90 protein-coding genes, 4 tRNA genes, 7 rRNA genes and 1 riboswitch (1 of these 102 only partly in view) are annotated in these 115,343 nt (G+C 45.8%); of the genes, 28 read left to right on the forward strand and 73 right to left on the reverse strand.

Annotated elements, in window-relative coordinates:
* The 4 genes in view from mlaC to mlaF are tightly spaced (at most 2 nt apart) and all read right to left on the reverse strand, a layout consistent with a single transcriptional unit that may run on beyond the window.
* On the reverse strand, positions 1-507 hold the 5' portion of the coding sequence (gene mlaC / locus J8Z23_RS13940; RefSeq protein ID WP_006742355.1) for a phospholipid-binding protein MlaC. Its footprint begins 132 nt before the window's first position; only the first 507 of its 639 coding nucleotides appear in the window; its start codon is at positions 505-507; the stop codon falls past the left edge of the window.
* A gap of 2 nt (positions 508-509) precedes the next feature.
* Positions 510-998 (reverse strand): outer membrane lipid asymmetry maintenance protein MlaD, encoded by a 489-nt coding sequence (gene mlaD, locus J8Z23_RS13945; RefSeq protein WP_012841383.1) that lies wholly within the window; start codon positions 996-998, stop codon positions 510-512.
* A gap of 2 nt (positions 999-1,000) precedes the next feature.
* Positions 1,001-1,792 (reverse strand): lipid asymmetry maintenance ABC transporter permease subunit MlaE, encoded by a 792-nt coding sequence (gene mlaE / locus J8Z23_RS13950; protein WP_005396234.1) that lies wholly within the window; start codon positions 1,790-1,792, stop codon positions 1,001-1,003.
* Positions 1,782-2,585: a phospholipid ABC transporter ATP-binding protein MlaF gene (mlaF, locus tag J8Z23_RS13955; protein WP_005396235.1), complete on the reverse strand. Its 804-nt coding sequence runs from the start codon at positions 2,583-2,585 to the stop codon at positions 1,782-1,784. Before mlaF ends, mlaE begins: the two co-directional genes overlap by 11 nt.
* Positions 2,586-2,959: 374 nt before the next feature.
* Here mlaF and J8Z23_RS13960 point away from each other — a divergent pair, with 374 nt between their 5' ends.
* The 11 genes from J8Z23_RS13960 (at position 2,960) to mgtE (ending at position 11,722) form a co-directional block, all read left to right on the forward strand.
* Complete coding sequence (locus J8Z23_RS13960) at positions 2,960-3,925, forward strand: calcium/sodium antiporter (RefSeq protein ID WP_434633964.1); 966 nt, start codon at positions 2,960-2,962, stop codon at positions 3,923-3,925.
* Positions 3,926-3,954: 29 nt separating this feature from the next.
* The gene (gene kdsD, locus J8Z23_RS13965; RefSeq protein WP_047009142.1) at positions 3,955-4,926 is read left to right on the forward strand and encodes an arabinose-5-phosphate isomerase KdsD; all 972 of its coding nucleotides are present in this window, start codon (positions 3,955-3,957) and stop codon (positions 4,924-4,926) included.
* Positions 4,927-5,012: 86 nt separating this feature from the next.
* Entirely contained in the window at positions 5,013-5,576 is a 564-nt protein-coding gene (gene lptC, locus J8Z23_RS13970) for an LPS export ABC transporter periplasmic protein LptC (RefSeq protein WP_005396238.1), read from the forward strand.
* Positions 5,557-6,051, forward strand: coding sequence for a lipopolysaccharide transport periplasmic protein LptA (lptA, locus tag J8Z23_RS13975; protein ID WP_005396239.1), 495 nt, complete (start codon positions 5,557-5,559; stop codon positions 6,049-6,051). The genes lptC and lptA overlap by 20 nt, the downstream gene beginning before the upstream one ends.
* 1 nt (position 6,052) lies before the next feature.
* Entirely contained in the window at positions 6,053-6,778 is a 726-nt protein-coding gene (lptB, locus tag J8Z23_RS13980) for an LPS export ABC transporter ATP-binding protein (RefSeq protein ID WP_005396240.1), read from the forward strand.
* A 50-nt stretch (positions 6,779-6,828) separates the two neighbouring features.
* A complete protein-coding gene (locus J8Z23_RS13985; protein ID WP_006742354.1) occupies positions 6,829-8,298 on the forward strand; it encodes an RNA polymerase factor sigma-54 in 1,470 nt (489 codons plus the stop codon).
* 24 nt (positions 8,299-8,322) lie between these two features.
* Complete coding sequence (gene hpf / locus J8Z23_RS13990) at positions 8,323-8,610, forward strand: ribosome hibernation promoting factor (protein ID WP_005381114.1); 288 nt, start codon at positions 8,323-8,325, stop codon at positions 8,608-8,610.
* A gap of 2 nt (positions 8,611-8,612) precedes the next feature.
* Positions 8,613-9,059: a PTS IIA-like nitrogen regulatory protein PtsN gene (gene ptsN, locus J8Z23_RS13995; protein ID WP_005381116.1), complete on the forward strand. Its 447-nt coding sequence runs from the start codon at positions 8,613-8,615 to the stop codon at positions 9,057-9,059.
* A 14-nt stretch (positions 9,060-9,073) separates the two neighbouring features.
* Positions 9,074-9,937 carry an RNase adapter RapZ gene (rapZ, locus tag J8Z23_RS14000; RefSeq protein WP_006742353.1) on the forward strand — a complete coding sequence of 288 codons (864 nt, stop codon included), beginning with the start codon at positions 9,074-9,076 and terminating at the stop codon, positions 9,935-9,937.
* A gap of 2 nt (positions 9,938-9,939) precedes the next feature.
* The gene (locus J8Z23_RS14005; protein WP_005396244.1) at positions 9,940-10,215 is read left to right on the forward strand and encodes an HPr family phosphocarrier protein; all 276 of its coding nucleotides are present in this window, start codon (positions 9,940-9,942) and stop codon (positions 10,213-10,215) included.
* Between the two features lie 148 nt (positions 10,216-10,363).
* Positions 10,364-11,722, forward strand: coding sequence for a magnesium transporter (mgtE, locus tag J8Z23_RS14010; protein ID WP_005396251.1), 1,359 nt, complete (start codon positions 10,364-10,366; stop codon positions 11,720-11,722).
* 61 nt (positions 11,723-11,783) lie between these two features.
* On the opposite strand, the gene pmbA is transcribed toward mgtE, so the two are convergent.
* Complete coding sequence (pmbA, locus tag J8Z23_RS14015) at positions 11,784-13,127, reverse strand: metalloprotease PmbA (RefSeq protein ID WP_006742351.1); 1,344 nt, start codon at positions 13,125-13,127, stop codon at positions 11,784-11,786.
* Positions 13,128-13,237: 110 nt separating this feature from the next.
* Between pmbA and yjgA the strand changes: the two genes are divergently transcribed.
* Positions 13,238-13,765, forward strand: a complete 528-nt coding sequence (yjgA, locus tag J8Z23_RS14020) for a ribosome biogenesis factor YjgA (RefSeq protein ID WP_005396253.1) — start codon at positions 13,238-13,240, stop codon at positions 13,763-13,765.
* 89 nt (positions 13,766-13,854) lie between these two features.
* Here the strand turns inward: yjgA and J8Z23_RS14025 are convergent, their stop codons facing one another.
* Positions 13,855-14,817, reverse strand: a complete 963-nt coding sequence (locus tag J8Z23_RS14025; protein ID WP_434633971.1) for a D-2-hydroxyacid dehydrogenase — start codon at positions 14,815-14,817, stop codon at positions 13,855-13,857.
* A gap of 93 nt (positions 14,818-14,910) precedes the next feature.
* Positions 14,911-15,663, reverse strand: coding sequence for a pseudouridine synthase (locus tag J8Z23_RS14030; protein ID WP_434633973.1), 753 nt, complete (start codon positions 15,661-15,663; stop codon positions 14,911-14,913).
* Between the two features lie 341 nt (positions 15,664-16,004).
* Between J8Z23_RS14030 and J8Z23_RS14035 the strand changes: the two genes are divergently transcribed.
* Complete coding sequence (locus tag J8Z23_RS14035; protein ID WP_258647401.1) at positions 16,005-17,270, forward strand: NRAMP family divalent metal transporter; 1,266 nt, start codon at positions 16,005-16,007, stop codon at positions 17,268-17,270.
* A 109-nt stretch (positions 17,271-17,379) separates the two neighbouring features.
* On the opposite strand, the gene rapA is transcribed toward J8Z23_RS14035, so the two are convergent.
* Complete coding sequence (gene rapA / locus J8Z23_RS14040) at positions 17,380-20,289, reverse strand: RNA polymerase-associated protein RapA (RefSeq protein ID WP_047009148.1); 2,910 nt, start codon at positions 20,287-20,289, stop codon at positions 17,380-17,382.
* Positions 20,290-20,849: 560 nt separating this feature from the next.
* Here rapA and J8Z23_RS14045 point away from each other — a divergent pair.
* Complete coding sequence (locus tag J8Z23_RS14045; RefSeq protein WP_006742346.1) at positions 20,850-22,226, forward strand: PhoH family protein; 1,377 nt, start codon at positions 20,850-20,852, stop codon at positions 22,224-22,226.
* Between the two features lie 67 nt (positions 22,227-22,293).
* Here the strand turns inward: J8Z23_RS14045 and tldD are convergent, their stop codons facing one another.
* The 26 genes from tldD to J8Z23_RS14175 form a co-directional block, all read right to left on the reverse strand.
* Entirely contained in the window at positions 22,294-23,739 is a 1,446-nt protein-coding gene (tldD, locus tag J8Z23_RS14050) for a metalloprotease TldD (protein ID WP_256952100.1), read from the reverse strand.
* 11 nt (positions 23,740-23,750) lie between these two features.
* Entirely contained in the window at positions 23,751-24,572 is an 822-nt protein-coding gene (locus J8Z23_RS14055) for a carbon-nitrogen hydrolase family protein (protein ID WP_301659993.1), read from the reverse strand.
* A 33-nt stretch (positions 24,573-24,605) separates the two neighbouring features.
* Entirely contained in the window at positions 24,606-28,487 is a 3,882-nt protein-coding gene (locus J8Z23_RS14060) for a YhdP family protein (RefSeq protein ID WP_434633980.1), read from the reverse strand.
* A gap of 12 nt (positions 28,488-28,499) precedes the next feature.
* The gene (gene rng, locus J8Z23_RS14065; protein ID WP_434633983.1) at positions 28,500-29,969 is read right to left on the reverse strand and encodes a ribonuclease G; all 1,470 of its coding nucleotides are present in this window, start codon (positions 29,967-29,969) and stop codon (positions 28,500-28,502) included.
* Positions 29,970-29,987: 18 nt separating this feature from the next.
* Complete coding sequence (locus J8Z23_RS14070; RefSeq protein WP_104970986.1) at positions 29,988-30,557, reverse strand: Maf family protein; 570 nt, start codon at positions 30,555-30,557, stop codon at positions 29,988-29,990.
* Between the two features lie 4 nt (positions 30,558-30,561).
* Positions 30,562-31,050, reverse strand: coding sequence for a rod shape-determining protein MreD (mreD, locus tag J8Z23_RS14075; protein WP_012841380.1), 489 nt, complete (start codon positions 31,048-31,050; stop codon positions 30,562-30,564).
* Positions 31,040-31,939 (reverse strand): rod shape-determining protein MreC, encoded by a 900-nt coding sequence (gene mreC / locus J8Z23_RS14080; protein WP_053809360.1) that lies wholly within the window; start codon positions 31,937-31,939, stop codon positions 31,040-31,042. Before mreC ends, mreD begins: the two co-directional genes overlap by 11 nt.
* A 150-nt stretch (positions 31,940-32,089) precedes the next feature.
* Positions 32,090-33,133 carry a rod shape-determining protein gene (locus J8Z23_RS14085; RefSeq protein ID WP_005381144.1) on the reverse strand — a complete coding sequence of 348 codons (1,044 nt, stop codon included), beginning with the start codon at positions 33,131-33,133 and terminating at the stop codon, positions 32,090-32,092.
* Positions 33,134-33,284: 151 nt separating this feature from the next.
* Positions 33,285-37,490: a DUF6701 domain-containing protein gene (locus J8Z23_RS14090; protein WP_301659991.1), complete on the reverse strand. Its 4,206-nt coding sequence runs from the start codon at positions 37,488-37,490 to the stop codon at positions 33,285-33,287.
* A 3-nt stretch (positions 37,491-37,493) separates the two neighbouring features.
* Complete coding sequence (locus J8Z23_RS14095; RefSeq protein WP_005396273.1) at positions 37,494-37,928, reverse strand: hypothetical protein; 435 nt, start codon at positions 37,926-37,928, stop codon at positions 37,494-37,496.
* Complete coding sequence (locus J8Z23_RS14100) at positions 37,918-38,679, reverse strand: PilW family protein (RefSeq protein WP_104969840.1); 762 nt, start codon at positions 38,677-38,679, stop codon at positions 37,918-37,920. The genes J8Z23_RS14095 and J8Z23_RS14100 overlap by 11 nt, the downstream gene beginning before the upstream one ends.
* Positions 38,679-39,254 carry a prepilin-type N-terminal cleavage/methylation domain-containing protein gene (locus J8Z23_RS14105; protein ID WP_104969841.1) on the reverse strand — a complete coding sequence of 192 codons (576 nt, stop codon included), beginning with the start codon at positions 39,252-39,254 and terminating at the stop codon, positions 38,679-38,681. The genes J8Z23_RS14100 and J8Z23_RS14105 overlap by 1 nt, the downstream gene beginning before the upstream one ends.
* Entirely contained in the window at positions 39,251-39,739 is a 489-nt protein-coding gene (locus tag J8Z23_RS14110) for a type II secretion system protein (RefSeq protein ID WP_237285293.1), read from the reverse strand. Before J8Z23_RS14110 ends, J8Z23_RS14105 begins: the two co-directional genes overlap by 4 nt.
* A 115-nt stretch (positions 39,740-39,854) precedes the next feature.
* Positions 39,855-40,088 (reverse strand): MSHA biogenesis protein MshA, encoded by a 234-nt coding sequence (locus J8Z23_RS14115; protein WP_258615637.1) that lies wholly within the window; start codon positions 40,086-40,088, stop codon positions 39,855-39,857.
* Positions 40,089-40,145: 57 nt separating this feature from the next.
* Complete coding sequence (locus tag J8Z23_RS14120) at positions 40,146-40,637, reverse strand: type II secretion system protein (RefSeq protein ID WP_193448059.1); 492 nt, start codon at positions 40,635-40,637, stop codon at positions 40,146-40,148.
* A gap of 291 nt (positions 40,638-40,928) precedes the next feature.
* Positions 40,929-41,390 (reverse strand): MSHA biogenesis protein MshF, encoded by a 462-nt coding sequence (locus J8Z23_RS14125; RefSeq protein ID WP_434634002.1) that lies wholly within the window; start codon positions 41,388-41,390, stop codon positions 40,929-40,931.
* A 3-nt stretch (positions 41,391-41,393) separates the two neighbouring features.
* Positions 41,394-42,617, reverse strand: coding sequence for a type II secretion system F family protein (locus J8Z23_RS14130; protein ID WP_048626840.1), 1,224 nt, complete (start codon positions 42,615-42,617; stop codon positions 41,394-41,396).
* Between the two features lie 8 nt (positions 42,618-42,625).
* Positions 42,626-44,350, reverse strand: a complete 1,725-nt coding sequence (locus J8Z23_RS14135; protein ID WP_005397401.1) for a GspE/PulE family protein — start codon at positions 44,348-44,350, stop codon at positions 42,626-42,628.
* Positions 44,347-45,444, reverse strand: a complete 1,098-nt coding sequence (locus tag J8Z23_RS14140; protein ID WP_434634007.1) for a tetratricopeptide repeat protein — start codon at positions 45,442-45,444, stop codon at positions 44,347-44,349. Before J8Z23_RS14140 ends, J8Z23_RS14135 begins: the two co-directional genes overlap by 4 nt.
* Entirely contained in the window at positions 45,441-46,286 is an 846-nt protein-coding gene (locus J8Z23_RS14145) for an ExeA family protein (protein WP_301610992.1), read from the reverse strand. The genes J8Z23_RS14140 and J8Z23_RS14145 overlap by 4 nt, the downstream gene beginning before the upstream one ends.
* 44 nt (positions 46,287-46,330) lie before the next feature.
* Positions 46,331-47,974, reverse strand: a complete 1,644-nt coding sequence (gene mshL / locus J8Z23_RS14150) for a pilus (MSHA type) biogenesis protein MshL (protein WP_046873589.1) — start codon at positions 47,972-47,974, stop codon at positions 46,331-46,333.
* Positions 47,975-47,994: 20 nt separating this feature from the next.
* Positions 47,995-48,327, reverse strand: coding sequence for a hypothetical protein (locus J8Z23_RS14155; protein WP_046873588.1), 333 nt, complete (start codon positions 48,325-48,327; stop codon positions 47,995-47,997).
* Positions 48,320-48,970 (reverse strand): type II secretion system protein M, encoded by a 651-nt coding sequence (locus J8Z23_RS14160; RefSeq protein ID WP_301659987.1) that lies wholly within the window; start codon positions 48,968-48,970, stop codon positions 48,320-48,322. The genes J8Z23_RS14155 and J8Z23_RS14160 overlap by 8 nt, the downstream gene beginning before the upstream one ends.
* Positions 48,967-50,412 (reverse strand): MSHA biogenesis protein MshI, encoded by a 1,446-nt coding sequence (locus J8Z23_RS14165; protein WP_301659986.1) that lies wholly within the window; start codon positions 50,410-50,412, stop codon positions 48,967-48,969. Before J8Z23_RS14165 ends, J8Z23_RS14160 begins: the two co-directional genes overlap by 4 nt.
* A gap of 11 nt (positions 50,413-50,423) precedes the next feature.
* A complete protein-coding gene (gene csrD, locus J8Z23_RS14170) occupies positions 50,424-52,433 on the reverse strand; it encodes an RNase E specificity factor CsrD (protein ID WP_253645177.1) in 2,010 nt (669 codons plus the stop codon).
* A gap of 242 nt (positions 52,434-52,675) precedes the next feature.
* On the reverse strand, positions 52,676-53,212 hold the full coding sequence (locus tag J8Z23_RS14175) for a single-stranded DNA-binding protein (RefSeq protein WP_012841367.1): 537 nt from the start codon (positions 53,210-53,212) through the stop codon (positions 52,676-52,678).
* 277 nt (positions 53,213-53,489) lie between these two features.
* On the opposite strand from J8Z23_RS14175, the gene J8Z23_RS14180 reads away from it, so the two are divergent.
* The 4 genes from J8Z23_RS14180 to J8Z23_RS14195 all read left to right on the forward strand — a co-directional run bounded on the left by J8Z23_RS14180 (position 53,490) and on the right by J8Z23_RS14195 (position 59,986).
* Positions 53,490-54,134: a LuxR C-terminal-related transcriptional regulator gene (locus J8Z23_RS14180; RefSeq protein WP_005397417.1), complete on the forward strand. Its 645-nt coding sequence runs from the start codon at positions 53,490-53,492 to the stop codon at positions 54,132-54,134.
* A gap of 158 nt (positions 54,135-54,292) precedes the next feature.
* Positions 54,293-55,165 carry a UTP--glucose-1-phosphate uridylyltransferase GalU gene (galU, locus tag J8Z23_RS14185; RefSeq protein ID WP_005397418.1) on the forward strand — a complete coding sequence of 291 codons (873 nt, stop codon included), beginning with the start codon at positions 54,293-54,295 and terminating at the stop codon, positions 55,163-55,165.
* A gap of 149 nt (positions 55,166-55,314) precedes the next feature.
* Entirely contained in the window at positions 55,315-58,137 is a 2,823-nt protein-coding gene (uvrA, locus tag J8Z23_RS14190) for an excinuclease ABC subunit UvrA (protein ID WP_301659984.1), read from the forward strand.
* Positions 58,138-58,204: 67 nt separating this feature from the next.
* Complete coding sequence (locus J8Z23_RS14195) at positions 58,205-59,986, forward strand: PglL family O-oligosaccharyltransferase (RefSeq protein ID WP_301659983.1); 1,782 nt, start codon at positions 58,205-58,207, stop codon at positions 59,984-59,986.
* A 59-nt stretch (positions 59,987-60,045) separates the two neighbouring features.
* Here the strand turns inward: J8Z23_RS14195 and J8Z23_RS14200 are convergent, their stop codons facing one another.
* Positions 60,046-61,167, reverse strand: coding sequence for a pyridoxal-phosphate-dependent aminotransferase family protein (locus J8Z23_RS14200; protein WP_074191831.1), 1,122 nt, complete (start codon positions 61,165-61,167; stop codon positions 60,046-60,048).
* A 220-nt stretch (positions 61,168-61,387) separates the two neighbouring features.
* A riboswitch (Lysine riboswitch) is annotated at positions 61,388-61,566 on the forward strand.
* Positions 61,567-61,667: 101 nt separating this feature from the next.
* Between J8Z23_RS14200 and lysC the strand changes: the two genes are divergently transcribed.
* Positions 61,668-63,020 (forward strand): lysine-sensitive aspartokinase 3, encoded by a 1,353-nt coding sequence (lysC, locus tag J8Z23_RS14205; protein ID WP_017821324.1) that lies wholly within the window; start codon positions 61,668-61,670, stop codon positions 63,018-63,020.
* Between the two features lie 86 nt (positions 63,021-63,106).
* On the opposite strand, the gene metH is transcribed toward lysC, so the two are convergent.
* The gene (gene metH, locus J8Z23_RS14210; protein ID WP_434634016.1) at positions 63,107-66,787 is read right to left on the reverse strand and encodes a methionine synthase; all 3,681 of its coding nucleotides are present in this window, start codon (positions 66,785-66,787) and stop codon (positions 63,107-63,109) included.
* Positions 66,788-66,978: 191 nt separating this feature from the next.
* Between metH and J8Z23_RS14215 the strand changes: the two genes are divergently transcribed.
* Positions 66,979-68,310, forward strand: a complete 1,332-nt coding sequence (locus tag J8Z23_RS14215; protein ID WP_041852885.1) for a cation:proton antiporter — start codon at positions 66,979-66,981, stop codon at positions 68,308-68,310.
* A gap of 738 nt (positions 68,311-69,048) precedes the next feature.
* On the opposite strand, the gene J8Z23_RS14220 is transcribed toward J8Z23_RS14215, so the two are convergent.
* The 18 genes from J8Z23_RS14220 to dusA all read right to left on the reverse strand — a co-directional run bounded on the left by J8Z23_RS14220 (position 69,049) and on the right by dusA (position 87,613).
* Positions 69,049-69,125, reverse strand: a tRNA-Asp gene (locus J8Z23_RS14220).
* A 46-nt stretch (positions 69,126-69,171) separates the two neighbouring features.
* A 5S ribosomal RNA gene (gene rrf, locus J8Z23_RS14225) occupies positions 69,172-69,288 on the reverse strand.
* 56 nt (positions 69,289-69,344) lie between these two features.
* A tRNA-Thr gene (locus J8Z23_RS14230) sits at positions 69,345-69,420 on the reverse strand.
* Between the two features lie 100 nt (positions 69,421-69,520).
* A 5S ribosomal RNA gene (gene rrf / locus J8Z23_RS14235) occupies positions 69,521-69,637 on the reverse strand.
* 164 nt (positions 69,638-69,801) lie between these two features.
* Positions 69,802-72,691, reverse strand: a 23S ribosomal RNA gene (locus tag J8Z23_RS14240).
* Between the two features lie 263 nt (positions 72,692-72,954).
* Positions 72,955-73,030: transfer RNA gene (locus tag J8Z23_RS14245), tRNA-Ala, on the reverse strand.
* Positions 73,031-73,075: 45 nt separating this feature from the next.
* A tRNA-Ile gene (locus J8Z23_RS14250) sits at positions 73,076-73,152 on the reverse strand.
* Positions 73,153-73,219: 67 nt separating this feature from the next.
* Positions 73,220-74,772 (reverse strand): 16S ribosomal RNA (locus J8Z23_RS14255).
* A gap of 316 nt (positions 74,773-75,088) precedes the next feature.
* Positions 75,089-75,205: ribosomal RNA gene (gene rrf / locus J8Z23_RS14260) — 5S ribosomal RNA — on the reverse strand.
* Positions 75,206-75,290: 85 nt separating this feature from the next.
* Positions 75,291-78,180 (reverse strand): 23S ribosomal RNA (locus J8Z23_RS14265).
* A gap of 295 nt (positions 78,181-78,475) precedes the next feature.
* Positions 78,476-80,028: ribosomal RNA gene (locus tag J8Z23_RS14270) — 16S ribosomal RNA — on the reverse strand.
* Together the 16S, 23S and 5S rRNA genes with 4 tRNA genes alongside form the textbook arrangement of a ribosomal RNA operon.
* Before the next feature lie 583 nt (positions 80,029-80,611).
* Positions 80,612-81,391: a phosphoadenylyl-sulfate reductase gene (locus J8Z23_RS14275; protein WP_301659186.1), complete on the reverse strand. Its 780-nt coding sequence runs from the start codon at positions 81,389-81,391 to the stop codon at positions 80,612-80,614.
* Positions 81,384-83,120 carry an assimilatory sulfite reductase (NADPH) hemoprotein subunit gene (gene cysI, locus J8Z23_RS14280; protein ID WP_301659185.1) on the reverse strand — a complete coding sequence of 579 codons (1,737 nt, stop codon included), beginning with the start codon at positions 83,118-83,120 and terminating at the stop codon, positions 81,384-81,386. The genes J8Z23_RS14275 and cysI overlap by 8 nt, the downstream gene beginning before the upstream one ends.
* Positions 83,120-84,991 (reverse strand): assimilatory sulfite reductase (NADPH) flavoprotein subunit, encoded by a 1,872-nt coding sequence (locus J8Z23_RS14285; RefSeq protein ID WP_301659184.1) that lies wholly within the window; start codon positions 84,989-84,991, stop codon positions 83,120-83,122. The genes cysI and J8Z23_RS14285 overlap by 1 nt, the downstream gene beginning before the upstream one ends.
* 117 nt (positions 84,992-85,108) lie before the next feature.
* Entirely contained in the window at positions 85,109-85,339 is a 231-nt protein-coding gene (locus J8Z23_RS14290; protein ID WP_005455817.1) for a hypothetical protein, read from the reverse strand.
* A gap of 156 nt (positions 85,340-85,495) precedes the next feature.
* Positions 85,496-86,155, reverse strand: a complete 660-nt coding sequence (locus tag J8Z23_RS14295; protein ID WP_005398096.1) for a TIGR04219 family outer membrane beta-barrel protein — start codon at positions 86,153-86,155, stop codon at positions 85,496-85,498.
* A gap of 98 nt (positions 86,156-86,253) precedes the next feature.
* Positions 86,254-86,469, reverse strand: a complete 216-nt coding sequence (gene pspG / locus J8Z23_RS14300) for an envelope stress response protein PspG (RefSeq protein WP_005398086.1) — start codon at positions 86,467-86,469, stop codon at positions 86,254-86,256.
* 163 nt (positions 86,470-86,632) lie between these two features.
* On the reverse strand, positions 86,633-87,613 hold the full coding sequence (dusA, locus tag J8Z23_RS14305; protein ID WP_150918228.1) for a tRNA dihydrouridine(20/20a) synthase DusA: 981 nt from the start codon (positions 87,611-87,613) through the stop codon (positions 86,633-86,635).
* Between the two features lie 321 nt (positions 87,614-87,934).
* On the opposite strand from dusA, the gene zur reads away from it, so the two are divergent.
* Together zur and J8Z23_RS14315 are read left to right on the forward strand one after the other, a co-directional pair.
* Entirely contained in the window at positions 87,935-88,399 is a 465-nt protein-coding gene (gene zur, locus J8Z23_RS14310; protein ID WP_005381268.1) for a zinc uptake transcriptional repressor Zur, read from the forward strand.
* A gap of 9 nt (positions 88,400-88,408) precedes the next feature.
* Positions 88,409-88,870: a chemotaxis protein CheX gene (locus J8Z23_RS14315; protein ID WP_005381269.1), complete on the forward strand. Its 462-nt coding sequence runs from the start codon at positions 88,409-88,411 to the stop codon at positions 88,868-88,870.
* 105 nt (positions 88,871-88,975) lie between these two features.
* Here the strand turns inward: J8Z23_RS14315 and pgi are convergent, their stop codons facing one another.
* Positions 88,976-90,628, reverse strand: a complete 1,653-nt coding sequence (gene pgi / locus J8Z23_RS14320; protein ID WP_053807699.1) for a glucose-6-phosphate isomerase — start codon at positions 90,626-90,628, stop codon at positions 88,976-88,978.
* Between the two features lie 306 nt (positions 90,629-90,934).
* On the opposite strand from pgi, the gene J8Z23_RS14325 reads away from it, so the two are divergent.
* A complete protein-coding gene (locus J8Z23_RS14325) occupies positions 90,935-91,354 on the forward strand; it encodes a secondary thiamine-phosphate synthase enzyme YjbQ (protein WP_046874640.1) in 420 nt (139 codons plus the stop codon).
* Positions 91,355-91,392: 38 nt separating this feature from the next.
* Here J8Z23_RS14325 and alr read toward each other — a convergent pair whose 3' ends face one another.
* Positions 91,393-92,469: an alanine racemase gene (gene alr / locus J8Z23_RS14330; protein ID WP_041853013.1), complete on the reverse strand. Its 1,077-nt coding sequence runs from the start codon at positions 92,467-92,469 to the stop codon at positions 91,393-91,395.
* A 13-nt stretch (positions 92,470-92,482) separates the two neighbouring features.
* Positions 92,483-93,883 carry a replicative DNA helicase gene (locus tag J8Z23_RS14335; protein ID WP_005395704.1) on the reverse strand — a complete coding sequence of 467 codons (1,401 nt, stop codon included), beginning with the start codon at positions 93,881-93,883 and terminating at the stop codon, positions 92,483-92,485.
* 221 nt (positions 93,884-94,104) lie between these two features.
* Here J8Z23_RS14335 and J8Z23_RS14340 point away from each other — a divergent pair, with 221 nt between their 5' ends.
* A complete protein-coding gene (locus tag J8Z23_RS14340) occupies positions 94,105-94,869 on the forward strand; it encodes a DUF481 domain-containing protein (protein ID WP_006743223.1) in 765 nt (254 codons plus the stop codon).
* 77 nt (positions 94,870-94,946) lie between these two features.
* On the opposite strand, the gene rplI is transcribed toward J8Z23_RS14340, so the two are convergent.
* The 14 genes from rplI to pilM form a co-directional block, all read right to left on the reverse strand.
* The gene (rplI, locus tag J8Z23_RS14345; protein ID WP_005381278.1) at positions 94,947-95,399 is read right to left on the reverse strand and encodes a 50S ribosomal protein L9; all 453 of its coding nucleotides are present in this window, start codon (positions 95,397-95,399) and stop codon (positions 94,947-94,949) included.
* Between the two features lie 33 nt (positions 95,400-95,432).
* Positions 95,433-95,660 carry a 30S ribosomal protein S18 gene (rpsR, locus tag J8Z23_RS14350; RefSeq protein WP_000090472.1) on the reverse strand — a complete coding sequence of 76 codons (228 nt, stop codon included), beginning with the start codon at positions 95,658-95,660 and terminating at the stop codon, positions 95,433-95,435.
* Positions 95,661-95,676: 16 nt separating this feature from the next.
* Positions 95,677-95,979 (reverse strand): primosomal replication protein N, encoded by a 303-nt coding sequence (priB, locus tag J8Z23_RS14355; RefSeq protein WP_005381298.1) that lies wholly within the window; start codon positions 95,977-95,979, stop codon positions 95,677-95,679.
* Positions 95,980-95,987: 8 nt separating this feature from the next.
* Complete coding sequence (gene rpsF / locus J8Z23_RS14360) at positions 95,988-96,377, reverse strand: 30S ribosomal protein S6 (protein ID WP_005381299.1); 390 nt, start codon at positions 96,375-96,377, stop codon at positions 95,988-95,990.
* Between the two features lie 242 nt (positions 96,378-96,619).
* On the reverse strand, positions 96,620-97,291 hold the full coding sequence (gene rpe, locus J8Z23_RS14365; protein ID WP_005395709.1) for a ribulose-phosphate 3-epimerase: 672 nt from the start codon (positions 97,289-97,291) through the stop codon (positions 96,620-96,622).
* A 92-nt stretch (positions 97,292-97,383) separates the two neighbouring features.
* Positions 97,384-98,223 (reverse strand): Dam family site-specific DNA-(adenine-N6)-methyltransferase, encoded by an 840-nt coding sequence (locus J8Z23_RS14370; protein ID WP_005395710.1) that lies wholly within the window; start codon positions 98,221-98,223, stop codon positions 97,384-97,386.
* Between the two features lie 69 nt (positions 98,224-98,292).
* Complete coding sequence (locus J8Z23_RS14375) at positions 98,293-99,807, reverse strand: AAA family ATPase (RefSeq protein WP_434634029.1); 1,515 nt, start codon at positions 99,805-99,807, stop codon at positions 98,293-98,295.
* A 52-nt stretch (positions 99,808-99,859) separates the two neighbouring features.
* On the reverse strand, positions 99,860-100,960 hold the full coding sequence (gene aroB / locus J8Z23_RS14380) for a 3-dehydroquinate synthase (protein ID WP_114324102.1): 1,101 nt from the start codon (positions 100,958-100,960) through the stop codon (positions 99,860-99,862).
* Between the two features lie 32 nt (positions 100,961-100,992).
* Positions 100,993-101,511 (reverse strand): shikimate kinase AroK, encoded by a 519-nt coding sequence (aroK, locus tag J8Z23_RS14385; protein ID WP_005381319.1) that lies wholly within the window; start codon positions 101,509-101,511, stop codon positions 100,993-100,995.
* A 187-nt stretch (positions 101,512-101,698) separates the two neighbouring features.
* Complete coding sequence (locus J8Z23_RS14390) at positions 101,699-103,447, reverse strand: type IV pilus secretin PilQ (RefSeq protein ID WP_006742777.1); 1,749 nt, start codon at positions 103,445-103,447, stop codon at positions 101,699-101,701.
* Positions 103,448-103,472: 25 nt separating this feature from the next.
* Positions 103,473-103,988, reverse strand: coding sequence for a pilus assembly protein PilP (locus tag J8Z23_RS14395; RefSeq protein ID WP_005395715.1), 516 nt, complete (start codon positions 103,986-103,988; stop codon positions 103,473-103,475).
* On the reverse strand, positions 103,978-104,571 hold the full coding sequence (locus tag J8Z23_RS14400; RefSeq protein ID WP_268979985.1) for a type 4a pilus biogenesis protein PilO: 594 nt from the start codon (positions 104,569-104,571) through the stop codon (positions 103,978-103,980). The genes J8Z23_RS14395 and J8Z23_RS14400 overlap by 11 nt, the downstream gene beginning before the upstream one ends.
* On the reverse strand, positions 104,564-105,139 hold the full coding sequence (locus tag J8Z23_RS14405; protein ID WP_046874634.1) for a PilN domain-containing protein: 576 nt from the start codon (positions 105,137-105,139) through the stop codon (positions 104,564-104,566). Before J8Z23_RS14405 ends, J8Z23_RS14400 begins: the two co-directional genes overlap by 8 nt.
* A complete protein-coding gene (gene pilM / locus J8Z23_RS14410) occupies positions 105,123-106,139 on the reverse strand; it encodes a type IV pilus biogenesis protein PilM (RefSeq protein ID WP_005395718.1) in 1,017 nt (338 codons plus the stop codon). Before pilM ends, J8Z23_RS14405 begins: the two co-directional genes overlap by 17 nt.
* 143 nt (positions 106,140-106,282) lie before the next feature.
* Between pilM and J8Z23_RS14415 the strand changes: the two genes are divergently transcribed.
* Positions 106,283-108,844, forward strand: a complete 2,562-nt coding sequence (locus J8Z23_RS14415) for a penicillin-binding protein 1A (protein WP_434634034.1) — start codon at positions 106,283-106,285, stop codon at positions 108,842-108,844.
* Positions 108,845-108,895: 51 nt separating this feature from the next.
* On the opposite strand, the gene oxyR is transcribed toward J8Z23_RS14415, so the two are convergent.
* A complete protein-coding gene (gene oxyR / locus J8Z23_RS14420) occupies positions 108,896-109,807 on the reverse strand; it encodes a DNA-binding transcriptional regulator OxyR (protein ID WP_005395720.1) in 912 nt (303 codons plus the stop codon).
* Positions 109,808-109,977: 170 nt separating this feature from the next.
* On the opposite strand from oxyR, the gene J8Z23_RS14425 reads away from it, so the two are divergent.
* From J8Z23_RS14425 to J8Z23_RS14435, 3 genes are all read left to right on the forward strand, one after another.
* Complete coding sequence (locus J8Z23_RS14425) at positions 109,978-110,706, forward strand: redoxin family protein (protein ID WP_005395721.1); 729 nt, start codon at positions 109,978-109,980, stop codon at positions 110,704-110,706.
* Positions 110,707-110,898: 192 nt separating this feature from the next.
* Positions 110,899-112,371 (forward strand): dihydrolipoyl dehydrogenase, encoded by a 1,473-nt coding sequence (locus tag J8Z23_RS14430; protein ID WP_434634037.1) that lies wholly within the window; start codon positions 110,899-110,901, stop codon positions 112,369-112,371.
* 390 nt (positions 112,372-112,761) lie between these two features.
* Entirely contained in the window at positions 112,762-113,031 is a 270-nt protein-coding gene (locus J8Z23_RS14435; RefSeq protein WP_012841349.1) for a DUF3624 domain-containing protein, read from the forward strand.
* 206 nt (positions 113,032-113,237) lie between these two features.
* On the opposite strand, the gene argH is transcribed toward J8Z23_RS14435, so the two are convergent.
* Complete coding sequence (gene argH, locus J8Z23_RS14440) at positions 113,238-115,112, reverse strand: argininosuccinate lyase (RefSeq protein WP_104971008.1); 1,875 nt, start codon at positions 115,110-115,112, stop codon at positions 113,238-113,240.
* Positions 115,113-115,343 lie beyond the last annotated feature (231 nt).

The following is a 115,343-nucleotide window of genomic DNA, read 5'->3' on the forward strand; positions in this document are numbered from 1 at the left end:
CGCAATCATATCGAACGCTTCCCACTCACCAGATTTGTTGTCTTTACGCAATTTGAACTCTAGCTTGATGTTTGGACGCGGCGTATCGATGATATCAACTTTAATACTGGTGATACGCTTAGAGTCATCAATGCTAGGCTCAGGACCAAATTCAATTTTTTGGTCACTGTATTGCGTTAGCACTTGGGCATAAGAAGCAATTAAGTACGCGCGAAATGCATCGATAAACTCAAGTACGTCTTCACGTTTCGCTCCTTTTAGGTTTGGACCTAGGAGCTTTAACCCAGCATAGCGGTAGTTGACGTAAGGCATTAGCTCTTCTTCAACAATCACCTTAAGTAAATCTGGGTCTTGTTTGATTTTCGGCTGCTCGGCTTTTAATCTTTCGAACGTGACTTCAGCCACTTGTTTCATCATCTTATAAGGTTCAGTTTTATCCACTTCTGCTGCACTTGTACCAAACGCGCTAAACACAGCACAAACTGAAAGTAATAATCTCGCTAACATAGTTATTCCTTACTTGAATCGTCTGAACCACCTACGCTGTAAAGCACTTGACCAATTAAGTCTTCAAGCACGAGCGCTGATTTGGTGTCTTCGATGGTATCGCCATCGACCAGCATGACTTCATCGTCAAAAACAAAGCCTGGTACTAAACCAATGTATTGCTCACCAATCAAGCCAGACGTCAAAATTTGTACGCTCGACGTTTCTGGGAATTGATTGTATTTGCTATTGATCGATAGAGTTACAACAGGTAATAAGTTATCTGGGTTAAGCGAAATATTGCTTACCCGGCCAATCACAACCCCACCCACTTTTACTGGCGAGCGAACTTTTAAACTACCAATATTATCGAACTCAGCTTTGAGGGTGTAAGTATCACCAGAGCCAATGCTTTTTACGTCAGCAACTTGAAAAATCATCACAAGAATCGCGCAAATTCCCGCTAATACAAAGCTGCCAACCCATAATTCAGTTTTACGTGTTTGTTGCATGATTAATTCCCAAACATCAATGCGGTCAGTACAAAGTCTAGTCCTAGTACTGCTAAAGAAGAATGCACAACAGTGCGCGTAGTTGCTCGGCTGATCCCTTCCGAAGTTGGAATAGCATCATAACCATTAAATAGAGCGACCCAAGTAACCGTAATTGCAAACGCAAAGCACTTGATCATACTGTTACCAATATCCTGTCCTAGTTCAACTGAGGACTGCATCGCTGACCAAAAACTGCCATGGTCAACACCTTTCCAGTCAACACCAACAAGCTGGGCGCCCCAAATACCCACCGCCATGAAAATCATAGCCAGTAATGGCATTGAAATAGCGCCAGCCCAAAAACGTGGCGCGATCACTCTTTTCAAAGGATCTACCGCCATCATTTCAAGGCTAGAGAGTTGCTCCGTCGCTTTCATCAAACCTATCTCTGCAGTTAACGCAGAGCCTGCACGACCAGCAAACAGAAGTGCAGTGACAACTGGCCCTAATTCACGTAGCAATGAGAGCGCCACCATTTGCCCCAAACTGCCCTCTGCGCCGTAATCCACCAGCACAACATAGCCTTGTAGGCTCAAGACCATACCAATGAACAACCCAGATACGACGATAATCGCCAGAGACTGGACGCCTACGGAATAAAGTTGTTTAACGAGCAGAGGAAAGCTTTTGAGCGGTTGTGGCTTAGTAAACAGTGCCCCAATCAGCATGAAAGTCGCACGACCAAATGCTCCGCATATGGAGAGCGTTCGTCTACCTAGTGAGGCGACAAAATGCATAAAGTTATCGACCATCAAATAAGTCCTTTTCGATACTTTGAGAAGGGAAGCGAAACGGTACAGGACCATCTGCATCACCTTGTAAGAACTGCTGAACGCGAGGGTCAGGATTCTGATTAAGCTCTTCTGGTGTGCCAAAAGCGATAATTTTGCCATCGGCCATCAGATAAACCCAATCGGCAATACTCATTACTTCAGGCACGTCGTGAGAAACGACTATAGAAGTTAAACCTAACGCTTGATTTAGATTACTAATGAGCTCAACCAAGACACCCATGGTGATTGGGTCTTGTCCGACAAATGGTTCATCATACATGATTAAATCAGGATCCAGGGCGATCGCACGCGCCAACGCAGCGCGTCTAGCCATGCCACCCGATAGCTCGCTCGGCATCAATTGTGCCGCGCCGCGTAGACCGACGGCTTCAAGCTTAAGCAACACCATGGTACGAATCAGCTCTTCCGATAAATTCGTATGCTCTCGCAATGGGAAGGCGACGTTATCAAAGACATTCAAATCAGTGAATAAAGCTCCTGATTGAAACAACATGCTCATTTTCTTTCGAGCATGGTAGAGTTTTTTACGCGAGAGAGAGGGAATATTGTCGCCATCAAACCAGATCTCTCCTTGCTCGGGATACAACTGACCACCAATTAAACGCAGCAGTGTAGTTTTACCTATTCCCGATGGTCCCATAATGGCCGTCACTTTGCCCTCAGGAACATGCAGATCAATACCATCAAAGATCTTGCGCTCTCCCCGTGAAAAAGTGAGGTTGTTCACGGTGACTAAATCGTTGTTCGACATATCATCTCTTCTACTGTCGGAGCGTTGCAACTCACGGCATCATCAACCAGACACACAACGGAGTTGAATTTCACGTTTAATAAAGTAACGTCGGTACATTTATTAGGCTGCAATCATAAGCACATTGGCTTTGAATTTAAAGCACTGTTCAATTAAATAAAGTCGAGTATATACCTGCAATTTTTTGTGGATTACGATCAAATCAGCGCAAAGTGTTTAAATCCTAGACAAGAATTGCTGATTTAAATGAACGACATTTGCATACATTTTCGTTACTAACCTTTAATTTATTCGTCGTTTATCTTCCATTTTAGGCCGCAAAAGGTCAAAATTAGCGGTTATTCATTTTACTTATTTAATACTTAGGAATTCTCATGCTCGAAGCCGTAGCGTTGCTTATAGTCGGTCTTGTTTTGCTCGTATGGAGTGCAGATAAACTTGTTTTTGGTTCTGCAGCGATAGCCCGCAACGTCGGTATTTCACCTCTTGTCATCGGCATGACAATCCTTGCGATGGGCTCTTCTGCGCCAGAGATGATGGTTTCTGCAACCGCAGCCTGGAACGGAAAAACCGATACTGCAGTGGGTAACGTTTTAGGCTCAAACATCGCGAACATCGCGTTAATCCTAGGTATTACAGCACTCATCAAGCCTCTGTCGATTAGCTCCGCGGTCATCCGCCGGGAACTGCCATTAATGATTGCAGTAACAGTACTCGCCGGTATTCTGCTTTGGAATAGCCATCTCGGTTTTTATGAAGGTGTCTTATTGTTTGTACTCTTTGGGGCATTTTTATTTGCTATGTTGCAGATCAGCCGCAAAGAACAAAAATCAGGTGATGTTTTTCTTGATGACCAAGAGTCAGAGATCCCAGAGGGCGTCAGCAACCCTAAAGCGATCATGTGGGTGGTTATTGGCCTGATACTGCTTCCTTTGGCAGCAAGCATGCTAGTGGATAACGCGGTGATTATTGCAAAGTATTTTGGCATGAGCGATCTTGTCATCGGTCTGACTATCATTGCCATCGGTACTAGTCTACCTGAGCTCGCAGCATCGCTTGCTGGTGTTTTAAAAGGTGAAGACGACATGGCCGTCGGTAACATTATTGGCTCGAATGTGTTTAATATTCTGGCCGTAATGGGCATTCCTGGCATCATTAATCCATCGGTGCTGAGTGAGTACGCGATGGGACGTGACTTCTGGGTCATGTTAGGCGTTTCACTGTTACTTGTCGCGATGTGTTTGGGTAAATCACGCAGTATTAACCGTATTGAAGGTGCAATCTTGTTTGCATGCTTCCTAGGTTATCAAGTGTACTTATTCGCAAACATGGCCGCTTAATTACCACGATAAATAAGTAGAGAACTGATATGTCCAATCAATTTGATTTTCGCGCTGCTGCTAAACAAGTTCTTGATATCGAAGTTGCTGCTCTGCAAGAGCTGGATACCTACTTTGATGATCAATTTGAGAAAGCGTGCGAACTGATCCTTTCCAACAGCGGCAAAGTAGCCGTTATGGGTATTGGCAAGTCAGGCCACATTGGTAACAAGATTGCTGCGACTCTGGCAAGCACAGGGACTTCTGCGTTTTTCGTTCACCCTGGCGAAGCTGCACATGGCGACTTGGGCATGATCAGCCCTGGAGATATTGTGCTCGCAATTTCTAACTCTGGTGAGTCAAACGAAATTCTGTCTCTATTTCCGGTATTAAAACGCCTGAACATCAAGATAATTAGCATGACAGGCAAGCCAGAATCCAATATGGCAAAACTGTCTGACTTGCACCTGCAAATCACGGTACCTCAAGAAGCTTGCCCACTAGGGTTGGCACCGACCAGCAGTACCACTGCCACATTAGTAATGGGAGACGCATTAGCCGTAGCCCTACTTCAAGCGCGTGGTTTTTCTGCCGAAGATTTTGCCTTGTCTCATCCAGGTGGCGCGTTAGGGAGAAAACTGCTGCTTAAGTTGTCTGATATTATGCACTTTGGAGAAGCGTTACCTAAAGTTTCTCCAAACGCATTGATTCGTGATGCCCTGCTTGAAATTTCAGAAAAAGGGCTAGGCATGACCGCTATCGTCGATGAACACGATGCTATGCTTGGTATATTCACCGATGGTGATTTACGTCGCACCTTAGACAAACGCATTGATATTCATACGACCGCGATTGGCGAAGTTATGACGACAAATCCAACCACAGCGCACCCTGATATGCTAGCGGTTGAAGGTTTGAACTTGATGCAGAATAAAAATATTAACGCTCTGATTTTATGTAAAGACGAAAAAATTGTGGGTGCACTGAACATGCACGATTTACTAAAAGCTGGCGTGATGTAATATCAGCACAAACATTTAAATCATTTATTACACAAATAAAGGCAATGGTCAGGGAAGTACTGAGCTAAACGATAGGCCTTCATTATATGAGTTTTACTCGCCTTATTTATTTGCTCTTGATCTTCGTTGTCGCATGGTGCGGTTATTACCTACTGACCCCAAAAGGCAACGACGCAATTCAAGTAGCACCAGATTCTGAACTGCCCATGTTCAGTGGTACTGGACTGGAAAACATCACCTATGGTGAAGATGGTGTCCGCAGTTACATCATCCGCTCTACGAACTTAGACCATTATGCTAAGAGTGGAGATACCATTTTTAATAACCCGACTTTGATGGTTTACCGTGAAGGTAGCGTCATTGAATGGAAGGTGACGGCCACAAGAGCCGTGTTAGATGAAGACCAAGTCTTAACGTTATATGACAAGGTCTTAATGCAAAATCTTCTGCCTGGTGCGAGCTTTGATACCATGGCAACAGACAAGTTAGTCATTAATCTAACCAATCGTGATTTTAAAGCCGATCAACAGGTCATGTTGGTTGGGCCACAATTTGAAACTACTGGAGGCGCAATGCAAGGCAACTTAAAGCAGCATACCGCAACTCTGACAGACGAAGTTCAAGGTCGATATGAAACCGTTACACCTTAGCCTACTGGCACTGGTATTGGCGGCGCCTCAAGCGCTGGCACTTAAGTCGGATACTCAACAACCGGTTTACATTAACTCTGACACCCAACAGGTGGATATGAAGAGTAACCAGGTTATCTTTAAAGGCGATGTATCTCTTAAGCAAGGTAGCATCAATATCGATGCTGATAGAATCGTGGTAACGCGCGATCCTAAAACCGAAGCCATCAAACAGATTCAAGCATTTGGTAAACCTGCCAAGTTTTCTCAGCTGATGGACGATGGTAAGACACTGAGTGGTCAAGCTGTGGAGCTGGATTACCGTATTTCTACAGACGAACTGACCATGAAAGGTCAAGCGCAACTGGCACAAGACAACAACACCATTAAAGGTTCTTCGATTCGTTACCAAATTGGTAAACAAAAGCTAGTCGCTGATAGCTCTAAGGAAGAGCGCGTTACGACCATTTTGCAACCCAATCAGATAGAGAACTAATATGGCAGTACTGAGTGCGAAAAACTTGGCGAAAAGCTACAAAAAGCGCAAAGTCGTAACCGATGTTAGCTTGGAAGTTGAATCTGGTCAGATTGTTGGGCTGCTAGGCCCAAACGGCGCAGGTAAAACCACCTCGTTTTATATGATTGTCGGCTTGGTGCCTCGAGATGAAGGCACCATCACCATTGATGACAAAGACATCAGTATTCTGCCGATGCACAGTCGTTCGCGTCTCGGGATTGGCTACCTTCCGCAAGAAGCGTCGATTTTCCGTAAGCTGTCGGTGGAAGATAACATCATGGCCGTACTCGAAACTCGTCAAGAAATGACACGTGAAGAGCGCCAAGATAAGCTGGAAGATTTGTTGGAAGAATTCCACATTCAGCACATCAGAACCAGTGCTGGTATGGCACTATCAGGGGGTGAGCGACGCAGAGTGGAAATCGCTCGCGCTTTAGCAGCCAACCCTCAATTCATTTTGTTGGATGAACCTTTCGCAGGTGTTGACCCAATCTCGGTTAATGACATCAAGAAAATCATCGAGCATCTACGCGATCGCGGCCTCGGAGTGTTAATCACTGACCATAACGTGCGTGAAACACTGGACGTATGCGAAAAAGCCTATATCGTAAGCCAAGGGCACCTAATTGCATCGGGAACTCCGGCAGAAGTTCTCAATAATGAACAGGTGAAACAAGTTTATCTCGGCGAACAATTCCGTCTATGATTATATTAGGAACGGTAAGATTCTGAGCATTACAAGGTAAGTAACACTGAATGAAACCTTCATTACAACTCAAGCTAGGTCAACAGTTAGCCATGACGCCACAGTTGCAACAAGCGATTCGCTTACTGCAACTGTCGACACTCGATCTTCAACAGGAAATCCAAGAAGCCTTGGATTCAAACCCATTATTGGAAGTTGAAGAAGGCCAAGATGAGCCTGTAGCAAACGGTGAAGATAAATCAGCGGTCGAGGCTGCTGATAGCAACAGTGCTAACGAACCAGCAGACATTGACGTTCCAGACAGTTCAGACGTAATTGAGAAGTCAGAGATCAGCTCTGAACTTGAAATCGATACCACTTGGGATGACGTCTACAGCGCGAATACTGGTAGCACTGGCTTAGCTCTTGATGATGATATGCCTGTCTACCAAGGCGAAACCACGGAATCATTGCATGACTACCTAATGTGGCAACTTGACCTGACACCATTCAGTGAAACCGATCGTACGATTGCATTAGCGATTATTGACGCTGTTGATGACTACGGTTACCTAACCCTATCTCCTGAAGAAATTCATGAGAGCTTCGATAACGAAGAGATTGAGTTAGACGAAGTAGAAGCCGTTCGTAAACGTATTCAGCAGTTCGATCCGCTCGGTGTGGCATCACGCAACTTACAAGAGTGCCTACTGCTACAGCTAGCGACTTTCCCAGAAGACACACCGTGGCTTGCTGAAGCCAAAATGATTCTTGCGGATCATATTGATCACCTGGGGAACCGTGATTACAAGCTCGTCATCAAAGAGACTAAGCTGAAAGAAGCCGATCTCCGTGAAGTACTCAAACTTATCCAGCAGTTAGATCCTCGTCCCGGTAGTCGTATCACACCGGATGATACCGAGTACGTAATTCCAGATGTGTCCGTTTTTAAAGACAACGGCAAATGGACCGTTTCTATCAACCCAGATAGCGTTCCAAAATTAAAAGTAAATCAACAATATGCTCAATTAGGCAAAGGCAATAGCGCGGATAGCCAGTACATCCGCAGCAATTTGCAAGAGGCAAAATGGTTAATTAAGAGCTTAGAGAGTAGAAACGAGACGCTACTCAAAGTTGCAAGATGTATTGTTGAACATCAACAAGATTTCTTCGAGTATGGTGAGGAAGCCATGAAGCCAATGGTACTAAATGATGTAGCCTTGGCAGTGGACATGCATGAATCCACGATTTCTCGTGTAACAACACAAAAATTCATGCATACACCACGTGGCATTTTTGAATTGAAGTACTTCTTCTCTAGCCATGTTAGTACTGACAACGGCGGAGAATGTTCGTCAACAGCAATTCGCGCACTCATTAAAAAACTGGTCGCAGCAGAGAATACTGCTAAGCCATTGAGTGATAGCAAGATTGCTGCTCTTCTGGCTGACCAAGGGATTCAGGTCGCGAGACGTACGATAGCCAAATATCGAGAATCCTTGGGAATTGCCCCTTCAAGTCAGCGTAAACGCCTATTATAAGGCACTAACTGAAAAGGAAAGTCTATGCAAATCAATATTCAAGGCCATCACGTTGATCTTACCGATTCAATGCAAGACTATGTAAATTCTAAGTTTCAGAAGCTCGAAAGGTTCTTCGACCATATCAATCAAGTACATGTTGTACTAAAAGTTGAAAAAATCACTCAAATCGCGGAAGCTACGCTTCATATAAATCAAGGCGAAATCCACGCATCAGCTGATGACGAAAATATGTATGCCGCGATCGATTCGCTGGTAGATAAATTGGTTCGCCAACTCAATAAGCACAAAGAAAAACTAAACAGTCATTAATCATGCAACTGAGCGAAATACTGTCATTGGACTGCACCAAGAGTGCGGTCCACTGCACGAGTAAAAAACGCGCCCTTGAAATGATCAGCCGCATCGTGGCTGATCAAACGGGCCAAGATTCTACCGAACTGTTCGAGTGCATGCTCAACAGAGAGAAAATGGGCAGTACTGGTATCGGAAACGGTATTGCGATCCCACACGCTAGAATGCAATCGAGCGACAAGGCTATTGCTGTCTTGCTGCAATGTGATGAAGCCATTGAATTCGATGCGATTGATAATCGACCTGTCGACCTTCTTTTTGCGCTCCTTGTACCAGAAGAACAGTGCAAAGAGCACCTCAAGACTCTATCCTCTATGGCAGAACGTCTGAGCGATAAGCAAGTATTGAAACTACTGCGCAATGCTCAGAGTGATGAAGAACTTTACGACATCATGATTCACCAATAAGCAGGACGGACATCATGCGACTAATCGTGGTTAGCGGGCACTCAGGTGCCGGTAAGAGTATTGCGCTGCGCGTACTGGAAGACTTAGGTTATTACTGTGTTGATAACCTCCCAGTGAATTTGCTGGACGCATTTGTTCACTCTGTTGCTGACAGCAAGCAGAATGTTGCGGTAAGCATTGATATTCGCAATATCCCTAAAAAGCTAAAAGAACTGACTGGTACACTGGAGCAGTTGAAAACAGAGCTTGATGTGACCGTGCTTTTCTTGGACGCCAATAAGGAAACGCTACTCAAACGCTACAGCGAAACACGCCGAATCCACCCTTTATCTTTAGGTGGCACCTCTCTCTCCCTTGACCAAGCCATCGAGCGTGAGAAAGAAATTTTAACACCACTTAAAGCGCATGCCGATCTTGTACTGAACAGCAGCGGACAATCTTTGCATGAGTTGAGTGAAACCGTGCGTATGCGTGTTGAAGGCAGAGATCGCAAAGGGCTTGTTATGGTATTTGAGTCTTTTGGCTTCAAATATGGCCTGCCTTCCGATGCCGATTACGTATTCGACGTTCGCTTCTTGCCCAACCCACATTGGGAACCAGCGTTGCGCCCACTTACGGGTTTGGATGCCCCTATCGCCGCATTTTTGGAGCAGCACCAATCGGTGTTAAGTTTGAAATACCAAATTGAAAACTTTATAGAGAATTGGTTACCTCTGCTCGAGAAAAACAATCGCAGCTATTTGACCGTTGCAATAGGTTGTACCGGTGGTAAACACCGTTCGGTGTACTTAACTCAGCAAATCGGTGAGTACTTCGCCAATAAAGGACACCAAGTGCAAATTCGCCATACCTCACTAGAGAAAAACACTAAGGAGTAGCTGTGGAGTTAAGTCGTAAAGTATTGATTCAAAATCGCCTTGGCTTACATGCTCGCGCAGCCGTCAAACTGGTCGAACTGGCCCAGAGCTTTGAAGCGGTCATCACTATCGACAATGAAGAAGACAAAACCGCCACAGCAGACAGCGTAATGGGTTTATTAATGCTTGAGTCTGCTCAAGGACAGTACGTCACAATCCACGCTGCGGGTGAGCAAGCAGAAGAAGCACTGGATGCCGTTTGCCACTTAATCGAAGATAAATTTGATGAAGGCGAGTAATTTACTCGCTTTTTTATTACCTCTCACTCCCCTTCCCCTGACTGCGCCAATAAATAAATTTGCTTAGTATCATAAGTTGTTATTAAAAGGCGCCTAGAATTAAGTTATTATTCAACGCATTGTAAATATCAGGAATTGGGAGGAATGAATGGCAGAGCAAATTGAATTCGACCAAGCTCACCAAGCCCTCCAAGAAGTCACAGAAGCGCTAGAAAATGGCCGCTTCGTCCATGTTCGTCGTCAGTTACAGGACATGGAACCTGAGGATATCGCTCACCTTTTAGAAGCCTCTCCACGCAAAAGCCGTGAAGTTCTCTGGCAACTCACCGACCCTGAAGACTACGGTGAAATCCTCGACGAACTGAACGAAGACGTCAAAGATAGTCTCGTATCCAAAATGGCACCAGAAGCGCTTGCAGAAGCGACAGAAGGCATGGATACCGATGACGTGGCTTATGTACTGCGTAGCTTGCCAGACAACCTGTCACGCGAAGTCCTGTCGCAAATGGACTCCTCTGACCGTCTGCGTGTCGAAACCGCCCTGTCCTACCCAGAAGACACTGCAGGTGGACTGATGAACACCGACGTTATCACGATTCGTGGTGACGTAGATGTGGACGTGGTTTTACGTTATCTGCGTATGAAAGGTGAACTACCAGAAGCAACGGATGCACTTTATGTCATTGATGAAGAAAGCAAACTGATTGGTGAACTACCCATTACTCTGCTGATCACGACCCAGCCTGATGTCAAAATTATCGACATCATGGAAGATGCTGACGAAGCGATCACTGTCGATACCAGTGATTCAGATGTTGCTAGTCTGTTCGAACGTCGTAACTGGGTCTCTGCTCCTGTCGTAGACGAGAATCAGCATCTCGTTGGCCGTATCACTATCGATGACGTAGTTGACGTTATCCGTGAAGATGCCGAGCACTCGATGATGAGTATGGCAGGTATGGACGATGACGAAGATACCTTCGCACCCGTTGTAAAATCAGCTCGCAAACGCAGTATCTGGCTTGGGGCTAACGTGTTGGCCGCACTCGCCGCCGCTTCTGTTTCTAACATGTTTGAAGCCACGCTAGACCAGATGGCGGCCATTGCCGTATTGATGACGATTGTTCCTTCCATGGGTGGTGTCGCTGGTAACCAAACCGTCGCACTAGTGATTCGTGGTCTTGCTCTTGGTCATATCGGTGACTCGAACAAACGAGAACTGTTGATGAAAGAAGCCTCGATCGGTTTACTCAACGGCATCATGTGGGCGCTGATTATTGGCGGCATTGTTGTCGCTTGGAAAGGTAACTGGATGCTAGGGGGAATCATTTCCGCCGCGATGCTGACCAACTTATTGGTCGCTGGGGTTGCCGGAGTAACGATTCCAATCCTCTTAAAGAAAATGAACATCGACCCAGCTTTAGCTGGTGGTATGGCGTTAACGACCGTAACGGATGTAATTGGTTTATCAGTATTCTTAGGGCTTGCCACAATACTGATTACCTAGCTGCAAAAACTAAAAAGCCTGATGAACACATCAGGCTTTTTTAATTCTGAATTAGGAAAGCTTACTCACCCGCAACTTTCATCGCATCCAGTAAGATTGAACCCGTTTGAATTTGCGAGCGCGTTTCAACGTCGCTACCTACGGCAACAATCTTATTGAACATGTCTTTTAGATTACCAGCGATGGTAATTTCCGATACTGGGTATTGGATTTCGCCGTTCTCAACCCAAAAGCCTGCAGCACCGCGAGAGTAATCACCTGTTACCACGTTCACGCCTTGCCCCATCACTTCTGTCACTAGAAGACCAGTGCCGAGCTCTTTAAGCATTTGTTCGAAGTTTTGACCAGTCGATTTCACGTACCAGTTATGGATGCCACCAGCGTGACCTGTCGGCGCCATCTTCATTTTACGTGCGGCATAACTGGTTAACAGGTAAGTCGCTAGCACACCGTCAGTGATGATCTCACGATCTTGAGTGTACACGCCTTCGCTATCGAAGGGGCTTGACGCCAAACCACGTAATACATGTGGACGCTCCGAGATATTGAACCACTCAGGAAGCACTTGCTTACCAAGATGATCAAGTAGAAAAGAAGATTTACGGTACAGGTTACCACCGCTGATCGCCATAACAAGGTGACCAATCAAGCCAGTTGCAACATCAGCAGCAAACATGATTGGGTATTTACCTGTCTTTAGGCGCTGCGCATCTAAGCGGTTAATCGTATTCTCTGCCGCCTTACGACCCACTGTTTCTGGTGTCCATAAGTCATCGCGATGACGTGCCACTGTGTAGCTGTAATCACGCTCCATTTCGCCATTTTGACCAACGCCAATCACACAACAGCTGGTACTGTGGCGGCTAGACGCATAGCTTGCTAATAAGCCATGGCTGTTACCATACACTTTTACACCGTAGTGGCTATCATAACTCGCGCCATCACTTTGCTTGATTGCACTGTTATAACTTAACGCTTCTTTCTCAGCGGCGATCGCCACATCGGCAGCATAATCGGGATCAGGGGCGTCTGGGTGGAAAAGATCAAGCTCAGGGATCTCTTGCACCATGTATTCTTTGGCTGCGGGCCCTGCAAATGGATCTTCAGATGTGTAATGCGCAATATCCAGCGCCGCAATAACGGTTTGCTCGATAGCAGCTTCACTTAAATCAGACGTGGAAGCACTGCCTTTACGTTGACCTCGGTAAACGGTAATGCCCAGCGCACCATCGCTGTTGAACTCGACATTTTCTACCTCGCCCATGCGAGTAGATACACTTAAACCAGTGCTTTTGGTAATTGCGACTTCGGCGGCGTCAGATTTTGCCGATGCAAGCTTTAAGGCTCTTGCGACGGCTTGCTCTAGCTCGGTACGTTGCTCAGCAACCTGCTGTTTAATATCCATTGTCTTTCACATCTTGTCTTTGATGAACAATAGGATAACAAGAATTTCGCTTTCTCCCCACGATTCTTGTTAAAATAGTCATAATATTAATCAAAACACAGGCAACTGAAATGGCACGTAAGAATCAAAAAGCGCCATGGGAACCAGAAGAAGAGATCATCTGGGTAAGCAAATCCGAGATGAAGCGAGACATGGAAGAACTGCAAAAGCTAGGTGAGGAGCTTGTCGGCCTCAAACCTGCAGTTCTCGAAAAGTTTCCATTGAGCGAAGACCTGCGAGAAGCAATTGCAGACGCACAACGCTTTAAAAACGAAGCACGTCGTCGCCAATTACAACGTATTGGTAAGTTGATGCGTTATGAAGATCCAGAGCCAATCCAAGCGGCATTGGATAAGATTCGTAACAAGCACTCTCAATTAACGGCGGTATTCCACAAGCTTGAAGCTCTGCGTGATCGCGTGGTGGAAGAAGGCGACAAAGCCATTGATGACGTAATGGAAATGTACCCAGAGGCGGATCGTCAGCGTCTACGCCAATTGGCTCGCCAAGCAGCGAAAGAGAAAAAAGCGGGGAAACCAGCAAAAGCGTACCGCGAAATCTTCCAGATCCTAAAAGGTCTGAACGAAGAAGAGTTTTAATTCGACGATTCGATACCAACGAGCATTTAATTAACGAAAAAAGCAGACATGATGTCTGCTTTTTTTTATCTTTTACTTAAATGTCAGCGTTACACCAAGCGATTAACGCGGTCTCCGCGCTCGAAAGCGTTAATGTTCTCAATCAAGATTACCGCTAAACGTTGAATCGATGAGTCACTGCCCCATGCAACATGCGGTGTAAGTAGCAAATTGGGTAAATTCATATTGGCAATCAGCGGATTGCTCTCATCAGCTGGTTCTTGTGTAAAAACATCAAAACCAGCCGCAGCGATTTCTCCCTGTTTTAGGGCATCCACCAGCGCGTCCTCATTCACCAAGCCTCCACGCCCCGTATTAATTAGAATGGCGTTGGGCTTCATTTGTTGCAACTCTGCTTGACCAATCAAATTCTGAGTATGATCGTTGAGCGGACAGTGCAAAGTCAACGCATCAGAACGTTTCAACACTTCTTCAAACGGTACATAACCAGGTCGACATTCCGGTGCACCTTTACGCTCAGAAAAGATCACCTGCATGCCTAGCGCATTAGCTAACTGTGCTGTCGCTTGCCCTAAAGCGCCGCTGCCAATAACACCTAGTGTGCTACCACCTATATCCCCGATTGGGTGCGTAAAAAAGCAGAACTGCTTATTACGCTGCCATTCGCCAGCGGCAATATCTTGATGGTAACCAAATAAATTTCGGCGTAAAGCAAACAGCATCGCAATCACGTGCTCAGGCACCGAACGCGTCGCGTAACCACGTACATTGGCAACCGCAATATCATGCTTAGCACAGTAGTCCACATCGACGTTATTAAAACCAGTCGCGGCAACCGCGATCATCCGCAATTGTGGTAGTTGCTCTAATATATTTTGGTCAAGCAGGACTTTATTGCTAATCACGATATCTGCATCTGCTAACCTTTCTATTACCTGCTCTGGCGCGGTTAAGTCGTACTCACACCAGTGGTGCTGAAAGCTAGGTCGTGGGACCTCAATGTGTTCTGGGATGGTCGCTCGGTCCAAAAATACGATGGTCGGCAAAGACATAACAACTCCTTATTCACGGCTGAAAGACAGGATACATCAACCACAGTAACGAAATAGCGAACTAGAAAGAACCGTTGTTGACTGCGGTTGGCATTAAGGGTGTGGCAACGTTTTATAATCAGGCAATGTACGTTCTGGCGAAAAATAGTTAAAGATCGCCGCCTCGGCTTCAGGATAAAAGTCACAAGGTACAAAAATACTACTCAGCTGATCCGTGGCTGGGTGATAAAAACTTAGCTCCGCAGCGTGCAGCTCTAAACGTTCTGAAAACTGATACGCCTCTTCAGTTGCATAAAATTCATCACCAACAATTGCATGACCAATCGCCATCAAATGCACGCGCAACTGATGCGATCGACCAGTAATGGGGAGTAACCGCACAACGGTCGTATGGGTGCCATCTGGATGCACTTCACGCTTCACCACTTGGAATAAAGTTTGAGATGGCTTGCCGTCGTCGAAGCATACTTTTTGTCGCGGACGATTTGGCCAATCACAAATTAATGGAAGGTCAATATTCCCTTCTTGCGGCTCAACATGCCCCCAAACACGTGCGTAATACACCTTGTGGGTGAGACGATATTGGAACTGCTTTTTTAATGCTCGCTCCGAAGGTTTATTTTTCGCCAGCAGCATCAGCCCTGATGTCGACATATCCAAGCGATGCACTACTTGGATTGCTGGATGCACCTCCTTGAGGCGGCTCCACATGCTGTCGTAATACTCTGCAAGGCGACCAGGAACAGACAGCAATCCTGATGGCTTATTCACTGCCAGAATGTCGTCATCCTCAAAAACGATATCGACCCAAGGGTCGGTGGGAGGGGTATATTCAAGCATTGCCATGGGAGATCTCTACAAATAAAAACGCCGCGATTATATACCCAAATAGCACCCAGATGCAGGATTCTGAAGAAAAGTTCAACCCAATAAAACAAAGTCAATCCTTTAGCATAAAAACTAAAAATAGCACGTTGTAAATTTAGTTTGACAACAAGACGCATAACTGAATAGAGTGCTAGATGCACACAGCATGATATTCGCAAAGAATACTTAAAATAAATACATCAAAACACAGCATTTAAAAGACATTACCGTTGCGCAGTATAGGGCGAGCGCTCAGCTTGTCATGTACTGCGGTATGTATCTCTTTAGAAAGATACATAAGATAAAAAGGACAATAAGCAATGGACTCCGCCGTTATAGATAAACCCCAATCCAAACTTTCCTTATTTTTTCGTTCGTTAGGCCCCGGCATATTAATGGCATCTGCTGCGGTGGGTGGCTCTCACCTCGTCGCATCAACCAAAGCTGGTGCGATTTATGGCTGGCAACTGGCTGCACTGATTCTGCTCGTAAACCTGTTTAAATACCCTTTTTTCCGAGCGGGCGTACAGTACACCATGGGAACAGGGCTCACTTTGGTTGAGGGCTACGCGAAATTAGGTCGGCCTTATCTATGGCTATTTCTATTTCTGAGCGTGGTCTCAGCCGTAATCAATACCGCCGCTTTGTTGATGTTTAGCGCTAGCTTGCTGGGCTACTTCATTCCGTTTTCACTATCAATGGCATCACTCAGTATCATTGTGATTGTCACCTGCCTGATCATATTATTTGCTGGCCATTACAAAGCGCTCGATACGCTATCTAAGGTGATCATGTCGGTGTTAACCATCGCGACTTTACTTGCCGTTTCTATCGCCTTTGGTAACCCTGTTGAGCAAGTAGCCAACTTCGAGCCGCCGTCACCTTGGTCTATTGCGGCAATTGGTTTTATCGTCGTGACAATGGGGTGGATGCCAGCACCGATAGAGATCTCCTGTTTAACCTCAGCATGGTTAAAACGCCAATCAAGCCAGCAAGAAGTAACATACCGCTCTGCTCTATTTGACTTTAATGTCGGTTACATTGGCACGGCTTTTCTTGCCATTATCTTTGTATCGCTAGGCTCTTTGATGCTTTATGGCTCTGGTGTTGCGCTTGAAAGCTCAGGCGTTGGCTTCTCCCACCAATTGGTTGGCTTATATGCGGCAACAATTGGCGAATGGTCTCGTTACTTAATCGCGGTAATTGCGTTTTTCTGTATCTTTGGCAGCACGATTACCGTTATTGATGGCTACTCACGCGTTATTTCTGACTCTCAACGTCTACTGCGCTCACAACCAGACACTAACCCTAAAACCACTTCAGCGATCATGCTGGTAGTCTCCTTACTTGCATTAGGTATTGTGGTTTTCTGGGCTTCTGCGTTATTGCCTATGCTGAACTTTGCGATGATCCTCGCCTTTATGACCACGCCATTCTTTGCTCTGCTAAATTACACATTAGTGAGCAAAACCGAGTTACCTGAACCTTTGGCTGTTGGACCTAAATTGAAGTGGTTGTCGATTGCCGGTTTGATTTACTTGTTTGGCTTCTTGGCTGTATTTATGTGGTGGAAGTGGTTGATGTAAATTACTTAGCTATCAGTGATTAATGCATTCCGCATAAAGAAACTAAACCGCAAATAAAGAAAAAGGTCTTCAACTGAAGACCTTTTTTTAATGAACAATAAATGCTTACTTAGTTGTGGCTCACCACAATCAAACGTAGCGAGTCGAGCTGCACTTGAGCTTGGTTGATGTAACCAGTGAGCTCCTTAATTTGTGCATCAATGGCTTCAATTTCTTCGTCACGAATATTTGGGTTTACCGCTTTCAGTGCTTGCAAACGCTCAAGTTCTGCATTCAAGCTATGCTGCATATCTTGATGAGCTTGCTTGCGTACTTCCTCAACCTTCGCTTCGATAAGATTGTCCCCCGCTTCGATCAAGCGGTGTACATCTTTCTGTACCGACGTGACCAACTTGCTGCCTAAGTGACGGTTTACAGGGCTGAGCTGGCGATTAAAGCTTTCAAACTCCACTTGAGCAGACAAATCATTACCACGCGAGTCCATCATTAAGCGGATTGGCGTTTTCGGTAAGAAGCGCGCGATACCACTGCGTTTTGGCGCTTGCGCATCTACCGCGTAAATCAACTCAAGAAGAATAGTCCCGACTGGTAACGCTTTGTTTTTCAGTAGAGATACCGCAGACGTCCCCACTCCTTCACTCATCAGAAGATCGATACCACCCTGGATCATTGGGTGCTCCCAACTGATAAAGTGCATATCTTCACGAGATAAAGCCGTATCACGATCAAACGTGATCGTCGCCCCTTCGTATGGCAGGCCTGGGTAGCTTGGTACCATCATGTGCTCAGATGGGGTCACAATCAGTGCGTTTTCACCTTTGTCGTCTTGGTTCAAGCCAATCGTATCAAAAAGAGAAAGTGCGAAGGTGACCAGATTGGTATCGCCGTCGGTTGATTCAATTTTCTCAACGATTTGTTGTGCTTTTTCCCCGCCATTTGAATGCATTTCTAACAGGCGATCACGGCCTTGCTCCAATTGGGATTTCAGCTCTTTATTCATTTTTGCTGACGCTTCAATGATCTCATCTAGCGTGCTGGTGTCACCAGAAGCAAGGATTTCAATCAGATCATCAGAGTACTTATCGTAAACGGCACGGCCTGTTGGGCAAGTTTCTGCAAAAGCGTTTAAACCTTCATCAAACCAGCGAGCAAGAATGGCTTGCGAGGTACCTTTCAGGTAAGGAATATGAATGTCGATGTCGCGGTTTTGGCCGATACGGTCCAAACGACCGATACGTTGCTCAAGCAAGTCAGGGTTGAACGGCAAGTCAAACATGACTAATTGGTTGGCAAACTGGAAGTTACGACCTTCAGAGCCGATTTCACTACAGATAAGAACCTGTGCACCACCTTCTTCTTGCGCAAAGTAAGCGGCTGCTTTGTCACGCTCAAGGATCGACATACCTTCATGGAAGACGGTCGCACGAATACCTTCACGCTCACGCAGTGCTTGCTCCAATTGCAGAGCCGTACTTGCACGAGAGGCAATCACCAGAATTTTCTCGCTGCGCTTCTCTTTTACCTTTTCAAGTAACCAATTCACGCGCGAGTCAAACTGCCACCAGCTTGCGTCATCGCCTTCAAATTCTTGGAAAATTTCTTCCGGGTAAAGGTTCTTCATCGCACGTGCTTCAGAACTCATCTTACCGCCGATCATCCCAGCAACACGCATTGACGTGGTGTATTGCGGTGGAATATCCATTGGCATCAGATGCACGTTACGCGCAGGGAAACCTTTGATAGCCGCACGTGTGTTACGGAACAGAACACGTCCCGTACCGTGACGATCCATCAAGTTGTCGATCAACTCTTGGCGCGCTGACGCTTTCGCTTCTTCGTCAGTCTCACTCTCAATTATGCGGAAAAGTGGTTCTACGTCTTGTTCAGACAACAATTCAGTAATCTGGTTTTTCGCTTCATCAGGCAGTTTTTCACCAGAGAAGAGTGAAGTAATCGCATCTGCTACAGGCGCGTATTGCTCTTCTTCCTCGACGAACGCTTCGTAATCGTAGAAACGGTCAGGATCCAGCAAACGCAGACGAGCAAAGTGGCTCTCACGACCAAGCTGTTCTGGCGTTGCCGTCAGTAACAACACTCCAGGAGTACGTTCGGCTAAACCTTCTACCACTTGGTATTCACGGCTCGGTTTATCTTGGCTCCACTCAAGGTGATGCGCTTCATCGACAACTAATAGGTCCCATTCGCCTTCCAGTGCTTGTTCAAAACGCTTGCGGCTCTTGCGTAGGAAGTCTAAAGAACACAGCACGTATTGCTGGGTATCAAATGGGTTTTCTGCATCCGCGAATGCTTCGATACAACGCTCTTCGTCAAAGATAGAGAAATGCAGGTTGAAACGACGCATCATCTCAACCAGCCATTGATGTTGCAGTGTTTCAGGTACCACAATCAAAATGCGTTCTGCACGGCCAGACAGCACTTGCTGGTGGATGATCATGCCCGCTTCGATGGTTTTACCCAAACCCACTTCATCCGCCAGTAATACGCGTGGCGCGTGGCGACGGCCAACTTCGTGCGCGATATAAAGCTGATGAGGGATCAAACCTGCACGCATACCACACAAGCCACGCATTGGACTCTTATGCTGCTCAAACTGGTTGGTTAGCGCACGGTAACGCAGAACAAAGTTGTCCATGCGATCGATTTGACCGGCGTACAACTTATCTTGAGGTTTATTAAAACGAATTTGGTTGCTCAGAAAAATCTCACGCAGAACAACGGCGGTTTCTTGCGTGTCTTCACGAGTACCGAAATAGGTGTATAGACCTTCATCTTCCAGTACTTCTTCAACTTTTAGAGACCAACCTTCTTGGCAGTCGATGACATCACCAACGTTAAAGGTGACTCGGGTAACAGGTGCATCGTTACGTGCGTAAACTCGGTTTTCCTCTGACGCTGCAAACATCAATGTCACAGTACGAGCATCCATTGCTACAACGGTACCTAAACCTAAATCGCTTTCCGTATCGCTAATCCAGCGCTGCCCCAAAGCAAATGTCATGAATTGACTACCTCGTTATTAGTTCTTGATTCGTGTTTCTTGTTGGTCTACTCATGCCCGTAGGCATGGATAATAGTTTAGATCTGATTCTGGCTTCTGCTATGCCGATAGCATTCGTCATTCTAGTATGAACTGAGTATTTTTAAGCCAGCTCAACATGATAAATCGGACGTAGCCTATACGCAGAAAAAGGTCGCTAATCTTACTTGAAGCTGTGATTTAGGTCACGCCGAAACCGCATCAAGCGGAAACTTTTTTTCCCAAACTATAAATGCAATCAAATTGTAAAATACTCATGCCAATTATTAAGTTGTAGAACGTAAATATTACGTATACTTCTAGTGAGGGGCGTTTAAAACCATTGCATATGATTTAAGCGCGTTAGTACACGATTAGGATCAACACGGGTTTGCAGTAAGTTGTCTTGCTACTCGGTTGCACACTAACCGACATCAGCCCGACAACCTCTATTGCAAGCAATCAGAGTTAGGCCGCTTCACACCTATTTGAGAACGACCTAACCACTCGCATGCAGAGCCGTATTACGGCAAGGAGACGCTATGGGCGATACCGATCGGAAACTGTTTGTACTTGATACCAACATTCTTCTTCATGAACCCTTTGCCATCTTCTCTTTCCAAGAACACGATGTCGTTATCCCCATGACCGTGTTGGAAGAACTCGACCGAATCAAAGACAGCAAACGCGATGTCGCAAGAGACGCTCGCGTGGCTATTCGCGCTTTGGAAGATTTATTTAAAGAAGCAACGCCCGATGAAATTTCTGAAGGTATTCCTGTTTCTAAAGACAGCCCCGACCAAGGCACCATTTCCATTTTGGCGGATTTTGAACTGCAGGAAACCGTCAAAGCCTTCGCCGACAAAGCCGGTGACAACCGCATACTCAATGCGGTGCTTTATCTGCAAAACAAACGAGCACCACGTGAAGTGGTACTGATCACGAAAGACATTAACATGCGTCTGCGCGCCAAAGGCGCTGGCGTACGTTTTGTTGAAGACTACCGAACCGATCAACTGATTGACGACATTCAATACCTCACCAAAGGTTTTCAACTGCGTGAGGGGGACTTCTGGAGTGATATTGAGGAAGTAGAAAGTTATGCGCTGGGCGGAAAAACCTATCACAAGCTCAGTCGTGAACCTTTTGAACCAACCTTTATTAACCAATATGTGATTGATGAAGACAGCGACTTTGCTGGCCGCGTAGAAACCATCAATGAAGACAAATTAACGCTACTCGACCTGAGCCGCGAACGCATGATGCACCGTAAGGCTTGGGACATCACACCAAAAAATATCTACCAAGGAATGGCGTTGGATGCCTTACTTGACCCGGATATTGACCTGGTGATTTTAACCGGTGCCGCTGGTAGTGGTAAAACGCTATTAGCCATGGCAGCAGCACTGGAGCAAACGATTGAAAAAGGCATGTTCGATAAAATTATCGTGACGCGTAACACGCCAGACATCGGTGAATCCATCGGCTTCCTACCCGGCTCAGAAGAGGAGAAAATGATGCCGTGGTTAGCGGCGGTGACCGATACCTTGGAAGCGCTACATAAACACGATCACTGCACTGAAGGCTCATTGAAGTACATCTGCGATAAAGCCAATATTCAGTTTAAATCGATCAACTTTATGCGTGGCCGTTCGATTCAAAATGCGTTTGTGCTGCTTGATGAGTGTCAAAACCTCACCGCTTCACAAATCAAAACCATCATCACCCGCTGCGGCGAAGGAACCAAGATCGTCTGCTCCGGTAACTTGGCGCAGATTGACTCTCATTACCTCACCCCAGTGACATCAGGGTTGACTTACATGGTTGAGCGCTTCAAGAACTTTGAAGGCAGCGCAAATATTCACCTCAACGGCGTGGTTCGTAGCCGCTTGGCGGAATTTGCTGAAGAAAACCTGTAAGTCGACACCGACTCACAAAGCAAAAGAGCGCTCTAATAAGCGCTCTTTTTATAACGATTCGACTGAGTTACTCAGTGCCACCCACCGTCAGTGAGTCCAATTTCAAGGTCGGCTGACCAACGCCAACTGGCACACTTTGTCCAGCTTTACCACATACGCCAACGCCCTTGTCGATACTTAAGTCGTTACCAACCATCGACACTTGCTGCATGGCTTCAATACCAGAGCCAATCAACGTCGCACCTTTAACAGGGCGCGTAATTTTGCCGTTTTCAATTAAGTACGCTTCCGATGCGGAGAACACAAACTTACCCGAAGTAATGTCCACCTGACCGCCACCAAAGTTTGGTGCATACAACCCTTTTTCTACCGTCGAGATAATTTCTTCTGGCGTATGCTCACCTGGAAGCATGTAGGTGTTGGTCATACGCGGCATTGGCAAATGTGCATACGACTCACGACGACCGTTACCTGTTGGGTTCACACCCATTAACCGCGCGTTTAGCTTGTCTTGCATGTAACCTTTCAGCACACCATTTTCGATAAGCGTGTTGTACTGGCCATTCACCCCTTCATCATCCACATTCAGTGAACCACGAAGGTCTTTTAACGTGCCGTCATCAACAATGGTACACAGTGAAGACGTCACTTGTTGACCCATTTTTCCAGAGAACACTGACGACTCTTTGCGGTTAAAGTCACCTTCTAGGCCATGACCTACCGCCTCATGTAGCAATACGCCTGGCCAACCTGAGCCCAATACCACTGGCATCATGCCTGCTGGTGCGGCTTCTGCTTCAAGGTTTACCAACGCCATGCGAATCGCTTCATCTGCATAATGGAAAGCTTGTTTCACACCATTGCTTTCCGTTAAAAAGAAATCGTAACCGAAACGACCACCGCCACCAGCGCTACCGCGTTCACGTCGTTCACCTTTTTGTGCAAGCACACTAATAGACAAACGCACCAAAGGACGAATATCGCCTGCATAAGTACCGTCTGTTGCCGCAACAAGCATCTGCTCATGCACACCGCTGATGCTGATCGAGACTTCTTTAATCAATGGTTCTTTAGTGCGGATGTAAGCATCTAGAGATTTGAGCAATTCTGTTTTTTGCTGCTTTTCCCACCCAGCTAATGGATTCACAGCGGCGTAGTACGCTTGGTTTTCGGTGCGTTTAAACGCTTGGACTTTGCCATTCCGCCCTTGTTGAGCAATACCGCGCGCCGCCATTGCACTCTGCTTCAGGCCTTCAGGCTGGATTTGATCAGAGTAGGCAAAGCCTGTTTTTTCGCCAGTTACGGCGCGGACACCAACACCACAATCAATGTTAAAAGAGCCATCTTTGATGATGCTGTCTTCTAGAACCAGAGACTCATGCCAGCTGGACTGAAAGTAAATGTCCGCATAATCGATCTGGCGCGTCGCAATGCTGGCAAGCGTGTCAGCAATGTCTTGTTCTGTCAGACCATTTGGGGCAAGGAGTGCCTGTTCTATTTGGTTTGTGCTCATAGTTAGCTCTTTTATTTCCGTCTCAATTCATTTTGAAAGCGACTGTGTTGAGTCAGCGGCATATTCTGCCTTACTTGTTGGCTTTGTGACAAATCTATCTCTGTCACTAACAAGCCTACTTCATCCTGAAGCTGTTTATGAATACGTCCCCAAGGGTCAACGACCATTGAGTGTCCCCATGTTTTTCGTCCACATGGATGCGTTCCAGTTTGTCCGCTTGCCAAAATCCAACATTGTGTCTCAATCGCTCTAGCTCGCAATAATACTTCCCAGTGAGCTTGCCCCGTCACAGCGGTAAACGCAGCAGGCACCACAATGATATCCGCGCCTTCTTGGCGTAATACTTTATAAAGCTCAGGGAAACGAAGATCGTAACAGATGCTCAATCCAACGCTGCCGATATCGGTTTCCGCCACGACTATTTGATTACCCGCCATAAACGTATCCGACTCACGATAACTACCATAACCATCGGCTACGTCGACATCAAACATATGCAGTTTATCATAGTGAGCAATGCATTTACCGTGCGGCGGCAATACAAGCGCTGTGGTCGTGACACCTTTTGCGGTTTGAATGGGCATGCTTCCGACAATCAGTGTTAACTGGTTCTTTCTTGCGATTTCAGAGAGCCGCTGTTGAATCACGCCACTCCCAAGTGGCTCTGCATATTGATGGTACGCTTCGCGGTTGGCAAACAGCACCGTATTTTCAGGGGTAAGGACAAGCTTGGCACCTTGCTTACTCGCCAAAGCACACTGTTTTTCAATAAAGTCCAGATTCGCAGTAATATCAGGACCCGATGTCATTTGAATAATGCCAACACGTTCCATGTGTTTCCTCCCTATTCCATTTTAGTCGGTGAGTTATTTGGCCTGTTCACGCAGCTTTTCTGGCAGTTTGTATTCACCTTTACTTCGAGAAATTTCTTTTACCGTTGGTGAATCTAGTGGGCCTTTCACTTCATAATTGACTTGAGTGAAGACCTCAACCACCGGAGAAATCACTGTTGAGATGGCTAAAACATACAACGCGGTTTGTGGCGCTACTGCAAACGCGGTCAGCATTGGTAGGCCTGATGTGATGTCTGGGGTGAACTTCACTTCCGCATCGACCATTCTGCTGTTCATATTGGCGATGCCGCGGATCTGCATTTCCCCTGCTAACGCATCCATCACGATATCGTTGGTGATAAATACGCCATCTTGGATTTTGCCCGTGCCTGTGATCGAGTTAAACGCCATGCCTTTGTCGAATACGTCGGTAAAGTCGAGCTGCATCTTACGGATGATAGAATCCAAACTGAACAGGCCTAACAAACGTGCCGCACCACTGACTTCACTGATCACGCCTTTACCAAATTCCGTTGAGACATTCCCTTGCAAGGTTTGTGTCTTCATCGACCAAGGCGCGCCGTCCCATTCCATATTGGCGTTGATCTCAAATGGTGCCTGCTGAATACCTGATGTGATACCAAAGCGCTCCATAAGGTCAGTGTTGTTATCACCTTTCATTTTCATGGTTAAGTTGGAATGGCTACGCTCTTTTGTCAGATCCCACCAACCGCTCATATCAATGCGGTTTTTGCCGCTGCTAAAGGTGATATTTTTCCACTCCAAACGGTTCTCGCGACGCTGCAAATCAACATTCACCTTCCCCACTTTGTAACCTTGCAACCAAAAATCATCGATGTTCAAAGTTAAGTTTGGCATCTCAGCGTGAAACTGACGGTCAAAATTGGTAATCAAAGGCGCGTTTTGGTCTTCACTGGCAAAGAGCGAGCTACGCTCTTTGGTCATCTCTTCAAACCCTGGAATATACAGGTGCAAGTGTTCCAAAGAGACCGATAAGTCATACGGTTTCAGGTAGTTAGCCTTACCTTTAACCTCTTGACTGTCCACATCGAGTTGCCAGCTCAAATTCTTTTTGCTTGCGGAGAAGTCCACATCATGAAACTCAACCCCACCAAGCTGCAAGTTTGGCGTTTCAACATCAATCCGTGTCGGCAATGGAATACTCGGCGTCTTCATGCTTGCCAGAACAGATGAGGATGGCTTACCTTCCGAGCCCTGAACCAGCTCTGCCCACTGGTCTAAATTAAGCTCACCGACACGCACTGATGCATCGTGTCCGACAATAGGGCTGATCCTGAAACCACCTTTGCCGACCATTAAATGAGTCGCCGTCAGAACAGGTACGTCGCCAGTTATATCTATCTCGGTTTGATACTTAGCATTTGGGATCTGTAGTCTTGCTGAAATACTTTCTTGGTTGCCGGATGCCTGTAGTTTTGCTTGCCCGGACTCGCCAACTTGTTTCGCTAGCGGATAGGGATATTGACTCGCTAAACGATTTAGCTGCGCCAACACATCAAGTTGATAGGTGAAGCCTACATCATTAAGTTGTAAATCAATGTCCATTTGCCACGGCGCATGCCCAGAAACAAGCTTTAACCAACGCTCACCAACATAAGGTTTGAGAGGCTCAACGTCCCAATCTCCTAATGTGTTAATCGTCACATTGTAGCCCTGTTCCGCACTCTCACCACGAAAATCGAGGGAGATAGGCTGGGTAAGCAACTCTGCAGACAAACCCGATGTGGTGACCACATCATTATCGAAGTGGATACGCCCTGTGGCTTTCTCCAGTGTCATTGGCGGCGCTTCAATATCGACACGGTTTTCTGTTAAATCGGCATAACCCCAAGCACGGGACTCTTTTTCAAAATCAAACGGAATGTTGAGCTGGAACTCAGAGTAAACCGGACCACTCACTTGCAGCGCCGTCAACGCAGCCCCGACCGAGTCCACCAATGGCGTCGCCATCATGTAGTCACGAACTTCATTGCCCGGCGCGCTCGCTTTGGCTTCAATCTCAATGTGTCCACCTTCCGCCAACTCAGGGATTCGCCCAGTAATACGCTTGGCATGAACACCATTTAGCGTGGCGGACTTTGAATCCAAATACATGGCATCATTTTCAAACAGCAAGTCCAGCTGCAGATCAGTGATGGTTGGCCACGCCGTATCAAAGCTAAATTTCGCGTCTTTTAAACCGACCCACGCCTGAAACATGCCATTATGATCTTTGTAAGGAAAATCCCCTAACTCACCATACCACAGCAGCTTAGCCGTATTCACTTTACCGCCTTGAATCGCAGTCGATAGGTAATCCGTTAAGTCTTGTCCAAGTGCCAGAGTCGGCAGGTAACGCCATGTTTCACCTGCGTTATAGAGATCTGCTTCAGCATAAAACGATAAAAATGGGCTTTGTTCTTTTGGAAAATCAAGACGGAATGCTCCTAGTACTTGAAGATCCGGTGTCGCTGCCGTCACTTTATCAGACCACAAGCGCCAGCCGTTCTCATCTTGTTGCCAGATAATATCGACTTCACCTTGTTTGATATTCAGCGGAGCTTGGAATACATCGCCGTACGGAAATACATCATCAATGACGGTTACTTTCGCTTTTGCCTGATCTAAATCACCAGATACACTGCCCTGTACATGATGGAATCCTGGTAGCAGTTCCCATTGCGTCATTGCAAGTTCATCCAGTTCCGCGGAGTAGCGTAACGTGTCTAAACCGCCGTTCATGGACAAGCGAACATCTTCAACTCGGCCTTTCGGTGCCAATTTGTTGATAAGGTCACTGGTCGATTCCGACTCTGGAGCCAATTTGATGAGCGGAATAAGTGCTTCTATATCGAGTTGAGAAAGGTTGAGCGTCCAACCATTCGGTTGCCAATCAAACGCTGCGTCTAATTCCGGCCAAGGGGTGTTGTCGGTTCGGATCCGAAGTGAGTGACCATTTACTTTCCAACCTTGTTTATCTGGTCGAAGATTGAAAATACCTGACTCGATAAACAGCTCATGACGGCCGTTTTCATTCCACACCAGTTCAGAAGGCAACAGTTCAACATACGCATCATTCGGTTGGCTGTGTTTCAGCGTCAGCCAAGTGTTTAAGCTGACCTTACCCGACTCAGCACCCGATTCTTCTTGCATGTAAGTGGTTAACCAAGGCGTCACCGAGACATCTTGGGCACTTACGTAAAACTCACCAGACACATCACGGAGCGAACCATGGTCTTTAAAGTTAGCGCTCACTAACAATGAATTCAGACGAACATCGGCAATGTTCACGGTGCCTTCTGCTAAGTGGTGCTTGCCTTGGTTGCTCCAACGGAGCTGCTCGATATCTAAACGGCGAGTCTCACCAGATACCGATTTATACCAAATCCGTGAGTCGGTAATGGTGAAGTCTTCAAACTGACGTAAAAGAAGTGAGTCGAGTTGGTCGATGAGCTTCACTTCGCTCTTGTCCACACTCGGTTCCTGCTCTTGACGACTAGAGGTCGGCAGAATGTCTACGGTGTGAATATCCAGAGCGAGGTTATGGATGGTCAGGTCTGCGACCACCGGTTTGAGTTGCAAAAGAGATTGAATGAGATCGAATTCAATTTGGATTTCTTCAACGGCAAAGCGTGCATCCTGAATATTCGGCAGGTTCGCTTCTAAACCGAGTAGCGCGATGGAGGGGTGATTATTGCGCCACGTCCCTGCGACGTTGGCGATAGAAAAGTCAAAACCTGTGTCCTGCTTGACCCAGGTTTTGATCTCATCTTGGAAGTGGTTAAGTTGTGGCAATGTGACGCGCAGTGTGGTTACTAATATGGCCAATAACACCAGTACAGTAACTAAACTCCACGCACAAAAACGCCCAAAACGGTTAACACCAGAATTCACAAATGTTCCAAATTACATCATTACGACGTCAAACTGTTCCTGAATGTACAGGGGCTCAGCCTGAACTCGCACTTGCTTGCCAATAAATACTTCGAGCTCAGCCAATGCATGAGACTCATCACCCAACAGCGCTTCAGCAACAAACGGCGATGCGTACACAACAAAATTATCGGCGTCGTAAGCACGGTTTACACGAGTAATCTCGCGTAATATCTCAAAGCACACGGTTTCAACCGTTTTCACGCTACCACGGCCTTCACAAGTAGGACAGCCAGAACACAAGATATGTTCAATACTTTCTCGTGTGCGCTTACGCGTCATCTCGACTAAGCCGAGCTGAGTAAAGCCGTTGATGTTGGTTTTTACTCGGTCTTTAGCCAGTGCGGTTTCCAATGAGGTAAGCACTCGCTGACGGTGCTCTTCAGACGCCATATCGATAAAGTCGATAATGATGATGCCGCCAAGATTGCGCAAACGCAGCTGACGAGCAATAGCTTGCGTTGCCTCAATGTTGGTATTAAAGATGGTCTCTTCAAGATTACGACGACCAACAAATGCACCAGTGTTGATGTCGATAGTTGTCATGGCTTCAGTTTGATCGATGATCAAGTAGCCACCCGACTTTAGCTCAACCTTGCGCTCTAAAGAACGCTGAATTTCATTCTCGGTGTCGTACATGTCAAAGATTGGCTTGTCACCTTCGTAAAGCTCAAGCTTGTCTGTTAACTCAGGTACATACTCAGAAGTGAATTCTTTCAGGTTTTCATATTCGAGGCGGGAGTCGACCATGATTTTATCGAGCTCTGTGCCGACAAAATCACGCAGAATGCGCTGGGCTAAACCAAGTTCACCGTAAAGCGTTGAACGCGTTTTGTATTTTGAACGACGCTCCATGACTTTTAGCCACAAGCGCTTAAGAAATGCCGCGTCTTGAGAAAGCTCTTTTTCATCTGCGCTTTCCGCTGCGGTACGAATGATAAAACCACCGTGCTCATCACAGTAATGGTTCACCACTTTTTTCAGACGCTCGCGCTCTTTCTCACTCTCAATACGCTGCGAGACACCAACATGGCTGGCACCCGGCATAAAGACAAGATAACGTGAAGGCAATGTGATATCCGTCGTTAAACGCGCGCCTTTCGTGCCGAGCGGATCTTTGACCACTTGTACAACAATGTCTTGTCCCTGACGTACCAGCTCAGAGATATCACGGACTTGAAACTGCTGTTTTTCGTTCTCTGCCACACATTCGGTATGCGGGACAATATCTGACGCATGTAAAAACGCCGCTTTATCTAAACCGATATCGACGAAAGCCGCTTGCATACCTGGCAGTACTCGGCTGACTTTGCCTTTGTATATATTGCCCACAATGCCGCGACGCGATTCGCGCTCGATATGTATTTCTTGTAGTACTCCACCTTCAATCATGGCCACACGAGTTTCACTCGGGGTCACGTTAAGCAGCAATTCTGCACTCATGTGCACACCTCAAAACAATTATAAAAATTCTTGAATTAGCTGATCGGTTTCGAACAAAGGTAAGCCTACTACAGCGTGATAACTGCCTTCGATTCGGGTGACAAATCGCCCTCCGAGTCCCTGAATACCATAACTTCCAGCTTTATCGCATGGCTCTCCTGACTGCCAATATTGTTCGATTTCTTCGTGAGTCAGTTGTTTGAACCACACGTCAGTGGTGACGACCACTGAATGTTGTTGTTCCGATGATACGACGCTCACCGCAGTCATCACTTGATGACGACGACCGGATAAGTCAGTAAGCATACGCTTTGAATCTTCAAAACTTTTTGGTTTTTCTAGCACACGGTCATCGCATACTACGACCGTGTCAGAGCCCAATACAACGGAATCAGGCTTAGCTAATGCTAAGCCTGCCTGAGCTTTTTCCAAAGAAAGACGCAGCACGTAATCTCGTGCTTGCTCATGAGCCTGTTTGGCTTCCTCAATATCAGGCAATACGATCTCAAAGTCATAACCTAGTTGAGCAAGCAGCTCTTTTCTTCTCGGAGAACCCGAAGCAAGAACGAGAGATAAGCTTTTCTTCACCGCTTTACCTTACGTGCCATGCACGACGAACTCGTCGCATTAATAAAAACATCCATGGCCAAAGTATACAGTTTATTGCTGCCGTCCACAGAGATAATGGATTAAATACTACGTCCTGGTTCAAATATTCCCCACAGAATATCAAAACTTCCAATAACGCAGTAAAAAAGGCAATTAAAATCGACTGTTGCCACAATGCCATGTTACGAATCAACAGGAAATTCAACGCCACCAGATAGATGACAATCGACATCATCATGCCGCGAATTCCAAGCGTTGAACCGATCAAGATATCCCATAATAAGCCCAGTACTAGCGCGGTTCCAACGTTCACTCGGTGCGGCAGTGCCAACACCCAATAACACGTTACAAGGAACAACCATGATGGACGTAAAACATCTAACACACCTGGCCACGGAATGGTTTGCAACACCAGCGCAACGAAGAAACTGACACCAATCACCATTCGGCTACTCACTACATTATTGGCCATCAGTTACCTCTTGTTCTTCTTGCTCTAACCCTTCTTCCACATTGGATCGCAGCACTTTGTGTTGACGATCTTCATTCGGCCAAATCAGCAAGAGGTAACGTAAACGATCAAACTCTACAACTGGCTCAGCCTTGATTGCCGCAAATTCTTGGCGCGTATCGTGATCCACATTGGTAACCGTCGCGACTGGGTACCCTTCTGGGTAAATCCCACCTAGGCCGGATGTCACCAATAGATCGCCAACCTGAATATCAGTACTGGTTGGAATGTGCTCCAGTTGGATTTCATCCATTTCACCATTGCCCGACGCGATCACTCGAATATCGTTACGGATCACCTGGACAGGAATCGCATTTTTCGCATCCGTTAGCAACAGAACACGTGCGTTGTGCGCTGCGACAAACGTGACTTGACCAACAATGCCTTTTTCGTTGATCACTGGCTGTCCGACGTACACACCGTCTATTTGTCCTTTATCAATCACCACTTGATGACGATAAGGTGAAGTATCAACCGCCATCACTTCAGTTACGACTTTCTTTTCATCCCTGACAAATGAAGAGCCTAACAATTTGCGTAGACGTTGGTTTTCTTCTTTATATTGATCGAGCAAGATCAGCTCGCTTTTCAGGCGTAGCACTTCTCGCTTTAAGTTGCGATTGCCTTCAACTAATGCCTGACGAGTATTAAAACGTTCAAATACGCCATCGAACATGCTGCGAGGCAAATTGGCTGCGTATTGAATCGGTGCAACCATACTGTTCAATAAGTATCGGACGTTGGAAAACGTATCTAGACGACTATCAGCCAGCATTAAGCTCGCCGACACGATGACAGCAAAAAACAGACGTAATTGCAGAGACGGACCTCTGCCAAAAATCGGTTTCATCTTGTTTTTGACCTGATTGCTTCCATGATTATTGAGCCTTACTTGGCAACCTAAAAATACTTAAATAAATACTTTTAGGTATGGAGCATGTTTGAATTACAGAGAGAGCAGAAATGAAGGTGAAGCCCGACATGAGCTTCACCTAAACCTTTATTCTTCAGAGAACAGATCGCCACCGTGCATGTCGATCATTTCTAGTGCTTTACCGCCACCACGCGCAACACACGTTAGTGGATCTTCCGCGATAACCACAGGGATACCGGTTTCTTCCATTAATAGACGATCGAGATCTTTCAGTAGCGCGCCACCACCAGTCAGAACCATGCCGTTTTCAGAAATGTCTGAAGCAAGCTCTGGTGGACACTGCTCAAGTGCAACCATGACTGCTGAGACGATGCCAGATAGCGGCTCTTGAAGCGCTTCTAGGATCTCGTTTGAGTTCAGGCTAAAGCTGCGTGGCACACCCTCTGCAAGGTTACGACCGCGAACTTCAATCTCTTGAACTTCATCGCCAGGGTAAGCAGAACCGATTTCGTGTTTGATCTTTTCAGCCGTTGCTTCACCAATTAAGCTGCCGTAGTTACGACGTACGTAGTTGATCACGGCTTCATCAAAGCGGTCACCACCGATACGTACAGACGATGAGTAAACCACACCGTTTAGAGAGATAACCGCAACTTCAGTTGTACCACCACCGATATCGACCACCATTGAACCTGTCGGCTCAGATACGCGCAGGCCTGCACCAATTGCTGCCGCCATTGGCTCGTCGATTAGGTAAACTTCACGCGCGCCAGCACCGAGTGCTGATTCACGAATTGCGCGGCGCTCAACTTGGGTAGAGCCACAAGGAACACAAACAAGAACACGTGGGCTTGGCTTTAGGATGCTGTTATCGTGCACTTGTTTGATAAAGTGCTGAAGCATTTTTTCGGTTACGTAGAAATCAGCGATTACGCCGTCTTTCATTGGGCGGATAGCGGAAATGTTGCCAGGTGTACGACCAAGCATCTGTTTTGCTGCGTGACCGACTGCAGCAACGCTTTTTGCAGAACCTACACGATCTTGACGAATAGCAACTACAGAAGGTTCATCAAGGACAATACCTTGCCCTTTTACGTAAATTAGAGTGTTGGCTGTACCTAAATCGATAGATAGATCGTTAGAAAACATGCCACGAAGTTTCTTAAACATACTCTTCGCTCATCCTGCAAAAATATAGAAGACAAAAATTGCTCTAAATGTACCAATGCCTCGCTGTCACAGCAAGGTATTGGTACACAAACATGAGCAGAAAGCCTCAATTTCTTGCAGTTTCCTAACTTAAGGGCAAAAACCTAAGTTGTTACTGTCCGGTTAACCCTGGCTCACCACGGTAAATCACACGGTCATTACCACGATGAATACCAAAGGTTACTACGGATGATGGGTTTTCTTCGGAGCCATCATTGTCCCAATCATATTTGAGCCAAGGGAGGTTGTTACCACTAGGGTCGAGATTAAGCCAAACTTCAGCTTGTTGACGTCCACAGTCTGCGCGCTCTTGCTTAGCAATAAGTTCACGCATGGCACCATCGTTAACCGTCGTTCTGACGCCTTCAAGTAAAATGTCGCAGTCGGAGCCATCATCAGGCCAAACTGGCTCCTGGCTTTTTAGAGTTGGGGACACTGTTGTCCCGTTATCCTTACTGTTTAAAACGAATCGGTTATCTCTCCAATACTCCACTCTAAGGGGGATATTAACAGATTTACCCTGATTCACTCCCACATCATCCAGAGCTATGCGACCAAACCTGACATCAGGTTGCGATAGTAGCTGTTGCGAAACCATTCTCTCTTTAGTGTTATTTGGTCCTTCTTTTAAGAACCGCGTAGGGTCAACATATCCAGATACTTTCGAGCCATCATTATTAAGTGAAAGCGCAATAGACGTTTTGGTGGAACTATCTTTGTCTGCCGGTAGTTTTGAATTAAATGGACCATCGGGACTCAGCAAAGATAAATCTTTACGCCAATAAACTGAGTTATCCCAAGTTTTGCTCCACACAGCTCCCGACCAGTTATCACTCGTCAAATCGGAATCCAAAATGCTAAGTCTATCTGAGTAACCACCAGCTAAATACAAATCTGCTTTCAAAGACTCGGCAAAATCACCATAGTTTTGAGTTGCATAACCTTCAGCGTTGTATGCCGTAACTTCAAACTTAACCGATTCAAAATTCTGCCCCATATATACAGAGTCATTCTGATAATCAGGATAGGTCCACTCCGTCCCCGTGACTTTAAAGTGATCTGGATAGAAGCGACCGACCGTCAGCTTGCCATCTTTGATTTTGAACGCGTTACTACCAAGATAGAGTGATTTATCCAATTCATCGCCATTTTCATCTTTAGCTACTGGCGCTTTAGCTATGAACTCAAAAGCACCAACTTCTGAAACAGATTGAGCAAACGTCACACTGCCACTAGACCATTGACTTGATTCTGGTAGTTTTTCATTCAGAAGTTTGGCTAGCGCCCCATTGGACGGATACTTAACGCTGTTGCTGATTACAATAGTCTCTTCTTGGTAGTTTTTCGCTACAGAGTCATCATCTTGATAAGCGGTAATGGTCATATCAAACTCTTCACCCGCAGCAACAAATCCATTGTAACAACCTATACCACTGTTGTTACAAGTGCCATCTTGAGTAGTACTAGTTGCAATTACTTTCAGGTAAGCCGGGAAGCTAACAAAGTTGTTTTCACCCTTGGAGTCATCGTCGCCCTGAAGCTGTGCACGAAGCCTAACTTTACCTGCCTCTGGGTAACGTAGATTAAAGGAAGCTTTACCATCGTTATCAAAGTAAACGTTATTTACATCCACATTAAAACCTGGGTTGATAGAAACTTCATTACTAAAAGCACCAGATTGCTGTTTGAATGCCACATAAACCGGAACATCCACGACAGGGTTTATGGGATCAACGTGTTCCATCGACAACGTAATGTTACGAGTCTCCCCGGTATCACCGGCTTGTTTTGTGCTCGTCGCCCCACAAAAATCTAAATATGGAAGCGTACTATAATCAGAATTCAGTTGACTCTCTCTGTCCAAGAAAGGTCTACCCGCGATTTTATCTGGCGTGTTGACACCCAATGCAGCTGAGTTAAACGTAATCTTGCAGTTGTCTTCCGTTAACTCCCCCGAAATAAGGCATCGCGAGCCAGTAAACCCAAGTTGTATTATCGAATCGTTCTCGATTTTAGCGATACCCAACTTGGCGGAGCCCGATTGATGAGCACGTAATTTCAACGCAACGGAATCAGAGAAGGTTACACTGTCGCCATCTTCCCAAGAGACCGTAGAAGACGATACAGGAAGTAGTGATACCGTTACCGGATCAATACTTGAACCTGACGTGCCACCCGTTATCGAAGATGGGTAAGTCTCAGAACACGATTCATTCATACAAGCTCTTAATATCACATCAGAAGCCTGACAAATACTGCCAGTCTTTGCATATTCGAATTCAAAGTGATGAATACCGTTAGTGATTTTTTGATATTTGTCCGCACAGACTTGGAAGTTATCAACCGCATGCGTGTTCGTGTCCCAACCCGTTGAAGCCGTCACTGATAGACGAAAGTTCTCTGGAATATAGTTAAAACCACCTTTTTCCAAAACGTTAAACTCTTCGATAACAGGATCCCATCCGCCATTTTTTCCGACTTTTCGAAATACAGCCAGCGTTATCGTATCGGCATCGGCGTTACGCGAATTTAAAACTACTTTATAACGATGCAGTTTCTCTTTACCTTTTCGATTATCCAATGAGCTGCTGTATTTTTTGCCAGTGATATACGGATAACCTTTCAACCACTTACCATTCGCATCTTTGACGCCCTGTCCACGCACCCCAACATTATCAGCAACACTATTTGAAACGATTTTCTCGCTCCCTTCACGAATGTAGTTACCAAACTCATCAATACCAATACCTAGCCAACCACCAGCAAAGCCTTCTACATCTTTGGTGACTTCAGGGTAGTGATTCTTTAGAAGCTTCATCCCGTAACCAAGCGGACCACCAAATGCCCCGGTTTGAGGAGGGACACTCGCATCAGAAATCACCAGCGCAACACCGTCAGCACCATTCCCACCATATGCATCGTGATCAAACTCAATCTCTAAATAGTTCTGATCTGAAGGAAAAATATAGTTATACGCAGAGGCTGTTGCCTGCTCTGGTTTATTTGAGTTTAAGATGAAACGTCCACCAGAAATATGGGGCTCGTCACTGGTACCAAAGCCCATCACCGACCAGTTTGATAGTGAGCCTGAATTGAAATTTTCTTCTGGTAATGGTGTACATTGCTGCGTTGGTGGAATTTCAGGCACTAATTCAGGACAAAGAGAAGTAACAGTTTCTATAGGACATGCACCTGTTTGAGGTGGCTGGCAATCAGGATCATCAACACCACAATAAATGGCATTGGCATTGTCGTTGACGTCGTAATCGTCAGATTGCGAGTTGACAGAACCACAAACCGTTGAACCTTTAACTGTGGCTTTTCCGTAAGAATAAATTGCATTATCAAGCGCATAAATCCCCTGCCCTTGATGAATTTTAGAACTATTAAGCGATACTTCACTGCCTTGTGATATAACCTGACCACAGACTAAAGAGTTTTTAATATCTACTTTATGATGGGCTAAAATATTTCCGTGTATTTGGTTATGGCTCTCGAGGATCACCTCATTACCTTCACTAGTTACATCTCCAGTAACTTTCGTTTGCTTTAACGTAACTTTGCTTCGCGCCCAAATATCACCTTGTATTTCATTTTTATTTGATTCTGTCTTTACTTCACCGCCTTGACTTGTAACTTTCCCCTCGACAACTGTCTTCTTCAACGTGATATCACCATGCGCTATAACATCACCATGAATCCTGTTACCATTGCTCTCCGTTTTAATTTGTCCACCCGTACTCGTAACATTACCATTCACTGTTACTTTCGAGAGAGTTACGTCTTTAGCCCCCTCAACACTGCCATTAATGACATTCCTGTTACCTTTTATCTCAATACCATCAGAGTAACTGGTAATATTGCCTTGTACTTCGGCATCTTCAAGGTGCACCTTTCCGTGGGATACGTAGATTAAACCGTGAACCTTAATATCGTTCTTGAGTTCAACTGCACCGAAAGACTCCACACGCCCAAAAATTTCAATGTCATTTTGACCTTTGAAATCGCTGTTCTTGGATAGGATATTGATCGAGTGCTCACTGCTTCCTAAAGTATTTTTTCCTTTAAGTTCAACACCATCATAAACATGAATGTTGATATCACGGTAAGCGTTGACTGACTGGCCTACATTCATTGTAAGACCATTGGGACAAATATAGTTGCCGAAATCATAATAATACCCACCACAGAAGCTCCCTCTGGCTTTCATTTTCCCCTGACTAATCGACCAATATGGAGTCATATCATTTGGAACAGCAGAAAAACTTTCAGAAGAAAACAAACTGATGAATAAAGCAGTAATTATTATTCTTTTCATATTCTACTCCCTAACCCAAACTTCTTGCTGACGCTGTACTTGAGACAGCCCAGAACCACAAATGGCTGTTGCTTGCACTCTAAATAAAGACTGTGCCTCTGAGGTTCCCTCATTCAGAACCCCCAACTTCAAACAACTCATCTTATTAATCCTACATGCCGTATTCTGTGTAACATTAGGGGTTGCACCGCTGACCTCATTCAAACAAATATCTGCGATATCAGGGTCATCATCGTTAAGCGGGTACAACTGTGTCAGTGCCCATTCGTTGGCAGATTGAGCGACAAACCAGGCTTTTGTGCCTAAAAACTCCCGGGTTAGTCCACTTTGATTTGACCAACTGATTCTCATAAGAGAGACGGCTAAATAACCCATCACGATAATGACAAAAAGCACCACGATGAGAACATTACCTTGCTGATTTTGTTTACGGAACATTGAGCACCTGCACGTCATGTTGGTAAGCACTTTCTTCTCCGTTCTGCTCTAATACTAAATCCATATGGACAATACCACCTGATTGAAGTGTACGAAGCTGAAACTCAAAGGCTGTAGAGCTAACGTTGGCAGAAATGGTTTCCACATTAATCATATCTTCATGATGGGTAACTGATATATTGCCCCGTTCAATGACGTTCTTTTGTTCATTCCAACAGTAACGAACACCAAAGTTGGGGTTGAACAAATAAAAGCGAGAGCCAACAGAATCGCTACTGAATGAGCTCGCGCCACTAATTGTAAAGACACCAGTTACACTGGATTTTTCTTCTCCCCCAACATCCATATCACTCGTAGAGTTATAAAAATCATCAAAGTAGGAGGGATTTATAATCATTCTTAAATCATCAGGAACTTTATCGTAAACGGTGCGATCTGCTTTTACATTCCCAACGAGAAATTCAATATTGTCTACGCCTTGTCTACTATAAAATCCAGCTAGTGAGGTAGGAAAAAAAGAAAGACAACGGCCTCCCTGTGTAACCTCAAAACTATTCGGCACCGCATGACGAATCTCTCTGGACATTTTTTCTATCACAAACTGCGCTTGAGTTTGCAGCCTTTGCCGCGCAATACTGTCAGAGTACCCTTGGACACCAAGACGTAAATAAGCTGCGATGCCGAGCATAATAATGCTGCCTATGACGATGGTGACGATCATCTCTATCAAGGTAAAACCACGTACTTTCATTAGTAGTTCCCTTTGATAGCAGAAAGTTTAAATGATTGCGCTTGTCCCGCATAAATGGTCATAGTGACTAGTTTATAATCGGAAATGTCAGTTGAAGCTAAGCCATTTTCCTCAACATAGTTCACATCGACTTCTACACGAAAGTTTTTGTAGTCACTTTCAATCGACGCTCCAAGAACATTACTCAGCTTGTACTGTAGCGTAGAATTGCAACTAGCCTGTGTACCTTGCGTATACCAGCAGCCAATATAGTCATCGACATCATTAAAGCTTGAAATAGTGCTCTCTTCTGCTCCCAAGTCCTCACTTAACGTGCAGGTTGCCTGTGAGGTGCCAGCATCACCTTCTCCACAACGAACCAGCCCTCCATCAAAGTTACTGTTGTCGTCAAAACCACGCGCAAGGATTTGTGACATAAAGCTTTGTGCTAAAGCAGAGGCGCGGGTTTGATAATGAGGAATGGCGGAATCTCGAACTTGAGGGACAAGAAAAGAAGTAAACGCCACCATCGCAATACCCATTAAAACAATTGCGATAATCATTTCTATTAAAGTCATGCCACTAGATTTCTTCATGAGCATGTACCTTTTGAAACATAACCTTGAGTATTAATTTCAACTTGGCAGCGGCTTCGACCATGTTTATCTTCAATCAGGATTGAAACTCCACCACTCGCAGAATTTATAGGATTACCCAACAAATTAAACTCGATTGGATTAGTTACGGCATTGGTCAGTGAAAACTTTGCGGATTTATCAATAACTACGTCACTACGAGCATCTTGTGCACTGCCTGTTAATGCACAGGCAGCAACCGAGCCAACACATGAGCTAGAAACTTGTAAACGAAAATTGTTGTCAGGACTTGCAACATTCGACTGCATACGATTCACTTGTACTTGGCGAATCACAGAAATCACGCGTTCTTGTAATGCATATGCAGAAAAGCTGCCTGAGCCCACAAAACGGCTGGCTGCAAAAAGTGAAAGGATAGAGAGGAGCACAATCACGAGGATTAACTCCATTAACGTGAACCCTAATGCAGAGCTGCGAATTTTCATAACCCAACCTTAGGCTTAGAACAAGCAAGATAAGTATACGATGAAATTATGAGATTAATGATAGGTTTATAATTTTTCGATTCGAAGTGTGAACAGACGAACAAATAACCAATATCTAGTTATTTTGCCCTTTTGAACGACCAATCTCTTCTTCAATTCGATCGTAGGTTTCTTTATTGCTTAACGTTTCAGAAACATGCTCTGCGGTTTGCTTGGTTTGCTCCCACTTTGCTTCATAAATTTCTGGTTCAAAGTTTACGTATCGAGGTAATACGATATACCCAACTATGGCGATAAAACTAAGTATTACTACAAGTTCAATACGGGATAAGCCCTTTACTATTCTCACTTAAGCACGCCTTAGAAAGGGGCCATTATGACCCCTTTAAAATCAAACAAACCACTATTATTTAGTACAAGAAGTTGATATCTCTGTTTTAGCAGGAATTAGCGCACCATCTGCATCATAGTATGATTCAGAGTACTTAACACACTCAGCAGCTTTATCCTCAGATGCATAAGTAATTGTACCTGCAGTACCATTTTTCTTATCTTTTGCGTCTGTACGCTCTGTTTCTGAAATAAGAACCCAATCTTCGTCTAATCCTTGTACTGCCTTACCCAAACCATTTTCGTCAGCCGTTGGGTAACCTAGGTAGATCGTAATATCCTCTACTTTCGTACCTTCAGCAGTCAAAGATTCTTTACCTTCTACAGCAGCTTTACCATAAGTAATGCCTGCTGCACCATCAATGGCACCTTTAAGGCCTTGGTTTGCAGCTTTACGCGCATCATCTTGCAGGTTAAGGAAACGTGGTGCTGCAGTTACCGCTAGAATACCTAGGATTACAATTACCACTACCAATTCGATAAGGGTGAAACCACCTTGTCTTTTCATTGTTTACTCTCTCTATGTAAGCATGCAGTACAACTGCAAAGTTTCGTTTAGGTCACGCGACCATTTTGGATAATGTCAAAACGGTTTGGGGCAGCAACGTTCACTAAAACTGACCGTGAAGTGGATACTGTATCTACCGCTTGAGCAGAATGACGATTCGCCATTATTCAGTTCATGCTGCAATGAGAAAAACACATTATTGTTTACCCTCTATTACAACGTCTTACTTATGGTAATGATTGCATTATATCAACTTTCATTACCAATTATAGTGATTAGGTGTCAAAAAATTCACTCCGCCGACATTTCGACGTCTATTTTCAGTTGATTAGCTTTTGAAATAACTACAATCGACTGACCATTTTCATAAGTATAGTGGCAGACATAATGATCAGTTTTGATGGCTCCACTGATATCTATTAACTTATTGGTCATTATTTTACGTTGTGGATAATGCACTGCTAGCCAATAACCACAATCTAAAACACCTTGTTGAGTAAAGGGAGATACTAGCCCGCCCTCAGTCATCGTGAGATTAAAACCATCCATCAGCATATGTTCTGGCTCGCCTTTTACGAGCCAAGCTTGACGATAACGCTGAACACTATCTTGCATCCAAACTCTCGCCAACTTCGCTCCGGTCACTTGCGCCTGCTCGGTAACAGGACGTAATTTGACCGCCAAGCCAACAGCAATGATGGTAGCAATTACCCCAAAAACGATTAGCGTCGCTCGACTTTGATTTTCAACCACCTATTAGCCGCCTTTGATGATGTCTAGCATTCCCCACATTGGCAGGAAGATACCCAGTGCTAGCACCATGACCATGCCGGCGACAATCACCAAAAGTAGCGGTTCTATTCTTGCGGTTAGTGTTTTTAGATCGTAATCAACTTCTCTATCGTAAAAATCCGACACTTCCAGCAGCAGCTCATCAATACGACCGGTTTCTTCCCCTACTGCAATCATCTGAATCACCAAAGGGGTAAAGATTTTACTGTTGATAGCAGTCACTGAGATGGTGCTACCCGCTTCAATCGCGGATTTCATCTCAAGAATTCGATTTTCTAAAAAGCGGTTCCCCAGGGCTTCCCCGGCTAAAGCTAAAGACTGGTTAAGTGGAACGCCTGATTTCAGCATCAACGAGAAGGTTCTAGCAAAACGGGAAAGCTGCGCGCGATTAACGATATCGCCCACAATTGGAAGCCGGAGGCGAAATTTATCAAACTTCTCCCGCCCATCTGCTGTCGCCACCCAAGCTCTGAAAACCGCAAACGCACCAATCATTGCCACAATCAGCAATACCCAATAATTAACAAAGAAATTAGAAGTAGCGATCAAAATACGCGTCGGCAATGGCAGCTCTACACCAAAGCGCGTGAACATGGAAGCAAACTCAGGGATCACCAAGATGTTCAATATAAACATGGCGATGGTAATAAAGATAATGACAAACGTCGGATAACGCATCGCCGCTTTGATGCGTTTACGAGTCTCGAGTTCCTGCTCGTAGTAATTCGCCAGTTGCAATAGCGCTTGATCGAGTCGACCCGTATTCTCACCTACGTTGATCATAGAAACGAACAGTGGGCTGAATACTTTGCTGTGTTGCTGCATCGCAGAAGACAAACCTCGGCCATTACTCAGTTCAGAAACGACATCTTCCAGTGCCTCTTTGAGCTGTTTGTTTTCACAATTTTGCAGCAGGCCACGCATAGAACGCAGCAACGGTACTCCCGCTTTAGTTAAGCTAAACAACTGGCGAGAGAAAAGAATGATCACTTCCAATGGAATGGCTGGCACAAATAGCTTAGACAAGCTCATTTGGCTTTTTGCCGACTCTTTCTCTAACCGCACATTGAGCGGGATGATCCCTTTATTCATCAACGCTTCCGCTGCAGCTTCTGAGTTCACTGCCTCGATTTTGCCGTTAGTGGATGAGCCGTCTAAAGTACGACCTTGATAACGAAAAGTTGGCATTCACTTACCTATATGAAAATGGGATCAGTCTTACCAGAAGCGTCACCCTCACCTAGGGTCATCACTTCATCCAAACTGACGGTGCCTTGTAGCGCCAGTTCCATTGCAGAAGCAAGCAGTGGCTTATAGTTTTCTGAGCGACGCGCGGCTTGGGCAAAGCCAACCGCATCATTGGCGCGCAATTTATCCATCATTTCTTGCTCAAGTTCGAGCATTTCAAACACACCAATTCGGCCTCGATAGCCAGTCAAGTTACAGTTTTGACAGCCTGCACCTTTATAAAAAGTGGTGCCCACTTGGTTTGGAAAACGCCCAGCTAACCACTGTTGGCGTGACTCGTCTAGATGGTCTTCTGTTTTGCAATCTGGACAAACACGGCGAACAAGACGCTGCGCCACCACTGCTCTGACCGCACTGGCAACCAAGTAACCCGGTGCGCCCATATCGATCATGCGTAAGGCACTGTCAACCGCGTCGTTAGTGTGAAGAGTGCTCAATACTAAGTGACCCGTTAGTGCAGCTCGCAGACCAATTTCTACCGTCTCTTGGTCACGCATCTCACCAACAAGAATGATGTCTGGGTCTTGACGCAAAAAGGTTCGAAGCACACGCGAGAAAGTCAGATCGATCTTACTGTTTACCTGTACCTGAGTGATACGAGGCAGGCGATATTCAACCGGGTCCTCTGCTGTAATGATCTTTTTCCCAGGTTCGTTGAGCTCACTTAATGCGCCGTAAAGCGTGGTGGTTTTACCTGAACCTGTCGGCCCCGTCACCAAGATCATGCCGTGCGGACGAGCCAACTGTCGACGTAAACGAGCAAGCAAATCTGGCGGCAAACCTGACTCTTCTAATGGACGCAAACCAGCAGACTGGTTAAGCAGACGCATTACCACAGACTCCCCGTATTGCGTTGGTAGCGTCGACATACGAATATCGATTGATTGACCACGCACTTTGATATTGAATCGGCCATCTTGTGGCAAGCGCTTCTCAGAGATGTCTAGGTGCGCCATCAACTTCAATCGAAGAACCAAAGCCGATGCAATATTCACTTCATTCAGGATGGTTTCATGCAGTACACCATCAATACGCTGACGTAAGCGCAAAATCTGATCGTCTGGCTCAATATGAATATCCGATGCCCCGACTTGTACCGCATCTTCAAACATGGAATTAACCAGCTTTACAACGGTAACTTCCTCACTGTCGGTTCCATCAATACCGTAATCGAAGCTTTGCTCGTCTTTATGCTCTTCATGCAACTGTTCCGCGAAAGAAGCGATCTCTTTAGTGCGGCGATAATAGCGGTCAAAGCTTGAAATGAGTTGGCGCTCTGAAGCCACAATGAACTCAAGGTTGTATTCACCTAGCAAATTCATCAGTGACTCTTGGATGAACAAATCTGCAGGGTCACTCATAGCAACGCGCAACGTGTCCCCATTTCGAGCAACGACCATCGCACGTAAGCGACGTGCGTGTACCTCAGGTAGAATCTGTACCGCTTCCGCATCCACAGGGGCACGACCAAGATCGATCAATGGCAAACCAAGTTGTTGGGACAAGAAGTCCAACATTTGCTTCTCAGTAATAAAGCCGAGATCAATTAACGCATCGCCTAGCTTCTGCCCGGTACTACGTTGTGCGTTTAGTGCTTGCTGGATTTGTTCTTCAGAGACGATGCCTTCTTCAACCAGAAGATCGCCTAAGCGTTTTCTCAACTGAATTTTCATTGTGCATTCTCCAGCTGTTTCAAGATGCTCAAACGGTCACGAATAAACGCTTGCGATTGATTCGAAATGCCAACTTTACCCAGAGCTTGGTTGTAAGAGTTGATCGCGGCGGTAAACGTCAGCGCGCGCTCTTGTTGAATCGCTAAACCTAACCACCAGCGCGCATTTTCCGGCTCACGTTGAGTAAGGAGTTGATAACTCTCAAGCGCAATATCATTCTGCTTGTGTTTTTGTGCCAATGCCGCACGCATCGCCAAGTAATCTCGACTTGGTATTGGAGGCAAATGCACAAGCGGACTCAGCGCCGCTTCAGGTTGATTAGCTTTCACTAACAACTTAGACAAGGCCAAACGAAGTACTTGGTTGTTCGTGTCAAGGTTGATCCCTTCTTGGATAATCTCATACGCTTTACGCGTGTCGCCTTTGCCAAAGTACAACGCCGATAATTTTTGACGCGTGTCTGCATTCATTGGCTCATAACGTAACGCCTCAGCATAAGCCGACAACGCCGTTTGCATATCGTTAGCATCCAGTGCTTTTTCCGCTCGGCTAACCGCTTTAAGAGATAACTGGCGGTGCGTCAGCTCAACCTGCTCAATACGCATTGAACTGTTTTCTGCTGTTGTGCGGGTTACGTGATTAGATTGCTCATCGCTTGGCATCGTTGCCACTTGCGCGAGTAGCACTGCATCTTCAGAGACCGTATTTACCTCCGCTCTTGGCGTGAACCTATCGGTCTCTGGCATATGAAGCTGTTGTTGCGCAGCCAGTTGTGTCACTGGCTTCGTGTAAACCACATGGGCTGTCTCGGGCGTCATTTTACTCGTTGGCGAATGAGTACGCTCTGATGATGTGATTGACGAAGCATTCACTGACGACAATAGCATGGTTTCTGTTTGAGCAGATGAAAGCTCGCCTGAAGGGATAGGACCGCGAGAGACCGCCCAGCCGCCCACCGCAAGGCTTAACGAGAAACCGGCAACGAGCCAAAGCCAAGGTTTACTGCGTGAAACGTTGGGAATGTCCGCACGAGTAAGCTCTGACGGTGATGTTTTTTCAGCGAGTTCTGATAATGCTTTATTGATGGCACTCAAGGTTGACTCCATCCCCAAAATACGGGTGTTTTAAACTTAGGTTTACGGGCATCAAACGTATCGTGCATAGCTGCGTAAACGTGATGATTTTTTAATAGTGTGCAACGATCATTAAATGCCGCAAGCAACGACTTGTGGCTAATTTGGTTGATCAAACGTGGAATCCCCATGGATGAACGCCAAATAGCTTTTTTCTGCTCAATAGAAAAAATGTGCGCTCCATTGCCTGCCTTGTCTAAACGATTATTGATGTAAGCCACGCCTTCATCGATAGAAAGAGGACGCAGCTGACAACTAAACGTAATACGTTGACGAAACTGCCTTAGCTCGTGGCTGGCTAACCGCTCATCCAACTCAGGTTGTCCGAATAACACCAGTTGAATGAGTTTATCTTGTTCCGTTTCTAGGTTACCGAACAGACGCAATGTTTCTAAAGCTTGTGGAGAAAGAGCTTGCGCTTCATCGACGATCAAGACGGTTTTCTTTCCCGCAGAATGCACTTGAATCAGGTGTTCTTGAATGAGAGAAACAATACGTAGCGGGTCATCGTTCTCGATGCCTAACTCTCTGGCGACAGCAAACTGCAACTGCTCTCCATTCAAAACTGGATTAGGTAAGTAAATCAGCTCGACTTCAAATTCAATCTGCTCAATTAACTTACGACACACCATGGTTTTTCCGGTGCCGACTTCTCCCGTCACCTTAATCACCCCTTCTCCCATTTGCACAGCGGCTAAAATGGTTTGGATCGCCTCATAGTGAGGGACTAACCCCAAGAACATTTCTGTGTTTGGGGTTAACGAAAAAGGCTGAACTCGAAATCCAAAATGTGACAAGTACATACTCGAATCACAAACTCATTGAAAAACGGAACCTTTCCCCGCGCTTATTGCGCATCTGGGAACCACTCTTGCAGCAGATCACGAGAGCGCTCTAGCTCTTTCTGCCAAGAGTTCACACCAACTACGGTCGGTTTTAGCAAGATGACCAATTCTGTTTTCTCAGTCACGTTATTTACGTTGCGGAACAAATGCCCCAATGCGGGCACATCACCCAAGAACGGGACTTTAGAAACAAGCTCACGATTTTGCTGTTTCATCAAACCGCCGATAACCACAACATCGCCATCTTTAGCACGAATAACCGAGTCTGATTCACGAATAGAGCTTTTTGCCAATGGCAATTGGATGTTTTGGAACTCACCGCCCAAGTTCAATTTCTTCACTTCTTCCGAGACTTCAATAACCGCAGGGTGAACATGGAGGAACACATTGCCTTTGTTATCAATTTGCGGAGTCACATCGAGAGAGATACCTGAGAAAAATGGTGTCAATTCCACTTCTGGAACGGCATTTGAGTTTTCACCGTTGCCTGCATTGCTCGATAACTCGGTAACAAAATACTCATCGGTACCCACTTTGATGACCGACTTTTGGTTGTTGGCTGCGGTAATACGAGGGCTCGAAAGAACGTTCAAGTCACCTTGCGTAGACATAAAACTCAACACAGCATTGAAGTTGCCATCAGAGATAGTCACGTTGGTTTGGCCGCCCAATAGCGTGCCAATCGCATCCAACGGTGGTAATGCCGACGCTGGGCGGTTCACGACGACACTACCCGAGTTACCAATTGACGCCGATAAGTTCGACCAGTTGATGCCTTGTTGGTAGCCATCATTCAACGTCACTTCTAGAATTTTAGCTTCAAGAATGACCTGACGCTGCATGCGCTCCTGCGATACACCTAAGAACTCACGGACTTCTCGAATATCATCTGGAAACGCTCGAACCGTAATCACTCCTGCTTGAGGTGTTACGACAACGCTTTGTCCTTTGCCTGAACCAATTAGATTCGCAACGGCTTGCTGCAGCATCGGCCAGAAGTCACTTTCAGTGATGGTTTCGATGCGCGTACCGCCCGTAGAAGTCGTCGAGCTATCGCCGCTGTTACTTCCATTGTCAGAGTCTGATGAGTCAGAACTGTCTGAGCTACCGCCAGAATTAGACGTACCAGCCGAGGTCACTGAGCCCGTGACAATGCTCGTCAATGATCGACCAGAGCGTTTGAACTGGAGGTAATCAACAGGAATGGTTACCGTACGCATACCAGCAGGGTAGATTTGAATAACTTTGCCAGACTTCACCACATCATAGCCATACATGTTCTGTACAACGCTCAGGACTTCATCCAACGTAACATCTGACAAGTTGACGGTGATATTACCTTGTACCGCTGGATGAATCGCCACGCTGTACTCAGTGCCTTTGACTAGCGAGGCAAAAAAGCTTCGTGCATCGACCGCATTCGCTTGAATACGGAAACGCTTCGAGGTGCCTTGCTCTGAAGCAACATTCGAGTCTAAGTTAGGCATCAGGTCCGCTTCGACAGAAGAAGGAATTTCTTCTAACGTGCGGCTGTTCGCTTGATTGATAGATTCATTGAGCGCTTCTTTGACTTCCACTGGGTCACGGTGACCCATTGAACATCCCATTAAAGAAGCAATCGTTATTCCTACAACTAATTTGCGCATATCTGATCAGGCTCTGGTTATTATTTTTTTACGTTTAAACCAAAAAGCTCTAGGTCCCACTGACGGTTACCACGCTTTAAAGTTACAAATTCACTATTAATGCTCGCGACGCGATAACCCTTAAATAGCTCGCCTTTTTCAACAAGCTTGTTATCCATAATCGCGACACAAGCAGTACTTGGCTTACACACAATACTGTTGAGCGTAGGCAGTCGGTACTGTTTTGCTTTTGGTTTCGCTGACGTTTCAACCGCAGGCTTTTCCCAGCCAAGTGGTGCCGTTGGATCTTGGTTCGCCCAAGCGGTTCCTGCCGCAGCCATGACAAGCAATGAGATGATGAGTTTTTTAACCACCAATAAACTCCTCTCGAGATCCTAGTGTGTAGACTTCCAACACAAGCTTCGCTTTCGGGTACTCTTCAACTTTGTAACTAAAGCTGCGCCAATAATAACTGGCAGGAAGGCTCTCCAACTTATTTAGATAATTGGCAATAGAAAAGTAGTCGCCAGTCAGCTCCATGCGTACAGGGTGCACGTAGTAACCAGAGTATTGCGATGCTTCTTTATCTTCCGTAATTGGCTCAGATGGCAAAGTTTGCAAAGACAAAAGGTGAATGCCACTTTGCTGCTCTAATACATTTTCCAGCAGCTCAGCCATTTGCGAAGGTGTAATAAGGTGTTCGATGATCTCCGCTAGCTGCATCGAAAGGTGCTGACTTTCTGTTAGCAGGTTAGATATCGCGCGATCAATCTCAGCGTTTGGATCTTTCTTCAGCTGCGCTTGAATACGTAGCGTGTCGATTTCAATCTTTTGATTGGCTTGCTTTAAATTGCTTAGTTGCCTCTCATTACTGATGATCTCGTTAAGCTTTGGTTCCAGTACCAGCGTAAAAAGCAACATGGTCACGACAACTAAACCACACAGCGCGATAAGCAATTTTTCACGCGCGCTCATTTCGCCAAAGCGCTCTTCTAATGAGAGCCAGAATTCGTTCATTTCTCTTTATCCTCGCGCGTTTTTAGCTCAAACGTCACAATATCCTTATCATTTCGGCCAATTTTGACGTCGTCAAATGTCCGGCCAACCAAGCTAATCTCAGTTTTAAATTGGTTAACCCAACTTGGTACTGAGCTCGGCTTTTTCGCCAGTCCCTTCAGATCTAAGGTATAGTTATTGATTCGAATTTCGGACAAAGAAATTTCTTGGTTTCCTAGCTTAGCTAATGATTGCATCACGCCAGAGTAACCCGTGCGCTGCGAGTCATCGTATTTCCCGACGGCTTTAAGCGAGTCTCGCTTCGCCTTGACTTCACGCTCTAAGCGGGCTTTAGCTGCCAGCTTATTATTGTCGGGTTGATGCTTACGTAGCTTGACTTGATAGCGTTCAAGCTCTGACTTCATGATATCGCCTTTGCTTTTTACAATAGCAATTTCATCTTCTAAACCACTGCTCTGCCAAGTCACATAGCCGTAAGAGAGTAGAATGGCCGCAGCCGCGACACCCCAAGATAACGCGATATTTCTTAGTGTCAGGAGCTCTTTTTTCGGCTTTAAGTAATCAGGGTATAAGTTAACGCGTCGAGTATTAGAAGCCGCAGCAGCATCTGCTAAAACGTGTCCTGATAGCTCATGTTCTGGTGGTAATAACAGAGAGACTTTAGTGCTTAAACGGTAGTTCAGAGACTGAACAAGCTCACTCTCATCCTCCTCATCACAACACACTTTCAATTGATGCAGCTGCACATGGCGCAACTGAGAAGAAAGATAATCAATCGAACGTTGCAGTTCTAACGAGAGGCTATCCATCTGTAACTCGCTAGACGGAACACCCGTTAACGGTGGCGTCACACTGCGAATCGAACGATGGAACGCGATAGTATTTTCGACAAAAGCGCTAATACGGAAGTGACCACGCACACTGCGTTGTAATAATAGGAAGTTACCTAGTTCACCTGCGGTCTCTCCCCAAATGTCGTCTTCAGGAAGAATAGCTTCTAATGGCAACTGGGCGCGACTGGCCAGTAACACGATCTTATCCAACATTTTTCGTGATAAGACGTAAGCTTGCACTTTGGTTGAATTGGGTAACTCGACCGCATCGGCAATGATGTCAACGGCGCGCTCAGAGATCAGTTCTTTCAACAAAAACGGTAATGCTGCAGGCCATTCTTGGCGCGGCATGACAGGTTTGTCGATTTGATACATCTGATAATAGTTATGAGAAAGGACAACCGTTAGAGAATCATACGCACTCGCAGCAACGCTCAATGCTTGCTCTACGGCTTTCTCCCAATTGGATTCAGAAATATCAAATTGGTATGGGCGACCACTTTTTATTGAAGATGATAAATAAACGGCGTCTGGCTGAATAACCAAAAAGCAGGAACGACCACCACCAGATGATCGTTTGAGCTTGTCGAGTAGTGCTTTGAAATCCATGATTATTATCTTTATTTTTTACGCCAGCGATTTCGTCTTCCCAATTTCACTTGGGATTCTGATTGAGAACTTGGCAATGCTTGTGGACGAGGAAGAAACTGCTGCTCTGCAGAGAAGTAGCGCCCTTGCCCACCATAAACCCCGAGCTCAATTAACGTGTTGAGCTCGTTTTGATTCTCAATTCCCACTGCTATGATTTTAGTTTTACTGTTTGCCGCGGCACCTAGCATGCTGCGGACAAATAGCTGGTTCTCATGTCGCTGGTCGATTTTTGCTACTAAACTGCGATGAAGTTTAAGGTAACGAATATCCACTTCTTTTAAATAGTGAGTGCTGACGATGGTTCGTCCAGCCTGCCCAACCATTAAGTGGCACCCTAAACCGGCCAGCATTTTAGCGACTGGTCGCATAAAGTCTAAGTGTCTTACAAATTGTGCTTCAACAAACTCAAAACTGAGACACTTTCTCTGTTCACGTGACAACTGTAAGAGTTCATCACGAAACCATTTAAAGTACTCTCGGTTAGAAAAAGGCGTTACATTCAAATTGAGCGCATACTCTCTCGAGTTATCAAAATTATCCTTAAACTCTCTTAAGAATTTATTAATAACAGACTTATCCATTTGCGCTTCATAACCAACCTGTCTGATCGCAGAAATAAACCGAGACGCTTTAACAATGCCATTCTCAGGATCGCGAATCCGACATGTTAACTCTTCATATAATGATTTTTTATGCGTCGCGTCACTTATTGGGTGCACAGATTGTGCGTAGAGTATCACACTTTCTGGTGTAAGTGCTGTGTCAAATAACGTTCTCCACCTCACACTTCCGCGAGCTTCTTCATCGTGGTTCCATTTTTTGAAGCGACTCCAATTATTGTTATTTTGTAGTTGCGCACTACGCAAAGCTGTCTCTGCCTCATCGATGATTTGGCTGTGTCGCTCACCCTCTTTATAAGTAGTGATGCCTATATGGCACCAGTTGTCTGGGTCGAGTGGCTCTGGCGGAATTAATTTTTCTAACTGGCGAATGCATTGTGATGCCAAATTAGCCACATCTTTGGCACTTTGATGCGGCAGAAATAACGCAAAATCAGCATCGTAATAACGAGAAAACACAACATCAGGGTATCGCTGAACTAAGTTGGATAATAAACTCCCAACTTCAACAATAAACTCATCCGTAATTTGCTTATCTTGCTCTTCTTCAACCAGTTTCCAGTCTTGAATACGTACTAGCAGAACGGCGCCGCGAGCCCCACTTTCTAGTAACGCCGATTCCAGTTTGCTATCAAATAGCACTCGATTGGCGGTACCTGTTAACTTATCAAGGAAGGTTTGAGTTCGAATAAAGGTATCAAATCGGCTTCGCTCTTGACGCGCATCTTGTAACTCTTCAATTAATACATCGAGCGCTTCACTGGCAGTATAAGGCCATTCTTTTTTGTCACCTTTTGCATACTGCTCTACCCGACCAGCAAGGATCATCCTGCCTCGCTCTTCGAGCATTTCAGAGCCTTCTAATTGCTCCTTAAGCCACGCAACACCGCGCATTAAACAGAAGATGATCAGGATAACGGCAAGCGTGATCGACCAAAGCGCCTGCATTGAGTAGCTGTAACCTAAGTAAGGCGGGATCGCTTTAAAATGAATCGTGTAATCTTGATTGTGAGTCAGTTGGTATTCTGTCTCAAACAAGACTGACGCTTCCATTTGATGAGAAGTATCTTTGAAGCGATAAACAACCGCATTGTTGGTCGACAATGTCATTTCGACAATATTGGAAGCCTGCAGCATTTTCGGCATCCAGCGCTGCATAGAATAAGCAGCGTCAGGATCTTCCATCTCCTTGTCGACCACCTCTACGATCCCTTCTAAATAATGGGTGAGATATTCCTGCCCAAGACGTTTAAAAGAGAGGGTGCCACCGACAAACAAGATAAACATGGCGCAGATGACGATCATGGTGACAAAAGCCACCAGCCGTGTGCTTAACTTAAGAGTTGGGGTATACCTCATGAATACCAAATTCCTTTTTTATTCATCATATACCTTATTGAAATATTTATACTTGATAAGAGTTCATCAAACAATCGGATTCGTCTGATAGTGAGAGGCTGGAGCATAAAGAACATCACACTCATTGATAAGTTTTATTGTTACGCCTAACCTTGCTGAGATAAGCCTTTGAGATCATTAGATAGCGACAATAAAAAAGACCGCGATATTCGCGGCCTTTTCGATTCAAGCATAAGCAGAATTTAGAACGGGATATCGTCGTCAAAATCCATTGGTGGCTCATTGTACTGCTGCTGTGGTTGCTGCGGAGCCTGCTGTTGTTGCTGTTGCTGAGGCGCATTGTACTGCTGCTGAGCTGGTTGTTGAGGCTGACCCCATCCACCTTGCTGCTGCTGTTGACCGCCCATTGGTGCGCCGCCACCTTGACCACGACCGCCAAGCATTTGCATCACGCCGTTGAAGCCTTGAACAACGACTTCAGTTGAGTAGCGATCTTGACCGCTTTGGTCTTGCCATTTACGAGTTTGCAGTTGGCCTTCAATGTATACTTGAGAACCTTTACGCAAGTACTCACCTGCTACTTCCGCAAGTTTGCCGAACAACACAACACGGTGCCATTCCGTTTTTTCGCGCTGTTCGCCAGTCGCTTTATCACGCCATGAATCAGAAGTCGCAATAGTAATGTTTGCTACTGCACCGCCGTTCGGCATGTAACGAATTTCAGGGTCGTTACCTAGATTCCCCACCAAAATAACTTTGTTAATTCCACGGCTGGCCATGATGTGCTCCGTTTCACTCTGGATATATAAAATTTTAGCGCATTAGAATAGCACGCTTTAATGTTTTGATTAAAGTCTAATACCATTGTGATCTAATGAGTCACCTACTAGAACCCAAATCGCATTTCAACTTACGCCTGTAGCATTTTTGATTCGCGTTGCAGACATCGTTTCGTGAAGCTTTGAATTCGAACGCATTTATTCAGTAAAGCTATGGTTATAACCTCTCTTTAATGCCAACTTATGGCCTTTATTGAACGCTGGGAGAATTGAACACGTGAGAAAGTCGGCTTACGCAAGAAAGCTATTTCTGATCAGTATGGAAGATAATGCGCAAAAAAAGGTGGCAGCACTCGAAAAGTACATTGATATGAGCATCCCGGTGATTTCGACCGAAGCACTCATGGAAGCTAAGCCACAGCATCGTAATAAAATCCTACTGATCGACTTCAGTGAACATAAATCACTCGTTCAATCGATCAAAAACTTACCGCTGGTATGGAAGAACTTTGAAACCGTTGTGTTCAATGTCCCTAAAAGGCTGACCACGGATGAGCTGCTTTCATTTGGTCAATTAAAGGGGCTGTTCTATTCCGAAGATACGCTAGAGCAAATTGGAGAAGGATTAAAAGGCATTGTTAACGGTCAAAACTGGCTGCCGCGTAATGTAACCAGTCAACTTTTACACTATTACCGTAACGTCATTAACACTCATACTGCCCCAGCCACGGTAGACCTAACCATTCGCGAGCTGCAAGTACTGCGTTGCTTGCAAGCTGGCGCCTCAAACAGTCAAATGGCCGAGGAATTATTTGTCAGTGAATTCACCATCAAATCGCACTTGTATCAGATATTCAAAAAGCTATCAGTGAAGAATCGCGTTCAGGCAATCGCGTGGGCAGATCAAAACTTAATGTCATGATGCGATGCCGCGACTCTTATGACTAAAATGACGAGTCGCTCATCTTTTTTCCGCACTGAGTCTCACACTTTTTCCTACTTTATTCATGATTCATTGACGACTCTCGTGTTAAAGTTATGCGCAGATTCTTGATAATAACGAGATAGGATATTCCCCCAATGATTAAAAAATGTCTGTTCCCTGCTGCAGGCTATGGCACTCGCTTCTTACCGGCAACGAAATCTATGCCAAAAGAGATGATGCCAGTCGTGAATAAACCGCTTATTGAATACGGCGTTGAAGAAGCAATTCAAGCTGGTATGAACGGCATGTGTATTGTGACAGGTCGTGGCAAACACTCTATCATGGACCACTTTGATAAGAACTACGAACTAGAACACCAGATTAGCGGTACCAATAAAGAAGAGCTATTGGTAGATATCCGTGAAATCATTGAATCTGCAAACTTCACTTACATCCGTCAACGCGAGATGAAAGGCTTAGGCCACGCGATTCTGACCGGGCGTGAACTGGTGGGTGACGAACCATTTGCCGTCGTTCTTGCTGATGACCTTTGTGTCAACGAAGAAGAAGGCGTGCTAGCTCAAATGGTGGCGCTATTTAAACAGTTCCGTTGTTCTATCGTTGCCGTACAAGAAGTCCCAGAAGATGAGACTCACAAATACGGCGTTATCTCTGGTGAAATGATCAAAGATGACATCTACCGCGTAGACGACATGGTAGAAAAACCTGAGAAAGGCACGGCACCAAGCAACCTTGCGATCATTGGTCGCTACATTCTGACCCCTGATATTTTCGAACTGATTGAAAACACAGAGCCAGGTAAAGGTGGTGAAATTCAAATCACTGACGCGCTACTTAAACAAGCAAAAGCGGGCTGTGTCTTGGCTTATAAATTCAAAGGCAAACGCTTTGACTGTGGTAGTGTTGAAGGTTACATCGAAGCAACCAACTACTGTTTTGAAAACCTTTATCTAAAAGATGAAAAAGCCTCTGAGTTAGGTAAACACGCAACACAAAAAGCGGTATAAAGCATCGTCGTAGTACGAAATTATTATTTCTAAAGCCCGGCATTATGTTGGGCTTTTATTTTTACTGTTTTTTTATCCAGTTATTTTCTTTGCACATTTCTCACACTATGTAATACTTGCCCCACTTGGTTATACATAGAGCAAAAACGATGGATAAAATAGAAGTTCGCGGTGCCCGAACCCATAACCTCAAAGACATTAATCTTACAATCCCTCGCGATAAACTGATTGTCATTACTGGACTAAGTGGCTCCGGTAAATCCTCTCTCGCTTTCGATACATTGTATGCAGAAGGCCAACGACGCTACGTAGAGTCTCTCTCTGCCTACGCTCGTCAGTTTTTGTCTCTGATGGAAAAACCCGATGTCGACCATATTGAAGGGTTATCACCTGCGATTTCTATTGAACAGAAGTCTACTTCTCATAACCCGCGTTCAACCGTCGGTACAATTACCGAAGTGTACGACTACTTACGTCTGTTGTATGCTCGTGTGGGTGAACCCCGCTGTCCAACGCACCATGCCCCTCTTGCCGCACAAACCATCAGTCAAATGGTGGACAAAGTTCTAGAGATGCCAGAAGGCAGCAAAATGATGCTGTTGGCACCCATTGTCAAAGAGCGTAAAGGTGAGCATGTTAAAACGCTTGAGAACCTGGCAGCTCAGGGCTTTATTCGTGCGCGTATTGATGGAGAGACATGCGATCTATCTGATCCTCCAACGCTAGAGCTACATAAAAAGCACACCATTGAAGTCGTGGTCGACCGCTTTAAAGTTCGTCCCGATCTGCAACAGCGCTTAGCGGAATCTTTCGAGACCACGCTCGAGTTATCAGGCGGAATTGCGGTTGTCGCGCCAATGGATGGAGACGGTGACGAGATTATTTTCTCCGCCAACTTCGCTTGTCCACAATGTGGTTACAGCATGCAAGAGTTAGAGCCGCGACTTTTCTCATTCAACAACCCTGCTGGTGCATGTGGCACTTGTGATGGTTTGGGTGTGCAGCAATACTTCGATCCAAGCCGAGTAATTCAAGATGATTCATTAAGCTTGGCACAAGGTGCGATTCGCGGTTGGGATCAAAAGAACTATTACTACTTCCAAATGCTCACCTCATTGGCTGATCATTATGGTTTTGATCTCCATGCACCTTTTAATTCTCTGCCAAAGAAAACGCAAGATGTCATTCTAAAGGGCTCAGGTCGTACTGAGATTGAGTTTAAATACATCAACGATCGTGGCGATATTCGCGTTAAACGCCATCCATTCGAAGGTATTCTGAATACCCTAGAACGTCGCTATCGTGATACAGAATCCAACTCTGTCCGTGAAGAGCTTGCGAAGTACATCTCCACTAAATCTTGTTCAAGCTGTGGCGGTACTCGTCTACGCCTTGAAGCACGTAACGTGTTTATTGCTGATACGACGCTACCTGAGATTGTTGAACTCAGCATTGCTGATGCATTGGAATTCTTCCATTCCTTGAAACTGGAAGGTCAACGAGCCCAAATCGCTGAAAAAGTGATGAAGGAAATCAACGATCGCCTGCAGTTCTTGGTTAACGTTGGTTTGAACTATCTGAACCTTTCTCGCAGCGCCGAAACGCTCTCTGGTGGTGAAGCACAACGTATTCGTTTAGCAAGCCAAATTGGGGCGGGTCTTGTTGGTGTGATGTATGTTCTGGACGAGCCGTCGATTGGTCTCCACCAGCGTGATAATGAACGCTTATTAAAAACGCTCACTCATTTGCGCGATTTGGGTAATACCGTACTCGTGGTAGAACACGATGAAGATGCTATTCGCTGTGCGGATCATGTCATAGATATCGGTCCTGGCGCTGGCGTACACGGTGGTAATGTTGTCGCGGAAGGCACCATGGAAGAGATAATCGCAAATCCGAATTCTCTGACAGGTCAGTACTTAAGTGGCGCTAAAGAAATCGCAGTGCCGAAAGATCGCACGCCGCGTGATCCGAAAAAAACGGTTGAGCTCTTAGGCGCAACAGGTAATAACCTTAAGAACGTTAATCTTTCAATTCCTGTTGGGTTATTCAGCTGTATTACAGGGGTATCTGGTTCAGGTAAATCAACGCTGATTAATGATACTTTCTTTAAAATTGCTCATACCCAACTTAACGGGGCGACAACGGCTCAGCCTTCACCTTATAAGTCGATTAAAGGTTTAGAGCACTTCGATAAAGTTATCGATATCGATCAAAGCCCAATTGGTCGTACACCTCGCTCTAACCCAGCGACCTATACGGGAATCTTTACCCCAATCCGTGAACTGTTTGCAGGCACACAAGAGTCGCGTTCTCGCGGTTACAAGCCGGGCCGTTTTAGTTTTAACGTACGCGGTGGTCGTTGTGAGGCCTGTCAGGGTGATGGTGTCATTAAAGTTGAAATGCATTTCCTACCAGACGTTTATGTGCCATGTGATGTATGTAAAGGTAAGCGCTACAACCGTGAAACACTTGAAGTACGTTACAAAGGCAAAACCATTGATGAAGTGCTAGAAATGACGGTCGAAGACGCCCGAACGTTCTTTGAACCCGTACCTGCTATAGCACGTAAGCTACAGACTCTAATGGATGTTGGCTTGTCTTACATTCGCCTAGGTCAAGCGGCAACGACACTCTCCGGTGGTGAAGCACAGCGTGTGAAACTAGCGAGAGAGCTATCCAAGCGTGATACGGGAAAAACCTTGTACATTTTGGATGAACCAACAACCGGCCTGCACTTCCATGATATCCAGCAGTTGCTCACTGTATTGCACAGACTTCGCGACCACGGAAATACTGTCGTGGTGATCGAACATAACCTGGACGTCATTAAGACTGCGGACTGGATTATCGATCTAGGGCCTGAAGGGGGACAGGGTGGCGGCGAGATAATCGCTCAAGGCACACCTGAAGATGTGTCGCAAATCGAGGGGTCGCACACAGCTCACTTCCTTAAGCCTATGTTGAAGTAGAAAAAACAGGTAAAGTACCGAGACCAGCAAGTGCTGGTCTTTTTTCATTCAAAACAACGCAATAACTATGGCTACTATACATGTAAGTGGAACAAAGCTTTCTCCCGAAAAAGTACAGGTTCCCCTCAATCGCAAGTTTCTCATTGCCTTGGCAACACTATTTGTGTTGGCAATGCACTTTTTCATGCCCAACCCCGGCGGTTCAGGACTTTCACTTTCCTTCAATGCGACAACTTGGATTGCTTTTAGCTTTGCATTAGGCATTGGGTGCTACCAACTCGCGAATAATCGAGCGCTACGTTACTCAAAATTAACCATCGGCTTGTTCATTAGTGCTCTTATCATGACGGTGCCCATTCTGTACCCAAATGCGAATAGCAGTTTGGCAGCCAACAAGCTCATTGGTCTGTGGTGTGGCGTCCTGTTTTTTATTGTCTTACAACAATTTCATTTCAGTAATAAACATCGCCAACGCCTGTTATGGTTCATTGTCCTTGCGGTTGTTATCGAAGCCATTTTTGGTCTGACACAATATCTGTATCTCAAACCAGGCAATCCGTTTGGCTACGACACGATGGCCAATCGTCCTTATGGTATTTTCCAACAGCCTAATGTAATGGCCAGTTTTCTTGCGACAGGATTGGTGATTGCCAGCTATTTACTTGCACGTCAGCCCTACAAATACGACCGTAAGTTAAGCGATGTTTATCTTCTCTATGCCGTGCCAGTTTTAACCTTACCACTAATTGTGGCGTTGGCTTCACGCACTGGTTGGTTAGCATCGATCATCGCCGTTTTGTTGGTCATCCCATACATGTATCGCTTTGCGACCAAAGGGCGCTTTATCCGCTGGGTTACGTCGCTTGTCACTGGGCTCTTACTCTCAGTGGTTGTCATGCATCTTGCCTTTCCTGATGGAGGTGGGTTAGCCGCAGAAAAAGTAAACATGGAGTCTCCTCGAGCGTATACTTTTCCGCAAACATTAGACATGGTGATTGAAAAGCCTTTTACTGGCTATGGATATGGCAAGTTTGAATCTGAGTACATGCTGTATACGGCTCGTCAACATGCACTAAATGAGAATTACCCAGCAGGTTTGCCAGCCATGGATCATCCGCATAACGAGCTGCTTTACTGGGGAGCCGAAGGTGGTTTGCTGCCAATACTCGGCATCTTCTTAGCGATGGCACTGGTACTGTATCGAATCTATCAAGCCAAACGCGGAACTCGTCTTGCGTTGCTGGCCTTGTTTATACCTATCGTATTGCACTCACAACTGGAATACCCTTTCTACCACTCTCTCGTGCATTGGTTGATCTTCGTTATCCTGCTGTACTGGGTCGATCAGCGCGTCTCTCGTTATCGACAAGTTGGCTTTAGTAATGTGACCAAAAGCTTGCTGCGTGTTTTTAGTTTGGTACTTCCCGTTGCATTTACATTTTACATGGTAAGCGCATTACATACGAACTATGTATTAACGAAGTTTGAGACCACTAAACCAACTAACCCTGATATTCTGAATCAAGTCAGTAACCCTGTGGTTTGGAAAGACAGGTTTGATTGGGATGTCTATAGCACGTTTTTAAATATTGGGCTGTACCAACAAGACGCAACCTTGATTCAGCCTTATATCGATTGGTCGCTAAAAATCATCAAAGATAAGCCTCGCCCTGCATTTTATAATAATTTGATTTTGGCCTACCAAGGCTTAGATGACTCAAGTAAAGCGGAGCAAATTAGAGCTGAGGCGCAGTTTTTGTTCCCGAAGATTGATTTTAGTGACGTCAATTACCAACCACCATCTCAAGCAATCTCTGCCTCACCAGCCCCCACTTCAGGAGCTGAGTAATAAGTACAAAAAAGCGAAGGGATGACCTTCGCTTTTCTTTATCTCATTGCGGTATAGTTTTATTCAGTGAGTGACTCTTCTAATGCTTTTAAGCACAGCGCAACGTTTTCAGGTCGAGCGCCGTAACCCATTAAGCCAATACGCCACGCTTTACCAGCTAATGCCCCGAGGCCTGCACCAATTTCTAGGTTATAGGTTTCTAGCAAGTGAGCACGAACTTTTGCTTCATCAATTCCTTCAGGCACGTAAATCGCATTTAATTGCGGCAAACGATGGGCTTCGTCCACAACAAATTCAAAGCCTAACTTTTGTAGGCCATTTTTGAGTTTTTCATGCATCAGTTGGTGACGAGCCCAAGCGTTTTCTAATCCTTCATTTTTCAGTATCAGTAAAGCTTCATGAAGCGCATACAAGCTATTAACTGGCGCCGTATGATGGTAACTACGCTTGCCTTCTCCACTCCAATACCCCAAAACTAAACTCTGATCGAGGAACCAACTCTGTACTGGTGTTGTTCTTGCTTGAATCTTTTCAATCGCGGCAGGAGAAAACGTCACTGGTGAGAGCCCTGGTACACATGACAAACATTTTTGACTGCCAGAGTAAACCGCATCCAGTTGCCATTCATCCACTTTTAACGGCACACCACCAAGTGACGTCACCGCATCAACAATAGATAATGCATTATGCTGTTTCGCCAGCTTACCCAATGCTTGAGCATCACTGACTGCACCAGTTGAGGTTTCCGCATGCACAAAAGCAAGAATTTTTGTATCTGGGTGCTGTTCGAGTGCTTGCTCGACTTTATTAATGGAAACAGGCGTCCCCCATTCATCATCGACGATAACAACTTCACCACCAGCACGGACGACATTTTCGCGCATGCGTTCACCAAATACACCGTTACGGCAGACGATCACTTTATCGCCTTTCTCGATCAAGTTTACAAAGCAGGTTTCCATCCCTGCACTACCTGGCGCTGAAACCGCAATAGTGAACTCATTGTCAGTTTGAAAGGCATACTTCAATAGCTGCTTGAGCTCATCCATCATACCGATAAACAGAGGATCAAGGTGACCTACCGTAGGACGGCTTAGTGCTTGTAACACTTGAGGATAAATATCAGAAGGACCAGGTCCCATTAAAATACGGTGAGGCGGAATAAAGCTTTGGATCGACATGTCAGCTCCTTGATTATCTTTTATCCTGAGCATTCTAAAAGTTCTATTCAATAACATGGCTCAGGTGTAGGGTTCTTCACCCTAATAGATTTTTCCTCTATCAGCAATTAGCCGTAAGTATGGAGGTCAAACCAGTGTCACAAAATCGTTAATAAAAAACACCATAAAGGTTGAAATATTGATTGACATTAAGGCCTCAAAACCGTTCAATGTTTGAGCTTTATGTAGAAGAGGAGCGCTACCCAGGTAGATGATTTGTGGAACCGCAATTCCAACACCAATCATTGAGGGGGAGTAGTGCCGAGGTAAGTCAAAGTTGCAGGATTTGACTTGTCGGTTGAATTGGGCTGAATCCCATCAACTGTCATCAGCGCAGTCTGATGAAGGGCTTCTGAGGGTAAATTTTTCAAATAGCATTCTAAATACCTCTCTTTTTGCTCTGTTCCTTTTCTCACTAAACATTGGATGTACAATTTTTTAGGAAGTCGTGGGAGAACGCAGTGAGCGCATTTAACGTAGCTAAATTCGGTGGAACCAGTGTTGCCAACTTTGAGGCAATGAGTCGTTGCGCCACCATTATCGAAAACAATCCAAATACTCGCCTGGTCGTGAGCAGCGCTTGCTCTGGCGTCACCAACCTATTGGTAGAACTCGCCAACGGTGTTCAGGATCAAACGCACCGTACTGAGCTGCTGCAAAATCTGGCCAACATTCATGACGCCATTTTAACTCAGCTCGAAGACAGCACGAAAACTGCTGCCGAGGTGTATGGCATATTAGATACCGTAACCAGCCTGGCCGAGGCTGCATCTATCCAAGCTAGTGCGAAGTTAACCGATCATTTAGTCGCATGTGGCGAACTCATGTCGACGCATATTCTAACTCAGTTAATGTGTGAGCGAGGCATTCAAGCTGTGCGCTTTGATATCCGCGATGTGCTGCGTACTGATGACAACTTTGGTCGCGCGGAGCCAAACATCGAAGCAATTTCGACGCTTGCGCAAGATAAACTCGTACCACTTTGCCAACAATCCGTTGTTGTTACTCAAGGCTTCATAGGATCTGACGAAGCCGGTAATACAACAACACTAGGTCGAGGAGGCAGCGATTACAGCGCCGCCTTAATTGCTGAGAGCGTCAAAGCGGCAGGGTTAGAAATATGGACTGATGTTCCGGGCATCTACACAACAGACCCGCGAATTGCGCCAAAAGCCTCACCAATTCCTGAGATCAGCTTTAGTGAAGCTTCAGAAATGGCTAACTTTGGCGCTAAAATCCTTCACCCTTCTACGCTAGTACCCGCATTACGCCACGACATTCCGGTATTTGTAGGGTCATCGAAAGAGCCTGAAAAAGGGGGAACTTGGATTCGCCACCAAGTCGAAAGCTCACCGTTATTCCGTGCGCTAGCTTTGCGTTGTAACCAAACCATGGTAACGCTACGCAGCGCCAATATGTTCCACGCATACGGATTCTTAGCGAAGGTTTTTGAGATCCTTGCAAAGCATAAGATCTCTGTCGATTTGATCACGACATCTGAAATCAGTGTATCGTTAACACTTGATCAAACTGATACCTCTGGCGGAGCACCACAGCTGCCGCAAGCTGCACGAGAAGAGTTAGAAGAGTTATGTAAGGTAGAAGTTGAACATGACCTATGCCTCGTTGCTCTCATTGGTAACAACATGAGTGAGAGTAAAGGCTACGCGAAACAGGTTTTTGGCACGCTAGAAGATTTTAACCTACGCATGATATGTTATGGCGCTAGCCCTCACAACTTATGCTTCTTGCTCCATGAATCGGTATCGAAACAAGCCATACAAAAACTCCACACTGAGTTGTTTGAGAAGTAAGTTCAACTCAATAAAACAAAGGGCTGCGTATCTGCAGCCCTTTGTCGTTTCATTAGTTGTTACATTTGGACGAGGTAAACATCAATTTAACCGTTAATGTTTGGCCCTAACCATTTTTCAGCCTCGATCCTATCCCACCCCTTACGATCGGCGTAACTCTCTAGCTGATCTTCTTGGATCTGTGCGATCGCAAAGTAACGTGAGTCAGGATGAGAGAAATACCAACCAGAGACTGACGCGCCCGGATACATTGCATAGCTGGAGGTTAGAGTCATGCCAATATTCTCTTCCACATTAAGTAGCTCCCAAAGCGGTCCTTTTTCAGTATGCTCAGGGCACGCTGGATAACCTGGTGCAGGGCGAATACCTTGGTATTTTTCACGAATGAGATCATCGTTAGATAAATCTTCATCCGCAGCATAACCCCAAATTTCTTTACGGACACGCTCATGCAAATACTCAGCAAACGCTTCGGCTAGGCGATCCGCCACCGCTTGAATCATAATTGCGTTGTAATCATCTCCCTGTGCTTTGTATTCATCAGCAAGCTCTCGTTCACCAATACCACCAGTGACAGCAAATGCCCCTATCCAATCATGTTTACCCGACTCTTTAGGTGCGATGTAGTCAGATAAACAATAGTTGAATCCTTTTGGTTTCTCAGTCTGTTGACGCAAGTTACGCAGTACTTTCACAACGTCGGTACGAGTTTCATCAGCATAAACTTCAATGTCGTCCCCCACGCTCGCAGCAGGGAATAAGCCACACATTCCACGCGCTTTTAACAGGCCTTCTCGCTCAACTCGATCAAGTAACTCGTTGGCATCTTCGAATAAACGTTTTGCTTCTTCACCAACTTCTTCATGTTGGAAAATTGTTGGATACTTACCCACAAGTGACCAAGTCATAAAGAATGGTGTCCAATCGATGTATTGACGTAATATAGCCACATCAAAATCATCGAAGATATGAATACCAGGCTTAACAGGCACTGGAGGAGTGTAAGCTTCCCAATCGATCGCAACTTTATTCGCTCGAGCCGCTTCTAATGTCACTGGTTTGGTTCTCGGTTTCTTTCGATTATGTTGATCACGTACTCGTTCGTAATCAGCTTTAAGTTTTTCAACAAATTCAGGGCGACGTTCATCTGACAATAGAGAAGTACATACGCCCACCGCACGTGAGGCGTTATTCACGTAAACAACTGGATGCTTGTAATTTTGCTCAATCTTAACTGCTGTATGGGCTTTTGACGTTGTTGCGCCACCGATGAGAAGAGGTAAGTGAAAGTCGAGACGCTCCATCTCTTTTGCAACATGCACCATTTCGTCTAATGAAGGCGTGATCAACCCTGACAAACCAATAATATCGACGTTCTCTTCTTGCGCTACTTTTAAGATCTTTTCGCAAGGAACCATGACACCAAGATCGATAATTTCGTAGTTATTGCACTGCAATACAACGCCAACGATATTTTTCCCGATATCATGTACATCACCTTTGACCGTCGCTAGCAAAATCTTACCGTTTGTTTGTCCCACCTGCTTTTCTGCATTGATGTAGGGCTCCAGATGCGCGACTGCTTGCTTCATCACTCGTGCAGATTTTACGACTTGAGGAAGGAACATTTTACCTTCACCAAACAGGTCTCCGACGACGTTCATCCCATCCATTAGTGGACCTTCAATCACCTCTAATGGCTTTGAAGCGTTGACACGAGCCTCTTCGGTATCATCAACGATGAACTCAGTTATTCCTTTCACTAACGCGTGCTCTAAACGCTTTTCAACAGGCCAAGTTCTCCACTCAAGTGCAGAGGCATCCTCCTCTTTACCTACCCCTTTGCCTGCGTATTCCGCTGCGATATCTAACAATCTCTCAGTGGCGTCATCACGACGGTTAAGAACGACATCTTCCACAGCCTCACGCAATTTTTCAGGCACGTTATCGTAGATTTCTAACTGACCCGCATTCACAATCCCCATATCCATACCATTTTTAAAACAGTGGTAGAGGAACACCGCGTGAATCGCTTCACGTACATAGTTATTGCCACGGAAAGAGAATGAGACGTTAGAAACACCACCCGAGATCATCGCATGTGGTAAATCACGTTTGATATCGCCAACGGCTTCAATGAAATCCACCGCGTAGTTATTATGCTCCTCGATCCCCGTAGCAATGGCAAAAATGTTTGGGTCAAAAATGATGTCTTCTGGTGGAAAGCCCACTTCATCAACAAGAATTCGGTAAGCGTTGGTACAAATTTCTACTTTGCGCTCACGTGTATCTGCTTGCCCAATCTCATCAAACGCCATCACAATCACAGCCGCACCGTAACGGCGGATCAACTTAGCTTGTTCAACGAACTTCTCTTTACCTTCCTTGAGTGAGATCGAATTAACAATACCTTTGCCTTGGATACACTTAAGACCGGCTTCAATAACTTCCCACTTGGAAGAGTCGACCATGATTGGTACTTTTGAGATTTCAGGTTCTGACGCACAAAGGTTTAAAAACCGAACCATACAAGCTTGTGCATCCAACATGCCTTCATCCATGTTGATATCGATAATTTGAGCGCCATTTTCAACTTGTTGACGAGCCACATCGAGCGCTTCATCGTACAGCTCTTCTTTAATCAAGCGCTTAAAACGCGCAGAACCGGTTACATTCGTACGCTCACCGACATTGATAAATAAAGAGTCTTTATCAATAGCGAGTGGCTCCAGGCCAGACAAGCGACAAGCGACGGGAAGGTCAGGTAATTGACGAGGGGCGATATTTTCAACCGCGAGTGCCATTTGGCGAATGTGCTCAGGAGTTGTACCACAGCACCCACCAATCAAGTTTAAAAAGCCACTTTGAGCCCACTCTTGAACATGCTTAGCCATATCTTCTGGCGATAAATCGTATTCGCCGAATGCATTCGGAAGCCCGGCATTTGGGTGAGCGGAAACAAAAGATTCTGATATACGCGAAAGCTCTTCAACATAAGGACGAAGCTCATCTGGGCCCAGCGCACAGTTCAAACCAAACGAAATCGGTTTAACATGACGTAATGAGTTGTAAAATGCTTCTGTGGTTTGACCGGATAATGTCCGACCGGAAGCATCGGTAATAGTCCCCGAGATCATCACAGGTAACTCAATACCCATCTCTTCAAACACACTTTCAACAGCAAATGAACAAGCCTTAGCGTTAAGAGTATCGAAGATGGTCTCGATAAGAATAAGGTCAGAACCACCTTTAATCAGCGCTCGAGTCGATTCAGAGTAAGCCTCAACTAACTCGTCGAAAGAAACATTTCGATATCCAGGGTCGTTTACATCAGGAGAGATAGAACAAGTGCGGTTCGTAGGCCCTAAAACCCCTGCGACATAACGCGGTTTATCGGGTGTTTTTGCGGTCCATTCGTCTGCAACTTCACGTGCAAGCTTGGCAGCAGCAAAGTTAATTTCTTCACTTAGGCTTTCCATCTCGTAGTCAGCCATCGCAATGGTTGTTGCGTTAAACGTGTTGGTTTCGAGAATATCTGCACCCGCTTCTAAATATGCAGCGTGAATTTCCTTGATAAGTTGAGGCTGACTTAGAACCAACAGGTCGTTGTTACCTTTTAGATTACAATGCCAATCCGCAAAGCGCGTTCCTCGATAGTCTTGCTCTTCAAGTTTGTATCCCTGAATCATGGTTCCCATACCACCATCAATCAAAAGAATACGTTGCTTCAATTGAGCTTCAATCTGTTGTCTTACGTTACTTCCCACAGTACAGCCTCATTCCTTTAGTTATCTTTCCATCCTATCACACAAACTTCAGGAGTCTAGACGTCTAAACGTGGAATTAATGATTATTTTATCTCCTTCTTAACTTACAAAATAATCGCGAAAAAATGTTTGCTATTTAAGCAGCATCAGTCGAGAATCCCATTCATAAAATGTTACAAATAGAGAGCTCTATGTCGGTCTATCATACTTTATGTTTTCTATCCGCAGCTGCGATGCTAATTGCTTTTGTAAACAGCAAGATAGGAAAGATGCAAACCACCATTGCGATTACCGCAGGTTCAATGGTGCTTTCACTTCTAATCTTAATTGCGGGCCAAAACAACTGGTTCCATCTCACCGAAATTGCGACGGAGACGGTCACAAGGATCAACTTCGAAGATTTCTTGCTCAAAGGCATTCTTGGCTTCTTACTATTTGCGGGTGGATTAGGCATCAAACTCCCGAACCTTAAAGATCAAAAGTGGGAGATCACTGTTTTAGCCCTTGGAGCCACCCTGTTTTCCACTTTCTTTATCGGGTTTGCGCTCTACGGATTCTGTCAGTTAATTGGCATCCAATTTGATTTGGTCTACTGCTTACTATTTGGTGCTCTAATATCGCCAACTGACCCAATCGCTGTATTGGCTATAGTTAAAAAGCTCGATGCTCCCAAACGTATCTCCACCCAGATTGAAGGAGAGTCGCTCTTCAATGACGGCTTCGGTTTGGTTATCTTTGTCACTCTATTTACGATTGCATTTGGTACTGAGGCACCAACTGTAGGTAGTGTCACCTTACTCTTCATCCAAGAAGCTATCGGTGGTATCACTTATGGTTTCGTCCTCGGTTTGCTATTCCACTACTTAATCAGTGCCACCGACGATCACTCAATGGAATTGTTACTTACCATTGGTGTCCCAACGGCAGGTTACGCATTTGCTGAATACATCCATGTATCAGGCCCACTCGCGATGGTTGTATCCGGTATTATGATTGGCAACTGGACACGCTTTATTGGCTTTTCAAAAGAGAGTGAAGATCACCTTGACCATTTTTGGGAGCTTGTTGATGAGTTTTTGAATGGCGTGTTATTCCTACTGATCGGTATGTCAATGCTGCTATTTGAATTCCACAAAGAAGACTGGATCATGATGGCTATATCAGTCCCTCTTGTACTAGCAGCTCGCTATCTAAGCGTATTTCTCTCGTACATTGGCTTTAAACGTTACAGAAAATATAATCCATGGTCAGTGCGTATTTTGACGTGGGGCGGTTTACGCGGAGGCCTGGCACTAGCGATGGCACTTTCTATTCCATCAGGTATTTGGGTGATTCAAGATAAGTTAATCGATGTAAAAGAGATTATTCTTGTAATGACCTACTCCGTCGTTGTTTTCTCTATCCTCATTCAAGGCTCAACAATCACCCCAATGATTGAAAAAGCAAAAGATGAAGAGAAGAAAATGGAAGAGAACAACCAAGCAATAACCACTCCGGAGCATACGGAGCCAGTGGACTCTTAAAGACACGTAACTTAATAGATGAAAAAGCAGCTATCTAGCTGCTTTTTTCATATCTAATCTTCGGACTCCCCTTCAAGAATGGAACGCTTGTTACTCTTTGATATACAGTTAAATATTCGAATAATCGTCACGCTACGGTTTCATAGATACTAACTATTGCCGATAGATAGTATCCATAGAGGGAGTCTTTTAGTTTAAGCATTTTCATCATCACTTCTCTTCCCTTGGCAATATAGGCTCCCTGTAAACACCACAGCTAAACTTCCACAACACTTAACAATGAGCGACTTTGTATTTGTATATAGAAAGAAGCATTGAGGATGATTGCGAGATCACTCCCCCAAACGGGCTTGAAATCCCACCAGACTAAGGTCTGAGCTAGCACTCAGGTTGATCAAGCCCTTAGCAGAAGTTTAGAGTCCTCATACTTGATCTCAGCGACACTGAACTTATATTCAAAGTTGTTAGATAGAAACAAAGCGACACCTCGAACGACTAAGTTCTGTCACATAGCTAGATATTTCTAATATGTTATAGAGGAATCTTTGGTAAGCACGTGCTGGTGCTCAAAACGAGATCTCGAGACTGTCATCAACTAGTTCATGACAGGGCTTAGAAAGCATCGCGAGAGAGGAGCATGCCTCTCGATGCAAGATTTCAATATGGAAATGGGGTTAAGGGATGTCGAGTAACCAAAACGAAAAAAGCCCCAGTCTTTCGACTGAGGCTTAATATAAATGGCGGAGTGGACGGGACTCGAACCCGCGACCCCCGGCGTGACAGGCCGGTATTCTAACCAACTGAACTACCACTCCGCAGTGGTATCACTCGCTTGTAATCAGCAAGTGTCCAAAATTTAAAGCCTGGCGATGTCCTACTCTCACATGGGGAAGCCCCACACTACCATCGGCGCTATTTCGTTTCACTTCTGAGTTCGGCATGGAAATCAGGTGGGTCCAAAACGCTATGGTCGCCAAGCAAATTCTTTACGTTTTGTTTTAGGCTTTAAACTAAAAACTAAAACAAACAGTAAATGGTGCTGATACCCAGAATCGAACTGGGGACCTCATCCTTACCAAGGATGCGCTCTACCGACTGAGCCATATCAGCACATTATTTATGTCCGTCAGGACTAAAAAAGCCCGCTTTTACAAACGGGCTCTCTTAACTTTTGTTTTCACATTTTAATAATGTAAAAACTAAATTTAAAGCCTGGCGATGTCCTACTCTCACATGGGGAAGCCCCACACTACCATCGGCGCTATTTCGTTTCACTTCTGAGTTCGGCATGGAAATCAGGTGGGTCCAAAACGCTATGGTCGCCAAGCAAATTCTTTATCAATTTGCTCGCAAATTCAAACGCACTTTAGTGCGGCCCTTTAGGGTGAGATTTGCTTGCAAATCGAATAATTCGGAAAGCTGTTTCTTAATTCTCGTTACTACACATTCAATGTTCTTTCATTGAGTCCATCAAAACCCCTTGGGTGTTGTATGGTTAAGCCTCACGGGCAATTAGTACAGGTTAGCTCAACGCCTCACAACGCTTACACACCCTGCCTATCAACGTCGTAGTCTACGACAACCCTTTAGGATACTTAAAGTATCAGGGAGAACTCATCTCAAGGCTCGCTTCCCGCTTAGATGCTTTCAGCGGTTATCGATCCCGAACTTAGCTACCGGGCAATGCGTCTGGCGACACAACCCGAACACCAGAGGTTCGTCCACTCCGGTCCTCTCGTACTAGGAGCAGCCCCTTTCAATTCTCCAACGCCCACGGCAGATAGGGACCGAACTGTCTCACGACGTTCTAAACCCAGCTCGCGTACCACTTTAAATGGCGAACAGCCATACCCTTGGGACCGACTTCAGCCCCAGGATGTGATGAGCCGACATCGAGGTGCCAAACACCGCCGTCGATATGAACTCTTGGGCGGTATCAGCCTGTTATCCCCGGAGTACCTTTTATCCGTTGAGCGATGGCCCTTCCATTCAGAACCACCGGATCACTATGACCTGCTTTCGCACCTGCTCGAATTGTCATTCTCGCAGTCAAGCGGGCTTATGCCATTGCACTAACCTCACGATGTCCAACCGTGATTAGCCCACCTTCGTGCTCCTCCGTTACGCTTTGGGAGGAGACCGCCCCAGTCAAACTACCCACCAGGCACTGTCCGCAACCCCGATAAGGGGTCGACGTTAGAACATCAACACTACAAGGGTGGTATTTCAAGGACGGCTCCACGCAATCTAGCGACTGCGCTTCAAAGCCTCCCACCTATCCTACACATGTAGGGTCAATGTTCAGTGCCAAGCTGTAGTAAAGGTTCACGGGGTCTTTCCGTCTAGCCGCGGGTACACTGCATCTTCACAGCGATTTCAATTTCACTGAGTCTCGGGTGGAGACAGCGTGGCCATCATTACGCCATTCGTGCAGGTCGGAACTTACCCGACAAGGAATTTCGCTACCTTAGGACCGTTATAGTTACGGCCGCCGTTTACCGGGGCTTCGATCAAGAGCTTCGACCGAAGTCTAACCCCATCAATTAACCTTCCGGCACCGGGCAGGCGTCACACCGTATACGTCATCTTGCGATTTTGCACAGTGCTGTGTTTTTAATAAACAGTTGCAGCCACCTGGTATCTGCGACTCTCAATAGCTCCATCCGCGAGGGACTTCACCGTCGAGAGCGTACCTTCTCCCGAAGTTACGGTACCATTTTGCCTAGTTCCTTCACCCGAGTTCTCTCAAGCGCCTTGGTATTCTCTACCCGACCACCTGTGTCGGTTTGGGGTACGATTCCTTACAATCTGAAGCTTAGAGGCTTTTCCTGGAAGCATGGCATCAATGACTTCACATCCGTAGATGCTCGACGTCGTGTCTCAGCCTTAAGAAGAGCCGGATTTACCTAACTCTTCAGCCTACGCACTTGAACCTGGACAACCGTCGCCAGGCCCACCTAGCCTTCTCCGTCCCCCCATCGCAATTGTAAGAAGTACGGGAATATTAACCCGTTTCCCATCGACTACGCCTTTCGGCCTCGCCTTAGGGGTCGACTTACCCTGCCCCGATTAACGTTGGACAGGAACCCTTGGTCTTCCGGCGAGGAGGTTTTTCACCCCCTTTATCGTTACTCATGTCAGCATTCGCACTTCTGATACGTCCAGCATGCGTTACCACACACCTTCAACCGCTTACAGAACGCTCCCCTACCCAATGTGCAAAAGCACATTGCCGCAGCTTCGGTTTACTACTTAGCCCCGTTACATCTTCCGCGCAGGCCGACTCGACCAGTGAGCTATTACGCTTTCTTTAAATGATGGCTGCTTCTAAGCCAACATCCTGGCTGTCTGAGCCTTCCCACATCGTTTCCCACTTAGTAGTAATTTGGGACCTTAGCTGGCGGTCTGGGTTGTTTCCCTCTCCACGACGGACGTTAGCACCCGCCGTGTGTCTCCCGGATAGTACTTACTGGTATTCGGAGTTTGCAAAGGGTTGGTAAGTCGGGATGACCCCCTAGCCTTAACAGTGCTCTACCCCCAGTAGTATTCGTCCGAGGCGCTACCTAAATAGCTTTCGGGGAGAACCAGCTATCTCCAGGTTTGATTGGCCTTTCACCCCTAGCCACAAGTCATCCGCTAATTTTTCAACATTAGTCGGTTCGGTCCTCCAGTTGATGTTACTCAACCTTCAACCTGCCCATGGCTAGATCACCTGGTTTCGGGTCTATATCCAGAGACTGAACGCCCAGTTAAGACTCGGTTTCCCTACGGCTCCCCTAGATGGTTAACCTTGCCACTGAATATAAGTCGCTGACCCATTATACAAAAGGTACGCAGTCACAGGACAAGCCTGCTCCTACTGCTTGTACGTACACGGTTTCAGGTTCTATTTCACTCCCCTCACAGGGGTTCTTTTCGCCTTTCCCTCACGGTACTGGTTCACTATCGGTCAGTCAGTAGTATTTAGCCTTGGAGGATGGTCCCCCCATATTCAGACAGGATATCACGTGTCCCGCCCTACTCGATTTCACTGAATATGCGTCGTCAGTTACGGGGCTATCACCCTGTATCGCCAAGCTTTCCAGCTTGTTCACCTAACGCCTATAAAGCTTAAGGGCTAGTCCAATTTCGCTCGCCGCTACTTTCGGAATCTCGGTTGATTTCTTTTCCTCGGGGTACTTAGATGTTTCAGTTCCCCCGGTTCGCCTCGTTATGCTATGTATTCACATAACGATACTTACTTATGTAAGTGGGTTTCCCCATTCGGAAATCCCAGACTCAAGTGGTTTTTACTACCTAATCTGGGCTTATCGCAAGTTAATACGTCCTTCATCGCCTCTGACTGCCAAGGCATCCACCGTGTACGCTTAGTCACTTAACCATACAACCCGAAGGAGTTTCGAATTGATGTTAAACAACCAAAGTTGTCTCTCATTATTTGAATGAGCGAGAGACATTTCGATTTTGCCGGACTCAAATTCCAAGAACACTTGAATGTGTTTTTAGTTGTATTCATAAATGAATACTTTGAGAACTTTACAAACAACAATAAATTGTTGTTTTGTCAGCTTTCCAAATTGTTAAAGAGCTAGATTTTCTGATGAAAACCATTTTTAAAGATTCTTTTTCAAGAACACTTAAAGATGGTGGAGCTATGCGGGATCGAACCGCAGACCTCCTGCGTGCAAGGCAGGCGCTCTCCCAGCTGAGCTATAGCCCCATCAAGGTGTGTCGATACTGTATGCCAATTCCTTGGGAAGGAAATTGGTGGGTCTGAGTGGACTCGAACCACCGACCTCTCGCTTATCAGGCGAACGCTCTAACCACCTGAGCTACAGACCCAGTATCGTCTCTTAAACTTCATAAACCGTATCAATCTGTGTGAACACTCATCGCAATAATCATCGTATAAGGAGGTGATCCAGCGCCAGGTTCCCCTAGCGCTACCTTGTTACGACTTCACCCCAGTCATGAACCACAAAGTGGTAAGCGTCCCCCCGAAGGTTAAACTACCTACTTCTTTTGCAGCCCACTCCCATGGTGTGACGGGCGGTGTGTACAAGGCCCGGGAACGTATTCACCGTGGCATTCTGATCCACGATTACTAGCGATTCCGACTTCATGGAGTCGAGTTGCAGACTCCAATCCGGACTACGACGCACTTTTTGGGATTCGCTCACTTTCGCAAGTTGGCCGCCCTCTGTATGCGCCATTGTAGCACGTGTGTAGCCCTACTCGTAAGGGCCATGATGACTTGACGTCGTCCCCACCTTCCTCCGGTTTATCACCGGCAGTCTCCCTGGAGTTCCCGACATTACTCGCTGGCAAACAAGGATAAGGGTTGCGCTCGTTGCGGGACTTAACCCAACATTTCACAACACGAGCTGACGACAGCCATGCAGCACCTGTCTCAGAGTTCCCGAAGGCACCAATCCATCTCTGGAAAGTTCTCTGGATGTCAAGAGTAGGTAAGGTTCTTCGCGTTGCATCGAATTAAACCACATGCTCCACCGCTTGTGCGGGCCCCCGTCAATTCATTTGAGTTTTAATCTTGCGACCGTACTCCCCAGGCGGTCTACTTAACGCGTTAGCTCCGAAAGCCACGGCTCAAGGCCACAACCTCCAAGTAGACATCGTTTACGGCGTGGACTACCAGGGTATCTAATCCTGTTTGCTCCCCACGCTTTCGCATCTGAGTGTCAGTATCTGTCCAGGGGGCCGCCTTCGCCACCGGTATTCCTTCAGATCTCTACGCATTTCACCGCTACACCTGAAATTCTACCCCCCTCTACAGTACTCTAGTCTGCCAGTTTCAAATGCTATTCCGAGGTTGAGCCCCGGGCTTTCACATCTGACTTAACAAACCACCTGCATGCGCTTTACGCCCAGTAATTCCGATTAACGCTCGCACCCTCCGTATTACCGCGGCTGCTGGCACGGAGTTAGCCGGTGCTTCTTCTGTCGCTAACGTCAAACAACGCCGCTATTAACGACGCCGCCTTCCTCACGACTGAAAGTGCTTTACAACCCGAAGGCCTTCTTCACACACGCGGCATGGCTGCATCAGGCTTGCGCCCATTGTGCAATATTCCCCACTGCTGCCTCCCGTAGGAGTCTGGACCGTGTCTCAGTTCCAGTGTGGCTGATCATCCTCTCAGACCAGCTAGGGATCGTCGCCTTGGTGAGCCCTTACCTCACCAACTAGCTAATCCCACCTAGGCATATCCTGACGCGAGAGGCCCGAAGGTCCCCCTCTTTGGCCCGTAGGCATCATGCGGTATTAGCCATCGTTTCCAATGGTTATCCCCCACATCAGGGCAATTTCCTAGGCATTACTCACCCGTCCGCCGCTCGACGCCGTTATCGTTCCCCGAAGGTTCAGATAACTCGTTTCCGCTCGACTTGCATGTGTTAGGCCTGCCGCCAGCGTTCAATCTGAGCCATGATCAAACTCTTCAATTTAAGATTTTGTTCGGCTCAATGAATACTGAACATTACATAAAGTAATGTTTGAATTGACTGTGCTGAATCCGAAGATTCAATGGTCACTTCGTATCATTGAAACCTAATTTGATACCGAGGTATCTAATTGGATTATCATCAACGAGTGCCCACACAGATTGATAGGTCTATATTGTTAAAGAGCTTGGCTTTCAGTGCCTTAGCACTTAAGCGAGGTGCGTATAATACGCTTTCCACTTTGAAAGTCAACATAAAATTCTAAAAAGATTAGAACTTTATGGTGACTTGCTTAAATCTTAAGCAAGTGCAAAATAAAGCCTGGCGATGTCCTACTCTCACATGGGGAAGCCCCACACTACCATCGGCGCTATTTCGTTTCACTTCTGAGTTCGGCATGGAAATCAGGTGGGTCCAAAACGCTATGGTCGCCAAGCAAATTCTTTAATTCGGAAAGCTGTTTTCGTTCTTACACATTCAACGTTCTTTCATTGAGTCCATCAAAACCCCTTGGGTGTTGTATGGTTAAGCCTCACGGGCAATTAGTACAGGTTAGCTCAACGCCTCACAACGCTTACACACCCTGCCTATCAACGTCGTAGTCTACGACAACCCTTTAGGATACTTAAAGTATCAGGGAGAACTCATCTCAAGGCTCGCTTCCCGCTTAGATGCTTTCAGCGGTTATCGATCCCGAACTTAGCTACCGGGCAATGCGTCTGGCGACACAACCCGAACACCAGAGGTTCGTCCACTCCGGTCCTCTCGTACTAGGAGCAGCCCCTTTCAATTCTCCAACGCCCACGGCAGATAGGGACCGAACTGTCTCACGACGTTCTAAACCCAGCTCGCGTACCACTTTAAATGGCGAACAGCCATACCCTTGGGACCGACTTCAGCCCCAGGATGTGATGAGCCGACATCGAGGTGCCAAACACCGCCGTCGATATGAACTCTTGGGCGGTATCAGCCTGTTATCCCCGGAGTACCTTTTATCCGTTGAGCGATGGCCCTTCCATTCAGAACCACCGGATCACTATGACCTGCTTTCGCACCTGCTCGAATTGTCATTCTCGCAGTCAAGCGGGCTTATGCCATTGCACTAACCTCACGATGTCCAACCGTGATTAGCCCACCTTCGTGCTCCTCCGTTACGCTTTGGGAGGAGACCGCCCCAGTCAAACTACCCACCAGGCACTGTCCGCAACCCCGATGAGGGGTCGACGTTAGAACATCAACACTACAAGGGTGGTATTTCAAGGACGGCTCCACGCAATCTAGCGACTGCGCTTCAAAGCCTCCCACCTATCCTACACATGTAGGGTCAATGTTCAGTGCCAAGCTGTAGTAAAGGTTCACGGGGTCTTTCCGTCTAGCCGCGGGTACACTGCATCTTCACAGCGATTTCAATTTCACTGAGTCTCGGGTGGAGACAGCGTGGCCATCATTACGCCATTCGTGCAGGTCGGAACTTACCCGACAAGGAATTTCGCTACCTTAGGACCGTTATAGTTACGGCCGCCGTTTACCGGGGCTTCGATCAAGAGCTTCGACCGAAGTCTAACCCCATCAATTAACCTTCCGGCACCGGGCAGGCGTCACACCGTATACGTCATCTTGCGATTTTGCACAGTGCTGTGTTTTTAATAAACAGTTGCAGCCACCTGGTATCTGCGACTCTCAATAGCTCCATCCGCGAGGGACTTCACCGTCGAGAGCGTACCTTCTCCCGAAGTTACGGTACCATTTTGCCTAGTTCCTTCACCCGAGTTCTCTCAAGCGCCTTGGTATTCTCTACCCGACCACCTGTGTCGGTTTGGGGTACGATTCCTTACAATCTGAAGCTTAGAGGCTTTTCCTGGAAGCATGGCATCAATGACTTCACATCCGTAGATGCTCGACGTCGTGTCTCAGCCTTAGAAAGAGCCGGATTTACCTAACTCTTCAGCCTACGCACTTGAACCTGGACAACCGTCGCCAGGCCCACCTAGCCTTCTCCGTCCCCCCATCGCAATTGTAAGAAGTACGGGAATATTAACCCGTTTCCCATCGACTACGCCTTTCGGCCTCGCCTTAGGGGTCGACTTACCCTGCCCCGATTAACGTTGGACAGGAACCCTTGGTCTTCCGGCGAGGAGGTTTTTCACCCCCTTTATCGTTACTCATGTCAGCATTCGCACTTCTGATACGTCCAGCATGCGTTACCACACACCTTCAACCGCTTACAGAACGCTCCCCTACCCAATATACAAAAGTATATTGCCGCAGCTTCGGTTTACTACTTAGCCCCGTTACATCTTCCGCGCAGGCCGACTCGACCAGTGAGCTATTACGCTTTCTTTAAATGATGGCTGCTTCTAAGCCAACATCCTGGCTGTCTGAGCCTTCCCACATCGTTTCCCACTTAGTAGTAATTTGGGACCTTAGCTGGCGGTCTGGGTTGTTTCCCTCTCCACGACGGACGTTAGCACCCGCCGTGTGTCTCCCGGATAGTACTTACTGGTATTCGGAGTTTGCAAAGGGTTGGTAAGTCGGGATGACCCCCTAGCCTTAACAGTGCTCTACCCCCAGTAGTATTCGTCCGAGGCGCTACCTAAATAGCTTTCGGGGAGAACCAGCTATCTCCAGGTTTGATTGGCCTTTCACCCCTAGCCACAAGTCATCCGCTAATTTTTCAACATTAGTCGGTTCGGTCCTCCAGTTGATGTTACTCAACCTTCAACCTGCCCATGGCTAGATCACCTGGTTTCGGGTCTATATCCAGAGACTGAACGCCCAGTTAAGACTCGGTTTCCCTACGGCTCCCCTAGATGGTTAACCTTGCCACTGAATATAAGTCGCTGACCCATTATACAAAAGGTACGCAGTCACAGGACAAGCCTGCTCCTACTGCTTGTACGTACACGGTTTCAGGTTCTATTTCACTCCCCTCACAGGGGTTCTTTTCGCCTTTCCCTCACGGTACTGGTTCACTATCGGTCAGTCAGTAGTATTTAGCCTTGGAGGATGGTCCCCCCATATTCAGACAGGATATCACGTGTCCCGCCCTACTCGATTTCACTGAATATGCGTCGTCAGTTACGGGGCTATCACCCTGTATCGCCAAGCTTTCCAGCTTGTTCACCTAACGCCTATAAAGCTTAAGGGCTAGTCCAATTTCGCTCGCCGCTACTTTCGGAATCTCGGTTGATTTCTTTTCCTCGGGGTACTTAGATGTTTCAGTTCCCCCGGTTCGCCTCGTTATGCTATGTATTCACATAACGATACTTACTTATGTAAGTGGGTTTCCCCATTCGGAAATCCCAGACTCAAGTGGTTTTTACTACCTAATCTGGGCTTATCGCAAGTTAATACGTCCTTCATCGCCTCTGACTGCCAAGGCATCCACCGTGTACGCTTAGTCACTTAACCATACAACCCGAAGGAGTTTCGAATTGATGTTAAACAACCAAAGTTGTCTCTCATTATTTGAATGAGCGAGAGACATTCGATTTTGCCGGACTCAAATATGTTTTGCTTTCGCAAAACCCAAGAACACTTGAATGTGTTTTTAGTTGTATTCCATAAGGAATACTTTGAGAACTTTACAAACAACAATAAATTGTTGTTTTGTCAGCTTTCCAAATTGTTAAAGAGCAATAACAGCTCGAAGCTTTCGCTTCAAAACCATCAATCTGTGTGAACACTCATCGCAATAATCATCGTTTAAGGAGGTGATCCAGCGCCAGGTTCCCCTAGCGCTACCTTGTTACGACTTCACCCCAGTCATGAACCACAAAGTGGTAAGCGTCCCCCCGAAGGTTAAACTACCTACTTCTTTTGCAGCCCACTCCCATGGTGTGACGGGCGGTGTGTACAAGGCCCGGGAACGTATTCACCGTGGCATTCTGATCCACGATTACTAGCGATTCCGACTTCATGGAGTCGAGTTGCAGACTCCAATCCGGACTACGACGCACTTTTTGGGATTCGCTCACTCTCGCAAGTTGGCCGCCCTCTGTATGCGCCATTGTAGCACGTGTGTAGCCCTACTCGTAAGGGCCATGATGACTTGACGTCGTCCCCACCTTCCTCCGGTTTATCACCGGCAGTCTCCCTGGAGTTCCCGACATTACTCGCTGGCAAACAAGGATAAGGGTTGCGCTCGTTGCGGGACTTAACCCAACATTTCACAACACGAGCTGACGACAGCCATGCAGCACCTGTCTCAGAGTTCCCGAAGGCACCAATCCATCTCTGGAAAGTTCTCTGGATGTCAAGAGTAGGTAAGGTTCTTCGCGTTGCATCGAATTAAACCACATGCTCCACCGCTTGTGCGGGCCCCCGTCAATTCATTTGAGTTTTAATCTTGCGACCGTACTCCCCAGGCGGTCTACTTAACGCGTTAGCTCCGAAAGCCACGGCTCAAGGCCACAACCTCCAAGTAGACATCGTTTACGGCGTGGACTACCAGGGTATCTAATCCTGTTTGCTCCCCACGCTTTCGCATCTGAGTGTCAGTATCTGTCCAGGGGGCCGCCTTCGCCACCGGTATTCCTTCAGATCTCTACGCATTTCACCGCTACACCTGAAATTCTACCCCCCTCTACAGTACTCTAGTCTGCCAGTTTCAAATGCTATTCCGAGGTTGAGCCCCGGGCTTTCACATCTGACTTAACAAACCACCTGCATGCGCTTTACGCCCAGTAATTCCGATTAACGCTCGCACCCTCCGTATTACCGCGGCTGCTGGCACGGAGTTAGCCGGTGCTTCTTCTGTCGCTAACGTCAAACAACGCCGCTATTAACGACGCCGCCTTCCTCACGACTGAAAGTGCTTTACAACCCGAAGGCCTTCTTCACACACGCGGCATGGCTGCATCAGGCTTGCGCCCATTGTGCAATATTCCCCACTGCTGCCTCCCGTAGGAGTCTGGACCGTGTCTCAGTTCCAGTGTGGCTGATCATCCTCTCAGACCAGCTAGGGATCGTCGCCTTGGTGAGCCCTTACCTCACCAACTAGCTAATCCCACCTAGGCATATCCTGACGCGAGAGGCCCGAAGGTCCCCCTCTTTGGCCCGTAGGCGTTATGCGGTATTAGCCATCGTTTCCAATGGTTATCCCCCACATCAGGGCAATTTCCTAGGCATTACTCACCCGTCCGCCGCTCGACGCCGTTATCGTCCCCCGAAGGTTCAGATAACTCGTTTCCGCTCGACTTGCATGTGTTAGGCCTGCCGCCAGCGTTCAATCTGAGCCATGATCAAACTCTTCAATTTAAGATTTTGTTCGGCTCAATGAATACTGAACATTACATAAAGTAATGTTTGAATTGACTGTGCTGAATCTTTCGATTCAATGGTCACTTCGTTTCATTGAAACCTAATTTGAAGCCGAAGCTTCTAATTGGATTATCATCAACGAGTGCCCACACAGATTGATAGGTCTATATTGTTAAAGAGCAACTCTTCTTTGTGATTAACATCACTTCGGAAGAGGCGGCCATTCTAGCGAGATAATTTATTGTGTCAAACACTTTTTTTTAAATTATTTCGTTTTTCTTTTCAGCCTTATCAACTTCGCTTAAACCCTTGTGAGCCCTTGCCCTGTCGACGAGGAGGCATTATAGAGATCGCGCTCACATTGGCAAGCGTTATTTTTCAAAAATTGCAAAAATAATGGTTAAGCGATGAGTTTTCGATCAAAGCTTTATTTATTCAACTTTACCCCAAGAACTCGCACAACTTATCCACAGAGTTATTCTATAAAGCGTGTTTTTCAGGTGCTATAAATAAAGAAAGCTGCTTTATTGCAGCTATCTTTATTAAACTTAACCTAAACTCTATTTAAAGAGCATTATGGCTATATGCCAGACCCATCTTGTTCAGAGCCATCATCTTCGTGTAGGCCACATTCTCGCTTTAAGCCAAAGAATCGAGTTTCTTCCTCTGACATTCCCGGCTCCCATTTACGAGTGGTATGTGTATCACCAACTGAAAGGTAACCTTCATCCCACAATGGGTGGTATTTAAGGCCGTGTTGTTCTAAGTAGTAATGAACGTCTTTATTAGTCCAGTCAATTACTGGCAAAAACTTAAACACACCGTGCTGAATTGATAGTATCGGTAAACCTGCTCGTGATTTACTTTGCTCTCGACGTAGTCCAGAGAACCACGTTCCAACATTAAGCTCTTTTAGCGCTCGACGCATTGGCTCCACTTTATTGAGCTTGTTGTATTTTTCAATTCCCTCTACACCCTGCTCCCATAACTTCCCATATCGAGCCTCTTGCCAATTCGCACTTTCTTTCGCTCGATAAACTTTTAAGTTTAGGTTGAGAGCATCTGTCAGCTCATCAATGAATTGATAGGTTTCAGCAAACAGGTATCCTGTATCGGTTAGAATGACGGGGATATCCGCTTTGACTTGAGTAACTAAATGAAGCATAACCGCGGCTTGAATACCAAAACTAGAAGAAACCGCAAACTCGCCCTCTAGATTCTCTAAAGCCCACTTTACTCTATCTTGTGCCGAAAGCTTTTCGAGCTCGACATTAATTTGAGCAAGACGGAGGATTTGCTCCGTCTTTGTTAATGTCAATAACTCTGTAAGCTCAAGCCTGGACGCTACAGAATCAAGCATGAAAGTCCCTCTTTGATACGAGCACTTCTTGGATAATACCAGCACGAATTGTGAAATCGCCGAAGGCTTCGCCTTCTTTACGCTCTTTCGACCATCGAGCCACCAGCAGATCAATCTCTTCTAAGATTTGCTTATCCGTGATGTTCTCTTTATACATTTTTGGTACTCGAGTACCAGCACGGTTACCACCTAAATGTAGGTTGTAACGACCTGGCGCTTTACCAACTAAACCAATTTCAGCCAACATGGCACGACCACAACCGTTTGGACACCCAGTTACACGCAAAATGATGTTGTCATTTTTTGGTAGGTTGTGCTTTTCCAAAATCCCCTCCACATCAGTAACAAACTGAGGAAGGAAACGCTCTGCCTCTGCCATTGCTAGCGGACACGTTGGAAAGGCAACACACGCCATTGAATTTTTGCGCTGCTCACTGATATTGTCATCCATCAAGCCATGTTCACGAGCGATCTTTTCGATCTTCGCTTTTTCGCTTTTAGGTACCCCCGCAACAATTAAGTTCTGGTTGGCAGTCATACGGAAATCGCCTTTATGGATTTTGGCAATTTCAGCAACACCCGTTTTAAGTGGTTTACCTGGGAAGTCCAGCAGACGACCGTTTTCGATGAAAAGTGCTAAGTGATGTTTACCATCAATTCCTTCTACCCAACCAATACGGTCACCACGCTCAGTAAACTCGTACGGGCGGCTTGCTTCAAACTGAATGCCTGCTCGCTTTTCGACTTCGGCTTTAAAGACATCAGTACCTACACGGTCAAGTGTGTATTTGGTTTTGGCATTCTTACGGTTTGAGCGATTACCCCAATCACGCTGAGTGGTAACCACCGCCGCTGCAACATCAAGCGTTTTCTCTAATGGGATGAAACCTAAGTCGTCAGCGCGGCGCGGATAAGTTGACGTATCACCATGTGTCATCGCTAGACCGCCGCCAACTAGGACGTTAAAACCAACCAACTTGCCGTTATCCGCAATTGCTACGAAGTTAAGATCATTGGCATGCACGTCTACGTCATTTTGCGGTGGGATCACCACCGTCGTTTTGAACTTACGCGGTAAATAGTTTTTACCCAGAATAGGCTCATCTTCTTCAGTGCTTTCTACTTTCTCACCGTCTAGCCAAATCTCAGCGTAAGCACGTGTTTTTGGAAGCAGGTGTTCACTGATCTTCTTCGCCCATTCATAAGCTTCTTGGTGTAACTCTGACTCCACTGGGTTAGTGGTACACAACACGTTACGGTTTACATCACCCGCGGTTGCAATCGAATCAATGCCAATACTGTTGAGCGTTTGATGCATCAACTTAATATTCGGTTTTAATACCCCATGAAACTGGAACGTTTGGCGAGTCGTCAGACGAATACTTCCATATAAAGAGTGCTCCGTTGCGAACTTGTCGATCGCTAACCATTGCGTTGGCGTGATGATGCCTCCAGGCATACGTGCACGAAGCATCACGTTATGCAATGGCTCTAGCTTTTGCTTTGTGCGTTCATTACGGATATCACGATCGTCTTGCTGATACATACCGTGGAAACGAATTAACTGGAAGTTGTCGGCAGTAAAGCCACCAGTAATACGGTCCTGTAAATCTTGCTCAATGGTGCCACGTAATAAGTTACTTTCTCGCTTCAGGCGCTCGTTATCAGATAGCGGCCCTAGCTCTTCGCCTAATACAATCTGCTTGTTATTTTCAGTAGAAAAAGTCATTAGTACACATCCCTCTGATAACGTTTCGCTTTACGTAGGTCATTAATAAATTGTTCTGCATCGTCACGCGGCATCTTGCCTTCTTGTTCAGCAACGATAACCAGTGCGTCGTGCACATCTTTTGCCATACGCGTTGCATCACCGCAGACATAGATATAAGCGCCTTCTTGGATCCACTGCCACACTTGAGCTGCGTTTTCTAAGATGCGATGTTGTACGTAAACTTTTTCTACTTGGTCACGACTAAAGGCAACATCCAATCGGCTTAGTACTCCTGACTTGAGGTACTTTTGCCATTCCACTTGGTACAAGAAGTCTTGAGTGAACGTGCGATCACCAAAGAACAACCAGTTTTTGCCTTCAGCATCACGGTTTTCACGTTCCTGAATAAAGCTACGGAATGGTGCGATCCCAGTGCCCGGACCAACCATGATAATTGGAGTGCTATCATCTTCCGGCAGTTTAAAGTTGTTGTTATGCTCAACAAATACTTTAACTTCATCTCCCTCTTCGAGACGCTGTGCTAAGAAGCTCGACGCACCACCATATCGTTTTTCGTCGTTTTGTTCGTACTCAACCAAAGCAACCGTTAGGTGTACTTCTTCATCGACCTCTTCTTGGCTTGATGCAATAGAGTAAAGGCGAGGAGTAAGACGACGAAGCAAACTAATCAACTCATCTGCGGTTAACTTGGTTTTCTTCTCTGCCAATACATCAACAATTTGAGTATTTGCAGAGTACTCGCGAAGTTTATCTTTATCGTCAACCAGCTTTTGTAGCTTCTTGCTACCGGATAACTCGGCAAACTTTGTAATGAGCTGAGGGTTAGATGTTGTGATTTCATATTTACTCACGAGAGCACTATGGATTGACAAGCTTTCGCCATCAACATCAACGGTTTCAACCCCAGACAAACCGACCTTACCAAGAATGGCATTAGCAAGTTCTGAACTATTTTCAAACCACACACCTAGCGCATCACCAGGCTGATACGTTAACCCCGAACCTTCCAAGTCAATTTCTATATGACGAACATCCTTTCCAGAATCACGACCCGTGATTTTTTGACTGGTCAGTAACGTCGCTGTGTATGGGTTTTGTTTATTGTAAGAAGAGTGCGCAGTCGCCGCCTGACCCACAGGAAGTTGAACCACATCCGCTTCAGTGCCAGAAGAAAGCGTATCTTTTACCTTACCTAACGCATTCTTACGCCATTCAGCTGCTGGTGCTTCATAATCCACATCGCAATCAAGACGATCGATAAATGGGGTCGCACCTAACTTTGATAGGTAAGCGTCGAAGTCTTTACCGGTTTGGCAGAAGAATTCGTAGCTCGAGTCACCCAGAGCAATAACGCCATATTGAAGGTTTGACAGCTTAGGAGCTTTCTTAGATTGCAAAAACTCGTGTAGCTCTATAGCGTTATCTGGTGCTTCGCCTTCGCCGTTCGTCGATGCCACAATAATGACATGCGTTTCTTTGGCTAAGTTTTTACCTTTGTAATCACTTGCATCAAAAAGTTCGACAGCAATTCCTTCTGCTTTTGCTTCCTGTTCTAGAGCTTCAGCAACGCCTTTAGCGTTGCCAGTTTGGGAAGCAAAAATAATACTCAACTTACCTGCAGGCTTCGCTGATACGGCTGCCGTCGCTTGTGCAATTGGCGTTACCGCTGTATTTGGTTGATTTTGAGCTAATCCCCAAAAATACCCACTGACCCAAGCAAGTTGCTGTGAAGACAACTCAGAGACAGTTTGTTGGAGTGAGCTAATTTGTTGGTCATTCAGAGGGCTTGCGATTGGAGGATTTCCTCCTTGCCCATTATTATCTTCAGACACATTCTTGTGAGAATACTCATTCTTTTGAAAAGACATTATCACGACATCCCTATTCATTGCGTGATGATAGAGTACCCACTCTCCTTAATAACAAGAAAGAATAGAAGTGAATGTTTTATAACTTTTTGGAAGTAAGAACGGCTTACTTTTTGCTCATCGATCTTCAATGCGGACTTGTTGAAAGCCTACTGCCATTGCCGATTTTGACGCTGCATCCAAATCTTCATAAAGACATTCTTCACCATGACTGTCCGTCAGAAAAACAAAACCACCGCGCGCATGTCTGAACTCCACAACCCAGCCACCCTCTTGGATTGCAGGTTCAATAATCGCTTCGACAAGCTGGTTTTCACGGAATAGATGTCTTAGTTCGTTTATTGTCATCGCTATCCCTGCTTTAACTTTCACATTGCTCCTAGGTAAGCATGGTCTAAGTCAGCAAAATAGGCAGAAAATTCGATTGAATATAATGAAGTGATATAAAAAAACGCCGCTTATAAAGCGACGTTTTAAAAAATCGAGTATCTAATCTGGCTGCATTTAGAATGCGTATTCTGCACTCACAAAAAAGCCGTTAGCAAAAATAAACTCTTTCCCTAGATCCGACATGAATTTCTCGGACTCCAAATCAATCACGCGGTAACCACCACGAAAAGCCAGTTGAGCTTTTTCGAGCGGTACATGGTATTGAACACCTGCCATGAAATCAGTACTTTTGATACCTTTGTTGTCACCAAAGTTTATCTCACCAATCACATCAAAATTTGTGTCCGGAACTTGAATCTCTGCGTAACCGTACCAAGCCCAAATCAGCTCATCAAACTCTTCTATACGCTTGTTTGAGCCAGCATCAATGTATTTAGTGTCACTTAAATTACTGAATGTAACACCCGCATCAAAATGCAATAAATCATGCTCCAGAATTTGGTAGTACATGGTGAAATCAAGCTTATTGAACCCCATATAATCAGCATCAATGCTCGAGTAACGAAGACGTGCATTAGGAACGTATTTCACATCATGCTCAATCGCCGCGTAAAATGCGCCTGTTGTGCTGCTATCTCGTCTTACTTCATTTACTTTAGTGTCAGCAGCCCAGATCTCTGCGCCGACTTTCGTCGATACAGAATATTCTGCAAAAACAGGAAAAGATACTGCCAACGATAATGCTGTTAAAGCGATGGTCGCTTTATTTGTCATGTAGTGTGTACTCCGAGATAGCTGATGTTCACGTTGAAGACGTGAGAGGAAATATACCATACTCTCACGTCTCTCTATCAACTAAATCATGTCACTCGTTATTTATAGCGGGGCTGGGCAACGTAATTCTTGAAGAACCAAACACCCAATGCAATCACGATTAACCATGGCAATAGTTTGAGTACCGCTCCGACCATTCCCAGTAAAAACATCACAACTAACGCGATACCGGTTGCTGCGAATACGGTCATCATTGTGATACCGGTAACCAATAGGGTCGCCGCAAAGACTAAAATAAAGATTAGCTCCAACATAATCACTTCTCCATTTGTTTTTAATAAACAGAGCAGTTTCCATACCAACTTACCAAGATGACGATAACACAATGATTTTTATTCAAAAATAAAGCCAGAGACATTTCTGCACTCTGGCTTACTTGTTCTTTAGTTGGTAATTTTAGCCAACCACTGGTTAATTTTACACATTCAATTCTTTTGGAATCTTCGCTAACGCGTCTTGCAGCACTTCTAAACCAGAACCCGGCTTGTGCGCATTTTCACTGATATGACGACGCCATTGACGAGCACCTGGCATGCTTTGGAATAAACCTAACATATGACGGGTAATATGACCAAGGTACGCACCTTTCGCTAATTGCGCTTCAATGTATGGGTACATCTCTTCAACAATTTCGCTGCGTTTCTTCACTGGAGCATTAGAGCCAAATAACTCTTGATCTACCGATGCCAGTAGATATGGGCTTTGGTAAGCCTCACGACCAATCATCACACCATCAAGATGCTGAAGATGTGCTTTGGCTTCTTCTAGTGACTTTACACCACCGTTAATAGCAATGGTTAAGTGAGAAAAATCTTGCTTCAATTGGTAAGCTCGTGGGTAATCCAATGGTGGGATCTCACGGTTTTCTTTCGGACTAAGACCACTTAACCAAGCTTTACGCGCGTGGATAGTGAACTGCTCACAGCCCCCCTTTTCTGAGACAATAGAAACAAAATCCGTTAGGAACTCGTAAGAATCTTGATCATCAATACCAATACGAGTCTTGACTGTCACAGGAATATCAACCACGTCCTTCATTGCAGCGACACAATCCGCAACCAACTGTGGTTCTGCCATTAGGCAAGCACCAAAGCGACCGTTTTGTACACGGTCAGACGGGCAACCCACATTGAGGTTAACCTCATCGTAGCCACGCTCTTGAGCCAGTTTAGCGCACTTTGCCAAGTCTCCTGGATTTGAACCACCCAACTGAAGGGCCAACGGATGCTCTTCTTCGTTGTAAGCCAGGAAATCTCCTTTTCCATGAATGATCGCACCTGTCGTCACCATTTCAGTGTACAGCAGGGTTTCTTTGGTCATTAAGCGATGGAAGTAGCGACAATGACGATCGGTCCAGTCGAGCATTGGTGCTACGGAGAGCCTGCAAGAATGAGTCATGATATAAACACCCGTTTTTATGTTGCCAAGGTCGAGCGCAGCAGTACGCTCAAAAAATAAGTCGGGTATTGTATACCCAAGCACCTCTAGGTGCTAGTTTCAGCGAGAATGATTTGGCTGGCTGGCTAGCCAAATGCTTAAGAATATGCAGCAGTAATACGAATTCGTCACTCGTTGATTCATTCTGTGATGACTATTCCGACTTCACACCACCACCGACTTGCTTTAATTCATGATTTTCGTTCTGATAGTGGGTAAAATGAAGCATTTCTAAACGAACTTCGTATAGAAATGATTTATCATAGAGCACGTCCGATAGTTATGGTGAAAGGTTTGAACCCAACAATCATTGAACAAATTGAAAGTATCTGCGCAGAGCGTGGAGTACGATTGACTCCGCAACGCCGACGCGTATTTGAACTCATTTGTTCTAATCGCCGCGCCTCAAGTGCGTATGAGCTATTGGAGCAACTAAAAGAGAGTGAGCCTCAGGCTAAGCCTCCCACTGTTTATCGAGCATTAGATTTTCTCCTAGAGCAAGGCTTCATCCACCGAGTGGAATCGACAAATAGCTTTATTACTTGTTGTTCTTTCAATACTCAGCAGCACTTTTTCCAATTACTAATTTGCGATAAATGTGGTGATGTCGTTGAACTCGAAGATGAGACGCTGATATCCTTGTTAGCCGAAAACGCCGAGAAGCATGGATTCAAACTGACCAACCAAGTTATTGAAACTCATGGTGAATGCCAGGCCTGTTCCTCCGAGACGAAAGAAAAAGTATAGAAGAACGTTATGCGCGCTGAATTTGTAAACCCGTTTTTAGCTTCTTTAATGAACGTGCTAAAAACCATGGCTTCTCTTGAGCTGAAGCCACAAAAACCGCGAATCAAAAAAGATGAGATCGCACGAGGTGACGTTTCTGGTCTGATTGGCATGGTAGGTCCACAAACTCGTGGTTCAATGTCGATTACCTTTGATGAAGCGCTAGCTCTAGAAATCATGCAGAACATGCTTGGTGAGCGTCCAAATGGACTCAATGAAGAGGTCACCGATATGGTGGGTGAGATCACCAACATGGTTACTGGTGGTGCGAAACGCATTCTGGCGGAAAGTGGTTTTGATTTTGATATGGCAACACCGGTAGTGGTTTCTGGCCGAGGCCATACGATTCGCCACAAGTGTGAGGGCTCAATCATCATCATGCCTTTCTCTTCCCAATGGGGAAATGCCTTTATCGAAATTTGCTTCGAATAAAAGAGAAAAAATAGGTTGGCACTGGCCAACCTATTTTGTTTTTGCCTCAGGCAATAAAAAAGGTCAGCATTTGCTGACCTTTTCTTTATCTATTCAAACCAAACATTAAGCTTTGAACGCTTTAAATGCGTTGATTAGACCATTTGTTGAGCTGTCATGCGAGCTGATTTGAGACTCGTCTGCAAGCTCAGGTAGGATTTGGTTAGCCAGTTGTTTACCTAGTTCCACGCCCCATTGGTCAAAGCTGAAGATATTCCAGATAACACCTTGTACGAAAATTTTGTGTTCGTACATTGCGATCAAGTTACCTAGCGTACGAGGCGTGATTTGCTTCACTAGGATAGAGTTTGTTGGACGGTTACCTTCAAACACTTTGAATGGCGCGATCGCTGCCACTTCTTCAGCGTTCTTACCTGCTTTCACCAACTCTTCTTTCACTGTTTCTTCACTCTTACCAAACGCTAGTGCTTCAGTTTGCGCAAAGAAGTTGGACATCAGTTTTTGGTGATGATCGCTAGCTGGGTTGTGGCTGATTGCAGGTGCAATGAAGTCACATGGGATCAGCTTAGTGCCTTGGTGAATCAGTTGGTAGAACGCGTGCTGACCGTTGGTACCTGGTTCACCCCAAATAATAGGGCCCGTTTGGTAAGTCACAGCATTGCCTTCACGGTCAACGTATTTACCGTTTGATTCCATGTTACCTTGCTGGAAGTATGCCGCGAAACGGTGCATGTACTGATCGTAAGGTAAGATAGCTTCTGATTCCGCACCGTGGAAGTTGTTGTACCAAATACCGATAAGCGCAAGGATCACAGGGATGTTGCTTTCTAGGTCTGTTGATACGAAGTGCTTGTCCATCTCGTGAGCACCTTCAAGCAGCTCAACGAAGTTGTCGTAACCTACCGCTAATGCGATTGATAAACCGATTGCAGACCATAGTGAGTAACGGCCACCAACCCAGTCCCAGAATTCGAACATGTTCGCGGTATCGATACCGAATTCAGACACGGCTGTCGCGTTCGTTGAAAGCGCAGCAAAGTGCTTAGCCACGTGAGCTTGATCACCCGCAGACTCTAGGAACCAATCACGTGCTGTGTGCGCGTTAGTCATGGTTTCTTGCGTTGTGAACGTCTTAGACGCGATCAAGAATAACGTCGTTTCTGGGTTAACTTTCTTCAACGTTTCAACGATGTGCGTACCATCAACGTTAGATACGAAGTGAAGGTTTAGATGATTTTTGTACGGTGCTAGAGCTTCCGTCACCATGTAAGGGCCAAGGTCAGAACCACCGATACCGATGTTCACGATATCTGTAATTGCTTTACCTGTGTAACCTTTCCACTCACCGCCGATAACGCGTTCAGTGAATGATTTCATTTTTTCTAGAACCGCGTTCACTGCTGGCATTACGTCTTCGCCGTCTACCATTACTGGTGTATTCGCGCGGTTACGTAGTGCAGTGTGAAGAACAGCGCGACCTTCTGTTTGGTTGATCGCTTCGCCACTGAACATCGCTTCAATTGCAGATTTCAGCTCAGTCTCGTTCGCAAGAGCGAACAGGTGCTTCAGAGTTTCCTCATTGATGAGGTTCTTTGAGTAATCGACTAGGATGTCTGAGCCGAAACGTGCAGAGTATTTGTCGAAACGCGCTGCGTCTTGAGCAAATAACTCTTTAAGATCCATATCTTGTGCAGATTCGAAATGTGCAGTTAGCGCTTTCCAAGCTTGTGTTTGCGTTGGATTGATATTTTTCAACATGGTCTTTATCCCGATGTTACAGTAGGTTCCATTCCTTACAGTCTAGCGAAAACTGTGGAATCCCCGATTTAGCAAATAGAATATTAATTAGATGTTTGGGCGAATTGCCACAAAACAAGTCTTTGTAATTTTTTTTCAGGTGCCAATTATGACTGAGAGTATTTACACTCACATTGAGTTAGGTCACGTTCCCTGCCCTGAAAATGAACAATTCATTTACGATGACAAGAATCATATCACTTACTAATGACAGGCTCTAATTGGAATAGGATAGACGCCAATTTATAAATTTCCAAAGGAACACGTATGTGGGCACAAAAAACACTGCAATTAAAAGCGAGAAGCCGCGGTTTTCACCTAATAACTGATGAAATTGAACAACAATTACCACAAATAAACGAGCTTTCAGTAGGTTTATTACACCTATTTATTCAGCATACCTCCGCCAGTTTGACCTTAAATGAGAATGCTGATCCAACCGTGCGTATGGACATGGAAGCGCATTTCAACAAGTTTGTACCAGAGCGTGCTCCTTATTATCAGCACACCTATGAAGGTGATGACGACATGCCAGCACACATTAAAGCATCCCTACTTGGCAGTAGTGTGACGATACCAATCCAAAATGGTCGATTAGCTTTAGGAACATGGCAGGGCATTTACTTGGGTGAGCACCGAGACTTTGGCGGCGGCCGCCGCGTTATTGCTACGATTAACGGTGAGTAGATAAAACAAAGGCTAACCTTAGGTTAGCCTTTCGCTGTTTATTTTGAGTACTCCATCTCGACGCGAGGCGTTAGCTTAGTCACGAGTTCATACGCAATGGTACCAATGTGACCCGCCACTTCTTCTACTGGGAGCTCTTTCCCCCAAAGAATCGCTTCGTCGCTGACTTTATCCGTTGCATCTGGTCCCAAATCGACCGTCAGCATATCCATAGAAACTCGACCTGCGATAGGTACTTTACGACCATTTACCCACACCGGAGTGCCGTTCGGGGCACTTCTTGGGTAACCGTCGCCATACCCTACTGCGATGACACCGACTTTTGTATCTCGCTTACTGGTCCACATACCGCCGTAGCCAACACTTTCGCCCTTCTTAACTTCACGTACCGCAATAAGATGGGATTTAAGTGTCATCACGGGTTGATACCCCAGATCTTGTGCGGTCTTGTCATCAAATGGCGATACACCATACATGATGATGCCCGGACGAACCCAATCCAAATGGCTTTGAGGCCATGCCAACAACCCCGCAGATGCCGCAAGTGAACGCTCCCCCTGACAACCAGAGGTCAACGACTTAAACAGCTCAATCTGTTGGGGAGTGATATGGCTATCCAGCTCATCTGCACAGCCAAAGTGACTCATGTAACGTAACGGCTTGGCTACGTTTGGACACTCTTTCAACCGCGTGACAAACTCATCATATTGCTCAGGGCGAACGCCAAGACGGTGCATCCCACTGTCAATCTTAAGCCACACGACAACCGGAGTTTCAAGGTCGGCTTGCTCCAAAGCGATAAGCTGCTCTTCACAATGCACCACGGTTTGGATGTTGTTCGTCACAAGAACAGGTAAGTCACCTGGAGAGTAAAAACCTTCTAGCAATAGAATCGGCTTTACCACGCCACAAGCGCGCAGTTGCAACGCTTCTTCAATGCGCGCAACACCAAAGGCATCCGCATGGTTGGCATGTTTTGCAACGTGACGTAATCCGTGACCATAGCCATTAGCCTTCACTACAGCCATCACTTTACTTTGGGGCGCTTGCGCTTTCACGCGCTGTAAGTTGTGCTGCAACGCAGACAAATCAATGCACGCCTTGGCCGCTTTCATATAGCTCATGGGGTTACTCATCATCAATATCGAATGCAGGACCCGCGTAGTTGTCAAAGCGCGAGTGTTGACCTTGGAAGGTGAGACGCACAGAGCCGATAGGGCCGTTACGTTGCTTACCAATGATGATTTCTGCCGTACCTTTGTATGGGCTATCTGGGTGATATACCTCGTCACGGTAGATGAACATGATCAAGTCGGCATCCTGCTCGATAGAGCCCGACTCACGCAAGTCCGAGTTTACTGGGCGTTTATCTGAACGTTGCTCTAGGGAACGGTTAAGCTGAGACAGCGCCACGACGGGCACATTCAGCTCTTTTGCCAGCGCTTTCAGAGAGCGCGAAATCTCCGCGATTTCCAGCGTACGGTTATCAGAGAGTGCAGGCACGCGCATAAGCTGAAGGTAGTCGACCATGATCATCGACAGACCGCCATGTTCACGTGCGATACGGCGAGCGCGTGAACGCACTTCGGTCGGAGTTAGACCGGAGCTGTCATCAATGTACATGTTTTTCTTCTGCATCAAGATACCCATAGTAGAAGAAATACGCGCCCAGTCTTCGTCATCCAGCTGACCCGTACGGATCTTGGTTTGGTCAACGCGAGACAAAGAGGCCAACATACGCATCATCAACTGCTCGGCTGGCATCTCTAGCGAGAAAATAAGCACAGGCTTCTCTTGTTGCATGGCCGCATTTTCACACAAGTTCATCGCAAAGGTCGTTTTACCCATCGATGGACGCGCCGCGACAATCACCAAATCAGAACCTTGCAAACCTGCGGTTTTCTTATTGAGGTCAGTGAAACCTGTGTCGACACCCGTTACACCATCTTGCGGCGTTTTATATAACAACTCGATACGTTCTAACGTCTTTTCGAGGATGTTATCAACATTTTGTGGCCCTTCGTTTTCACTGGTTCGTGACTCAGCGATGGCGAAAACTTTACTCTCCGCCATATCAATCAGATCTTCCGAACTTCGACCTTGAGGATCGTAACCCGCATCCGCAATCTCATTCGCGACACCGATCAAACCACGGACAATCGCACGTTCGGCAACAATATCAGCGTACGCATTAATGTTAGCGGCGCTTGGCGTGTTTTTCGCCAAATCTGCAAGGTAAGCAAAACCGCCCACATCTTCTAATTGCTCGTGACGCTCCAGGTATTCCGATAAAGTAATAAGATCGAGAGGCTTGCCCGCTTCAAGAATGGTTTTTACACCTTCAAAAATTAGGCGATGCGGACGACTATAGAAATCACTGCTTACAACACGTTCGGCAACGGTGTCCCAACGTTCATTGTCCAGTAAAAGACCACCAATTACTGATTGCTCGGCTTCTAGTGAGTGAGGTGGCACTTTGATTGCGTCGACCTGACTGTCTGAAGGTTTGCGATTTCTGTTTTCCGCCATGACTTTGCTCGATAACTACTATTGACCCACGATTATAACCTTAACCTAACTGAGATGCTTCCCCGAAGCGACAATTACTTGTTAAGAAATCAACATGCGAACCGCACAAGTAATAGCCAGGTTCTTCCGCCCAGCTCTAATAAAAATTAACCTACCATTGACCCAACAAAATATCTGTATCAGTATCATGCCCCTCCTTTTTAATTACGTTCGAGGTTGATGTGTCCCGATACTGGTTACTTAGCTTTAGCTTACTATGCGCTAGTGCATCGTATGCTGACGAATCAGTACAGCCAGAGCAAAATATTGATGTGCCCGACCCATTAAAAACCGAGGTGGAGTTCGGCTATCAAGCTCACACAGGTAACACGGACTCTCGTTCCCTGAATGCTCGTTTGAGTGCTGAATATACGTCAGGTCGACACCGTTCTAATGGTGAATGGAAGTACTACAACTTGTACAAAGACGGTGAAGAAGACAAACGCTCATCCACCTACGCCCTGCAGAGTGACTACAAGTTAGGTCCTAAAACGTATTTGTATGGCAGCTTTAAAGGGGTGGATTCTCGTTACAGTGCCTATTTTAAAGACTACACCTTATCAGGCGGTTTGGGTTACCAGTTTTCCTACACTGAAAACTTCATTTTAGAGGTAGAAGTCGGTCCTGGTTTTCGTTATCAAGAACCAAATTTAGATGAGATAGATGATGACGACATTGTCTTTCCCGATATCGTTCGAGAAGGCATTTTTCGAGGGAATATCAATACGACTTGGCACGCACTAGATAATTTGAGTTTCGCGGCTGATATTACGTTGGTAACAGGTAAAAGTAACACTCGGGCCGATAGTGAGCTCAGCGTGACCAATGATATTACTGAAGATATCGCACTAAAACTGGCACACTCTCGTCAGTATCACGATAAAGTGCCTGAAGGCTTAAGCAAAGCGGATAGCGTATTTTCCGTTAATTTACTCTTCGCTTTTTAACCCGTTTTTTTCCCAGTTTTAGAAATAAAAAAGCACCTCCGAAGAGGTGCTTTTTAGTATTTCGTCTTGATACTGAATTACTCAGCAGCAACAACTTGTAGGTTCACAGTTGCGAAAACTTCAGAGTGAAGTTGAACGCTGATCTCGAACTCACCAGTTGTACGTAGAGCACCTTCAGGAAGGCGAACTTCGCTCTTAGCAACTTCAACGCCTGCAGCTGTGATAGCGTCAGCGATGTCACGAGTACCGATAGAACCGAATAGTTTGCCTTCGTCACCAGCTTTAGAAGCGATAACTACAGCTTCTAGAGCGTTAACTTTCTCTGCGCGAGCTTCTGCAGCAGCTAGTTGCTCAGCAACTTTAGCTTCTAGTTCAGCACGACGAGCTTCAAACATTTCAACGTTAGCTTTAGTTGCCATAACTGCTTTACCTTGTGGGATAAGGAAGTTACGAGCGTAGCCAGATTTAACGTTTGCAGTATCGCCAAGACCACCTAGGTTACCAATTTTATCAAGTAGAATAACTTGCATTGCTTAATCCTCTTTCTTAATAAAATGAACCGATTACTGATGCTTGTCAGTGTACGGTAGTAGAGCTAGGTAGCGTGAACGCTTGATAGCACGTGCTAGTTGACGCTGGTACTTAGCGCTTGTACCAGTGATACGGCTAGGTACGATTTTACCAGCTTCAGTGATGTAGTTTTTAAGAGTTGCTACGTCTTTGTAATCAATCTCTTGTACGCCTTCTGCAGTGAAACGGCAGAATTTACGACGACGGAAGAAACGAGCCATGGGCTATCTCCTGATCTTAAATTTGAGTAATGTTGTCGGCGTGTAACACTAATTTTCCCACGCCATTTCGGCCGGTTTGATAAGTGACAAAACCACTTACCTTAATGTTACTGCCTTGAACTAAATTCTGAGTTAGTGCTTGTGACCCAAGCCCGCTGACGACTACCGGCATACGACAATAAACTTGTCGAGGTAAGTCAGCTTCGATAATAGTAGAGCGATGCTCCAGCCAAAACCGACAGTGTTCAATGCCACCAGGGCTTTTACTACGAATGGGCGGTTTGGCAATGGTGCCGCTCAGCTCCATTCGATTGGCCATAAGAAAACTTACTCAGCAGCTTCTGACTTAGCTTCAGGCTTAGCTTCAGAACGCTCTTCACGACGTGGAGCACGCTCTTCTTTTTGCTTAAGCATGATAGATTGCTCAGTGATCGCTGCTTTAGTACGCATGATCATGTTACGTAGAACTGCATCGTTGAAACGGAAAGCAGTTTCTAGCTCATCAATTACAGCTTGGTCAGCTTCAACGTTCATAAGAACGTAGTGAGCTTTGTGAAGCTTGTTGATTGGGTAAGCCAGTTGACGACGGCCCCAGTCTTCTAGACGGTGGATTTTACCGCCAGCTTCAGTGATTGAACCAGTGTAACGCTCGATCATGCCAGCAACTTGCTCGCTTTGATCTGGGTGCACCATGAATACGATTTCGTAATGACGCATTGGTTGCTCCTTACGGATTATTCAGCTTCCACAAATGGCTCAGTCGTCCAGAGGAAGCAAGGAACTAAAGATAATTGACTGAGTTTAAGGAGCACGAATAGTACAGAAAGGGCGCAAAATAGGCAAGTGATTATTTGCTCAACGCAGGGGATATTTTATTTCATCCAACACTAGAAATAACAAAGGCTGCCAATAAAGTGACAGCCTTTAAAATCAGGGCATTATCGCGCGTATATAGGGACTTATTTTACTTCAGCCAGTTCCGTGCGCATTTGGTCGATCACTTGTTTGTAATCTGGCTGACCGAAAATCGCCGAGCCTGCAACAAACATATCTGCGCCCGCTTCTGCGATTTCACGAATGTTGTCAACCTTCACACCGCCATCAATTTCTAAACGGATATCGCGACCAGACTCATCGATCATCTTACGAACTGCACGCAGTTTATCTAGTGTGTGAGGAATGAATGATTGACCACCAAAGCCAGGATTAACCGACATCAGTAGAATCATGTCGACTTTGTCCATGATGAACTCAAGGCTCGCAAGTGGCGTTGCTGGGTTTAGTACCACACCAGCCTGACAGCCGTGCTCTTTAATTAACTGCAGTGTACGGTCTACATGATCGGAAGCTTCCACATGGAATGTAATCATCGACGCACCCGCTTTTGCGAAATCAGGAATAATGCGGTCAACCGGTTTCACCATTAGGTGAACATCGATTGGCGCTGTGATGCCGTAATCGCGTAGTGCTTTACACACAGGTGCACCAAAAGTCAGGTTTGGTACATAGTGGTTATCCATAACGTCGAAATGTACCACATCCGCACCCGCTGCGAGTACTTTCTCGACATCTTCACCGAGACGAGCAAAATCTGCCGATAAAATGGATGGAGCAATAAGAAAATCTTTCATACCTGACCTCAGTAGTAATGAGCAAACAATCTGCGCGCAATTCTACCGAAGCCAGTGGGGAGATCCACTATTTAGATTTAATAGTGTGAGAACTAAGAGCTTGGTTGATCCATCTCAGGGGCATGAAAAAGAGCAAGCAGCTCATCGACTTTATTACGACCACTGCCATTGCGGCTAATGGTGCGCTTTACTTTTACTACATTGAGATCTGCACCGTGATACAACCGACGCGTCAACGTAGTGTCGTGGTTAGAAATCAGAACCGGAATACCACGCTCAGTCGCCGTTCTTTCAGCAATGTCGGCTAATGCAGCCTGATCATCCAACGTGAAACCATTACCTGCGTATGAGGTGAAATTTGCCGTGTTTGAAAGCGGTGCATAAGGAGGATCGCAATACACCACACTCCCCTTACGTGCTCGGCGAAAAGTTTCTGGATAACCTTCACAAACGAACGTGGCTTTCTTGGCTTTTTCGGCAAAAAACTCCAATTCCGCCTCTGGGAAGTAAGGCTTTTTATATGAACCGAACGGAACGTTAAAACCGCCTTTTTTGTTGTAACGGCATAAACCATTAAAACCAAAGCGGTTCATGTACAAAAACGCTAAAGAGCGGTACATCACGTCATCGGTTTTATTAAACTCAGCGCGAATGTGTAAGTAAGCTTCTTTACGGTTATTCTCGGCAACAAACCAACGCTTCGCTTCAGAGATATACTCTTCAGGGCGCTCTTTTAGTAGGTTGTACAGATTGATCAGATCTGGATTGATATCTGCCAGTAGGTAATGGTCATAGTCGGTATTCAGAAACACTGAGCCCGCGCCAACAAAAGGTTCAACTAGCTTTCGAGCCGGCGGTAAATGACGTTGGATGTCTTCAACCAGTCCGTATTTTCCTCCTGCCCATTTAAGAAAGGCTCGTTGCTTTTTCATCTACTGCTCTATCTATCGACCAAAAATTAAGGCTGCGGAATGTAACATATTTTTCAGCGAAGCTCAGGTTTATTTCACGCGATCAATTTCGCGATGAACCTGACGGAGTGATTTTGCCCAAGGACTCACCGACTTAACCGAATCAGGCAAGCTTGCAACGGCATCGCGAGCCATTTGAATTGTCGGATAATCTTGGTATGTGATGATATACCACTCGGTGTCATTGCGAACGGTAGGATAAATTCGTACTTGATTATTCAGCTGATGCTCATCGAGGAAGGCTTGTACATCCTCCATTGACGTCATAGCAGCAAGCTGCAGTGTATAGGCTCTTGGTGATAGTGCTTTTAATTCTTCGCGAGCAAATGAAAACTTAACCACAGGCTGCTTCGCACCGTCTTCTCCTGACCGAGCAGAAGTTTGCGTCATACCTTGATTTGGTTTTACGACTTTAATCAAAGGAGAGTCAGTTTCATCAGCAGTTTCTGCTTTATCAGTACCTACGATATCATCAATCGCTTTTGTGTCTGCTGAATCAGCTTTACCTTCAAGCAATGCATCGACCACATTCGACTCAATCACCACTCTCTGTTGATTGTCATCACTGCCAACGCTCGCCACTTCTTCCGTTACTGCTGGCGGTAATGAATCAGAATCATCAATCGCGCCAGAGCCATCAAGGCCACTGCTAGTGTCATCAGTCACAGATTGTAGTGAAGACTGCGCAGCACTGATTCCTGAATCTTCAAAAGTTGGAATAGCCGTTTGCTCTAAACTACCAGCAATTTGCTGCGCTTTATCATCAGGGCTTGGTTGATTATACATCCACCAATAGCCACCAGCAGCAAGCAACAGTAATGCTAATACCACTAACGCAATATTCAGCGGTGAACCGACAATCGAGCGGATAATGATCCTTTTTTCCACTTTCATCTCTCCTAACGCCATGATGTCACCCGGTACTGGGTCAACTTTTTTAAATGCATCTCGAACCTGCTTCTCCGCCTCATCATCAACATAGCGCGCAACAAGTGATTCAAAGAAACGACGGGCTTCCACTTCGGACAACATATCAATATCAAGCTCAACAGGCTTTATCTCTTGTCCGTAACTGAGACGTGACAGCAATCCTTCTAAGCGCCCAGACTGCGTAAATAATAAGACATTGATGGTCCAATTCGGCTTATGATGCGCCTCTAAAACCAGCATCCAAAGCTCAGAAACGAGCGTCTCACTTAATAAATGCGCATCATCAACCACAATCGCGATATCACAAGGCTCATCACCTAATAGTCTTTCGAGGCTATCAAGTAAAGGCTCTTGCTGATTAAACAATGCGTCCGAAACCAGTTGACTCAAAATAAGGATGCGGCGCTGCACATCATCTTGATTAGAATGACAAAGTAACAAACATTGATTCTTGTTACTGGCACCCACTTCAAGGTATCGCTGCGCTAACCAAGATTTTCCATAACCATCATGACCATTAATCGCAATGAAGTTGGAACCAAAATTAGTCAGCAATCCTAACCTATCAAGCAACTCGATTTGAGAATCTAATTCCAGAACGTGAGCAACACTCATCTAATAACCTTAATACACTACAAGAATGACGCCCAAAGGCGCCATTACAAGGTTAAATATCGCGACCGAAGTCTATCGCCTGTTTGAGTACGTCTTGTGTCGTATCAGCAATGACCTCGGCACTACCAATGCCTGTAGGTAGAACTAATCTTAATTGACCAGAGAGGACTTTTTTATCTCGCATCATATGTTTGAGGAAGTCATCGAAGCTCATACTGTCTGGAGTATGAACAGGCAGTTTGGCACGACGTAAAATCGCAACAATACGCTCAAATTGCTCTGCTGAGATAAGACCGCGCAGATGCGAAGTTTTGGCCGCCATAACCGTGCCAGCAGAAACCGCTTCACCATGCAGCCAATTGCCGTAGCCAAGCTCAGCTTCAATCGCATGACCAAAGGTGTGACCTAAGTTGAGCAGAGCGCGGATGCCCGATTCTTTCTCATCCTGAGCCACCACTTCCGCTTTTATTTCACAGCAACGTGCAATGGCATAAGTTAGCGCTTCTTCATCCAACGCGTACAAGCGTTCAAGGTTTTCTTCCAACCATACAAAAAAGTCTGCATCGTAAATGATGCCGTACTTAATGACTTCTGCAATACCTGCTGCGAATTCACGCTCAGGCAACGTCGATAAACAGTTGGTATCGATGATCACGGCTTTAGGTTGGTAAAACGCACCTATCATGTTCTTACCCAACGGATGGTTAACCGCGGTTTTTCCACCCACCGAAGAATCCACTTGAGATAGTAATGTCGTTGGTATTTGAATAAAGTCGACCCCACGCTGGTAACAGGCAGAAGCAAAACCCACAAGGTCGCCAATAACGCCACCACCTAACGCGATGATCACAACATCACGAGCGTAATTCCCCTCGAGGAGGAAGTTCATCACTTGGTTAAACACATCCAAGTTTTTGTACTGTTCGCCGTCAGGCAATTCTAACAAGGATGCACTACAACCGAGCTGCTCGAGTTGCTTTAAAATTTTGTCAGCATACAAAGGCGCCACTGTGACATTACTGATCACAACAACTTTTTGTTTTGCATTTTTGTTTGAGAGAACTTGAGAGAGGTACGCCGGGTCCTCAAATAACCCGGCGCCAATAGAGATTGGGTAGCTACGCTCAGCTAGGTTGACCGTAATCCGTTCCATCGGTTTGCTCCAATTAAAAAAAAGATAAAAACTTATCTCTCTTCTAGCATTTTTACGATCTGGTTGGCTACCACTTTTGCACTCTGATCGTCAGTGCGAACAGTGTAATCCGCTACTTCTTCATACAGAGGATTACGTTCTTCAGCTAATTGCTCCAATACTTCGCGAGGGTTGTCCGTTTGAAGTAGAGGACGCTTCTTGTCACGGTTTGTGCGCGCAAGTTGCTTTTCAATCGTCGTTTCTAAGTAAACAACAACACCACGTGCCGAAAGACGATTACGGTTTTCTTTGCTCTTAACAGAGCCACCGCCAGTCGCAAGCACGATGCCTTGCTCTTGTGTTAGGTCTTCAAGTACCGCTTCTTCACGCTTGCGGAAGCCTTCTTCACCTTCTACATCAAAAACCCAAGAGATGTCTGCACCAGTGCGTTCTTCGATCACTGTATCGGAGTCAACAAACTCCATATGCAGTTGCTGTGCTAGATGTCTACCAATTGTACTTTTGCCGGCACCCATTGGGCCAACAAGGAAAATATTACGTTTCTCAGCCATGTTTAGCAGTAATTTACAACATTGATTCAATAAGATCGCCACAAGAAAACACAGCTAAATCGCTGTTCTACAAGGCTTGTGGCACCAGTTCCTCACAGATAATTCGTGATAAGACCCGAAATTATCCAAGCATGGTGCCACTATTGCAACTTTATTTTTGATTTAATCAGTTTTTCACGAGGTAGAACTACTGAATCACCACCTTAGGGGTGACGAAAATTAACAGCTCACTTTTGCCAACATTTTCATAACTTCGACGGAAAAGCGCACCTAATAGTGGCAGATCGCCTAACAAAGGCACTTTGTCCACCGAGTTAGTAATGCTGTGCTGGAAAATACCACCAAGAACGACGGTTTCACCGTTATTTACTAACACTTGCGTCCCGATACGCTGAGTATCAATCGCAACGGCTTCACCAGTGCCTGTTTTCACGACTTGTCCAGGTCTATCTTGCGTAACGCTTAAGTCCAACACAAGACGGTTATCCGGTGTAATTTGTGGCGTCACCTTCAAACTCAATACTGCTTTTTTGAACGTTACCGTCGTAGCACCACTTGATGAGGACTCTAGATAAGGTATCTCGGTACCTTGCTCAATATAGGCAGGCTTCTTATTGGTAGTGATCAAACGTGGACTTGAGATAATCTCAGCTTTGGACTCTTGTTGCAGCGCAGAAAGCTCGAGGTCTAACAAGGTGTCTGAGCCTAATTTTGCAACCTGAAAAGCAATGCTGGTCGCGTTTGGACTGGTTGCAGCTAAGTTTACGTTTAGGAAGTCATCGATACCTACTCCATCACCGTCACCACCGTCTTCTCCTTCACCACCACCGTTATATAAACCGATCGTGGCAAGGTTGTTTTCGATAGAGCCACCAACCGTGTTATTGCCATTAATAGAGGTAAAGCCCCAGCGAATTCCCAACTCGTCCATGTTGCCTTCATTGATGGTCACAATACGCGCTTCAATTTGAACCTGCTTCACCGGGATATCCAAAGATTCAATAATTTCTCGAATCACTTCAATGTTTTCAGGTAGCTCACGAATCAATAACGAGTTAGTCCGCTCATCAATGGTCATACTGCCTCGTTCAGACAACATACTGATGTTCCCTTCTCCGTTGATCATCTCTGCAATATCTGATGCTTTAGCGAAGTTTACCTTGATGATTTCAGACGAAAGCTCTCCCATCGTTTGTTCTAGCTGCTGCTTTTCGAGTTGCTGTTTTTCGCGCAGATCAAGCTCATCTGTAGGAGCAACCAGAATCACGTTGCCATCAACACGCTTATCTAACCCCTTAACTTGCAAAATAATATCCAATACTTGCTGCCACGGAACACCATCAAGACGAAGTGTGAGGTTACCTTCTACAGAGTCTGAAACAACCAAGTTGAACTGGTTGTAGTCGGCAATCAGCTGTAACACGTTACGTACAGGAATATCTTGGAAGTTAATCGAAATGAGCTTGCCTTCTTTTTCTAGAATGCTTTTATCCGGGGCTTTCTCATTGGGTTTGATCTTAGCCACTTTGATTTCCAAGAATCGCCCCGTTAAACGGTAATCATGCGTATATTCTTCATTAATGTGCGCAACCAAGCGCGTAGTTGAGGTATCGCGAAACACCTCTACGCTTTCAACCACAGTCGAGAAATCTTTTACGTCTAGGAGATACAGTTGCTCGTCTTTTACCGAAGTATTAAGCAAATCGATACTTAACCCTTCCTGTACGCGTTTGACATCAACAATCGCGGCAGGTGACGCCAGTTCAACGACAATAACGGCGTCTTTATCTTTATTAGTGCGAAAATCGATACTCTTTAAGGCATTAGACGATACTTCTTCTGCTGCCACTAAAGGGGCTAAAAATACAAACAACCATAAGGAGAAGAGCCCAGTTAGTATCCTTGGTGTACGTGTTAATCCTTGTCTCATTTTCATTACTCAATATCAAAAATAAATGGGGCTATCTCAAAGCCAACTTAACTTTACGCTTCTGCCAACACCCTAAGCCGTCGGGCAACGTTTCATTAATTAACAAATAGGAATGGCTGACATGGGTCACTTTGCCATTGTTGCGTCCGAGGTATTGCCCCGGCTTCACTTTATAAACGGTGCCGTTGGGTGCCTGAACGAGACCAGAAACCGTATTACCCATGCCCATAACTCCTTTCAAACGTAATTGGCTTAATGGGAATTTTTCTAATTTGCCAGTGCGCCTTCTTGAAGGCGGTTGCCAGCAATCTTTTCTTGCAACGGGCTGAGTGGCGATCGTGGCTTCTTTTGGTAACTCAAAGGGCGCACGCTGTACTTCAGGTGCGTACGTGACGGCAACATACTTATCTGCAGGCTTAAGTTTCTCGACATCTCGACGCGCCTGACTCTCCACCCCTCGAATAAAATCCGTTAATGACTCATCATTCGCCTGACATCCAAGTAGCAGAGACCCCATCAGTACCAGTAACAAATGCTTACTTGTCATTGTTCGTCTCCTCTGGCTTAAACTGATAGGTATTGGCTCGTACCCTAAAGTGCAGAGTTTCACTTTCTTGGCTGACACGCTGCCAAGTCACATCTTTAAACGTGATGATTCGAGGTAGCGTTGCTATCGCCTGAGAAAAATGTCCGATGTCATGAAAATCTCCCGTTAACTCAATGTTTAAAGGAAGACGATAGAGGAAATGCTCTGATTGCTTTTCACCCCAGTCGATACGGGTAAAGGTCAACTTATTGTCGATACCGAGTTCATTCACCGAAGCGAGCATCGTAGCCAACTCTTTTTGCGCGGGCAGTTGTTGTAGCAATAACTCGTAACGCGTGGTGAGTTCATCCAATTGAGATTGAAGCTGAGGCAATGCAGCTACTTTGTTCGCTTTGATCCTCAGTGCTACCTTGAGCGTCTGCTCCTGCTGGACCAAGTTATTCAATTGCTCTTCTTTTGGCTTAAGGTAAAACCAATAGCCAAAACCTTGAATGAGGAAAATCAGCAGCGCGATAACCACAAGCTGAGGCAACAATGGCCACTCTGCCATTTCATCTATTTCGAGATCCTGCCAATCAACCATGCTGGGCCTCCACTTTCTTCTCCGGCACTTTGAACATGAAAGACACTTTGAACGTTTGGAACTCTTTTCCAAAACGCGCTTTTCCGTGAACGATGGAGTGCATTTCTACATCATTCAACTTGGCCGAACGCTCCATGTTGTCCAGCATCGTGGCAAGTTTTGGAGTGCTATCAGAGATCCCGGAGATCTCAATTTCCAGATCATTCATTTTGATCTTGTCGACATATACACCTTCAGGAATGACGGCTGGCATCAAGTTCATAAACTCGGTCGTTTTGTTTCTACCGTTTTGTAACCCTTCAACCACTTTTAAACGTTCGAGGATTTTGCTGTGCTCTTGCTCGGCGATTTTCATTGCTTCAATACGCTGGTCGAGCTCAGCAATGTAGTGAGTGAGGTAATCAAGCCGCTCCTGCTGCTGATCTTGTTGGTACTCAAAAAACTTTCCAATACCCCATTGAATACCAATGGCGACCAACATGCCTAACGCGACCAAGCTAATGAAACGACGTCGGTGCTCTTCTCTTTGGTTCTCTCGCCAAGGAAGTAAATTAATGCGATAAAGCACGCGCACCTCCTAGCCAATGAATGCCACGAATCGCGAGTCCTGCGGCTGTAGAGAAATGCTGCCAATCCGCGGCACGACGCTTACGTTTGGACACCTTCATCTCAAATAGCCCTAGCGGGTTTAGCAATTCACACTCTAGTGACAGTTGCTGAGATAACTCTTCCGCGAGCATTGGTGTCGAAGCTCCTTCCCCTGATAACCAGATACCTTTGATATTTTGCGAGCCATTAATTGAGGTGTAGAGCTGCATCTGACGTTTCACCCGTTCCACGATTTGGCGATTAAACAGCTCTGTTTTCTCCTGAGCATCATCGGACATCAAATCATCTTGCACAGGGCTGTTTGCTCCTCGAGTGCCGCAAGCAAACTCTTTGTGAAACAGCTCACCTTGTTCGGTAAACATGGTAAAGGAGCTCGATGAGGTGCCAATATCGAGTAAGCAGTACTTATTTTTGTCAGGAAAGCGATCGGCGGTGAGCTTCCAGATATGACCAAGACTTTGTGAATGCACGTCCACTAAAACGGGTTTTAGTCCGGATTTTTGTAATGCATCCACGCGACTATCGACCACATCTTTTCTTGTCGCAAACACTTGATAGTTATCAGTCCCACGCAACCCATCTTCGGCACGAAGACGGACGAAGTCTAAACTCAGCTCTTCGACAGGGAATGGCGATTGATGAGAAAATGCCTGAATCACAGCAAACTCAACCTCGCTATCTTCAAGGTTTTGTTCTATTTGCAATTTTTTACTGATCACCGAATTATCAGGCACTGAAATTGCGACCTTTTTAGCACCAAAAGGCAGTTCTTTTTTAATCAGCTTTAGGGTCTTTACAATTTCTTGATGATTTATAGTGTTATTTTCAGCGACAATACCTTCCTTTAGTAATATTTCTTTGTAACCCAACAGAGCGTAATTGTTGCCTGTGGGTTTAAGTACTACGGCTTTGAGGCTGTTATGGCCTATATCGATGCCGGTAACGATTAGCTTATCCATCTCTTACTCTCGCTCCGAAATTTCTTCGTGCAAAGGTTGTTATTAGCACCCAAATAAGAGTTAATATCTCTATGTGCTAAATTTTTGACCTAAGAGTACAAGGGTTTGCCGTTACACAGCCTCAACCAATCAGGGATTCTCCGGTGAAGTTCATAAAGCGTTTATTATTTTTAACATTGATTTGCATAATTCTTGGAGTCACCACAATATTTGGCTTCTATCAGTACGTGAAGCCTGAATTGCCAGATGTTGCAACTCTAAAAGACGTTGAATTACAAACACCTATGCAGGTGTTTAGTCAAGACGGGAAGCTGATCGCACAGTTCGGTGAAAAGCGTCGTATTCCTGTTACTTATGATGAAATTCCTCAAGACTTAATTCATGCGCTAATCGCAACCGAAGATAGCCGTTTTTACGAACACCCAGGTATCGATCCTATCGGCATCACTCGTGCAGCCGTTGTAGTTGCGATCTCAGGTTCAGCCAAGCAGGGCGCAAGTACCATTACGCAACAGCTAGCTCGTAACTTCTTCTTATCTAATGAGAAGAAGATCATGCGTAAGATTAAAGAGATTTTCATTGCTATCCACATTGAGCAGCTTCTGAGTAAGCAAGAAATCATGGAACTTTATGTCAATAAAATCTTCCTTGGTTACCGCTCATATGGTTTTGGTGCGGCCGCTCAAGTTTACTTTGGTAAGAGCCTTGATGAATTGACGTTAAGCGAACTTGCGACACTCGCAGGGATGCCAAAAGCGCCATCAACGATGAACCCAATTTACTCTCTTGAGCGTGCGACAAAACGCCGTAACGTCGTGTTAATGCGAATGCTTGATGAAAAATACATCACGCAAGAACAGTATGACGAAGCACGCAACGAACCTATCGTGGCGCGTTACCACAGTGCTGAAATTGAACTTTCCGCTCCTTATGTGGCAGAACTAGCTCGTGCATGGGCCGTGAAAGAGTACGGTGAAGAAGAAGCCTATACCTCTGGCTTGAATATCTACATGACGGTGGACTCTAAACTGCAAGATGCCGCGAATACATCCGTGGTAAATAATCTGCTGTCATACGATGAACGTCACGGCTACCGCGGTGCGGAGAAAGTGCTTTGGAAAGAAGGTGAAACCGCTTGGAACAGCGAGCAAATAGAAAAGCACCTTAAGAAGCAACCAACTTATGGTGACCTTTACCCTGCCGTCGTGACAAAAGTCGATGATAAAACTGCGCAAGTTTGGGTTAAAAACCATGAAGAGCAGACCATTCCTTGGACTGGAATGCATTGGGCACGTAAATACATCACCGAAAACCGCCAAGGTTCAACACCAAAATCAGCGCATGATGTGCTAGCGACGGGTCAACAAGTTTGGGTTCGCGAAGTGAGCGAAACCAATGAAAATGACAACACGACACAAAGCTGGAAACTGAGCCAAGTGCCAACAGCGAACACCGCGTTTGTCGCGATGAACCCGGAAAATGGTGCGATATTATCGTTAGTGGGTGGTTTTAACTTTGTTCATAGTAAGTTTAACCGTGCCACTATGTCAGTGCGTCAGGTTGGCTCAAGTATCAAACCATTTATCTACTCAGCTGCAATTGACAAGGGACTTACCTTAGCCACTCTGATCAACGATGCGCCGATTAACAAATGGGACGCAGGTTCTGGTTCGGCTTGGCGACCTAAAAACTCACCACCAACCTATGGCGGTCCAACTCGCCTTCGCCTCGGCTTAGCTCAGTCAAAGAACGTGATGGCAGTGCGTACGCTGCGTGAAGTAGGCCTTGATGAAACTCGTCAGTACCTTACTCGTTTTGGTTTTGATATTAACCAAGTACCACGTTCAGAGACCATCGCGCTCGGTGCTGGTAGCTTAACACCAATGAAAGTAGCACAAGGCTACTCTGTATTTGCGAACGGAGGTTATTACGTCGAACCGTTCTACGTAGAACGCGTGGAAGATGCATTCGGTGAAGTGCTGTTTAAAGCGAATCCAAAGAGCGTTTGTCATAAGGATTGCCCACAAATGAGCGCTCAGCCAGACAATCGCTATGCCGATGAGTTTGGCGAACAAGACGTCGCGATTGATGGTTTGGCAACAGACAACGCACTGGAAAATGATGAACCTCAATATGCTCCACAAGTTATCTCTGAGCAAAACGCATTCTTGATGCGTGAGATGATGTACAGCAACATTTGGGGTGGTGGTAACTGGCGTGAAGGTACGGGGTGGAACGGTACTGGCTGGCGTGCACAAAAACTGGGGCGTCGTGATATCGGTGGTAAAACGGGTACAACGAATGACTCCAAAGATGCTTGGTACAACGGCTATGGCCCTGGTGTTGTTGCCATTGCTTGGGTTGGTTTTGATGATCACTCACGTGCCCTTGGTCGCACAACGGTTAATAGCAACCTAGGCAAAGGCCAAATTTCTGGTGCTGAATCGGGTGCGAAAACCGCAGAACCCGCTTGGATTGACTTTATGCGCGTTGCACTAGAAGAAACACCTGAGCAAGGTAAAAATATTCCAGATAACATCATTCGTGTTCGTATTGATCGCAACACTGGCATGCTAACGCACAAAGTAGACAGCACATCGATGTTCGAATACTTTGAAAAAGGCACTGAGCCTACCGAATACGCTGGAGACCGTTTGGAAGACAGTATTTATTCTTCCGGCGCTGGCGCAGAAGAGCTGTTCTAAATCACTAAAGCAAAAGGGAGAGCATTCGCTCTCCCTTTTTTATGTCGGCTTTTACGCCGCGGCGTTCAATGAAGGATAAGAAGCCAATACTTCTTTAATCTTCGCCGCCAAAGCTTCAAACCTTGCACGCAGTGGTGAGCCCGGGCGATATACAAGGACTATATTGCGCGAAGGCGTAGGGTTAACGGCTGGTACATAGCACACGCCATCTTTTTGCTTCTCATTGGGGATAGAAAGCTGAGGCAATAACGTAATCCCAGCACCAGCAGCGACCATATTCCGCAGTGTCTCCAAACTGGTTGCCTTAAAGCGTTCATCGTCTTTCGCTCCGGCAGCAAAACAGAAACCTAACGCTTGATCACGAAGACAGTGACCGTCTCCTAGCGCTAAAACGGTTTTACCATTCAGCTCCAACATATCAACATGGTCGAGAGAAGCCCACTCATGATCACATGGCACCGCTACGCTTAACGGCTCGTTATACACTTCGATTTCTTTAAAAGGTGCCGTTTCATCAACCGAAGCCAAGACCAAGCAGTCCAATTTACCTTCTTCTAATTGACGCACCAACTGATGTGTTTGAGCTTCGTGCAGGAAAAGCTCCAGTTCAGGAAATGCTTCTTTTATCTGCGGCAGAATTTTGGGTAGTAGATACGGACCTACCGTCGGGATGAAACCGATATGCATCGGCCCAGTCATTGCTCCGCTCTGACCACTCGCCATATCTTTAAAAGTTTTCACTTCACTTAAGATACGCTTAGCTTGCTCCACCAACTGCAACCCTGAATCGGTAAACAAAACGCGACGGCTGCTTCGCTCTAAAAGCGTGGTACCGAGTTCATCCTCTAGCTTACGAATTTGTCCACTCAATGTTGGTTGGCTAACAAAACATGCTTCTGCCGCTTTGCGAAAGTGCTTATGTTCCGCAAGTGCAACTAAGTACTCAAAATCTCGAATATTCATAACTCACAATTCGCTTCTTTTAACAATAGCTAATACCTATCAAAACCATAACACCAAACGATTAGAGCTATCAAAGGATTTTTACAATAATGGGCTCAACAGAACGAAACAGAGCAAAGAAAAACGCTAAGCTCTATACGCATAATTTAAAATAGTTAAAGGAAATCATTATGTTTGTATCTAAAGAAGGTCAACAAGTCCCTCAAGTTACTTTTCCAGTTCGTCAAGGTGACTCTTGGATGAATGTAACGACTGATGAGCTATTTAAAGGTAAGACCGTTATCGTATTTAGCTTACCGGGTGCATTTACTCCAACCTGTTCATCAAGCCATCTACCTCGTTACAACGAATTGTTCCCTGTATTTAAAGAGCACGGAGTGGATGAGATTATTTGTGTCTCAGTCAATGATACGTTCGTGATGAATGCATGGAAACAAGACCAAGAAGCAGAAAACATCACCTTCATTCCTGACGGTAATGGTGAGTTCACCGATGGCATGGGCATGTTAGTGGATAAAAACGACATCGGCTTTGGTAAACGCTCATGGCGTTACAGCATGCTAGTAAAAGATGGCGTAGTAGAAAAAATGTTCATTGAGCCAAACGAACCTGGCGACCCATTCAAGGTGTCAGACGCAGATACGATGCTGAATTACATAGCGCCTGACTACAAAACGCAAGAATCCATCACGGTGTTCACTAAACCAGGCTGCCCTTTCTGTATGAAAGCGAAACAAAACCTGATTGACCACGGTCTTCAATATGAAGAAGTGATTCTGGGTAAAGACGCAACGACAGTTAGTCTACGAGCTATATCTGGTCGCACGACTGTTCCACAAGTCTTTATCGGTGGCAAGCACATCGGCGGTAGCGAAGAGCTAGAAGCTTATCTAGGCTAAGCTGTCCATAGCCTACACCCTCGGTCTCCGGTGCCTTTGGCTCGGAGGCCAACCCTAACTCACTTCTTCTACTAGTCTAGATAAGTAGTCGTCTACCGATAAGGTGAATCCTTATACAGATTCAACGACTCAATTCACTCTCCAAGCTCAATGTAGCTAGCTTGGCTTAAAAACAAAAAGCGAGAGTTCACGATGAAACAAGTTAATGTCGACGTAGCGATTATTGGTGGTGGTACTGCTGGTCTTGGCGCTTATCGAGCAGCAAAAGCTCATACTAATAGCGTAGTAATGATTGAAGGCGGCCCTTACGGAACAACCTGTGCTCGCGTCGGTTGCATGCCCTCTAAGCTGTTGATTGCGGCCGCAGAAAGTGCCCACCAAATCGAAAAAGCGCCTGGATTTGGGATCCATCCGCAAGGTGAAATACGCATTAACGGACAAGAAGTCATGGATCGTGTAAAACACGAACGTGATCGTTTTGTTGGCTTTGTGCTTGAAAGCGTCGATGATATTCCCGCGGAAGACAAGTTGTCAGGTTACGCGAAGTTTGCCGATGATCATACACTTATCATAGATGACCATACTCAGGTCACCGCAAAACGGATTGTGATCGCGACGGGCTCTCGTCCTGCCTATCCAGCAGCTTGGAATGAGTTGGGTGACCGTCTCGTAATTAATGATGATGTCTTTGATTGGGATGATTTGCCTGAGTCCGTTGCGGTATTTGGCCCTGGAGTGATCGGTCTTGAACTCGGTCAAGCATTGCACCGCCTAGGGGTGAAAGTGAAGCTCTTTGGTCTTGGTGGTCAAGTTGGTCCACTGACAGATCCAGAGGTGATGGCTTACGCAGATAAAACTTTTAAAGAAGAGTTCTATCTTGATGCCGATGTAAAAGTAGAAAGCATGAAGCGCATACCCTCATCGAATGCAGCAGGCGCAGACAAAGTTGAAATCAAATTCATTAACCACGACGGTGAATTAGAAACCTTTATTGTTGATTACGTTTTAGCAGCCACTGGACGACGTCCAAACGTAGATAAGCTGGCGATCGAGAACACCAGTGTGGCATTAGATGAACGCGGTGTACCAACCGCAGATCACTACACATTGCAAACCTCCGTAGAGAGTATTTTTATTGCGGGTGATGCAAGTAACCAAGTTCCATTGCTGCACGAAGCCGCTGACCAAGGCCGCATTGCTGGTGACAATGCTGGTCGTTTCCCGGATATTCGTGCAGGTCTGCGTCGTTCGCCAATTTCAGCTGTATTCTCCGATCCGCAAATAGCTATGGTCGGTGAAACTTTCAAACAACTGGAAACTCGCTTAGGAAGCTGTGGTTGTTTTGTTACTGGCGAAGTCTCGTTTGAGAATCAAGGACGTTCACGTGTCATGCTACGAAACAAAGGGATGTTACATGTCTATGGCGAGCAAGGTACTGGACGATTTTTAGGTGCAGAGATGATGGGGCCGAACGCAGAACACCTCGCGCATCTTTTGGCTTGGGCACACCAAAATAGAATGACGGTTTCTGAGATGCTAGATATGCCCTTCTATCATCCAGTGATCGAAGAGGGTGTCCGCACCGCTCTACGTGATTTGAATGCAAAACTACACTTAGGGCCAGAAATGGTGAAACATTGCCTTGACTGTGGGCCTGGTTGCTAACGATTTCATGCTCAATCGAGCCAATCTTTACATACCAAGCAAAACAGAAAGCCTCGTGATTAACGGGGCTCTCTGTTGACTACTTTGAGGCGATTACATAAGTACTACACTGCCATCATTGCGTAACGACTTACCATGATGATCGCGACTACACCGATCGTAAAAAAACCACCAGCGATACTCAGTGCAAATTTCAATTCTGTCGACATGATTATTTTTCCTATTAAAGACTGACAGCGAACCATACATCAATCACGTGCCACATAAGCTCTACAAAGCTAACTTTCCATTTTTGGTTGTGTTCCTGCGCTCTAAGCTGCGACAAAAAACGCTTTCTCTCTTTGTGTTGGGTATATAATCTGAAGCAACACTGATGCCTTGGAAAACACTATGACTTGTCGCCGCTGCGAGGAACATTGGTTTTGGAAAAAGCTTGGGCGTTGCCAACGATGCTTGGATCAGTTAACGGTGCTTTCGGTACTGTGCTGGATTGTGTGGTGGTTTGCGTTCAAAGATGATCCACAAAGCATCGAGTCGATCGCTTTGATCTTTGCTGGTTTCGCTTTCAATATTTTATTGTTTTTGCACTTATGGATGCGTTTTGTCATCTTGCCGTGGCAACGTCGGCGAGGACGAAAAGAGACGGATAAAAAAGAGTAAAGTGGCAGATAGAAAAAAGCCCCAAAACCAATATCAGTTCTGGGGCTCTCTTAGATTCTTCTAAGAAAAAGCAGTGGTACTTTAATAGACCGAGCTTCCTCTCAAAGGTTCCAAATTTTTTCGATTTTTTTAGCAAATACTGATGTAAGTGAATCAGAAAATAACTATGTCATTGAATGCTAATAAAATCACTCCGAAATTTCAGCTCATGCCACATGCGATTTTTGGATCACTTGCTCCATTAAATTGATCTCTAGCGCCACTTCATCACACGCGTGCTGACGTGGACACTGATCGCAATCTTTCAAGACTTTTTCTGGCAACAGCGACTTCGATGTTGGTAAGAAGCTCTGCTTCATAAAGAACTCTGGCGTTCGAGTGAGGACAAAGACCTTCTTTATCGCCATTTGACGTGCTTTCTCAACCAAGTGATTTACGATTGCACTGCCCTGTCCTTGACCTTGCCAGCCCGCTTCGATACCAAGAGAGCGTATTTCAGCCAACCCTGAGTCATACACATATAGAGAAGCGCAACCTGTCACTTCACCATGATGCTCAGCCACCGCGAAGGAGCCAATATCTCTCACGAGCTCATTACGAGAGCGGGGTAGATTCTCACCGAGGTTCGCCCAATAAGCCACCATGCCCTCTAGTGTTTCAATGTCCGTCAAACGTGCAGGACGCACTTTCACTGCCGAGCTGTCACGCTGGCTCAGACGTTTATCCGCTTGCTCTACCGCATAAGCGACTTGGTGAGGCGAAACGCCACCCAGCGCACAACGTTTTTCCAAACAAGACTCTATTGTCAGAATGTCATACACATCATCTTCAATCACCTCAGAGAAGGCTTTTAGCTCTTGCAGAGACAATTCTTCCAGCGCACAACCTTTGTCAATTGCCCCTACCACCGCTACGCCCACAATATGGTGCGCCTCACGGAATGGGATGCCTTTCGCCACTAAGTAATCAGCTAACTCAGTCGCGTTCGCATACCCTTGCTTCGCAGCTTCAAGCGTACGCTCACCATTCACTTTAATGCCATCAAAACACAGCGCTGCCATTTCCATGCAATCATTCCATGTGTCTAACGCATCAAACAACCCTTCTTTATCTTCTTGCATGTCTTTGTTGTACGCCAATGGTAGGGCTTTCACTGTCATCATCATGCTCGATAATGCGCCATAGACACGCCCTGTCTTACCACGGATCAACTCAAGTGCATCCGGATTTTTCTTCTGTGGCATCAATGACGAACCAGACGTCACCGTATCCGCTAACTCAATAAAGTTAGACTCCCCTGAGTTGTAGAAGATCATATCTTCTGCAAGACGAGAAAGGTGCAACATAGAAATCGAGGCCACCGACATCAGTTCCATCACATGATCACGATCCGAAACCGAATCGAGTGAATTACGCGTAGCGCGGTGGAAACCAAGGTTATGAGCTAATTGTTCACGATCAATCGGATAAGCCGTGCCAGCTAAAGCACCCGAACCAAGTGGACAAGTGTCGAGGCGCTGTAAGGCATCATTCAGACGAGAGTAGTCACGCTCGAACATTTCAACATAAGCCAAACACCAGTGAGCAAAGGTGACAGGTTGAGCGCGCTGAAGATGAGTATAGCCAGGCAATACTGTGCCTTGGTGCTGCTTAGCAACATGAACCATTTGTGCTTGCAGACGATCTAAAGCAATCAACAGTTGCTGGCCTTGCTGACGACACCAAAGTTTTAGGTCTGTCGCTACTTGGTCATTACGAGAACGCCCAGTGTGGAGTTTTTTGCCTAAATCTCCCACTTTACTAATCAGCTGCTGTTCAACCCAAGAGTGGATATCTTCTGCATCTGAGCGAAGAATTTGATGAGGATCTTCCATCACTTCTAACTTCAGCTCGTTTAAAGCAAGTTCCAGCTTTTGCTGTTCTTCTGCCGATAGAACATCTACAGAAAGCAGAGCTTTAGACCATGCGATTGAACCTACGATGTCTTGCTCAGCCAATCGGTAGTCAAAACGCAACGAATCGTTAAACTCTTTAAATCTAGTGTCTGCCGCTTGGGTAAATCTTCCGCCCCATAATGCCATTGCGTTTCTCCTGATGACTATTGCTTACTCTAACGTTCTCGAATGAGTAGTAACCAATTTGATGGTCATTTGCTCACTTTTTCTTATGGGTCAACGTTACGGCAATTTCGACAAAAAATAAAGTATAAATTCAATATTTTTACATATATATTCAAGCGGGATGCATTTGCATCTTTGTGCTCATAGACGTAAGCCAACAAAAAAGACCTGCTATCCAATAGCAGGTCTTTA

Origin of the sequence: Vibrio sp. SCSIO 43086 (assembly GCF_051132235.1) — a bacterium.
In the GTDB taxonomy this organism is placed as follows: domain Bacteria; phylum Pseudomonadota; class Gammaproteobacteria; order Enterobacterales; family Vibrionaceae; genus Vibrio; species Vibrio diabolicus.

Bases quoted from the DNA above. Each gene is read 5' to 3' on its own strand.
- mlaD (WP_012841383.1), bottom strand. From the start codon at position 998: ATGCAACAAACACGTAAAACTGAATTATGGGTTGGCAGCTTTGTATTA.
- mlaE (WP_005396234.1), bottom strand. From the start codon at position 1,792: ATGGTCGATAACTTTATGCATTTTGTCGCCTCACTAGGTAGACGAACG.
- mlaF (WP_005396235.1), bottom strand. From the start codon at position 2,585: ATGTCGAACAACGATTTAGTCACCGTGAACAACCTCACTTTTTCACGG.
- J8Z23_RS13960 (WP_434633964.1), top strand. From the start codon at position 2,960: ATGCTCGAAGCCGTAGCGTTGCTTATAGTCGGTCTTGTTTTGCTCGTA.
- kdsD (WP_047009142.1), top strand. From the start codon at position 3,955: ATGTCCAATCAATTTGATTTTCGCGCTGCTGCTAAACAAGTTCTTGAT.
- lptC (WP_005396238.1), top strand. From the start codon at position 5,013: ATGAGTTTTACTCGCCTTATTTATTTGCTCTTGATCTTCGTTGTCGCA.
- lptA (WP_005396239.1), top strand. From the start codon at position 5,557: ATGAAACCGTTACACCTTAGCCTACTGGCACTGGTATTGGCGGCGCCT.
- lptB (WP_005396240.1), top strand. From the start codon at position 6,053: ATGGCAGTACTGAGTGCGAAAAACTTGGCGAAAAGCTACAAAAAGCGC.
- J8Z23_RS13985 (WP_006742354.1), top strand. From the start codon at position 6,829: ATGAAACCTTCATTACAACTCAAGCTAGGTCAACAGTTAGCCATGACG.
- hpf (WP_005381114.1), top strand. From the start codon at position 8,323: ATGCAAATCAATATTCAAGGCCATCACGTTGATCTTACCGATTCAATG.
- ptsN (WP_005381116.1), top strand. From the start codon at position 8,613: ATGCAACTGAGCGAAATACTGTCATTGGACTGCACCAAGAGTGCGGTC.
- rapZ (WP_006742353.1), top strand. From the start codon at position 9,074: ATGCGACTAATCGTGGTTAGCGGGCACTCAGGTGCCGGTAAGAGTATT.
- mgtE (WP_005396251.1), top strand. From the start codon at position 10,364: ATGGCAGAGCAAATTGAATTCGACCAAGCTCACCAAGCCCTCCAAGAA.
- pmbA (WP_006742351.1), bottom strand. From the start codon at position 13,127: ATGGATATTAAACAGCAGGTTGCTGAGCAACGTACCGAGCTAGAGCAA.
- yjgA (WP_005396253.1), top strand. From the start codon at position 13,238: ATGGCACGTAAGAATCAAAAAGCGCCATGGGAACCAGAAGAAGAGATC.
- J8Z23_RS14025 (WP_434633971.1), bottom strand. From the start codon at position 14,817: ATGTCTTTGCCGACCATCGTATTTTTGGACCGAGCGACCATCCCAGAA.
- J8Z23_RS14030 (WP_434633973.1), bottom strand. From the start codon at position 15,663: ATGGCAATGCTTGAATATACCCCTCCCACCGACCCTTGGGTCGATATC.
- J8Z23_RS14035 (WP_258647401.1), top strand. From the start codon at position 16,005: ATGGACTCCGCCGTTATAGATAAACCCCAATCCAAACTTTCCTTATTT.
- rapA (WP_047009148.1), bottom strand. From the start codon at position 20,289: ATGACATTTGCTTTGGGGCAGCGCTGGATTAGCGATACGGAAAGCGAT.
- J8Z23_RS14045 (WP_006742346.1), top strand. From the start codon at position 20,850: ATGGGCGATACCGATCGGAAACTGTTTGTACTTGATACCAACATTCTT.
- tldD (WP_256952100.1), bottom strand. From the start codon at position 23,739: ATGAGCACAAACCAAATAGAACAGGCACTCCTTGCCCCAAATGGTCTG.
- J8Z23_RS14055 (WP_301659993.1), bottom strand. From the start codon at position 24,572: ATGGAACGTGTTGGCATTATTCAAATGACATCGGGTCCTGATATTACT.
- rng (WP_434633983.1), bottom strand. From the start codon at position 29,969: ATGAGTGCAGAATTGCTGCTTAACGTGACCCCGAGTGAAACTCGTGTG.
- mreD (WP_012841380.1), bottom strand. From the start codon at position 31,050: ATGGCCAATAATGTAGTGAGTAGCCGAATGGTGATTGGTGTCAGTTTC.
- mreC (WP_053809360.1), bottom strand. From the start codon at position 31,939: ATGAAACCGATTTTTGGCAGAGGTCCGTCTCTGCAATTACGTCTGTTT.
- J8Z23_RS14085 (WP_005381144.1), bottom strand. From the start codon at position 33,133: ATGTTTAAGAAACTTCGTGGCATGTTTTCTAACGATCTATCTATCGAT.
- J8Z23_RS14090 (WP_301659991.1), bottom strand. From the start codon at position 37,490: ATGAAAAGAATAATAATTACTGCTTTATTCATCAGTTTGTTTTCTTCT.
- J8Z23_RS14095 (WP_005396273.1), bottom strand. From the start codon at position 37,928: ATGTTCCGTAAACAAAATCAGCAAGGTAATGTTCTCATCGTGGTGCTT.
- J8Z23_RS14100 (WP_104969840.1), bottom strand. From the start codon at position 38,679: ATGAAAGTACGTGGTTTTACCTTGATAGAGATGATCGTCACCATCGTC.
- J8Z23_RS14105 (WP_104969841.1), bottom strand. From the start codon at position 39,254: ATGAAGAAATCTAGTGGCATGACTTTAATAGAAATGATTATCGCAATT.
- J8Z23_RS14110 (WP_237285293.1), bottom strand. From the start codon at position 39,739: ATGAAAATTCGCAGCTCTGCATTAGGGTTCACGTTAATGGAGTTAATC.
- J8Z23_RS14120 (WP_193448059.1), bottom strand. From the start codon at position 40,637: ATGAAAAGACAAGGTGGTTTCACCCTTATCGAATTGGTAGTGGTAATT.
- J8Z23_RS14130 (WP_048626840.1), bottom strand. From the start codon at position 42,617: ATGCCAACTTTTCGTTATCAAGGTCGTACTTTAGACGGCTCATCCACT.
- J8Z23_RS14135 (WP_005397401.1), bottom strand. From the start codon at position 44,350: ATGAAAATTCAGTTGAGAAAACGCTTAGGCGATCTTCTGGTTGAAGAA.
- J8Z23_RS14145 (WP_301610992.1), bottom strand. From the start codon at position 46,286: ATGTACTTGTCACATTTTGGATTTCGAGTTCAGCCTTTTTCGTTAACC.
- mshL (WP_046873589.1), bottom strand. From the start codon at position 47,974: ATGCGCAAATTAGTTGTAGGAATAACGATTGCTTCTTTAATGGGATGT.
- J8Z23_RS14160 (WP_301659987.1), bottom strand. From the start codon at position 48,970: ATGAACGAATTCTGGCTCTCATTAGAAGAGCGCTTTGGCGAAATGAGC.
- J8Z23_RS14165 (WP_301659986.1), bottom strand. From the start codon at position 50,412: ATGGATTTCAAAGCACTACTCGACAAGCTCAAACGATCATCTGGTGGT.
- csrD (WP_253645177.1), bottom strand. From the start codon at position 52,433: ATGAGGTATACCCCAACTCTTAAGTTAAGCACACGGCTGGTGGCTTTT.
- J8Z23_RS14175 (WP_012841367.1), bottom strand. From the start codon at position 53,212: ATGGCCAGCCGTGGAATTAACAAAGTTATTTTGGTGGGGAATCTAGGT.
- galU (WP_005397418.1), top strand. From the start codon at position 54,293: ATGATTAAAAAATGTCTGTTCCCTGCTGCAGGCTATGGCACTCGCTTC.
- uvrA (WP_301659984.1), top strand. From the start codon at position 55,315: ATGGATAAAATAGAAGTTCGCGGTGCCCGAACCCATAACCTCAAAGAC.
- J8Z23_RS14195 (WP_301659983.1), top strand. From the start codon at position 58,205: ATGGCTACTATACATGTAAGTGGAACAAAGCTTTCTCCCGAAAAAGTA.
- J8Z23_RS14200 (WP_074191831.1), bottom strand. From the start codon at position 61,167: ATGTCGATCCAAAGCTTTATTCCGCCTCACCGTATTTTAATGGGACCT.
- J8Z23_RS14215 (WP_041852885.1), top strand. From the start codon at position 66,979: ATGTCGGTCTATCATACTTTATGTTTTCTATCCGCAGCTGCGATGCTA.
- J8Z23_RS14275 (WP_301659186.1), bottom strand. From the start codon at position 81,391: ATGCTTGATTCTGTAGCGTCCAGGCTTGAGCTTACAGAGTTATTGACA.
- cysI (WP_301659185.1), bottom strand. From the start codon at position 83,120: ATGACTTTTTCTACTGAAAATAACAAGCAGATTGTATTAGGCGAAGAG.
- J8Z23_RS14285 (WP_301659184.1), bottom strand. From the start codon at position 84,991: ATGTCTTTTCAAAAGAATGAGTATTCTCACAAGAATGTGTCTGAAGAT.
- J8Z23_RS14290 (WP_005455817.1), bottom strand. From the start codon at position 85,339: ATGACAATAAACGAACTAAGACATCTATTCCGTGAAAACCAGCTTGTC.
- J8Z23_RS14295 (WP_005398096.1), bottom strand. From the start codon at position 86,155: ATGACAAATAAAGCGACCATCGCTTTAACAGCATTATCGTTGGCAGTA.
- pspG (WP_005398086.1), bottom strand. From the start codon at position 86,469: ATGTTGGAGCTAATCTTTATTTTAGTCTTTGCGGCGACCCTATTGGTT.
- dusA (WP_150918228.1), bottom strand. From the start codon at position 87,613: ATGACTCATTCTTGCAGGCTCTCCGTAGCACCAATGCTCGACTGGACC.
- zur (WP_005381268.1), top strand. From the start codon at position 87,935: ATGGTGAAAGGTTTGAACCCAACAATCATTGAACAAATTGAAAGTATC.
- J8Z23_RS14315 (WP_005381269.1), top strand. From the start codon at position 88,409: ATGCGCGCTGAATTTGTAAACCCGTTTTTAGCTTCTTTAATGAACGTG.
- pgi (WP_053807699.1), bottom strand. From the start codon at position 90,628: ATGTTGAAAAATATCAATCCAACGCAAACACAAGCTTGGAAAGCGCTA.
- J8Z23_RS14325 (WP_046874640.1), top strand. From the start codon at position 90,935: ATGTGGGCACAAAAAACACTGCAATTAAAAGCGAGAAGCCGCGGTTTT.
- alr (WP_041853013.1), bottom strand. From the start codon at position 92,469: ATGAAAGCGGCCAAGGCGTGCATTGATTTGTCTGCGTTGCAGCACAAC.
- J8Z23_RS14335 (WP_005395704.1), bottom strand. From the start codon at position 93,883: ATGGCGGAAAACAGAAATCGCAAACCTTCAGACAGTCAGGTCGACGCA.
- rplI (WP_005381278.1), bottom strand. From the start codon at position 95,399: ATGCAAGTTATTCTACTTGATAAAATTGGTAACCTAGGTGGTCTTGGC.
- rpsR (WP_000090472.1), bottom strand. From the start codon at position 95,660: ATGGCTCGTTTCTTCCGTCGTCGTAAATTCTGCCGTTTCACTGCAGAA.
- priB (WP_005381298.1), bottom strand. From the start codon at position 95,979: ATGGCCAATCGAATGGAGCTGAGCGGCACCATTGCCAAACCGCCCATT.
- rpsF (WP_005381299.1), bottom strand. From the start codon at position 96,377: ATGCGTCATTACGAAATCGTATTCATGGTGCACCCAGATCAAAGCGAG.
- rpe (WP_005395709.1), bottom strand. From the start codon at position 97,291: ATGAAAGATTTTCTTATTGCTCCATCCATTTTATCGGCAGATTTTGCT.
- J8Z23_RS14370 (WP_005395710.1), bottom strand. From the start codon at position 98,223: ATGAAAAAGCAACGAGCCTTTCTTAAATGGGCAGGAGGAAAATACGGA.
- J8Z23_RS14375 (WP_434634029.1), bottom strand. From the start codon at position 99,807: ATGAGTGTTGCTCACGTTCTGGAATTAGATTCTCAAATCGAGTTGCTT.
- aroB (WP_114324102.1), bottom strand. From the start codon at position 100,960: ATGGAACGGATTACGGTCAACCTAGCTGAGCGTAGCTACCCAATCTCT.
- aroK (WP_005381319.1), bottom strand. From the start codon at position 101,511: ATGGCTGAGAAACGTAATATTTTCCTTGTTGGCCCAATGGGTGCCGGC.
- J8Z23_RS14390 (WP_006742777.1), bottom strand. From the start codon at position 103,447: ATGAAAATGAGACAAGGATTAACACGTACACCAAGGATACTAACTGGG.
- J8Z23_RS14395 (WP_005395715.1), bottom strand. From the start codon at position 103,988: ATGACAAGTAAGCATTTGTTACTGGTACTGATGGGGTCTCTGCTACTT.
- J8Z23_RS14400 (WP_268979985.1), bottom strand. From the start codon at position 104,571: ATGGTTGATTGGCAGGATCTCGAAATAGATGAAATGGCAGAGTGGCCA.
- pilM (WP_005395718.1), bottom strand. From the start codon at position 106,139: ATGGATAAGCTAATCGTTACCGGCATCGATATAGGCCATAACAGCCTC.
- oxyR (WP_005395720.1), bottom strand. From the start codon at position 109,807: ATGAATATTCGAGATTTTGAGTACTTAGTTGCACTTGCGGAACATAAG.
- J8Z23_RS14425 (WP_005395721.1), top strand. From the start codon at position 109,978: ATGTTTGTATCTAAAGAAGGTCAACAAGTCCCTCAAGTTACTTTTCCA.
- J8Z23_RS14430 (WP_434634037.1), top strand. From the start codon at position 110,899: ATGAAACAAGTTAATGTCGACGTAGCGATTATTGGTGGTGGTACTGCT.
- J8Z23_RS14435 (WP_012841349.1), top strand. From the start codon at position 112,762: ATGACTTGTCGCCGCTGCGAGGAACATTGGTTTTGGAAAAAGCTTGGG.
- argH (WP_104971008.1), bottom strand. From the start codon at position 115,112: ATGGCATTATGGGGCGGAAGATTTACCCAAGCGGCAGACACTAGATTT.